This is a genomic window from Pseudomonas sp. ICMP22404, assembly GCF_006227205.1.
Taxonomy (GTDB): Bacteria; Pseudomonadota; Gammaproteobacteria; order Pseudomonadales; family Pseudomonadaceae; genus Aquipseudomonas.
Genome location: NZ_VCNG01000021.1, coordinates 1 through 105,455, shown reverse-complemented (window position 1 = coordinate 105,455; position 105,455 = coordinate 1). Strand labels below are relative to the sequence as shown.

Below are 105,455 nucleotides of genomic sequence, written 5' to 3'. Positions count from 1 at the left end.
GCACCCGGACAAACCGGTGATGGACTACGAGGCGTTCTTCCGCGAACGCCAGGAGGCCCGTTACGGTGGCAAGGGTGGGCCGAAGTGCTGTTGACCCGACGGCCCTGAGGTCATCCCCCTGTGGGAGCGAGCCTGTGGGAGCAAGGCTTGCCCGCGAAGGCGTCGGGTCAGTGATGAAGATGTCAACTGATCCACCGCTATCGCGGGCAAGCCTTGCTCCCACAGTTGTTTTTGGGCGGGCTCAGGGTGTGTATTCGCCACCGATTCCCTGTGGGAGCGGGCTTGCACGCGAAGGCGTCGTGTCAGTGATGAAGATGTCGACTGATCCACCGCTATCGCGGGCAAGCCTTGCTCCCACAGTTGTTTTTGGGCGGGCTCAGGTTTTGTGCCTGCCACTGATTCCCTGTGGGAGCGGGCTTGCCCGCGAAGGCGTCGGGTCAGTGATGAAGGTGTCGACTGATCCACCGCTATCGCGGGCAAGCCTTGCTCCCACAGTTGTTTTTGGGCGGGGCTCAGGTTTTGTGCCTGCCACTGATTCCCTGTGGGAGCGAGCCTGCTCGCGATGGCGTACTATCCATCGACTTCGATATTGACTGACCCAGCGCCATCGCGAGCCTGCTCGCTCCCACAAAAAAATTGCATCAAGGAGATTCTGTTTGTCCTCTCCCATTCCCGTGACGATCCTCAGCGGCTTCCTCGGTGCCGGCAAGACCACGTTGCTGCGCCATCTGCTCAAGGCCGAGCACGGCTTGAAAATAGCCGTGATCGAGAACGAATTCAGTGACGCAGGCATCGACACGCAACTGCTGGGCGACGAGCCGGTGCAGGTCATGACCCTGGCCAACGGCTGCGTGTGCTGCACCATTCACACTGACCTGACCAAGGCCTTGTATCTGTTGCTCGAACGGCTGGACAGCGGTGATATCACCTTCGATCGCCTGGTGATCGAATGCACCGGCCTGGCCGATCCCGCCCCGGTGGCGCAGACCTTTTTCATCGATGAGGAGCTGCGCGAGCGTTACATTCTCGACGGTATCCTGACCTTGGTGGACGCCGCCCACGCCGATGTCCACCTGGCCCAAGCCATCGCCCAGGCCCAGGTCGGATTTGCCGATCGCCTTCTGGTGAGCAAGACCGACCTGGTGGACGCTGCCCAGGTCGAAGCCCTTGGCGAGCGCTTGACCCGCATCAACCGGCGGGCGCCCATCCGGATCGTGGAACATGGCCAGATCGATCTGGCTGAATTGCTCGACATCCGCGGCTTCAACCTCAATGCGGACCTGGGCGCGGGGTTCAGCTTGCGCCCGGTTGCCAAGGCCACCACGGGCGACCGCATCAGCAGCCTGGTGCTGCGTACCGACAAGCCGCTGGATATCGACAAGCTCAGCGAGTTCATGAACCAGTTGCTGGAAGACCACGGCAAACAGTTGCTGCGCTACAAGGGCGTGCTGAGCATCGCCGGCGAACCCCGTCGATTGGTGTTCCAAGGTGTCCTCAAGTTGTACGGCTTCGATTGGGACACCGAATGGGCCCCCAATGAGGCTCGGGAAAGCGTGATCGTATTCATCGCCGACGAGCTGCCCGAGGAGAAGATCCGCGCGGGATTCGAGGCCGCTTTAATTTGACGTCGCCGTGCCTGTGGCCATCAGCAGCTTTTGCTCAAGATGGTCCAGGTGCTCATCCATCAGGCGTACGGCTTCATCCCTGCTGCCGTTTTCCACGGCATCCACGATCGCCAGATGCTCCTGCAAGGCACAATGCCGGCGGGCCTTGATCTCGTGCCGGGCCAGGGCCAGCGAGGTCAAGGGCACCAGGCTGCCGAGAAACTGCGCCAGCGGTGCGTTGCCGGCCATGGAGGCGAGGTGCAGGTGAAACTCGCCGGAAAGGCGTATCGCCGGGCCGCGCTCGCCGCGTTCCAGGCACTGTTGCTCCTGCGCCACCAGATCACGCAGACGCTGCAAGTCCCTGGGTTGCGGAGCCTTGCAGGCCAGGTGCACCAATGTCTGTTCGGTGAGCCGGCGGGCGTGCAGGATTTGTCGGGTTTGCTCCAGGTCCGGTGCCGCGACTTGCGGCCGATGATTGGGCCGCAGGATTACCACTTGTTGGTGAGACAGGCGCGCCAGTACACGACGAATGATGCTGCGGCTGACGCCGAACACATCCCCGAGGCCTTCCTCGGTGAAGCGGCTGGCGGGAGCAATGCGTTGTTCGAGGATGGCGTCGAAGATCCGCGGATAGATATCGTCCACCGACGGCTTGCCGACAGCGCCGGGCAGCGGCAGGGTGGCAAGCACGTTGCGTTGATGCTGATGGGACATGACGTTGTTCATGACGGTCTCCGCAAGGCGTGGCTCAGGTAGCGAGGTTGTCGTCCGGGATATTCAGTTCAATGCCCATGCGCTGGCCTTCCCTGAGGATATGCCGGCGCATTTCTGCACTGGCCTGGGCGCTGTTCTTGCCACGAATGGCGCGTACCACGGCTTCGTTCTCTTCCAGCCGTTCGGCCAGATGCTCGGGCGAATTGCGCAACACATCGGCACTTTGCTTGAGGGCGTTGCTGGTCTGCTGTACCACACTGTGAAAGATCGGGTTGGAGGTCAGGGCAAACAGTTCCTCATGGAACGCGATGTAGGCGCTGGCGCAGGCATCGTTGTCATTGGCTTCCAGGGCTTCGCGCATGTCCATGAGGGTCAGGCGCAATTGTCCGACTTCCTTACTGCTGATGGACTGGGCTACCAGGCCAACGATGAAGGGCTCCAGGGTGTAGCGCAGTTGCAGCACGTCCTCCAGGCTCGCACCGGCTACCGCGCTGCCTTCATGGGGATCGCTGGCGTTGGCCTCCAGCACCACCACGCCTTTGCCGGGCATCGAGCGCACAAGCCCGAGGGTTTCCAGCACGATGACCGCTTCGCGCAGGCTTGGTCGGCTGATGCCCAACTGTTCGGCCAACTCCCGCTGGCCCGGCAGCATGTCGCCCGAGCGCCATTGGCCCCGGGCCAGGGCCGCGCGTAGTTTTTCCACCACGGAATTGACGACGGTTGATGAACTGATCACATGGGGCTCCTCAAAGATCAATCAGGCGATGCCGGCCCGCAGGCGGGCATCGCGCGCTTTCAAAATTGCTGCTGATGGGCACTGCCCACCGGCTTTCTCGGTTGGAAGGCATAGCCCTGCTGGCCGGACAGTACCTTGCGCGCACGCGGGACATCGATGTCTTTTTCCCAACGGGCGATTGCCACGGTGGCCACGCAGTTGCCGATCAGGTTGGTCAGGGCGCGACCGATGCCCATGAACCAGTCGACCGCCAGCACCAGCACCAGGCCGACCACCGGAATAGCCGGGATCGCTGTCAGCGTGGCGGCGAGGATCACCAATGCCGAGCCGGGAATCCCATGGGCACCCTTGGACGTGATCAGCGACACCAGCAGGATGGTCAGCAGGTCGGTCAGGGCCAGGGGCGTACCGGTGGCGTTGGCGATGAAGACGATGGCCAGGGTCAGGTAGATCGAGAAGCCGTCCAGGTTGAACGAGTAACCGGTCGGGATGACCAGCCCCACGGTGGAACTGCCGATCCCGAGGTGTTCGAGCTTGCGCATGACTTGTGGCAGCACGGCGTCGGAAGAAGCAGTGCCGAGCACGATGAGCAGTTCCTCGCGCAGGTATTTGAGGAACGGCAGCATTGGCAGGCCCGACGACCGCATCACCAGGCCCAGGACCAGAGCGACGAAGGCGACGCAGGTCAGGTAGAACAGGCCGACGAGGCTGCCCAGGTGTTGCAGCGAGTCCAGCCCATACTTGCTGGTAGTGAAGGCAATGGCGCCGAAGACGCCGATGGGGGCCAGGCGCACGATCATGCCCATGATGCGGAAGATCACGTGGCTGAGTTCGTTGATCAACCGGGAGATGCCGGAGGCGGCGTCGCCCACCAGGTTCAGCGCACTGCCGAACAGTACCGAGAACAACAGCACTTGCAGGATGTTGTTATCCGCGAAGGCACCGAGCACCGAGGTCGGGATCAGGTTCATCAGGAACTGGGTGGTGGTCACCAGGTGCTGGCCACGTTGGGCGATGTCACCCACGTCCGCGCTGGAAAACTGCTCCAGGTGGATGTTCGCGCCACTGCCAATGCCGGTGCTGAAGGCCATTACCAGGCCAATCACCAGGGCGATGGTGGTCAGCACTTCAAAATAGATGACTGACTTGAGGCCGATGCGCCCGACCTTCTTGAGATCGCCTGCGCCGGAAATACCACTGACCACCACGCAGAATACGATCAGGCCGATGAGCATTTTGATCAGCTTGATAAAGCCGTCGCCGAGGGGTTTGAGCTGTGCGGAATATTCGGGAAGGGTCAGCCCGCAGACGATGCCAAGCACCAATCCGAGGACAACTTGAAGGAAGATCGAACGCGAGCACCATTTGAGCATGGGAGGGATTCCTGGTTCGGTGTCCTTATTCGCCGGCACGGAGGGCAGGCGTCGGACTTCATTATTGTGGTCTTACCGGTTTGTCCAGTGCAGGCGCAGTCTAGGCGCGGGTTTGGGGTTGAGGCAAGGTGAATTTTCGCATTTAGGCCTTACCGGTCTTACCAGTTGGGCGAAAACCCTTGTGCCTGAGCCTTTTTGTTCCGCAAAAAAACTGAGGCACAGATTTTCGTCAGTCAAACCAGGCCCATGGGAGCAAAGCATGCTCGTGATGGAGGCAAGTCAGTTCAAAGCCGATTGGGCGGGGCCGCCGCTATCGGGAGCATGCTCTGCTCCCACAGTGTGGGTCTCATTGAAGTGGCGTGGTGATCCCGACTCAAATGATGCTGAGGACGAATGTCAACTTTGAATGTGCCTCGGTTTCCGCCAGATAACGATAAGGCGACCCGCGCATTCTTAATCCGCCTATATATTTTTTGTTTTCCGTCATGAGCGACAGGGGAGAGTGTTTGGCTTTTATGTTTTCCAGTGTGATGACTCGGTTTTTCTGGTCGACAAGTTTAAAACTGGTTGGTTTGCCCGAGTCTTTTACGCCTATTGCGTCGAACCAACTTTTGCCAATGAATTTGTTGTGGTGCTCCCCTGTGTTTTTGATGGACAGGGTATAGCCGCCGGCCGTATGACGAAAGTGCAACATCAGCGGCTGGATAACGCCTCCCTCGGCTTTGGCGTGCATGCCCAGCAGGTTTGAGTGGTCGACGGTTTGTGGTCTGCCGCTGAAAAAACCACCGCTGAATGAAGTAAGAGTCGCCAGTGCCGGTTTCCCATGCAGCGTTTCAAGCAAGTGGATATTCATGTCGGGCAGGCTGAGTGTTGCGGAGAAAGATAGTTTACTGTCCATGTAATGATCACATCCTATATGGACGACCTAAGTGGTCGTGAATGATGAGATTCGATGTTATGGGTTTCTCGGCTGTTTGTGTGGAGGGGTGTGTTTCAAGGGTTGAGATGTGAAGAAAAGGAGGTGGACTGGAGTTATTGATTTGTCAGGCGGGTTTATTTTGGGGGATATAAATAAAAAGCCCACATCCTTCGATGTGGGCTTTTTTGTAACGCCTGGCGTTATATCAAGCGCCGTACACCGGCAGCTTCTTGCAGATCGCCTTGACCTTCTCACGAACGGCGTCGATGACCGCTTCGTTGTTCAGGTCAGCCAGGATGTCGCAGATCCAGCCGGCCAGTTCCTTGCACTCGGCTTCCTTAAAACCACGAGTGGTCACGGCCGGGGTGCCGAAGCGCAGACCGGAGGTGACGAACGGGGAACGTGGGTCGTTTGGCACCGAGTTCTTGTTCACGGTGATGAACGCCTTGCCCAGTGCGGCGTCGGCGTCTTTGCCAGAGATGTCCTGCTTGATCAGCGACAGCAGGAACAGGTGGTTCTCGGTACCGCCGGACACCACGTCGAAGCCGCGCTCGATGAATACGCCGGCCATGGCCTTGGCGTTTTTCACGACCTGCTGCTGGTAAGCCTTGAACTCAGGTTGCAGGGCTTCCTTGAAGCAGATCGCCTTGGCGGCGATGACGTGCTCCAGCGGGCCACCTTGGGCGCCCGGGAATACGGCGGAGTTCAGCTTCTTCTCGATGTCGGCGTTGGCGCGGGCCAGGATCAGACCGCCACGTGGACCGCGCAGGGTCTTGTGCGTAGTGGTGGTGACCACGTCGGCGAATGGCACTGGGTTCGGGTAGACGCCAGCGGCGACCAGACCGGCGACGTGGGCCATGTCCACGAACAGGTAGGCACCGACCTTGTCGGCGATGGCGCGGAAACGTGGGAAATCGAGGACCTGGGAGTAGGCGGAGAAACCGGCCACGATCATTTTAGGCTTGTGCTCGAGGGCCAGGCGCTCGACTTCGTCGTAGTCGATCAGGCCATTGCCGTCGATGCCGTACTGGATGGCGTTGTACAGCTTGCCGGAGGAAGAAACGCTGGCACCGTGGGTCAAGTGACCGCCGTGGGCCAGGCTCATGCCCAGGATGGTATCGCCAGCTGACAGCAGCGCCAGGTAGACGGCGGCGTTGGCCTGGGAACCGGCGTGGGGCTGGACGTTGGCGTAATCGGCGCCGAACAGTTCCTTGGCGCGGTCGATGGCCAGTTGCTCGACCACGTCGACGTATTCGCAACCACCGTAGTAGCGCTTGCCCGGGTAGCCTTCGGCGTACTTGTTGGTCAGTACCGAGCCTTGAGCTTCCATCACCGCAGGGCTGGTGTAGTTTTCCGAAGCGATCAGCTCAATGTGCTCTTCCTGGCGCTGAGCTTCTTGCTCCATGGCGGCAAAGAGATCGGCGTCGTACTTGGCAATAGTCAAATCACGGCTGAACATGGCGGTCCTCAAGGATCGGGGGCAGAAAAGGGAGGCATTCTACCCCAACCGGTTTTGGAAGGCATATGAAAGGACATCATGTCGCGGACGAATGGGATTCACCCAGAACCGGCGGCCTCATCGCGAGCAGGCTCGCTCCCACATTGCAAAGCGTTTCCCCGTGGGAGCGAGTCTGCTCGCGATGAGGCCCGCCCAGGCGCCATAGGGCCTCAATCGAGCATGAACAGCGCATCATTGCTGAACTGCGCTTCGAACCGGTGGGCGGGCATCGGGCGACCGAACAGGTAGCCCTGGACTTCGTCGCAGCCGTGTTCACGCAGGAAGTCGAGTTGTTCGTGGGTCTCGACGCCTTCGGCGATCACGGCCAGGTTGAGGCTGTGGGCCATGGCGATGATCGCCCGGGCGATCTGCGCGTCCTGTTCGCCGGACGGCAGGCCGTCGACGAAGGTGCGGTCGATCTTCAGCACGTCGATGGGGAATTGCTTGAGGTAGTTGAGCGACGAATAGCCGGTGCCGAAGTCATCCACGGCGATGCTCAGGCCCAGGTTTTTCAACCCGGCCAGGATCTGCATCGCCTCGCTGACTTCGCGCATCAGGATACTTTCCGTCAACTCCAGCTCCAGGCAGGCCGGTGACAGGCCGGTGCTGCGCAGGATATTGGCGATTCGCGTACCCAACTGGCCATCGGAGAACTGCCGGGCCGAGATATTGACCGAGACTTTCGGCACCCGGACCTTGGCCTGGTGCCAGGTCTTGAGCTGCCGGCAGGCTTCGTCGATGACCCAGTCGCCGACGTCCACCACCAGGCCCAGTTCTTCGAGCACCGGGATGAAGTCCCCCGGCGGCACCAGCCCACGCCGCGGATGACGCCAGCGCAGCAAGGCCTCGGCACCGGTCAAACGTTTGCCATCGCCGCTGAACTGCGGTTGGTAATACAGCACGAACTCGTTCTGCTCGAGGGCGTGACGCAGGTCGCTTTCCAGTTCCAGTCGCTCCAGGGCGCTGGCGTTCATGTCGGCCTGATAGAACTGGAAGTTGTTCTTGCCACGCTCCTTGGCGTGATACATCGCCGTGTCGGCGTTTTTCATCAGTTGGCTCAGTTCGTTGCCGTCCTGGGGACTCAAGGCGATGCCGATACTGGCGGTGACGAAGAACTCCCGGCCTTCGAGCACGAATGGCCGGACCAGACTGGCGAGGATCTGCTCGGCCACGGTAATGGCCCGGTTCAGCGCCAGTTCCCGGCTGGAGCGCGGCTCCAGCAGCAGGGTGAACTCGTCGCCGCCCATGCGCGCCACGGTGTCGTCGTCGGTGACGCAGCCGAGCAGCCGTGTGGCCATGTCCTTGAGCATCCGGTCGCCGGCGGCATGGCCCAGGGAGTCGTTGATCGGTTTGAACCGGTCAAGGTCGAGGAACATCAGCACGACCCAGTTCTTCTGCCGCTCGGCCGATTGCAGCGCGGTGTGCAGGCGATCCTGGAACAGCGTGCGGTTGGGCAGGTGGGTGAGGGCGTCGTAATAGGCCAGGCGATGGATGCGCTGCTCGCTGGCCTTGCGCTCGCTGATGTCGCTGAAAAAGCACACGTAGCTGGCCAGGTCGCCTTCATCATCCAGCACCGCCGTGATGCCGACCCAGGCCGGGTAGTGTTCGCCGTTGCGGCGCTTGAGCCAGACCTCGCCTTCCCAGGTGCTGTGCTGTTGCAGTTGCTTGAGCACGTAGCGCAAGTGGGCTTCCTGCTGCTCGTCCACGGTCAGCATGTTCGGCAACTGGTCCAGCACCTGGGACACTGCGTAGCCACTGACCCGGCTGAAGGCTTCGTTGGCCTGGACAATGTAACCGGCCGGGTCGGTGATCAGAATCGCCGAGGTCGAATGCTCGAATACCGTGGCGGCCATGCGCAGGTCTTTTTCGGCGCGCCGTTGCTGGCTGATGTCGCGGCCGACGCCGAGCACTCCTTCGAACCCGCCGGAATCATCCCAGACCAGTACCAGCCGCAGTTCGATAGGGATCTTGCGTCCGTCGGCACGCAGGCAGTCGAACAGGAACAATTGGGTTTGCATCTGGTTGCGCAGTTCGGCCAGTTGCCCGGGTTTGTCGAGGGCCTTGCTGACCCGGTCCATCAGGGTATAGATCCCGGTCAGTTGCTGCGGATTGGCGATGGTCGACTGCCAGCCGTTCTGGAAGATCCAGTCGGCGTTGTAACCCAGTACCGCTTGCACCGACGGGCTGACGTAGTTGAGTGAAAGCTTGCTGTCGGTGGAAAAGATCACGTCGCTGATGCTCTCGGCGAGCATTCGGTAGCGCTGTTCGCTGTCACGCAGAGACTCGCTGGCCTCGATCTGCTCGGTGACATCCTTCGCCACACCGATGATCCGCGTCACCTGATCGTGCCGGTCCCGGGCCAGGGCCTGTTCACGGATGTCGAAGCGTCGCCATTTGCCATCGCGATGGCGGAAGCGCAACTGGCATTGCAACAGGTGCGCATAACCGCCTCGCCGTTGTTCCTGGCGCAGCGTGTGGTAGTGATCGGCGTCGTCGCTGTGCAGCAGGATTTCCCAGAAGTATTCGCCCATCTGGTGCAGTTCGTTGCGGTCGTACCCCAGGGTCTGGCCCAGGTGGTGGTTGCTGAAGATCATCCGCTGGCTGATGACGTCCTGCACATAGAGATGATCCGGCACGGTACGCACCACGTCGGACCAGAAGCCTTCGCGCTCGAGCAGCGAGAGTTCGATCAGCTTGCGGCTGGTGATGTCGTTGATGCTCAGGATAACGGCGTTGTAGTCGTCCTGTTTTTCCGGCAGGCGCAGTACCAGCCAGAGATGCTGGTCACGGCCGTGGGCATCCTGGAGCTTGATCTCCAGTTCCAACTGCTTGTGCTGGTCAAGCAGCGTTTCGAGCAGTTGCGGGCCAACGGGGTTGTTGTCCTGCGGCCCCTTGCCCACCAGCAACTGCCAGGCCTGTTCACAGGAGTCGACGTTGAGCAACTGCAGCGCCATCTGGTTGACTTCGGTAATGCGCACTTCCTGTTGCAGTTGCTCGAGCTGGTGCGCGACGGTCATCCACGCCCGCAATTGATCGCCATTGTGCAGGCCTGCGCGGGCAAAGAATGACTTGAGACTGGAGAGGTCGAGTACACACAGGGCTACGCCGGTGCCTTCGAAAATGTCCTGGTAACGCCGGCGACCTTCGTGCAGTTGCCGCTGGCGCCGACGCATGCTCAGCAGCGCGATCAACGGCAGCATCGAAAACGCCAGGCCCAGCAGACACTTGCCGATGAAGGCTGGCAGCAGTTGTTCAAGCACCTGGCGACGGTCGAACAACCCCCGTAATTGCCAGTCGCTGCTGCTCAGGGGCACGGTGAGCACGGTATTGGTCAGATCGTCCGGCGACAGGTGCGAGGGGCTGATCGACGGCAGGCTTTCGTCACGGCTGACGATTTGCTGGTTGAGGCGGTTTTCCACCAGCCATAGCGGGCGCAAACCCGTATCGACCTGTTTGATGAGCGTGGAGAAAAAACTCGGGGTCAGGCGCAGGGCCCAGTAACCGCGGGTGTTGCCTGTGGACTGGTGCAACAGGAGATGCACCACGGAGCCGTCGTCGGTGTTACTGAAGTAGTGCGCCTGGTCACGACTGCGGTGCACCAGCTCGCTGAGGTAGCCGGCATCGTGGCTGTCGGGGTCGGTGTCGCTGAGTACCATGCCGGAAGGGCTCAGCAATGCCAGGCTGCGCAGTTGGGGCAGTGACTGCTGGAGCTTGTGCAACAGCACCTGCTGTTCGTCGGCTGTCTGCGGTTGTTCGACGATCGGTAGCAGGTTGAGGGCGATTTGCGCGTTCAGGGCCATATTCAGGCTGACTTGCGCGGCCAGGTCGGCGGTGTAGTCGATGGTGTATTGGCGCTGTTGCTGCTGGGTGACGCGCAGTTGATCGAGCAACTGCCAGAAGAGCAATCCGAGCAACAGCAGCACCAGGGTGGCCAGCGCGCCCTTCAATGTCCCGCGCAGGGGCGAGCCGGGCACGGTATCCGGTGCGCGTGGGGACAGGGTCGGCGTGACGTTGGACAAGCTGTAATCCTGCGGTTTGCTGGACTGGCGCGACACGCACTATAAGCCGGACGCCCGAAGGGCGGCTAGCATGCCTTGAGTTGTGGCAAAGTGCCAGTCCCTGGTGGCTGGACCTTGACGGACGGTTGAGGTAGCTTTGCCGGTCAAACAAGAGCGTTCCAGCTCCAGATCCCCAGGCTTTATCTGCCCCGCTGGCATTGATGACCGTCAACTGCCAGCGCCGTGCATGGCCTGGTTCGTTCTTTTCACCTGTCACAGACGCTAGGTTCACCATGGCTCAATACGTCTTCACCATGCATCGGCTGAGCAAAGTTGTTCCGCCGAAGCGGGAAATCCTGAAAAATATTTCGCTCTCATTCTTCCCCGGCGCCAAGATCGGCGTGCTGGGCCTCAACGGTTCGGGTAAGTCCACGCTGCTGAAGATCATGGCTGGCGTCGATACCGAATTCGACGGCGAAGCCCGTCCGATGCCGGACCTGAACATCGGCTACCTGCCTCAGGAACCTCAGCTGGACCCGACCAAGACCGTGCGTGAAGTGGTCGAGGAAGCGGTCAGCGTGATCAAGGACGCTCAGGCGCGCCTGGACGAGGTCTATGCCGCCTACGCTGACCCGGATGCCGACTTCGACAAGCTGGCCGCCGAACAGGCCAAGCTCGAAGCGATTCTGCAGGCCAGCGATGGCCATAACCTGGAGCGCCAGCTGGAAGTCGCCGCCGATGCCCTGCGCCTGCCGGCCTGGGAAGCGAAGGTCGAACACCTGTCCGGCGGTGAAAAGCGCCGTGTGGCCCTGTGCCGCCTGTTGCTGTCCGCCCCGGACATGCTGCTGCTCGACGAACCGACCAACCACCTGGACGCCGACTCCGTCGCCTGGCTCGAACACTTCCTGCACGACTTCCCGGGCACCGTGGTGGCGATTACCCACGACCGTTACTTCCTGGACAACGTCGCCGGCTGGATCCTGGAACTCGACCGCGGCGCGGGCATTCCGTACGAGGGCAACTATTCGGGCTGGCTGGAAGCCAAGTCCGATCGTCTGGCCCAGGAATCCAAGCAGCAGTCGGCCCATGAAAAGGCCATGAAGGAAGAACTGGAGTGGGTGCGCAAAGGCGCCAAAGCCCGCCAGTCCAAATCCAAGGCTCGTCTGCAACGCTTCGAGGAAATGCAGTCCCAGGAATTCCAGAAGCGCAGCGAAACCAACGAGATCTACATCCCGGCCGGTCCGCGCCTGGGTGACAAGGTCATCGAATTCAAGAACGTCACCAAGGGCTACGGCGATCGCGTGTTGATCGACAACCTGTCGTTCTCCATGCCCAAAGGCGCCATCGTCGGTGTGATCGGTGGTAACGGCGCGGGTAAATCCACGTTGTTCCGCATGCTGATGGGCAAGGAAACACCGGACTCGGGCACCATCGAAGTCGGCGAAACCGTGCAGCTCGCTTGCGTCGACCAGAGCCGCGAAGACCTGGACGGCAGCAAGACGGTGTTCCAGCAGATCTCCGACGGTTCCGACCAGATCCGCATCGGCAACTACGAAATCCCGTCGCGCACCTACGTGGGCCGCTTCAACTTCAAGGGCGGCGACCAACAGAAGTTCGTCAAGGACCTGTCCGGTGGTGAGCGCGGTCGTCTGCACCTGGCGTTGACCTTGAAGGAGGGTGGCAACGTCCTGCTGCTCGACGAACCGTCCAACGACCTCGACGTCGAAACCCTGCGTTCCCTGGAAGAAGCCTTGCTGGACTTCCCGGGCGCCGCCATTGTGATCTCCCACGATCGGTGGTTCCTCGACCGCGTGGCAACCCACATCCTGGCGTATGAAGACGACTCCCAAGCGGTGTTCTTCGAGGGCAACTACACCGAGTACGAAGCCGATCGCAAGAAGCGCCTCGGCGAAGCCGCTGCCCAGCCGCATCGGGTACGGCACAAGAAGCTGGCCTGATTCCATCAGCCGGTAAGCCACAAAACCTGTGGGAGCGAGCCCTGCTCGCGATAGCGTCGGTTCAATCAACATTCATGTTGCCTGACCCACCGCCATCGCGAGCAGGGCTCGCTCCCACAGTGGTTTCTTGGCAGGGCACCCATTGTGTGCTGGCTGGCGATAAGGCCAGCAGAATCACCCCGGCTCTATCGCCACCACCTCAATCGCCATATCCCCCACCGGCCGCTTCCAGACCACTTCATCCCCAACCTTGCTCCCCAGCAACGCCCGCCCCAGCGGCGAGCCCCAATTGATCAGCCCAGTGGCCGCATCGGCCTGGTCTTCGCCCACCAGTTGCACGCGCTGCTCATGGTCATGCTCATCGACAAAGGTCACCCAGTGTCCGATCCGCACCTGATCCGTTGAGGTTGTCGTAATGACTTGTGCGCTTTGCAGGCGTTGATTGAAATAGCGCAGATCCCGTTCCAGGTCCGCGAGGCGCTGTTTGTCCGCCAGGTCTTTGCGGGCTGCCTGTTGGCTGTGCAGCGTCTGTAGCTCGGCAACCCGGGCCTGCAGTTGGGCGAACCCGGTGGGCGTGACGTAGTTGGGTTGCGCGCTGACCTGGCGTTCGACCGGTTGATCGGCCTGGGCCGCGGCGCTGTCTTCGTTGACGAAAGCACGACTCATGCTGTTCTCCTCTCTTGGAGTTTGGGCCATGGTCGCAGGCTTTTGGTTTCGACGGATATCTATGCGCGACTCACTGCGAACGATAGGCCCGGGCGGCGTCGCGGTCCTTTTCCTGCTGCCAGGCGCGCTCGCGTTCATCCCAGTGACGGTCGCGGTAGGCGTCACGGTCTTCACTTTCCCGCATGGCCTGGCATTGTCGGAAGCCGTCGCTCCAGCCTTCGGCGTAGCGAGGATCCTTGAGGTAGCGCGGGACGTCTTTGCGGAACTGGCCGGTGATCGCGCCGGCGGCTTGCCGGCCACTGCTGCAGCCGTCATCGAAGCCGTCGGCGAATGCGGGTGGATATCCCCTCGCAATCAAGTCTTCGTGGGTGCTCTCACAGCCACCTAGCAACATCAATACACCCAGCACTACCGCGCACCTCATCTCGACTCCCAGCCCTTTAACGGATCTATAAGGGAAGTGTAGAAGTACCGTTGTCGACGGGCAGTGAAAGAATGATCAAAAAGGTCTGGCATCGTTGCCAATGACTGCGGGTTCAGACGCCCGCTTTCTCAACGGCATCTGCGATCAGTGGCGCAACTTCACGCAACCCCTCGAGGGGCAGCTTCTTTCTTTTGTACATGCTGTACCAGCTTTGACGCCAACGAATAATTCGTTCGCCATCACGCAAGTTGAGCCGCTTGAGGGTGTATTCGGCCTTGGCGCGATACGCTGCGGGGATGGCATCTGTGGTGCACATCTGAAGCGACGGCAAGATAATTTCAAACCAGCCCGCACCGACTTCATGTGGGTCGAGCACTGTGTCATCAGCCGTTTTCTTGATGGAATTGAGCGTCCCGGATGCGAAGCGGTAATTGCTCCACTCATACGCCAGTTCCGGATGATGTTTGTAGCTCAGGTAATGGTCGACCGTTCCGCCGGTAGGGTCGAGCATGGCTGCATAGCCGCACAGGTTGGAGTAATGATCTGCCAGCTCCGTAGCGCATTTGTTCCAGAACGGTGAAGGACGAGCGGCTCCAGGATTGCCCTTGAGCCATTGATTTCCAGGTGTCCTGACATTCTTTTCGAAGTCATCAGGTTCATCGGGCTTGGCCACCGGGATCATTGATCAGCACCAGGGCCGAAGTGTCTTACGCCCTCGATCAGCCAGCGAGGCCAGAATTCATCATGGGCAGGAAGCAGCCTCTGCAGTGCCTTGTGAATGGATGCTCGGGTTCTAAGCCCTTCAGGCAGTTGCTTTTCTCCGCGCATGAATGCTTCGGCGGCCTCTATGGCTTTTTCTGCCTCCAGGGAGCGGGCCTGGTCCAGGCCAAAGGTGTCGGAGACCAGCCAACTGCTGGCGTCACCCTGTGCTGCCCAATGCCCTTGTGTCAACGAGACCTTGTGGTCCTGGATCGATAGCTGGATCTGATCGTCCTGTTCTTCGTCGAATACAGGTTCGAGGGACGCTGCGACAAGCGGCGAATGCGTAGCGATCAGCAACTGCGGCGGGGCGGTGCCGTGGTGCTTGCGCAACGTCTTGATCGCTTGCAGCAGGCTGGGCATGAGCGTGCGTTGCCACCTGGGGTGCAAGTGGGTTTCCGGTTCATCGAACAGGATGACAAACCGGCGTTCGGGTTTTTTGTCGAGTATCGCGGCGGCTGCCTGGTGTTCATACCAGGCCCATACGAGAAAGTAAGCCAGCCCCAATATGCGGCGTACCCCGGCAGATGCCAGCGCGACAGGAATGTTCTGATTGCCGATAGTGAGTGTCGGTCGTTCTCGGCCTTCACCCAGATAGACTCTTTTGGGCTCTCCGATGCAGAGTGGCTCAGCGGCAGGGGAGAGATCGCGCAGCGCATTTGCCAATGCTTCGAATTGGGGTTTTCGGCCGTTTTGCCAATTGACCCAGTCGCGCTCCAGGCCTTCACAAACCCTTTGCCCGTTGACGTCGAGACCATCCCATACGGCGTCGGCAGAAAAGTGATACGCGGCGGGTCGATCCTTATCGGTGCGCCAGTAATTGCGTGCCGGATCCCATACGGAGAAGCCGCCGTCGATCCTGACGTAAACCACAATGCCGGGCATGGTGGGTCGGCTTTGCTTCAAGGGCCAGGAACTGTCTTCCCGTTTATAGATAGATACAACGGGCTGCGCGACCCCCGATTTGCCTTTTACAACATATTCAATGGAGGACTTCCCCGGATTCACCGGCAAGGCTGGCGTATTGGCCCAGGTACGCGTCAGCGCCCACCAGGCCAGGTCCAGCAGAAAACTCTTTCCCAGTCCATTGTCACCAGTGATCAGATTGATTCGTGGCGCCCAATTGACTTCGAGCTCAGGAGCAGGCCCCACGTTTTTCATGTGCAGATAATCAAGCATCGCAGCATTCAATTCCGATTAAAGGTTTATCCGGGCCAATCTACTTGATTTTGGCTGACTTCGAAACGAGCCCGAAAGTTCGTCTTGCAGCGCTTGAGCTTGTCTCCAGTTCAGGTATCAATAGTGATACCACTTCACCTCAAGCATCACCTCGTTCTCCGGCGAGGCCAGGTGGCTGAACGCCCGCTGGGCGCTCAGGCGCAGGCCGAGGTTGCGGGACAGTTCCCACTGTTGATTCAGGCTCAGGCTGCGGCGCACCTCGCCGTTGAACAAATAGTCCCCCTTGGCCTCCAGGCTCAGATTGCCCAGCGGGTTTTTCCACAACACGCCGCTGTTGAACCCGGTGGCCGGGGCGATGAATTGGGCGAAGTCGTTGTTGTGTTCCACCCGCACCGTGCCCAGGGCAAACCCCAGCACATCCTCGCCTAGGGCCCAGGTGCCGCCGGCCCCCCCATTGACGTGGCTGACCAGGGTTTCATCGTCGTGCTTGCCCGGCACCCGTTCCAGGCCCCCGGTGACCTGCCAGGACAGCGGTTGCAGCAACTCATTGCGTGGCGTCAGGGAGCGGATGGTCGCCAGGTCCAGGCGCTGCACCTGCCAGTCGTTGCCTTCGTACTGGCGCAGCTTCAATTGCAGGATTTCAATCTGCGCCCCCAGGGGGAAGCTGTCGCCATTGTCATTGAGGTCGTGGTAAGCCATGCGCAAGCCATATTCGCCGAACGCCCGGTCACCTCGGGTGCCGAGGCCGGCCTGCCAGGTGCGCGATTCATGGCCGTTCTCGGGCAGGCCCGGTTGAGGAATATCGAGCTCCGGGGCAGGGTTCTGGTTGATCGCCCGCAACAGTTCGAAACTGCGCTGGGCGCGTTGCGGGTCGCGTTCCTGGCCGTTGGCGCGGTAACGCTCCAGGCGATAGGCCGCATCGACGATCAATGCCTGGCGTTCGCGGGGCAGCGCCTTGAATTCGGGGGCTTGCAATTGCTTTTGGTCGGCGCTGACCTTCAGCACCCATTGTTGTTCATCATCGGTGAGCGGCTCGGCGCGGCTGAGCAGCTCTCGCTCGCGGGACGGCCGATATTCGACACTCTCCACCAACCCGGCTTCCTTCACGGCCTTGACGGTGTCGGTGGGGATCGCCGTCAGCGGGAACTGTTCGGTCAGGCGCAGGCTTGGACGGGCCACTTGCAGCAGTTCGAGCAGGCGGTATGAGCAGTTTTCATCGAAGAAAAAATAGTCGAACTGGATCTGCTTGAGTTCCCAGACGTGCTCGACCATGCGCTCGGTTTCCTCCGGGCTCAGGTTGAGGCGGTACTCCCACAGGTCGCGGTTCTCCAGGCTACGGTACTCGGACAGTTTCTCCTGGTAGGGCACCAGGGCGAACAGGCCGGGATAGCCACCCATCAAACCTTTCCAGGCGTAGATGATGCTGTTGTCCGACCCTTCGATGTAGGCGCCGAAATTGATCGCGTAGCTCAGCAGGGCGGTCTTGTCCCGTTCCACGTCGGCCTGGTCGATGCGCAACAGGGTATGGCCGAACATCGACGACGGGCTGTTCAGGTAGGCGGCCGGGAAAATCATCACCGCGCTGTGGGGGGAGACGTCCTTGAACCATTGGTTGAACTCGCTGCAGTCGACCACCGGCAGATCGGTCAGGTTGAGCTGTGCCTTGAGCCAGCGCGTGCGCGCCGGGTACACGCACTGGGCATGTTGCTGGCCGGCGCTGGCCGGGCCGTAAAGGGCCTGCAGCGTGGCGGTCAGTTCATGGTCGGGATGTTCGTTGCCGTCGGGTGCGAGGAAGAATTTCTTGTCGCTGACATAGCTGCGCCAGCCACCGAGCTTGGCGGTTTCGTAATGGCCCAGGGAAATCCAGAAGCGGTCATTGGCCAATTGCTGCAAACGTTGAGGGTCGACATGAGGTGCGGCGGACAATGGGGCGCACACACAGAGCGCCAGCCAGGCAAGGCGTTTGAGCATAGTCGGCTACTTGGAAGTCGAAAAATAAAGACCGGATGGGGCCCCAAAAAAAAGAAAACCCGCTCCCCGAAGGGAGCGAGTGGAGTCGAGCTTAAGCTTGAGTGGCGTACTTGGCCAGGCGAGGATCGTTTTTCAGCACGGCCAGGGTATTGGTATGCACGTCTTCTGCGGTCACGTCAGCCTTGCTGAAGATCTGCTGGAAGTGCTCGTGGGTGACAGCGGAGAAGTGGGCGCGATCTTCTGGCGCCACACCCAGTACCACGGCATAGGTGGTCAGCGCTTCGCCCTGACCCTTGGCCATGTCTTCGGACAGCTCGTTCATCATTCCATTCATGGACAGCCAGGACTTGCCGCCGTAGGTCAGTGCCGCGTTGGTCGAGCAGCCGTTGGTGCCGGAGGTCATACCAAAGGTGGCGTTGCCGGAGGTGCCGTTGGTGGTGGAAGCGAGGAAGTGAGCCGGGGTGCCACGCTGACCTTCGAACAGCATGTTGCCCCAGCCGCAATCCGGCCCGCCCGGCGCCTGAGCCATGGCGTTGAGGGATACAGCGGTGAAGAGAGTACCGAGAAGAATCCGTTTCATAGCTATGTTCTCTTTATGTGCATACCAATGGACAGGGTCTGGCGCCTTCGTGGCCTCAACCACTCGTGCCAGTGGGCCGGTTATTGTTCCAGCCGCGCAGTTTGGAGTTTAGGCACGATCCGAGGGTTCCGTGACATTTTGCAAAAACTATCCTGCAAGTCATGAGGTTACGGGGCTCGACTTCGGTGAGGGCCTGGCCGGTTGACTATGCTTTGACCTGAGGCGCTCCTTGCCAGTCAGGTACGGGCGGCGCCAGAATGCCGTTATCTGCCCCGCCTGATGTAAGGAAGCCCGATGCCTGATCCTGTTGCTGCCAGCTTGCGTCTAGCGCCCGAAGCGCTGACCCGTCCGTTTTCCGCTGAACAGTTCAGCTTCTCTACCACCAATGATCTGGAGCCCTTCCGCGGTGTGCTTGGCCAGGAGCGTGCGGTCGAAGCATTGCAGTTCGGCGTGGCCATGCCTCGCCCCGGTTACAACGTATTTGTCATGGGCGAACCCGGCACCGGCCGGTTTTCATTCGTAAAACGCTATCTCAAGGCCGAAGGCAAGCGCCTGCAGACGCCGGCGGACTGGGTCTACGTCAACAACTTCGATGAGCCTCGCGAACCCCGGGCCCTGGAGCTGCCTTCGGGCACCGCCGGTGCGTTCATCAGCGACATCAACGGCCTGATCGACAACCTGCTGTCGACCTTTCCGGCGGTCTTCGAGCACCCGTCCTACCAACAGAAAAAAAGCGCCATCGACCGGGCATTCAACCAGCGCTACGACCGCGCCCTGGATGTCATCGAGCGTCTGGCCCTGGAGAAGGATGTCGCGCTGTACCGTGACAGCAGCAATATCGCTTTCACCCCGATGAGCGACGGCAAGGCCCTGGATGAAGCGGAATTCGCCCAGTTGCCTGAGTCCGAGCGCGAGCGTTTCCATGAAGACATCTCCGGCCTGGAAGAGCGTCTGAACGAAGAACTCGCCAGCCTGCCGCAATGGAAGCGTGAATCCAGCAACCAGTTGCGCCAGCTCAACGAAGAAACCATCACCCTGGCGCTGCAGCCCCTGTTGGCGCCGCTGTCGGAAAAATACGCGGAGAACGCGGCAGTCTGCGGTTACCTGCAGGCGATGCAGGTCAACCTGCTCCGCACGGTGGTCGAGCAACTGGTGGACGACAGCAAGACCGACGCCATCGCTCGCAAAATGCTGGAGGAGCAATATGCGCCGAGCCTGGTAGTGGGGCATCCGGCGAGCGGCGGCGCACCGGTGGTGTTCGAACCGCACCCGACCTACGACAACCTGTTCGGGCGCATCGAGTACAGCACCGACCAAGGCGCGCTCTACACCACGTATCGGCAGCTGCGTCCCGGTGCCTTGCATCGGGCCAACGGTGGCTTCCTGATCCTCGAAGCGGAAAAAATGCTCGGCGAGCCGTTCGTCTGGGACGCGCTCAAGCGTGCCCTGCAATCGCGCAAGCTGAAAATGGAGTCACCCCTGGGCGAGCTGGGCCGGTTGGCCACGGTGACCCTCACGCCGCAGCACATCCCGTTGCAGGTCAAGGTCGTAATCATCGGCGCTCGCCAGCTCTACTACGCCTTGCAGGACCTGGATTCGGACTTCCAGGAAATGTTTCGCGTGCTGGTGGACTTCGACGAAGACATCCCGATGGGCGACGAAAGCCTGGAGCAGTTCGCTCAGTTGCTCAAGACCCGCACCTCGGAAGAAGGCATGGCGCCGCTGACCGCCGATGCGGTGGCGCGCCTGGCCACCTACAGTGCCCGCCTGGCCGAACACCAGGGGCGCTTGTCGGCCCGTATCGGCGATCTGTTCCAACTGGTCAGCGAGGCGGACTTCATCCGTCAACTGGCCGGTGACGAGATGACCGACGCCGGCCACATCGAGCGCGCCCTCAAGGCCAAGGCCACCCGCACCGGGCGGGTTTCGGCGCGGATCCTCGACGACATGCTGGCGGGGATCATCCTGATCGACACCGACGGTGCGGCCGTCGGCAAATGCAACGGGTTGACGGTGCTGGAGGTGGGCGACTCGGCGTTCGGTGTGCCGGCGCGGATCTCCGCCACGGTGTACCCGGGCGGCAGCGGTATCGTCGACATCGAGCGTGAGGTCAACCTCGGCCAGCCGATTCACTCCAAGGGCGTGATGATCCTGACCGGTTACCTGGGCAGCCGCTACGCCCAGGAATTCCCGTTGGCGATTTCGGCCAGTATCGCCCTGGAGCAGTCCTACGGGTATGTCGACGGCGACAGCGCCTCCCTGGGCGAGGCTTGCACGCTGATTTCCGCGTTGTCGAAGACACCGTTGAAGCAGTGCTTCGCTATTACCGGCTCGATCAACCAGTTCGGGGAAGTGCAGGCGGTGGGTGGGGTCAACGAGAAGATCGAAGGCTTCTTCCGTCTCTGTGAAGCCCGTGGGCTGACCGGCGAGCAGGGGGCAATCATTCCCCAGGCCAACGTCGCTACCCTGATGCTTGATGAGAAGGTGCTGGCCGCCGTCCGGGCGGGGCAGTTCCATGTGTATGCCGTGCGCCAGGCCGACGAGGCCCTGAGCCTGCTGGTGGGTGAGCCCGCGGGTGAGCCGGATGAGAACGGCGAGTTCCCGGAGGGCAGCGTCAACGCCCGCGTGGTGGAGCGGCTGAGGGTGATCGCCGAGATGATCAGCGAAGACGACATCAAGGAGGCGGAAAAGGAACTGGCGCAAGAAGCCTTGGCGGAGACCAAGCCGGCTTGATGCTCATCGAATAGGCGATCCATGTGGGAGCGGGCTTGCTCGCGAAGGCGGTATGTCAGTCACAGTTATCTCGACTGGTATTCCGTCTTCGCGAGCAAACCCGCTCCCACAATAGGTTTTACGGTCATTTCTTGTGAAAAATGCCACGCTCTTGGCGTCAATATTCACACTATGACCATTCGGCGCCTTCTGGTCTCGCTTGGCTTGCAAGCGGAACTTTTCTTCTATCCTCAGTTCAAGGATAACGAGAGTCATCATCGGATCGAAACAGCCTCCCCCGGGGCTGAATACCGTATCACTGAGGGGCGCCGCCATGTCGCGCAACCTTTGCCTCACCCGTCAATGCCTGGGTCTTGTCACGCGTATCGAATGCGCCATTCGTCCGCTGGCGGGAGATACCGGCATGTGGACCCTGTTGTTCGCCGCCGGAATGGCCGGTGAACAACCTTCCGCACTCAAGGCCCAAGGCCCGTTTCCCGGCCCGAATGCCGCCGAATCCATCCTCGACACCATCGTCCAGGCGCTGACCTTGCATGGTTATGAGCTGGCCAACGACCCACAGATCTGGTGCCTGCACATGCAAGCCCAGCTACGCGAGATCAATGGCGGTCGTTGCCGCAGTGCCGGCGGCTTCGAATTCCGTCCGCCCCATTGAGGAGCGGATTCCGGCACCCGGAACCTGACACCAGAGACAGCGGCCAGGGACGGCCCTGGCGTTTGTGGGGCCCGTCGTGGCTGATATACTCGCCGCCATTTTCTGTCCCTGGTGTGAGATTCAATGGAACGCTTTATCGAAAATGCAATGTACGCCTCCCGTTGGCTGCTGGCGCCGATCTACTTCGGGCTGTCCCTGGGACTGTTGGCCCTGGCGTTGAAATTCTTCCAGGAAGTCTTTCACGTCATCCCCAACGTGTTTTCCATGGCCGAGTCCGACCTGATCCTGGTGCTGCTGTCGCTGATCGACATGGCGCTGGTGGGCGGCCTGTTGGTGATGGTGATGATTTCCGGCTACGAGAACTTCGTCTCGCAACTGGATATCGATTCCGACAAGGAAAAGCTCAACTGGCTGGGCACCATGGACTCTTCATCCCTGAAGATGAAAGTCGCCGCCTCCATCGTGGCCATTTCCTCCATCCACCTGCTGCGCATTTTCATGGACGCCAAGAACGTCGATCCCGAACACCTGAAGTGGTACGTGATCATCCACATGACCTTCGTGGTGTCGGCGTTCGCCATGGGCTACCTGGACAAGCTGACCAAGCACTAGTGGCCTGTACGGCTAATTCGAGTACTCAAATTCGAGTGCCAGGGCTTGCCAGGCAAGGCGCCATGACGAGTCGTAGCCCCGCTACGGCAAGGAATGGCAACGCAGCCTGGCAAGTCCTGGCACTCGAAGTTGAGTAAACGAATTAGCCACACAGGCCACTAGACCCCCATTGGCGCAGCGCCCGTCTGTCGAGAGGCAGACGGGCGTTGTCGTTTCCGGCGAGTCACTTTGACGTGGGCGCTCGTCATCCGTCATGGCATCTGTGCTAGTCTGCTCGCCCTTTTGGTTCCGGGCGCTCCGGGAGGCGCTGTGTCACGCACGGCCATTCCCGAGCCGTCCGCACAGCGGAGCAGCAGCATGTCCGAAGTTAACCTGTCCACCGACGAAACCCGCGTCAGCTACGGCATTGGCCGTCAACTGGGCGACCAGTTGCGCGACAACCCGCCACCGGGCGTCAGCCTGGATGCGATCCTGGCCGGCCTGACCGACGCCTTCGCCGGCAAGCCAAGCCGTGTGGGCCAGGAAGAAATGTCCGCCAGCTTCAAGGTCATCCGCGAAATCATGCAGGCCGAAGCGGCCGCCAAAGCCGAAGCCGCTGCGGGCGAAGGTCGTGCGTTCCTGGCTGAAAATGCCAAGCGCGACGGCATCACCACCCTGGCTTCGGGCCTGCAATTCGAAGTGCTGACCCAGGGTGAAGGCGCCAAGCCGACCCGTGAAGACCAGGTGCGTACCCACTACCACGGCACCCTGATCGATGGCACCGTGTTCGACAGCTCCTACGATCGTGGCCAGCCAGCCGAATTCCCGGTGGGCGGCGTGATCCCAGGCTGGACCGAGGCGCTGCAACTGATGAATGCCGGCAGCAAATGGCGCCTGTACGTGCCGAGCGAACTGGCTTACGGCGCCCAGGGCGTTGGTAGCATCCCGCCGCACAGCGTTCTGGTGTTCGACGTCGAGCTGCTGGACGTTCTGTAAGGCAATAGCAGGCCTTTGTGGGAGCGGGTTTGCTCGCGATGGCGGTCAGTCAGTCGAGTTAATGTTGACTGACACGCCGTCATCGCGAGCGGGCTCGCTCCCACAGGGCTTGTGTGCTCATCCGTGAAACTTGCCATTGAAATCACTCGTCGGGCGCAATGCCCGGGCATAGCAGAACAGGAACAGGTTTCGCACCAGCTCCTTGAGCACCAGCGGTTCGCTGGAGTTCAGGCTGTTGATGTCCAGATCTCCCTGATCCTGTAGTTCGCTCAAGGCTTCTTCTTCAAGCACCGCACAGACTTCCCCGGTTTCCCGATGCAGGATCCTGAGGTAGGGATGTGGGCGGTCCAGCCAGGCATCGATCAAATAAGTCATGGTTCTCATCTCCTTGATGGGTTTGATGAGAATAATTCTTATTATCGAAATAGCAAGGCTCTATTTGTATTCCGGTTTGTTTTCTGACGATGGGTTGTCGCAGCTCACGGCGACTGGCGTTTGGCTGGCATGTGCAGAGCGGGGCTGAGGCGGGGAGGGCGAGGCACCATCCCACGCGAGGCGTGGGATGGTATACAGAAGGCTCAGACTTTTCTGACAAACTCGGATTTGAGTTTCATCGGGCCGATGCCATCGATCTTGCAGTCGATGTCATGATCGCCGTCGCACAGGCGGATGTTCTTGACCTTGGTGCCCACCTTGACCACCAGCGACGTGCCCTTGACCTTGAGGTCCTTGATCACGGTAATGGTGTCGCCGTCCTGCAGGACGTTGCCGACCGAGTCTTTCTTCACGGTGTCATCGGACGCCGCTTCGACTTCCCCGCTGGCAGACCATTCGTGGGCACACTCCGGGCAGACCAGTTGAGTACCGTCTTCGTAAGTGTATTCGGAATTGCATTTCGGGCAGGGTGGCAACGTGCTCACTAAGGTTCCTTGGGTATCAGGAGGGCAAAAGGGCGCACATTATATAGGGTTTTTTTGCGAGGCGGGTGGTGCTGCGAAGGCATTGTGGCGAGGGGATTTATCCCCGTTGGGCTGCGAAGCAGCCCCAAAAATTATGCCCCACCGTCATTGGTCCATCGGCTCAAGCATCCTTGGGGCCGCTTCGCGCCCCAGCGGGGATAAATCCCCTCGCCACAAAAAGCCCTTGGATCAATGGGTACGGGCGACCGCAAACTCGCTCAATTCCACCAGGGCATCGCGGTATTCGCTGGCCGGCAGGGCATCGAGGCATTTGATTGCGCGGGCGACGTAGTCCCGGGCCAGTTTCGCGGTGTAGTCCAGCGAGCCGGAGGCTTCGACCGCTGCGCGAATGCTTTCCAGGTCTTCGATCCCGCCTTTCTGGATGGCCTGGCGTACCAGGGCCGCCTGTTCTGGCGTACCTTCGCGCATGGTGTAGATCAGCGGCAAGGTCGGCTTGCCCTCGGCGAGGTCGTCACCGACGTTCTTGCCCAGGGTTTCGGCGTCGCCCTTGTAGTCCAGCAGGTCGTCCACCAACTGGAAGGCCACGCCCAGGTGATCGCCGAAGGTGCGCAGCGCTTCGCTCTGCTCGGCGGTCGCGCCGGCCAGCGCGGCGGCGCTGTGGGTCGAGGCTTCGAAGAGCATCGCAGTCTTGCCGCGGATGACCTCCATGTAGGTTTCCTCGGTGGTGCTGGCGTCACGCACCTTGGACAACTGCAGTACTTCGCCTTCAGCGATGATGCGAGTGGCCTGGGACAGGATCTTCATCACCGGCATCGAGCCCAGTTCGACCATCATTTCGAACGAGCGCGAATACAGGAAGTCGCCCACCAGTACGCTCGGGGCGTTGCCCCACATGGCATTGGCGGTCGAGCGGCCACGTCGCATGCCGGACATGTCGACCACGTCGTCATGCAGCAAGGTGGCGGTATGCAGGAATTCGATGGTGGCAGCCAGCAGACGCAGGTCGTCGCCTTCGCGGCCCAGGGCCTTGCCACACAGGAGCACCAATAAAGGTCGTAGGCGCTTGCCGCCAGCCGAGGTGATGTAGTCGCCGATTTTCGACACCAGCGGCACTCGGGAAGTCAGCTGCTTCTTGATGATGCCGTCGACGGCACTAAAATCGTCCGCCACTGCGCGGTAGAAAGCTTGGGGTTGCATCAGCGACAGGCGCTCCAGAAGGGTTGCGCGGCATGCTAGGACCCACGTCCGGGGCTGTCAAGGCACGATGGACGGCTACTTGCATCGCCAGGACAGCTTGCGTACAATCGCGCACCCTGAACTTCCTGGGCAGCACCTGCCTTACGCAATTGCATCCGGGCCTTCCAGCCCATGCAGCCATGCCAGCCAATACCTCTTCTTCTAAAGCGCTGGGTGAGCAGGATTATCGGAGAAATACCATGTCTTATGCAGTAATCGTTACTGGTGGCAAGCAATACAAGGTCGCCCCAGGTGAATACCTGAAGATCGAAAAACTGGAAGTCGCTACCGGCGAATCCGTGACTTTTGATCGCGTTCTGTTGGTCGCCAATGGCGATGACGTGAATATCGGTGCTCCAGTTGTTGCTGGCGCGACCGTTGTGGCTGAAGTGATCTCCCAAGGTCGTCACGATAAAGTCCGCATCATCAAGTTCCGTCGTCGTAAGCACCACATGAAGCGTATGGGCCACCGCCAGTGGTACACCGAGATCAAAATCACCGGTATTCAGGCTTAATTTCAGCCTAATTCCTCACTAGGAGAATTGAACTCATGGCACACAAAAAAGCTGGTGGTAGTACCCGTAACGGTCGCGACTCAGAAGCCAAACGCCTTGGCGTGAAGATGTATGGCGGCCAGAAAATCATTCCGGGCAACATCATCGTGCGTCAGCGCGGCACCCAATTCCACGCCGGTTACGGTGTAGGCATGGGTAAGGATCACACCCTCTTCGCTAAAATCGAAGGCGTGATCAAGTTCGAAGTAAAGGGCGCGTTCAACCGCCGTTACGTGAGCGTTGTCGCGGCTTAATCGCGAGAATGCTGGAGAAGCCCTGTCTTGCGACGGGGCTTTTTCGTTTGTGGGGTGAGTCTCTTGCAAAGCTGTTTGTATGGGCTGCTGGCGCTGTTATCGGGCGCTTGATCTGGTCGCTGCGTTCATTTTTGCAAGAGTCTTATGTCTTGTTTTTTTCGACTCGTCCGTATGGCGAGAGGCGTGTGTCATGAAGTTTGTTGATGAAGTATCGATTCGAGTAAAGGCCGGCGACGGCGGCAATGGTTGCATGAGTTTCCGTCGGGAAAAGTTCATTGAAAACGGCGGTCCGAACGGTGGTGACGGCGGCGACGGCGGCTCGATCTTCATGCTCGCCGACGAAAACCTCAACACTCTGGTGGACTACCGTTACACCCGGCACTTCGATGCCGAGCGTGGCTCCAACGGCGGCAGCACCGACTGCACCGGCAAGAAGGGCGAGGACCTGGTCCTGCGCGTTCCGGTCGGTACCACGGTGATCGACTCCGCGACCCAGGAAGTCATTGGCGACCTGACCAAGCCGGGCCAGCGTCTGCTGGTGGCTCATGGTGGTTGGCACGGCCTGGGCAACACCCGCTTCAAGTCCAGTACCAACCGCGCGCCGCGCCAGACCACCCCGGGCAAGCCGGGCGAGCAGCGTGACCTGAAGCTGGAGATGAAGGTGCTGGCCGACGTGGGCCTGCTGGGCTTGCCGAACGCCGGTAAAAGTACATTCATTCGCTCGGTGTCGGCCGCCAAGCCGAAAGTGGCGGACTACCCATTCACCACCCTGGTGCCGAACCTGGGCGTGGTCAGTGTCGATCGCTGGAAGAGTTTCGTGGTTGCGGACATTCCGGGGCTGATCGAGGGGGCTTCCGATGGCGCTGGCCTGGGGATTCGCTTCCTCAAGCACTTGTCTCGTACCCGTCTGCTGCTGCATCTCGTGGACATGGCGCCGCTGGATGAGAGCAATGCTGCCGATGCCGCCGAAGTCATTGTCAGCGAGCTGACCAAGTTCAGTCCGGCTCTGGCCGAGCGTGATCGCTGGCTGGTGCTGAACAAGTGCGATCAGATCCTCGAAGAAGAGCACGAGGAGCGGGTCAAGGAAATCGTCGACCGCCTGGAGTGGGAAGGTCCGGTCTACGTGATCTCCGCCATTGCCAAAGAAGGCACCGAGCGCCTGTGTCACGACATCATGCGCTACCTGGAAGATCGCGCCGATCGCCTGGCCAATGATCCGGCCTACAAGGAAGAGCTGGCCGAGCTCGATCAGCGCATCGAAGATGAAGCCCGTGCGCAGCTGCAGGCGTTGGATGACCAGCGTGCCCTGCGTCGCAGTGGTGTGAAGTCGGTCCATGACATCGGTGAAGATGACTGGGATGAAGAGGATGTGGATGACGAAGATGGTCCGGAGATCATCTACGTTCGCGACTGATCACGCGGCGAGCCTGGCTCTTGTGGGGGCGGGCTTGCTCGCGAATGCGGTCGGTCAGCAATATTGATGCTGGCTGGCACACTGCTTTCGCGAGCAAGCCCGCTCCCACATGGATTTGTCTCCAGCTGACCGGTGTCGGTGCCGCCAGTGATGCTTCATCTGCCGGGACGCGGTGTTATCATCGCAGCCAGCCGGTTTCCAGGGCGCCGCTCATTCGAGCGGCGTTTTGGTGTCTGCAAAACGCAAATACGAATAATCCCATGGACGGCGCTGGGTCGCGCCGTCCGCTGGCAAAGGTTGAAGATGATGCGGAGCAAGGTGACGGGTGCGCGGCGCTGGGTCGTGAAGATCGGCAGCGCACTGCTGACGGCGGATGGCAAGGGCCTGGATCGCAAGGCGATGGCGGTGTGGGTCGAGCAGATGGTGGCCTTGCATGAGGCTGGCGTCGAGCTGGTGCTGGTCTCTTCGGGGGCGGTGGCGGCCGGCATGAGCCGTCTGGGCTGGACGTCGCGACCCAGCGCGATGCACGAATTGCAGGCGGCCGCCGCCATTGGCCAGATGGGCCTTGTACAGGCCTGGGAATCCAGCTTCGCCGAGCATGGTCGTCATACAGCGCAGATTCTGCTGACTCACGATGACCTTTCCGACCGCAAGCGTTACCTCAATGCTCGCAGTACCTTGCGCGCGCTGGTAGAGCTGAAAGTCATCCCGGTGATCAACGAGAACGATACCGTGGTCACCGATGAGATCCGTTTCGGCGACAACGACACCTTGGCCGCGCTGGTGGCGAACCTGGTGGAGGCCGATCTGCTGGTGATTCTCACGGACCGCGACGGCATGTTCGACGCCGATCCGCGCACCAATCCCGACGCCAAGCTGATCTACGAAGCCCGTGCCGATGATCCGGCCCTGGACGCGGTCGCGGGCGGCACCGGCGGCGCGCTGGGGCGTGGCGGCATGCAAACCAAGCTGCGTGCCGCACGCCTGGCGGCGCGCTCCGGTGCTCACACCATCATCATCGGTGGTCGGCTGGAGCGGGTGTTGGATCGCCTGAAAGCGGGCGAGCACATCGGTACGTTGCTCTCGCCTGAGCGCGGCATGTTGGCGGCGCGCAAGCAATGGCTGGCCGGCCATCTGCAAACCCGTGGCACGTTGGTGCTGGATGCGGGGGCTGTGACGGCGCTGTCCCAGGGCAACAAAAGCCTGCTGCCGGTGGGTGTGAAGCTGGTCCAGGGCAGCTTTCGGCGTGGCGAGATGGTGGTGTGCGTGGCGGCTGACGGTCGCGAGATCGCCCGTGGCCTGGCTAACTACAGCGCGCTGGAAGCACAGAAAATCATCGGCCAGTCGTCTGATGCGATCGTCGGCCTGTTGGGTTACATGGCTGAGCCTGAGTTGGTTCACCGCGACAACCTGATTCTTGTCTAAGGAAATCACATGGGTTTGGTAAAAGGATTGATCGGCCTGCTGTTGGCGATGCCGCTGTTGGTCTCGGCCGAGGAAATTGGCCAGGTGTCGACGGTATTCAAGTTTGTCGGGCCGAACGACCGGATTGTGGTCGAGGCGTTCGACGATCCCAAGGTGGATGGTGTGACCTGTTACCTGTCCCGGGCCAAGACCGGTGGCGTAAAAGGTGGTCTGGGTCTGGCTGAGGATCGCGCCGAGGCGTCCATCGCCTGCCGGCAGGTGGGGCCGATCAGCTTCAAGGGTGAGCTCAAGGATGGCGAAGAAGTGTTCCGCGAGCGTACCTCGCTGGTATTCAAGACCATGCAGGTGGTGCGGTTCCTCGACAAGAAGCGCAATACGCTGGTGTACCTGGTCTACAGCGATCGCGTGATCGAGGGCAGTCCGCAGAATGCGGTGACGGCGATTCCGATCCTGCCGTGGGCGCACGCGCAATAATCGATGCACAGCCCCTGCGGAGGCAAGGCTTCTGTGGGGGGGTAGATCTCTGTGGGAGCAAGGCTTCTGTGGGAGCAAGGCTTGCCCGCGACGGCATCGCCCCAGCATTCAGACAAACCGAGGCGCCTGCATCGCGGGCAAGCCTTGCTCCCACAGAGATCCGCTCCCCACAGAAGCCTTGCTCCCACAGAGGTCTGCTCCCACATAAATTTGTGTGGTGTATAAAATCGCAGGCAATAAAAAACCGACCCGGAGGTCGGTTTTTTAACAAGCGCGTCGCTTAGGCAGCAGCGGCAACGTTCAGGGCCTTTACGTGGCCATTCAGGCGGCTCTTATGACGAGCAGCCTTGTTCTTGTGGATGATGCCTTTATCGGCCATACGGTCGATAACAGGCACAGCCAGAACGTAAGCAGCTTGAGCTTTTTCAGCGTCTTTTGCGTCGATGGCCTTAACTACGTTTTTGATGTAGGTACGAACCATGGAACGCAGGCTGGCGTTGTGGCTGCGACGCTTCTCAGCCTGTTTTGCACGTTTTTTGGCGGAAGGTGAGTTGGCCACCGTCGAGCTCCTCGAAAGACTTTTTGGGAAATAGCAAACAAAATAGGCCGCGAATCATGCCGATGAGTTGAGGTCTTGTCAAGGGCGGGTGACGCGTTCCGCTGAATGGCAGGTACAACGAACCGGGTGATTTCTTTCCGGCGTGTGACCTGTAAACTCGCGGGCTTTGGCGCTGTGCTGTTTAGCGGCGCGGAGTATCGCACAAGTGGGCGCGTTGTTCGCCTGCTGTTTATCGACAGGCTGAAACTCTTTTCATGAATCTGCTCAAATCGTTGGCTGCCGTCAGCTCTATCACGATGCTTTCCCGCGTCCTGGGATTTGTTCGCGACACGCTCATCGCACGGATATTCGGCGCCGGAATGGCCACCGACGCCTTCTTCATCGCCTTCAAACTGCCCAATCTGCTGCGCCGGATCTTCGCCGAAGGGGCGTTTTCCCAGGCCTTCGTACCGATCCTGGCGGAATATAAAAGCCAGAAGGGCGATGAGGCGACCCGCACCTTCATTGCCTATGTCACCGGTTTGCTGACGCTGGTGCTGGCGCTCGTCACGACGGCTGGCATGCTCGCCGCGCCCTGGGTGATCTGGGCCACGGCGCCAGGCTTTACCGATACCCCGGAAAAATACCAGCTCACCACCGATCTTTTGCGGGTGACGTTTCCTTATATATTGCTGATTTCCCTGTCGTCCCTGGCCGGAGCGATCCTCAATACCTGGAACCGGTTTTCGGTACCGGCCTTCGTGCCGACGCTGCTCAATGTCAGCATGATCGTGTTCGCGGTGTTCCTGACGCCGTATTTCAACCCTCCGGTGATGGCCCTCGGCTGGGCAGTACTGGTGGGCGGCCTGGCGCAACTGCTGTATCAACTGCCCTACCTGAAGAAGATCGGCATGCTGGTACTGCCGCGCCTGAACCTGCGCGACAGCGGCGTCTGGCGGGTGCTGAAGCAGATGCTGCCAGCGATCCTCGGGGTGTCGGTGAGCCAGATTTCCCTGATCATCAACACCATTTTCGCCTCGTTCCTGGTGGCCGGCTCGGTATCGTGGATGTACTACGCCGACCGTCTGATGGAGTTGCCGTCCGGCGTGCTGGGCGTGGCGCTGGGCACGATCCTGCTGCCGACCCTGGCCAAGACCTATGCCAGCCGGGACCGCCAGGAGTACTCGCGTATTCTCGACTGGGGCCTGCGCCTGTGCTTCGTACTGGTGCTGCCATGTGCGGTGGCCCTGGGGATCCTGGCGGAACCCCTGACTGTCTCGTTGTTCCAGTACGGCCAGTTCAAGGCGTTCGATGCCCTGATGACCCAGCGGGCCCTGATTGCTTACTCGGTGGGATTGCTGGGGATTATCCTAATCAAGGTGCTGGCGCCAGGGTTCTATGCCCAGCAGAACATCCGCACGCCGGTGAAGATCGCCATTTTCACCCTGGTGATGACGCAATTGTTCAACCTCTTGCTGATCGGCCCCTTGGCTCACGCCGGCCTGGCCCTGGCGATCAGTATTGGCGCCTGCCTCAACGCCGGGCTGCTGTTCTACCAACTGCGCAAGCAGAAGATGTATCAAGCGCAGCCGGGATGGGGCGTGTTCGGCCTCAAGCTGCTGGTGGCCGTGGTAGTGATGGCGGCGGTGTTGCTGGGGGCGATGCATTTCATGCCGGCCTGGGGCGAAGGGCAGATGCTCGAGCGTTTCCTGCGCCTCGGCGTGCTGGTCGTCGCGGGCGTGGTGGCCTATTTCGGCATGTTGCTGCTGATGGGGTTCCGTCTGCGTGACTTCAATCGCAAGGCGTTGCGCTGAGGGATTGCCTTCGGTGAGGGCGGGGCGGGCAGTGGTTTTGTCGGTTCGATCACTTTGGGTTACGGTGTTGCCTGTCGTTGGCCGCCGGGTGTGGTTATAATCGGCCACTTTATGAGCAAGAAGCGCGTTATGCAGCTGGTTCGAGGCCTCCACAACCTGCGTCCCCGGCATCGGGGCTGTGTCGCCACCATTGGCAACTTCGACGGTGTTCACCGTGGCCACCAGGCTATCCTGGCGCGGCTGCGCGAGCGTGCGCTGGAGTTGGGCCTGCCCAGTTGCGTGGTCATCTTCGAGCCGCAACCCCGGGAGTTTTTTGCCCCGGACACCGCGCCGGCCCGTCTGGCCCGCTTGCGGGACAAACTGCAACTGCTGGCCGCCGAAGGCGTCGATCGGGTCCTGTGCCTGGCTTTCAACGAGCGCCTGAGCAAGCTCAGCGCCGCTGAATTCGTCGAGACCATCCTGGTGGACGGTCTCGACGTGAAGCATCTGGAGGTCGGCGACGATTTCCGTTTCGGTTGCGACAGGGCAGGGGATTTCGCCTACCTGCAGCAGGCCGGCCTCGCCCGTGGCTTTACCGTTGAGGCGGCGCAGACCGTCGAGATGGATGGCTTGCGTGTCAGCAGCACCCAGGTCCGCAATGCCCTGGCCGCTGCCGACTTCGAATTGGCCGAGCGCTTGCTCGGCCGCCCGTACCGGATTGCCGGGCGGATCCTGCACGGACAGAAGCTGGCGCGCCAATTGGGTACGCCGACCGCCAACGTGCAACTCAAGCGTCGTCGTGTGCCGCTGACCGGGGTGTTTCTGGTGAGTGTCGAAATCGACGGCAAGGCCTGGCCCGGCGTCGCCAACATCGGCGTACGGCCCACGGTCCAAGGAGATGGCAAGGCCCATCTCGAAGTACATGTTCTGGATTTTGCCGGCGATCTGTATGACCGGCGTTTGACGGTGGTTTTCCACCAGAAGCTGCGTGAAGAGCAGCGTTTTGCCTCCCTGGAGGCGCTCAAGACGGCGATCCATGCAGATATCGCCGCCGCCCGTGCCCTTGTCGCAACCAGCGCCAATCGCTAATGAAGAGCCTTAAATGACCGACTATAAAGCCACGCTAAACCTTCCGGACACCGCCTTCCCTATGAAGGCCGGCCTGCCTCAGCGCGAACCACAGATTCTGCAGCGTTGGGACAGCATTGGCCTGTACGGAAAGTTGCGCGAAATTGGCAAGGATCGTCCGAAGTTCGTCCTGCACGACGGTCCTCCCTACGCCAACGGCACCATTCACATCGGTCACGCGCTGAACAAGATTCTCAAGGACATGATCATCCGCTCCAAGACCCTGTCAGGTTTTGACGCGCCGTATGTACCGGGCTGGGACTGCCATGGCCTGCCGATCGAGCACAAGGTGGAAGTGACCCACGGCAAGAACCTGGGCGCGGACAAGACCCGCGAGCTGTGCCGTGCCTACGCCACCGAGCAGATCGAAGGGCAGAAGTCCGAATTCATCCGCCTCGGCGTGCTGGGTGACTTCGCCAACCCCTACAAGACCATGGATTTCAAGAACGAAGCCGGCGAAATCCGGGCCCTGGCGAAAATCGTCGAGGGTGGCTTCGTGTTCAAGGGCCTCAAGCCGGTGAACTGGTGCTTCGATTGCGGTTCGGCCCTGGCCGAGGCGGAAGTCGAGTACGAGAACAAGAAGTCGTCGACCATCGACGTGGCGTTCCCGATTGCCGATGAAGACAAGCTCGCCGCCGCTTTCGGCCTGGGCAAGCTGGCCAAGCCGGCCGCCATCGTGATCTGGACCACCACCCCGTGGACCATCCCGGCCAACCAGGCGCTGAACGTCCACCCGGAGTTCAACTACGCCCTGGTCGATGTTGGCGACAAGCTGCTGGTGCTGGCCGAAGAGCTGGTCGAATCCTGCCTGTCCCGTTACGGCCTCGAAGGCTCGGTGCTGGCGACTGCGCCGGGCTCGGCGCTGGAACTGATCAACTTCCGTCACCCGTTCTATGACCGCCTGTCGCCGGTGTACCTGGCCGACTACGTGGAACTGGGCGCAGGCACGGGTGTGGTTCACTCCGCGCCAGCCTATGGCGTCGACGACTTCGTGACCTGCAAGAAATACGGCATGGTCAACGATGACATCCTCAACCCGGTCCAGAGCAATGGCGTATACGTGCCGTCCCTGGAGTTCTTTGGCGGCCAGTTTATCTGGAAAGCCAACCCGGCCATCGTCGACAAGCTGACCGAAGTCGGCGCGCTGCTGCACACCACTGTCATCGAACACAGCTACATGCACTGCTGGCGCCACAAGACCCCGCTGATCTACCGCGCCACCGCGCAGTGGTTCATCGGCATGGACAAGCAGCCAACCAGCGGCGACACCCTGCGCCAGCGCTCGCTCAAGGCCATCGAGGACACCCAGTTCGTCCCGGCCTGGGGCCAGGCGCGCCTGCACTCGATGATCGCCAACCGTCCGGACTGGTGCATCTCCCGCCAGCGCAACTGGGGTGTGCCGATCCCGTTCTTCCTGAACAAGGAAAGCGGCGAGCTGCACCCACGCACCGTCGAACTGATGGAGGCTGTTGCCAAGCGCGTCGAAGTCGAAGGCATCGAAGCCTGGTTCAAGATGGACGCCGCCGAGCTGTTGGGCGACGAAGCGCCGCTGTACGACAAGATCAGCGACACCCTGGACGTCTGGTTCGACTCCGGCACCACTCACTGGCACGTGCTGCGCGGTTCGCACCCGATGGGCCATGAGAGCGGCCCGCGTGCCGACCTGTACCTGGAAGGTTCGGACCAGCACCGCGGCTGGTTCCACTCGTCGCTGCTGACCGGTTGCGCCATCGACAACCACGCGCCGTACCGCGAACTGCTGACCCACGGTTTCACCGTCGACGAGGCCGGCCGCAAGATGTCCAAGTCCCTGGGCAACGTGATCGCGCCGCAGAAGGTCAACGACACCCTGGGCGCCGACATCATGCGCCTGTGGGTCGCCTCCACCGACTACTCCGGCGAGATGGCGGTTTCCGAGCAGATCCTGCAGCGCAGCGCGGACGCCTACCGGCGCATCCGTAATACCGCGCGCTTCCTGCTGTCGAACCTGACCGGTTTCGACCCTGCCACCGACCTGCTGCCGGCCGAAGACATGCTGGCCCTGGACCGCTGGGCCGTGGACCGTACCCTGCTGCTGCAACGCGAGTTGCAGGAACACTACGGTGAATACCGTTTCTGGAACGTCTACTCGAAGATCCACAACTTCTGCGTGCAGGAGCTGGGTGGTTTCTACCTCGACATCATCAAGGACCGCCAGTACACCACCGGCGCCAACAGCAAGGCACGCCGCTCGTGCCAGACCGCGCTGTTCCACATCAGCGAGGCGCTGGTGCGCTGGATCGCGCCGATCCTGGCGTTCACCGCCGACGAGCTGTGGGAATACCTGCCAGGCGAGCGCAACGAATCGGTGATGCTCAACACCTGGTACGAAGGCCTGAGCGAATTGCCGCAAGGCTTCGAGCTGGACCGTGCCTACTGGGACCGGATCATGGCGGTCAAGGCCGCGGTCAACAAGGAAATGGAAATCCAGCGCGCGGCCAAGGCCGTCGGTGGCAACCTGCAAGCCGAAGTGACCCTCTACGCCGAAGAAGCCCTGAGCGGCGACCTGGCCAAGCTGGGCAACGAACTGCGCTTCGTGCTGATCACCTCCACCGCCAGTGTCGCGCCGTTGGTGCAGGCCCCGGCTGATGCCGTAGTGACCGAAGTGGCCGGGCTGAAGCTCAAGGTGGTCAAGTCGGGCTTCGTCAAGTGCGCCCGTTGCTGGCACTGCCGCGAAGACGTCGGCGTGAACCCGGAACATCCGGAAATCTGCGGGCGTTGTGTCGACAACATCAGCGGCGCCGGTGAGGTTCGTCACTATGCCTAACGCAGCGGGTCGTTTCGGACGGCTGGGCTGGCTCTGGTTGAGCGTGCTGGTCCTGGTCATCGACCAGGCCAGCAAGTTCTACTTCGAAGGCTCGTTGACCATGTACCAGCAGATCGTAGTCATCCCCGACTACTTCAGCTGGACCCTGGCCTACAACACCGGCGCGGCATTCAGTTTCCTGGCCGACGGTTCGGGCTGGCAGCGCTGGCTGTTCGCCTTGATCGCCGTTGTGGTCAGCGCGGTGCTGGTGGTCTGGCTCAAGCGCCTGGGCCGCGGCGAAACCTGGCTGGCCGTGGCGCTGGCGCTGGTGCTCGGCGGCGCGCTGGGCAATCTCTATGACCGCATTGCCCTGGGCCACGTGATCGATTTCATCCTGGTGCATTGGCAGAACCGCTGGTATTTCCCGGCGTTCAACTTCGCTGACAGCGCCATCACCGTGGGCGCCATCATGCTCGCCCTGGACATGTTCAAGAGCAAGAAAACCGGAGAAGCCGTCCATGACTGAGCAGCGTATCGCTCAAAACACCGAAGTGAAGCTTCACTTCGCCTTGCACCTGGAAAACGGCGACACCGTCGACAGCACCTTCGACAAGGCCCCGGCCGTGTTCAAGGTGGGCGACGGTAACCTGTTGCCAGGCTTCGAGGCGGCGATCTTCGGTTTCAAGGCAGGCGACAAGCGCACCGTGGTCGTGACACCGGAAAACGCCTTTGGTCAGCCCAACCCGCAAAACGTGCAGACCATGCCACGCTCGCAGTTCCAGGACATGGAACTGTCCGAGGGCTTGCTGGTGATCTTCAACGACGCGGCCAATACCGAGTTGCCGGGTGTGGTGAAGGCTTTTGACGACGTCCAGGTGACCGTGGACTTCAACCACCCCTTGGCGGGCAAGACCTTGAATTTCGAAGTGGAAATCCTCGAGGTCAAGGCGGTTTAAGGTTTAACGGGCAATCACTGCTCTCACACTACCTGTGGGAGCGAGCCTGCTCGCGATAGCTGAGTCACTATCGCTACCGAGGTGACTGATCCACCGCATCGCGAGCAGGCTCGCTCCCACAGACACGAGGCACAGTATGCAAATCAAACTCGCCAACCCCCGTGGCTTCTGCGCCGGCGTGGACCGGGCGATCGAAATCGTCAACCGCGCCCTGGAAGTGTTCGGGCCGCCGATCTATGTGCGCCACGAAGTGGTCCACAACAAATTCGTCGTCGAAGACCTGCGTAGCCGTGGGGCCATTTTCGTCGAGGAACTGGACCAGGTGCCGGACGACGTCATCGTGATTTTTAGTGCCCATGGGGTTTCCCAGGCGGTGCGTACCGAAGCGGCGGGTCGTGGCTTGAAGGTGTTCGACGCGACCTGCCCTTTGGTGACCAAGGTGCACATCGAAGTGGCGCGCTACAGCCGTGACGGTCGTGAGTGCATCCTGATCGGCCACGAAGGGCATCCGGAAGTCGAAGGCACCATGGGTCAGTACGACGCCAGCAATGGCGGCGCGATCTACCTGGTGGAGGACGAGGAAGACGTGGCTGCCCTGCAGGTGCGTAATCCGGAAAAACTCGCCTTCGTCACCCAGACCACCTTGTCCATGGACGATACCAGCCGGGTGATCGATGCGTTGCGCTCGCGCTTCCCGGCCATTGGCGGACCGCGCAAGGACGACATCTGCTACGCCACCCAGAATCGCCAGGACGCAGTCAAGCAACTGGCTGACGAGTGCGACGTCGTGTTGGTGGTCGGCAGTCCGAACAGCTCCAACTCCAATCGCCTGCGCGAGTTGGCCGAACGCATGGGAACGCCGGCCTACCTGATCGACGGTGCCGAGGACATGCAGCGCAGCTGGTTCGACGGCATCGAGCACATCGGCATTACCGCGGGTGCTTCTGCGCCGGAAGTCCTGGTGCGCGGTGTGATCCAGCAATTGCAGGCCTGGGGTGCCATCGGGGCCGATGAACTGGCCGGCCGGGAAGAAAACATCACGTTCTCCATGCCCAAGGAACTACGCGTTCGTTCTCTGCTTTAAGTTCTTTTCGCACAGGGCCTGCACGCTTTCCTCGCTGCGCAGGCTGACGCGGCCGGTGGGTGACAGCACCACTTGATGATGACTGACCGGCTGGTGCCGGGCGCACACGTGCAAAGTGCCCGCCTGAAAGGCACCACTGGGCAACAGGGCTGCACCATGGCCGGCGAACGTGACCCGATGCTTCACCGGCCAGTTACCCACCACCCGGGCGCGATTGCTGCGCTGCTCCAGCAGTGTCCGGTCATCGTCGTCCAATCTGATTTGCCACCCCTGGCTCCAATCGTTGTCTATCCCTTGAATGGTCACTGCCCGGTTGCGGGTGATGGCTTCGCTGCGGGCACTGCGCAAGCCGCTGGCCAACCGTTGTGCGGTGTCGTTGCGTTCAGTGGATTCCACAAGCGCTTTGAAACTTGAACTGGCCCACGGCAGAACAATTGCGGCAATCGCCAGTCCCATGAGCAGTTCGATCAGGCTGAAACCCTGTTGGGGCATGGTGTCTCCTCCCTGGAGAGTGTGGAGCGGTCCTTGAGAACTTGGCGGCCTCATTGTGGCGAGGGGATTTATCCCCGCTGGGCTGCGAAGCAGCCCCAAAAACAGTCAACACAATCTGTCCGACACACCGAGGTATCAGGATTTAGGGCTGCTGCGCACCCCAGCGGGGCGGTGCGACGTTTCGCTAAATCCCCTCGCCACAGGGGGCACTGCCCTGAATGAACTGCATCAAGCACGCGCCAATGGTTTGTTCTAGCGTTACACAAGCAGGTATAGCCGACGGCAACGGAGGGCATCGATGGATCTTCGTACAAAAGGTTTCACGCTGATCGAGGTGTTGGTGGCCCTTGGCGTACTGCTGATTCTCATCACCATGGCAGTGCCGGCGTTCACCGGTTCGATGCAGAGTACCAAGGCGGATACCGAGATCGGCGACCTGCGTCGGGCCCTGAACTTTGCCCGCATGGAAGCGATCGACCGGGGTATTACCACGCGCATTCGTCCCTCCGCCCAGGGCAACGTCTGGAGCGGCGAGCTGACGGTGTACGACAGTACTGGCAATCCGGCCAATGTATTGCGGGTTGTTCCCGCGATGAGCAGTGGTGCGACTCTGACGCTAACCTCAGATGTGACCAACATTGATTTCAACAACCTGGGTGGGTTGTCGGCACCGGCCACACCGGTGAGCTTCAATTATGTGCGGGGCACGCAGAGCAGGACGCTGAGCGTTTGCCTCAATGGACGAATCGTATTGGGTGGAAGTTGCGGATGAAGGGTTGCAGTAAAAGCCCACAGGAGGGCATGACACTGATCGAAGTGCTGGTCGCCGTGCTGATTCTTGGCGTAGGTCTGCTGGGGGCCGCGATGGTCCAGCTCAATGCCCTGAAGTACACCGACAGCTCGCGCATGACCAGCCAGGCCAGCTTCATCGCCTACGACATGCTGGACCGCATTCGTGCCAACTCCGGCGCCGACTACACCGTGACGCCACCCAGCTCACCCAACCTCAATGTGACCCGGGACCAGGACCTCTACGATTTCAAGACCAACATCACCAGCTTCGGCGGCGCCACGGCTACCGGGACCATCACGCTGAACCAGCGGGTCTACACCATCACCATTTCCTGGGACGATGCCCGGGCCGCCAACACCACCAATGCGGCCGATGCCCGGCGCAGTTTCGTGCTGACCAGCCGCGCTGCCGTCGATCCGGTGGGGACGCCATGAACAAGCGCTGCCGGGGCTTTGGCCTGATCGAGTTGATGATCGCGCTGGTCATCAGTCTTATCGTGGTCCTGGGGGTGGTGCAGATCTTTATCGCCGCGAAGAACACCTACATCAGCCAGAGTGCGGCGGCGGTGATGCAGGAGGATGCTCGCTTTGCCCTGAGCAAGATGGTCCAGGAAATTCGCATGGTGGGGATGTTCGGTTGCTTGGGCACCATCACCGATGCGTCCTCGGCAGGGGACTTCAATGCCAGCCAGATCACGCCGATCCGCTGGGACAATGCCAACCTGAAAATGACCTTGGTGACGACGGATGTGGGCAACAGTGGTGGTGTACCGACCTGGACCGTCCTGTCCGACTGCCGCACCACAGCCACGGCCTACACTGGCGCGCGGGCTCCCGCAGCCGGACAGTTGGCGTTTCCGGTACGACGGTTGATCTACAGCTTCAGCAACAATCAGTTGTCGATGGGTACCGGCGCCGGCAATCCGACCCTGGCGGTGCTGGTGGACAACGTCCGCACGTTCAACGTGACCTTCGGCGTGGCCGGCAGCTCGACGGACATCGCGGCCTCGAGCTACAGCAGCAACCCGCCGGATCCGGCATTGATCCGCAGCGTGCGCCTGACCCTGACGCTCTTCGATCCGAAGAACAACGTGCGCGACCAGACCTTCAACGTAGTTGCCGCCTTGCGCAACCGGCTCTTGTGAGGGGCGCTTGATGAGATCGAGATCCTTCGGGCAACGTCAGCGCGGCATGGCATTGCTGGTCAGCCTGGTCTTCCTGCTGCTCCTCACGCTGATCGGCCTGTCGTCGATGCAAAGCGCCACCCTCCAGGAAAAGATGACCAGTAGCGTCATGCTGCGCAACCAGTCGTTCCAGATGGCCGAGGCGGCGCTGAGGATGGGCGAGAACGCCGTGCAAGTTGAAACCTACTCGCTGGCGGTCTGCACCACCGCAACCCAATGTGCGCCGCCGGCGGAATCCGCCACGCTGACGGGGGCAGGGCGCAACTCATCGTCGGGGGTCACCTGGGTCGCCGCCGCCGGTGGGTTTTATGGGGTGCAGAACATCGGCACCACGCTTGCGGCGGTCAATGTACCCAACGGGACGTCGGCGACGCTGTATCGGATCACGGCGGTGGCGGTGGTGGGGAATAACCAGCGCAGCGTGGTGGAGAGCATCTATGCGAAGTATTGAAGCTCGCCATGGCTGGCGGCAGATGCTGTGGGGTGTACTGCTCAGCCTTTATCTGAATGCCCCGGTCTATGGGTTCACGCCTTCGGATTCGCCGTTGTTGAGTGCGGCTGCGGTGACGCCGAACGTGATGCTGTTGATCGATGATTCGGGGAGTATGAACAATGTCATCTGGGCGGCGGATTTTGATCCGACGATCTCCCGGCCGACTGTCTACACCTGTCAGTCCAGTACGAGCTGTAACAGCATTGCCGGCCTGGACCCGGACGACGGCAACGTTTTGCTGGCGAGCCTGTTTCGTGGCGGGTGCTCGAGCGGTTGGTACGGTTTTTATCGAAGTAGCATAGGTAGGGTCTGTCTGAAGCTGCCAGATCCGGTGGGCAATGGTAATACCCGCTACACAGCCAACTACCTGTCCTATCTGCTGACATTGGCCAACAGTTCGAGTCGCGACTTCACCACCGGCACGATCCCCAATGATTACCGAATCAACGTGGCCCGGGATGTCTCCAATGACCTGGTCACCAGCAACCGTGCCTTGCGCATCGGCCTTGCCACCTTCAACCCACCCAACAGCAGCAACTCCGGCCCGGGAGGCTTTATCGCCCGTTCTGTCAGCGACCTGTCGCCCGTGACCGGCAGCGTTACCCAGACCCAGGCCAATGCCAACTACACCTCCTTGATAAATGCCATCAACGGCCTGGGCGCGGTCGCCAATACACCGCTGGCCGAGAGCTATTACGAGGTCACCCGCTATTTCCGGGGAATGGCGCCGTACTACAACGGCACGCCCAGCACCTATACCAGCCCGATCCAGTACCGTTGCCAGAAAAACTTCGGCGTGGTGATTACCGACGGCTTGCCCACCTATGACCGGACGTTTCCGACCAACGACCCGCAGGCCGTCGCGACGGGAGGCCCCCGCCTGCCAAATTGGGACGGTATCAGCAATGACGGCGCCGATCCCAATGGCGACGGCGAAGGTGACACGCTGTACCTGGACGACATCGCCAAGTTCGCCTTCGACATCGACATGCGCTCCACCGGTACCGATGCCACCGGCAAGAGCTGGGACACTGCGGATTTCCCCCGGCAGTACCTCAACACCTATACGGTTGGTTTCACCGCAACCAACCAGATGCTGTCCGACGCCGCTCGCTACGGTGCAGGCAGGTATTACCAGGCGACCGACAGCGAAGGCCTGAACTCGGCCCTGACATCGGCCCTGAGTGATATCACCTCCAAGGCCGGGTCGGGGGGCGGCGGCACCACCAACGGTGCGACGTTATCCACCACGTCCAGCTTCTACCAGACCACCTATGACCCCAAGGATTGGCGTGGCACGATCCGGGCGTTCGGTTTCACCTCGGCAGGCACGGTCAACAGGGCCGCGGTGCAATGGACCACCGACACCGCCATTGTCCCCGGCGCCACGGCACCGCTTTATCAATCGTGGAACACCACGACCAATGCGCCGGTGACCCTGGCCTACAGCAACTTTTCAGCGGCTCAGCAAACCACCCTCAGCCAGAACCTGCCCACAGGGATCACTGGCAACGACCTGGTGGAGTGGAGCAAAGGCACCAACAAAACCGGCTTGAAGGTGCGCAGTGCGTTGCTGGGGGACATCATCAACTCACCGCTGGTGCTGGCCTCGCCCAATGACCAGACCGCTGCGGACCTGCTGAACGACACCAGCTACAGTACGTACCTGGCGACCAAGGCGGGGGCCATGAACACCAGCCTCGTGGTGAACGCCAATGACGGCTTCTTCAGCGTCATCAACGCTGCCAACGGCACGCGGCGTTACGCCTACATGCCTTCGAGCGTATTGCCAGGGCTGGATGACATCGCGAGTACCAATTACATCAACGGGGTGAGCCACAAATTCCTGGTGGATGGTCAGATTGGTGTATTCGATACGCAATCGGGCAGTGCCTGGAAAACGGTAGCCGTGGGCGGGACCGGGGCCGGTGGCAGGACTTTCTTTGCGGTGCAACTGTTCGATGCGGCAGCCGGCAATACGCTTCGGGCGCTGTGGGAAATCAGCGCGCCGGCCGTGGCCAACACCGCCAATACCTTCAACGACCTGGGCTACGCCTATGCCCGCCCGGAAGTCGCCCGGCTGGCGGACGGTCGCTGGGCGGCGTTCATTTCCAATGGCTACGGCAGCAACAGCGGCGTGGCGGCGTTGTATGTGGTGGATATCCGTGACGGTTCGCTGATCCGCAAGATCGTCATCAACAGCAGCGAGACCGATAACGGCTTGTCCTCGGTCAAGCTTCGGGTCAACTCCCAGAATGTGGTGCAGGCTGCCTACGGTGGTGACTTGAAAGGACGGATGTGGAAATTCGACCTCAGCGGCACCTCCCCGACCACCTGGGGCCTGGCGTTTGCCGGCCAGCCCTTGTTCACGGCGTCCGGTGGGGCGACCCAGCCCATCACCGTTCAACCGTTGCTGGCGGACAACCCCCAGGGTGGGGTCCAGGTCTTTTTCGGTACCGGTAAGTTCAACGAGGCGACTGACAAGCTCAACAAGGATCTGCAGGGGTTCTATTCGATCTGGGACGCCGTCGGTGGTGCCGGGCAGATTACGGTGTCGAGCCTGCAGGCTCAATCGATTACCGGCGTATTCTCGGGCAGCACGGGGCAGTTCGTGACCACCAGCCAGACCGACGTGACTTACCCTGCGAAAAAAGGCTGGTACCTGCCCCTGGTGTATAACAACGCGCTGACCGGGGAGCGGGTGATCAACCCGGCCAATCTGGTGCTTGGGCGCGTGGTCTTTACCACGGCCGCCGTGGACACCACCGACCCCTGCGCCAGCTTTGGCACCGGCAAGCTGATCGAAGTGGATGCGTTCAGCGGTAAGATGCTCAACTATGCGGTGCTCGACACCAATGGCGACGGCAAGCTCAGCAGCCTCGATACGATCTCCGCCGGGGTGGTGTTCACCGGTGGTATCCCGACCTTGAGTGCCGTCGTCAGTGCCAATGGAGCCACCAACATGGTCGTGAACGACTCAGGTGGCGGTATCACCGACCTGCTGAGCAAATCCGTTGGCGGCAGCCGTCGCGTCATGTGGCGACAAATACAGTGAGGGGTAAGGGAATGCACAAAACCAACCGGGGTTTCACCTTGATCGAAATCATGATCGTGATCGCGATCATCGGTATCGTGATCACCGTCGGCTACCCGAGCCTGACCGAATACATGAAAAAGGGCCGCCGCGCCGAAATCGCCGGGTTGTTGTCGGAACAGGCGCAGATACTCGAGCGCTACTATTCGAAGAACAATGTCTATACCAACGCGACCGGGCTGAGCAATGGCAATGATTTCTATACCATCAACCGGACGTTGGCGGACCAGAGCTTTACCCTGACCGCGGTACGTAAAAGTGGCTCGTCCATGGCGACGGACAAGTGCGGTGACTTCACCATCAACAACACCGGCGTGCGCAGCATGCTCAACGCCGCGTCCGGGCTGACCACCAAGGATTGCTGGGGTCGCTGAGCTTTATTTTTTTAGGACGCGGCGTCGCGCCCTACAGTCTTACGAGTCGAATCAGAACATGACCAGGCAACAGCAAGTGGTGATTGTCGGCGGCGGAGTCATTGGCCTGCTGACAGCGTTCAATCTGGCGTCCGAAGGGCAACGTGTCGTGCTGCTGGAGCGTTCCAGTGTCGGCCAGGAATCGTCCTGGGCCGGTGGCGGCATCGTTTCGCCGTTGTACCCGTGGCGCTACAGCCCGGCGGTCACGGCGCTGGCGCACTGGTCACAGGATTTTTACCCACAGTTGGGCCAGCGTTTGTTTGCGGCCACCGGCATTGATCCGCAAGTGCATGTCACCGGGCTCTATTGGCTGGACCTGGACGATCAGGACGAAGCGCTCGCCTGGGCCGCGCGGGAAGGGCGATCGTTGCGGTCCGTGGATATCTCGGCTGTCCACGATGCGGTGCCGGTACTGGGTACCGGGTTCTCCCGGGCGATCCACATGGCTGACGTGGCGAACGTGCGCAATCCCCGGTTGGTGAAATCCCTCAAGGCAGCGTTGCTGTCGCTGCCCGAGGTCACGCTGCATGAGCAATGCGAGGTCACTGGATTCATCCGCGACGGCGGACGTGTCGTGGGGGTGAACAGCTCGGCCGGGGCGATTCGTGGCGATCAGGTGGTGCTGGCTGCTGGGGCCTGGAGTGGGGAATTGCTCAAGACCCTGGGTCTGAACTTGCCGGTGGAGCCGGTCAAGGGCCAGATGATCTTGTACAAGTGCGCGTCCGACTTCCTGTCGAGCATGGTCCTGGCCAAGGGCCGTTATGCGATTCCGCGGCGTGACGGGCATATCCTGGTGGGCAGTACCCTGGAGCGCGAAGGCTTCGACAAGACCCCGACGGAAGCGGCGCTGGAGAGTCTGAAGGCTTCGGCGCAGCAATTGATTCCGGCGCTGGCCGAGGCTGAGGTGGTCGGGCATTGGGCCGGATTGCGGCCTGGATCGCCGGCGGGGGTGCCTTATATCGGTGAGGTGCCGGGGTTTGCGGGGCTTTGGTTGAACTGTGGGCATTATCGCAATGGGTTGGTGTTGGCGCCGGCGTCGTGTCGGTTGTTTACGGATGTGATGTTGGGGCGTGAGCCGGTGATTGATCCTGCGCCGTATTCGCCGGCGGGGCGGATGTAGGATCTTGCGGTGTACTCCGATCCAATTGTGGGAGCGAGCCTGCTCGCGATGGCGGTCTTGCGTCGAGTACATATCCATTGCTGCGGTAACGGCCACTTAGGGTTCCGCCCTTACGGCGGCTTACTTTTTTTCAGACGCCAAAAAAAGTAAGCAAAAAAGGCTTGGCCCCACCACTCGGCACCTCGCCTAGGCTCGGTGTGCCCTCACTCCGGCATTGCTCCGTGGGCCCGCCGCGAAGGGCCATCCATGGCCCAGCGCGGCTAACCCGGCATCCATGCCGGGTTGCCCACTACGCAATGCCTGCGTTCGGCCAGCGTGGTTAATGGGGCCCGAAGATCAAGATCAAAAGCAAAAGCAAAAGCAAAAGCGAGGCGGCCTTACAGCCGACCTGTCTCTCCGGCCATATATAGATCAAATTGTGGGAGCGAGCCTGCTCGCGATGGCGTCGGACATTCAACATGTATTCAAACTGACCCACCGCAATCGCGAGCAGGCTCGCTCCCACGGGGATTGGCGTTGGCTGAGAAATAACAGGTTGCCGCAGAGTTGTTGTGAGCGAGCTGACAGCTGTTCGAGATTTGTGGGAATGGTCGGACAACATCCAAGCTGAAGCCGATTTTTCCGACGAGCTTTGGCGGTTGCCGGGTGGGAAGGCTTATCGCTAACCTCTTTCGGTCGCTGCCAATTCAGCGTCCGGGCGTCGCGGCCCGCTAACTTGGTGCATAATTCCAGCCTACGATGGAGCTTCGGCATTTATCGTTCTGTCATGGCTGGCTGTGCGTGGGATACCTTCGGGTATGCCGGGTACCAAGGTCTCGGTCCGCGAACCCGCGTACAGCTGCCACCTCCAATTGCGTCGCGGCGATCGGTGGCAGCTCCAAACCTTGGAGATGCACGATGATCAAAGTCACACCCAATCCCCCTGAAACAGATTCCTCATCAGCCCATGGCGGGCTCGATCCTCAAAAGCTCGATGAAGCCGCCAAGCGCGCCCTCGACTATTACCTGGCCCCTCCACCTGAAGTCAAAAAGAAACCAGCCTCAAGCCAGTTATTCACCGTCATGGAAGGCATAGACGCCGAATGCCTCCTCGCCAACCTGAGCGAAACCCTGGCATCCGCCAACGCGACGCTCAGCGACCTGGCTTTCGAGCTTGATGGTTCGCGTCGGCATGTCGCTTTGGGTGTGCAGCAGCTGATCGAGCTGAGCGAATTGCTGGCCAATCGGGTGTTGGATGAGCGGGTGCCGGTGTCGGCGGATTAGGAACTGATCAATAGAACTGGCGGTTGTGGCGAGGGGATTTATCCCCGCTGGGCTGTGTAGCAGCCCTGAATCCTTACACCTCGGTGTATCGGGCAGATTGTATCGACTGTCTTAGGGCCGCTACGCAGCCCAGCGGGGATGAATCCCCTCGCCACAGGGACGGTCTGAGCCGAGCCACTGGTGGTGGCTCCCTCAATCCAACCCCAATTTCTTCAACCGATACCGCATTGACCGAAACGACAGCTTCAATCGCTGCGCTGCGGCGGTGCGGTTCCAGCGGGTTTCTTCCAAGGCCTGGAGGATGACCTTGCGTTCGACGTCTTCCAGATAGTCTTCCAGGTTGTCGACTCGCATCAAATCGGGGTTGGCGGTGTCGGTGATGCCATTGCCTTCGGCCAGGCGCAGGTCGTCGGCTTCGATCTGTTGGTGTTCGCAGAGGGTGTAGGCCCGTTCGAGCATGTTTTCCAGCTCTCGTACGTTGCCGGGGAAGCGGTAGTTTCGAAGGGCCTCGAGGGCTTGGGGATGGATTCTGGCGGCGGGGTTGCCGGTGCTGGCCGCCAGGCGCTGGAGCATGTGGATGGCCAGCGGCTCGATGTCTTCGCGGCGCTCGCGAAGGGGCGGGACGCGGAGTTCGATGACGTTCAGGCGGTAGTACAGGTCCTGGCGAAAGCGCCCGGCGGCCACTTCGGCGTCCAGGTCCTTATGGGTCGCGCAGAGGATGCGGACATCCACCACTTCCTCCTGCTGACCACCAACGGCGCGCACGGCCTTTTCCTGGATCGCTCGCAGCAGCTTGACCTGCATCGCCAGGGGCAGGTCAGCCACTTCATCGAGGAACAGGGTGCCACCGTGGGCGGCCTGGAACAGACCGGGCTTGTCCTCGATGGCACCGCTGAAGCTGCCTTTTCGATGGCCGAAAAACTCACTTTCCATCAGCTCTGTCGGGATGGCCCCGCAGTTGACCGGCACAAAACCCCGACTGGAACGGGGGCCTTGTTCGTGGATCAGCCGTGCCACCAGTTCCTTGCCACAGCCCGACTCCCCGCTGATGTACACCGGCGCCTGGCTGCGGGCCAGCTTTTCGATCTGTTTGCGCACGCTGCGCATTGGCGGGGAGTCGCCCAGCAGGCAGCGTTCGATGGTGGTCGGGGCGGTGGCCGGTGGCAGGCGCAGGGCGCTGGTGACCAGTTCTCGTAGCCGACCCAGGTCGACCGGTTTGGTCAGAAAGTCAAAAGCCCCGGCCTTGAGGGCGTCGATGGCGGTTTCCAGGCTGCCGTAGGCGGTGATCATCGCCACCGGCAGTTGCGGGAAGCGCTGTTGGATGTGCTGCACCAGTTCCAGGCCGGTACCGTCGGGCAGGCGCATGTCGGTCAGGCACAGGTCGAACGCCTCTTCCGCCAACAGAGACTGGGCCTCGGCAAGATTCCTGGCGCTGCGGGTGTCGAGTTTCATCCTGCCCAGGGTGATGTCCAGGAGTTCGCGGATGTCCGGTTCGTCGTCGACGATCAGGATCCGTTGCCGTGAGCGTGTATTCAAATCTGTTTCCGTCCGTGAGCAAAAGTGATGCGAAAGCAGCCGCCGCCTTGGCGTGGTTTGAAGTCTAGGCGGGCCTGATTGCTTTCGCACAGCTCACGGGACAGATAGAGCCCAAGGCCGGTGCCCTGGCTGCTGGTGGTGAAAAAGGGTTCGAACAGGTGCGCCTGCTGGTCCGGTGTCACGCCGGGGCCGTTGTCGATGATGTCCAGCGTGGGGAGATGGCTATGGGGATCGACGAACAGTTCCAGCCAGGACTCGGCCCGTTCATGGGCCTGGGCACTGTGGCGCCAGGCGTTGCGCAGTAGGTTGTCGAGCACCTGGGTCAATTGATCGGGGTCCATGAGCGTGGTGTAGTCGCCCGGGGCGATGCTCAGATGCAATTGCTGGTGCGCGGCCATGCTTTCGCGGGCCTGTTGGACGAACTGGTCGAGCCAGGTGCGCAGGTCCAGGCGCTGGGGCGTGGTTTGCTGGCGACGGGACAACTGCAGGACGTTTTCGATGACGCGGTTCATTCGTTGGGAGTGATCTTGAATAATCTGTGTCAGACGTCGATCCGAGTCGTTCAGTTCCTCGGACTCGCGCAGTAATTGCGCCGCATGGCTGATGGCCCCCAGGGGATTGCGGATTTCATGGGCGATGCCGGCGGTGAGGCGCCCGAGTGAGGCGAGTTTCAGTTGCTGGGCGTGCTGGGCCACCTGGGCCAGGTCTTCGAGAAACACCAGGATCTGATGCTGTTCGTTGTGCCCCAGGGCGATGAAGCTCGGTTGCAGGGTCAGGCCCGTGCCGGTGATGGCCAGGGTTGGTGGGCGCAGGCTGGGATTGTTCAGCCACACTTTCAAGCTGTCGACGAGGGCGGCGGAGTAGTCATCGATTGGCTGGCCGACCAGGTCGTGCATGCCCAACAGGTTCAAGGCGCTTTCGTTGGCCAGTTGCACCCGGCGTTGACGATCGAGCACCAGGATGCCGGTGCGCATGCGCTGCAGGATCAAGGCATTGAGGGTTTCGAGGCTGGTCACCTCGCTGGCTCGCTGCTCGGCCAGGGTTTCGCTGGCTTCCAGTCGCCGGGTCAGGCCTTGTACCAGCAGCGCAGCGGCGAAGCATAGCGCTCCCAGGGTACCGGCCTGCAAATAACTGCCGGGAGAGTTCGAGTCGTGCAGGCCAAGGAAGAAACTAGACCCCACTATGCCGATCGTGGCGACGGCAGCGATCAACAGGCCGACTCGGCCGCGCAGCAGCGTGTTGCCAATGGCCACCGAAACAATGAGCAGATTGCCAATGGCGCTGGGAGCACCGCCTGCCGCGAAGAACAGCCATGACAGCAGCAACACATCGGTCAGGGCCAGGCCAAACAGCCGGGCGGGGCTTCGGGTGTTTTCAAGGAACACCACCAGCAGGATGTTCAGCACCAGGTACAACCAGCTGCCACTGCGCAGCAGGTCGTCGTTGGCGAACTCCAGCAGGCGGTTGTCCATGTTGCTGGAGATCAGCAGCACCAGGGTGATGCCGATGCTCAAGCGGTACAGGTGATAGAGACGCAGCAGGCGCTGCGTCTGTCTGACGCGAGGGGAAGCCTCAGCGATCACGAGGGCCCGGGCCTTGCTCGAGGTGAGCCTGGCTGCAGTACCACTGTTGTTGGAGAGGGAGTGCCCGGTCACGCGGCAGGTGCACGCCACAGTGGGCGCAGCGAACCATGGGCGGGGCATCCTGTTCCCGGGATGATCGCGTCGCGGACGCCTTGGGCTTCACGTTGCGAAAGATCCATATGGCGGAGGCAACGACGGCGAACAAGATGATTAGACGAAGCATGATGGGCGGCTTTCTGGCGAGAGATGAGGCAGTTTAGCCAAGGACTGGGGCGGCGCACAGTTCAATAGGATCCAGGCATAAAAAAGGGAGACCGTCGGGTCTCCCTTTTGTGAATGCCCTGTGCTCAGTCGAACAGGCCGAAGGTCATGTAGCTGAACCAGGAGCGGTCGCTGGAGTTGTTCTCAGCCTCCGGTTCTTCAATCACATCGCCATTTTCATCCTTTGGCTTGAGCTCGTTCGGAATGGCTTCCTTGGCATCCTGGAACTGACGCTGTACGTCCTGGTTGGCGCGGGTTTCGCCCGGTGGCAGTGGCGGACGGGATTCGATCAGGCCCAGGGTCGCCTTGCTCAGCCATGAACGGTTGTCGGCTTCTGCAACGCGGGGGGTGAACTGGCCATCGACCAGGGAAGGGTGGTCCGGGTAATTCAGTTTCAGGGTTTCCAGGCTGCTGGCTGCCAGTTCGTCCAGGTGCAGGCGTTGGTACGCCTCGGTCATCACCGCCAGGCCGTCGCCGACCGAAGGGGTTTCCTGGAAGTTTTCCACCACGTAGCGACCACGGTTGGCGGCGGCGACGTAGGCCTGACGGGTCAGGTAGTAGTCGGCCACGTGGATTTCGTAGGAAGCCAGCAGGTTGCGCAGGTAGATCATGCGCTGCTTGGCATCCGGCGAGTAGCGGCTGTTGGGGAAGCGGCTGGTCAGTTGGGCGAACTCGTTGTACGAGTCGCGTGCGGCGCCCGGGTCACGCTTGGTCATGTCCAGCGGCAGGAAGCGCGCCAGCAGGCCGACGTCCTGGTCGAAAGACGTCAGGCCCTTGAGGTAATAGGCGTAATCGACGTTCGGGTGCTGTGGATGCAGGCGAATGAAGCGTTCGGCGGCAGATTTGGCAGCTTCGGGCTCGGCGTTCTTGTAGTTGGCGTAGATCAGCTCCAACTGGGCCTGATCGGCGTAACGACCGAACGGATACCGCGACTCCAGGGCCTTGAGCTTGGCGGTGGCGCTGGTGTAGCTGTTGTTGTCCAAGTCCTTCTGCGCCTGTTGGTACAGTTCGACTTCGCTCAGGTTTTCGTCTACGACTTCCTTCGACGAGCAAGCAGCAGTCAATGCGAGGATGGCGATCAGCAGCAGGTGTTTCACTTGCATGGCGGCTTGCGTCCCTATGACGGCCGCTGTCTTGGGCGGGGCCGTCCTGTTATGATGAGCGCCCCGTTGAAAGCCTCGGGGCAAAAGACGCCGTATTTAACCACAAGCGCGCAGCCGAAACCAAAGGCTGTGCCGACGCCCAGTCCGAGCATGTCCGATAAAATAGAACTTCGCGCAGAGGTGCCGTCCGAATTGGGCGGCCAACGCCTCGATCAAGTCGCCGCCCAACTCTTCACCGAGCATTCGCGCTCGCGCCTTTCCGCCTGGATCAAGGACGGCCGCCTGACGGTGGATGGGGCGGTCATCCGCCCGCGCGACATCGTCCATGGCGGTGCCATCCTCGAGCTGACGGCAGAGCAGGAAGCCCAGGGCGAATGGGTAGCCCAGGACATTGCCCTGGACATCGTCTATGAAGATGACGACATCCTGGTGATCAACAAGCCTGCGGGCCTGGTGGTGCATCCGGCCGCCGGTCACGCCGACGGCACCCTGCTCAATGCCTTGCTGCACCACGTGCCGGATATCGTCAATGTGCCCCGGGCCGGTATCGTGCATCGTCTCGACAAGGACACCACCGGTCTGATGGTGGTGGCCAAGACCATCCAGGCGCAGACCCAGTTGGTCGCACAACTGCAAAGCCGCAGTGTCAGCCGCATCTATGAATGCATCGTGATCGGTGTAGTGACCGCTGGCGGCAAGATCAACGCTCCCATCGGTCGTCACGGTCAGCAGCGCCAGCGCATGGCGGTGATGGAGGGCGGCAAGCCGGCGGTCAGTCACTACCGCGTGCTTGAACGCTTCCGCTCCCACACCCACGTGCGGGTCAAGCTGGAAACCGGTCGTACCCACCAGATCCGCGTGCACATGGCCCACATCAACTTCCCGTTGGTGGGCGATCCGGCTTATGGCGGCCGCTTCCGCATCCCGCCGGCCGCCAGCGTGACCATGGTCGAGTCCCTGAAGCACTTCCCGCGTCAGGCGCTGCATGCGCGTTTCCTGGAACTGGATCATCCGACCACCGGTAAGCGCATGAGCTGGGAATCGCCGTTGCCGGATGACTTCGTCTGGCTGCTGACGTTGCTCAAGCAGGACCGCGAGGCATTCGTCGGATGAATGACTGGCTGATACCCGACTGGCCCGCGCCAGCCTGGGTCAAGGCCTGTGTCACCACCCGTGCGGGCGGCGTCAGCGTGGCGCCGTTCGACAGCCTCAACCTCGGCGACCATGTCGATGATGACCCAACGGCCGTCACCGAGAACCGTCGACGGCTCACCGACCAATTCGCCATCCGTCCGGCCTGGTTGCAGCAGGTCCATGGGATTGCCGTGGTCGAGGCCGATCCGACCCAGGTCGCGACCGCCGATGCCAGCTGGACCGCCATGCCGGGTATCGCCTGCACGGCGATGACCGCGGACTGCCTGCCCGTGCTGTTCTGTAACCGCGCCGGTACGCGCGTCGCGGCCGCCCATGCCGGTTGGCGCGGGTTGGCGAACGGCGTACTGGAAGCCACCCTGGACAGCCTGGCAACGCCAGCGGATGAGATTCTCGCCTGGCTCGGCCCGGCCATTGGCCCGCAAGCCTTTGAAGTCGGACCGGAAGTGCGTGAGGCGTTCATCGCGCAACTGCCCCAGGCGGTACAAGCCTTTGTGCCGAGCCACAACGCCGGCAAGTTCCTGGCCGACATCTATGCGCTGGCGCGCCTGCGGCTGGCCGCGCGGGGTGTCTCGGCGGTCTACGGCGGCGGGCTGTGCACCGTGACCGATCCACGCTTCTTTTCCTACCGTCGCAGCCCGCGCACCGGTCGCTTCGCCTCCCTCGTCTGGATCGAACAGTAGAAGGCTGCCGGATATGCCGCCGCCATCGCGAGCAGGCGCGCTCCCACAATTCCCGCTCCGTGCACAAATACTCCATACACCGCAGACCCCTGTGGGAGCGAGCCTGCTCGCGATGGCGTCGTGTAGCTTGCATCCATGTCAGGTGTGCCACCGCTATCGCGAGCAAGCTCGGCTCCCACCGGTCCGGCGCTTTCCATAAGATTGCATACACCGCAAATCTACTGTGGGAGCGACCTTGCCCGCGAAAGCGGCATGTCAGCTAACCTTTAACTGATTGGCACACCGCTACCGCGAGCCGGCTCGCTTCCACAGCCCCTCATTTGACTGATCTGTATCAACAGATACCTGCTTGAATCTTCCAGAATCGTCCACATCTATAACGGTATCTGGCAGGTTTCTTCATTCAGGATGTTTTTCGGTCCGGCCTGCTCAAAAGGAAGGTGACCTTATGCGTATTGACCGTTTAACCAGCAAATTGCAATTGGCGCTGTCCGATGCCCAGTCCCTGGCCGTCGGCCTGGACCATCCTGCCATCGAACCGGCGCATCTGATGCAGGCCATGCTCGAGCAGCAGGGTGGCTCGATCAAGCCCCTGCTGATGCAGGTAGGCTTTGACGTCAACAGCCTGCGAAAAGAGCTGGCGAAAGAACTCGACCAGTTGCCCAAGATCCAGAATCCGACCGGTGACGTGAACATGTCCCAGGACCTGGCGCGGCTGCTCAACCAGGCCGATCGCCTGGCCCAGCAGAAGGGCGACCAGTTCATTTCCAGCGAGCTGGTGCTACTCGCCGCCATGGACGAGAACAGCAAGCTGGGTAAATTGCTGCTCGGCCAGGGCGTGAGCAAGAAGGCCCTGGAAAATGCCATCAATAACCTGCGTGGGGGCGAAGCCGTCAACGACGCCAACCACGAGGAGTCCCGTCAGGCGCTGGATAAATACACCGTCGACCTGACCAAGCGTGCCGAGGAAGGCAAGCTTGACCCGGTGATCGGCCGCGATGACGAGATCCGGCGCACGATCCAGGTGCTGCAACGCCGCACCAAGAACAACCCGGTGCTGATCGGTGAGCCAGGCGTGGGCAAGACCGCCATTGCCGAGGGCCTGGCCCAACGGATCATCAATGGTGAAGTACCGGACGGCCTCAAGGGCAAGCGCCTGCTGTCCCTGGACATGGGGGCGCTGATCGCCGGTGCCAAGTACCGTGGCGAGTTCGAAGAGCGGCTCAAGGCCCTGCTCAATGAGCTGTCGAAGCAGGAAGGGCAGATCATTCTGTTCATCGACGAGTTGCACACCATGGTCGGCGCCGGCAAGGGCGAAGGCTCGATGGACGCCGGCAACATGCTCAAGCCCGCGCTGGCCCGTGGCGAGTTGCATTGCGTCGGCGCGACCACGCTCAACGAGTACCGCCAGTACATAGAGAAGGACGCGGCCCTTGAACGGCGCTTCCAGAAAGTGCTGGTGGACGAGCCGAGCGAAGAGGACACCATCGCTATCCTGCGTGGTCTCAAGGAGCGCTATGAAGTTCACCACAAAGTGGCGATCACCGATGGCGCGATCATCGCGGCGGCCAAGCTCAGCCACCGCTACATCACTGACCGCCAGTTGCCGGACAAGGCCATCGACTTGATCGACGAGGCTGCCAGCCGTATCCGCATGGAAATCGACTCCAAGCCGGAAGTGCTGGATCGCCTGGAGCGGCGCCTGATCCAGCTCAAGGTCGAATCCCAGGCCCTGAAGAAAGAAAGCGACGAAGCGGCGAAGAAACGCCTGGAGAAATTGCAGGAAGAAATCGTTCGCCACGAGCGCGAGTATTCCGATCTCGAGGAAATCTGGAATTCGGAAAAGGCCGAAGTCCAGGGTTCGGCGCAGATCCAACAGAAAATCGAACAGTCCCGCCAGGAGCTGGAAGCGGCCCGTCGCAAGGGCGACCTCAACCGCATGGCCGAGCTGCAATACGGGGTCATCCCGGATCTGGAGCGCAGCCTGCAGATGGTCGACCAGCACGGCAAAAGTGAAAACCAGTTGCTGCGCAGCAAGGTCACCGAGGAGGAAATCGCCGAGGTGGTCTCCAAGTGGACCGGTATTCCAGTGTCGAAGATGCTCGAAGGCGAGCGCGACAAGCTGCTGAAGATGGAAAGCCTGCTGCACCAGCGCGTGATCGGCCAGGACGAAGCGGTCGTCGCGGTCGCCAATGCCGTGCGGCGGTCCCGTGCCGGGTTGTCGGACCCGAACCGGCCAAGTGGTTCGTTCATGTTCCTCGGCCCGACCGGTGTCGGTAAAACCGAGCTGTGCAAGGCGTTGGCCGAGTTCCTCTTCGATACCGAGGAGGCGATGGTGCGCATCGACATGTCCGAATTCATGGAGAAACACTCCGTGGCCCGGCTGATCGGCGCACCGCCGGGTTATGTCGGCTATGAAGAGGGCGGTTACCTGACCGAAGCCGTGCGACGCAAGCCGTACTCGGTGATCCTGCTCGATGAGGTCGAGAAAGCCCATCCGGATGTGTTCAACATTCTGCTGCAAGTGCTGGAGGACGGTCGTCTGACCGACAGCCACGGGCGCACGGTGGATTTCCGCAACACGGTGATCGTGATGACCTCCAACCTGGGGTCGGCGCAGATCCAGGAACTGGTGGGGGATCGCGAGGCGCAACGGGCGGCGGTGATGGACGCGATTTCTACCCACTTCCGGCCGGAGTTCATCAACCGGGTCGACGAGGTAGTGATTTTCGAACCACTGGCCCGTGATCAGATTGCCGGCATCACCGAAATCCAGCTGGGCCGCCTGCGCAGCCGCCTCACCGAGCGCGAGCTGAAGCTGCAACTGAGTGACGAGGCCCTGGATAAGTTGATTGCCGTGGGTTACGACCCGGTCTATGGGGCACGACCATTGAAACGGGCCATCCAGCGCTGGATCGAAAACCCGTTGGCACAGTTGATCCTGTCGGGTCGCTTCATGCCGGGCGAAACCGTAACCGGAACGGTGGAAAACGACGAAATCGTCTTCAACTGACCGGCTGCACCGCTGTTGACCGAATGGCCTCGCATTGCGAGGCCATTTTTTTCATCAGGCCGTTGAACTCAAAGGAAAAGGCTTGTAAAGTGCGCCCCGCAGTCAGTCACCCCCAAGGGTTACTTCTCCCTGAGAAGGAATCCGAAATAAGTTGCAAATCATTGTCTTGAAAGCAATTTAAGGGGTTGACAGAGGTTTTTAAGATTGTAGAATAGCGCGCCTCAGACACACGAACGCAGCGATGCAGACGGGTAGAAGAGGTTGAAGCTGGCTTCAATCAAGCTTCAAGGTTGCAACTTGAAATATCAGTTCCGTGATAGCTCAGTCGGTAGAGCAAATGACTGTTAATCATTGGGTCCCAGGTTCGAGTCCTGGTCACGGAGCCATTTCAATCGGGGTATAGCGCAGTCCGGTAGCGCGCCTGCTTTGGGAGCAGGATGTCAGGAGTTCGAATCCCCTTACCCCGACCATATTTGGGTCGTTAGCTCAGTTGGTAGAGCAGTTGGCTTTTAACCAATTGGTCGTAGGTTCGAATCCCACACGACCCACCATTTTTGAGACCAGTTCGCTGGAATCGAATCTTAAGATCAGAGGCCAAAAGCGCTGATCGAGGAAGGCGACTTGAAAGGGTCGCCTTTTTATTACCGGGGTATAGCGCAGTCCGGTAGCGCGCCTGCTTTGGGAGCAGGATGTCAGGAGTTCGAATCCCCTTACCCCGACCATATTGAAAATCCTCGTATCGAAAGATACGGGGATTTTTTTTGCCTGCAAAAAAAGCCGGGAAGTCTTAAGTTATCGTACAACTTGCCGATAGCTCACCGACAGGGGCACGTCCCCATTCCCGGCCAATAACAAAAAAGGGCGCCCGTTATGTTTCTTCGTCAACTGAATATCGCCCCTCGCGCGGCGCTGGGTTTTGCCTTGATCGCCGTGCTGGTGGCACTGCTCGGGATGTTTGCGCTGGGGCAGATGTCGAGTATCCGTGACAGTGAGGTGGCGGTGGAAACCCAGTGGCTACCGAGCATTCGCGGCGGTGACGAGATTCGCGAATGGATGCTGCGCATTCGCACCATCTCCCTGCGCATGGCCCTGGACCAGGACCCTAAGAACACCTCGGTCTACCGTGGGCAAATGGACGTTCGTGACAAGGAACTGAGCGAAAAAATCGCCAGCTACGAAAAGCTCGTCGTGACCCCTGAAGGCAGAGCGCTCTACGACCAGTTCAAGCAGACTTTTGCTGCCTACCGCGCGGGTATCGCGCAATCCTTCATCCTCGCAGAGCAGGGGCGCCGCGACGAGCTGATCAAACTGCTGCTGGTGGACATGAAAACCGTCGTGGACGGCTCCGGCAAGCAACTCAACGACCTGGCGGAGCTGTTTTCCAAACAGGTGTCCATCGAGAGTCAGAAGTCCCAGGAGCACTACGCCAATTCACGCATGATCGTCATCCTTTTCATCGTCTTGGCCGCCCTGGCTACCGTCGCCCTGGCGATGTTGTTGACGCGCAGCATCGTCAAGCCCCTGGGTGAAGCGCTAAGCGCCGCGGAAAGCGTGGCTGAAGGTGACCTGACCCGGCCGATCGAGACCCATGGCAACGACGAAGTGAGCCGCTTGCTCAAGGCCTTGGCGACCATGCAGAAAAACCTGCGCGATACGCTGCAGAGCATCAGTGGTTCGGCGGCGCAGTTGGCAACGGCAGCCGATGAGCTGAACGCCGTCACCCTCGACAGCACACAGAGCCTGCAACAGCAGAACAACGAAATTGAACAGGCCGCCACGGCTGTCACCGAAATGACCACTGCCGTAGAGGAAGTGGCGCGCAACGCCGTTTCCACCTCCGACGCCACACGTCAGTCCAGTGAGTCGGCATCCCTCGGACAGCAGCGGGTCAGCGACACGGTTGACGCGATTGGCGCCCTCGCCAGTGACGTGCAGGTGACGGGTGGGTTGGTGCAATCCTTGGCCAACCAGTCGCAGGATATCGGCAAGGTCCTGGACGTGATCCGGGCCATTGCCGAGCAGACCAATTTGCTGGCCCTCAACGCGGCCATTGAAGCGGCCCGGGCCGGCGAAAGCGGTCGAGGGTTTGCGGTGGTGGCTGATGAAGTGCGAGCGCTGGCTTATCGCACTCAGCAATCGACCCAGGAAATCGAACAGATGGTCCAGGGCATGCGCAGCGGCGCCACCCAGGCCCTGGATTCCATGCAGGCCAGCTCGACCCGAGCTGCCAGCACTCTGGCGATGGCGGAACGGGCGGGGGAGGCATTGCAGACCATCACCGCGTCGGTCAGCGAAATCCACGAGCGCAACCTGGTGATCGCCAGCGCGGCCGAAGAGCAGGCACAGGTGGCCCGCGAGGTTGATCGCAACCTGGTGAATATCCGTGATCTGTCGGTGCGCTCGGCCACTGGCGCAGACCAGACCAGCGCGTCCAGCCATGAACTGTCGCAACTGGCGAACTCGTTGCGCACGATGGTGCAGCGGTTTCAGGTTTGAGTGCAGGAGGAGACTTCGCGGGCAAGCCACGCTCCCACATGGGATTCGGGGTGGATGCAGCATTTGTATACATCATCAAACCCTGTGGGAGCGAAGCTTGCTCGCGATAGCGATGGGCCAGTCAATATTGTTACTGACTGACTTAGCGCAATCGCGAGCAAGCTTTGCTCCCACAGGTTTGTGGCTTAACTGACTGCACTAGCGCTTGCCCGCTCCCGCATTGGGTCTGGGTGTATGCGGTATCCGCATACGCCACCAGACCCTGTGGGAGCGAGCCTGCTCGCGAAAGCGCTGTGTCAGGCCACTGCTATTTTCAGTGCAACTTGAGCCGCGGCTCGGTCCCACGTCCAATCTTGCTGCCCAGCATCAACATGGCCGTACGGAACATTCCATACAACGCCATCTGGTGCATGCGGTACAGCGACACATAGAACATCCGCGCCAGCCAGCCTTCGAGCATCACGCTGCCGGTGAGATTACCCATCAGGTTGCCCACCGCCGAGAACCTCGACAGCGAGATCAGCGAGCCGTAGTCGGTGTACTTGTAATGCGGCAACGCCTTGCCTTCGATCCGCAGCTTCAAGGACTTGGCCAGCAGCGATGCCTGCTGGTGCGCCGCCTGGGCGCGGGGCGGTACGTTGCGGTCGCTGTCCGGTTGCGGGCAGGCGGCGCAGTCGCCGAAGGCGAAGATGTTTTCGTCGCGGGTGGTCTGCAGGGTCGGCAGTACGTGTAGCTGGTTGATCCGGTTGGTTTCCAGCCCGTCGATGTCCTTGAGGAATTCCGGTGCGCGAATCCCGGCGGCCCAGACTTTCAGGCTGGCGTCGATCACCTTGCCATCGACGGTGATCAGGCTGTCGGCTGTCACCTGGCCGACCGCGGCGTTGGTCATGACATTGACCCCGAGCTTTTCCAGGGTCTTGTGCACGGGCCCACCGATACGCTCCGGTAATGCCGGCAGCACCCGTGGCCCGGCTTCGATCAGGGTGATGTGCATGTTTTCCGGCTTGATCCGGTCCAGGCCATAGGCCGCCAGCTCATGGGCGGCGTTATGCAGCTCGGCCGCCAGTTCGACGCCGGTGGCACCGGCCCCGACGATGGCGACGCTGATCCGCTCCACGGCATCGGTCTGGCCGGCGTGGGCGCGCAGGTAATGGTTGAGCAATTGCTGATGGAAGCGCTCGGCCTGTTTGCGGGTATCGAGAAACAGGCAATGTTGCGCCGCACCCTCGGTGCCGAAGTCGTTGGTGGTGCTGCCGACGGCAATCACCAGGGTGTCGTAGCCCAGCACCCGGGCGGGTAGCAATTCCACGCCGGCTTCGTCATAGGTGGCGGCCAGTTGGATACTCTTGCGTTCGCGGTCCAGGCCGCTCATGCGCCCGAGCTGGAACTCGAAGTGGTTCCATTTCGCCTGGGCGACGTAGTTGAGTTCGTCTTCGGAGGAGTTCAGGGAGCCGGCCGCCACTTCGTGCAGCAGGGGTTTCCAGATGTGGGTCAGGTTCGCGTCGACCAGCATCACGCTGGCCGTGCCACGTTTGCCCAGGGTCTTACCCAGACGGGTAGCCAACTCCAGGCCGCCGGCGCCGCCGCCAACGATGACAATACGATGAGTCATGGGGATATCTCGCAAGGCTAAAGGAAATCGGTGCCGTTACCCTCGCGAGCGCCAGTATCGTATCCCTCGATAACAGGCAGCTCATAGCGTCAGGTAACTGATCAGTCGGCTCAACAGGCCCAGGCCGATCGTCACGGCCAGTACCACCACCAGGAGCATCCACGGCCGGAAAGGCCGGCGCTCGACTCGGTGCTGGGACAGTTGCAGGTACTCTTCGACATGCTTCTGGTCGTCAGGGTTCAGGCGGCTGGTCATAAAGGCCTCGTCAGGTAGACGTTGCGAAGTGTGCGTACGTTACAGGGGATTGCTTGCGGCTGCGAACAGCATAGTCGTTCGGTGGACGCGGTGATGATTCACAGGCTGATCCCCACATCGAACACGATGCTGCGCCCCAGGTTGCCCCGCAGGAAATCCGGCGCATCGGGGTGGGCGAACAAGACCCGGGCGAAGCTCGGCCCCACCAGCGACAGCGAACGCCAGCCCTGGCGCAGGTATTCGGTGGGCGGTGGGAAATGGCTGTTGAGGTCCAGTACTTCCCGTTTGAGGCTGGCGAAGGCGATGATATCCAGCTCTCCCAGGTCCATGCCGCGTTCGGTGTAGTTGTGGGCTTTCTTGCGCAGGGTCGGTGCCAGCCTCAGCAGGAATTCGTTGGCCGGGATCCGCCTGGGCTTGGCTTCGCGGCGCACCAGTTGGCTCAGGGAGAATGCACTGCGGCGGCGTTGCAGCTCGTCACGCCATTCGTCATTGAGCCGACGGCCTTCGTCGAGGACGAAGAACACCTCGAAGTTGGCATCACGGAACAACACGTCCGGTGGATCTCCGGCGGGGGCGAACTCGTCGGCGCGGTAGGGCACGCTCAGCCCTTGCAGCAGTCGCTGGCAGACCCAACGCTCACGCTCCCATTTGCGGGCATTGGAGAGAAAGGCGTTGGCTTGCTCGGCCGCGATGGTCAGCAGGCGTAAATAATCGGAATCATCCATGAACTCAAGCTTAGCGTTCAATTGCGACAAGCTGGAAGCGTTGCGTTGATGAATGAGTCTTATGAGTGGGGTGTAGACTCTGCGTGTCGATAGAGACATAAAGCTGTGCACAATTCTTGTGGCGAGGGGATTTATCCCCGCGGGCGTGCGTAGCGCGCCCAAAAGAGTCTGAGGTTGTAGGAGTTGGCGAAGCCTTCGCTCGACAGCTCCTACGCAGTCCGACGGGAATGCACTGTGCCGGCTGCTGGAAAAACAAGCGAAAGGTGTAGTCCCCATGATCGGAGCCGAACTGCTCTCACCCCAGACACTTGCGGTTGGCTGGTTGATCTATGTCCCGGTGCTGGCCTGGGCGGCGTGGCGAGCGCCATGGGTGGAACTGTTTACCGACAGCCGTCGCCAGCACCTGCTGTTCGGCACGGTGCTGGCGCTGTTCATGTTGTGGCTGGTGCGACGGGATTTCGACACCGGTGTGTCCTATCACTTCATCGGCATGACCGCCGTGACGCTGTTGCTGGATTGGCCGCTGGCGATCCTCGGCGGTCTCATTGCCCAGCTTGCGCTGGTGCTGTTGGGGCGCCAGGACATGGTGGCGCTGGGCGTCAACGGGGTGCTGTTGGTCCTGCTGCCGGTGCTGGTCACCGAAAGCTGCGCGATCCTGGTGGAGCGAGCCCAGCCACGCAATCTATTCGTGTATATCTTCTGCTCGGGGTTCCTCGCCGCCGCCCTGTCGGCGTTGCTGTGCCTGCTGCTGGGGCTGGGGCTGTTGTGGTACGACGGGGTGTTCGCCATGCCTTACTGGCTGAGCGATTTCGTTGGCTACCTCTGGTTGATCATTTTTCCCGAAGCGTTCATCAACGGCATGGTGATCAGTGCACTGGTGGTATTCAGTCCTGAATGGCTGGAAACCTTCAACCGCACGCGCTATCTGTCGGCACCCTGGAAGGATGACGACAAGTCTTGATGCATATCAAGGCCCTGCAGGCAGGTGCAGCTCATGCTCTGGAAAACTTCCAGGAGCACAACGATGAGTGTTTACGAGTGGGCGAGACAAGAGATCAGGCGTAGCCACGATGCCGCGATGGAAATCGGTTTCGATCCGGGCCTGAGCCTGCGTGCCTTGCTCAGTGCGATCGTGCAACAGAGCAAGACAGTGCGCAGCGCCGAGGACCTGGCCGATGAGTTGAGCTTCCTGGCGGAAAATCTCGACGACAAACAGGACTACGGTTTCATGCGGCCTTAGCCACACAGGCCACTAGTGGTGTGAGCGGGGGTTGAAATCTTCGCTGAACAGTTCGTCCTCGGCGTCGGGGCTGACGGGGATCTTGTGTTCTTCCGACGCCCAGGCGCCCAGGTCGATGAGTTTGCAGCGATCGGAACAGAATGGCCGGAACTTGCTCTCCGGGCTCCATTCGACAGGGGCGCCACAAGTCGGGCAATCAACGGTCGGGGTCTGGCTCATGATTGGCCTCCACGCAATGTAAGGTAGGAATGATGCAGGCGTTCGACCTCGCTGTGCAGCCAGGCGAGGTCGCGGTCGTTGACCACCACATCGTCGGCATGGCTCAGGCGATCCTGGCGGCTGGATTGTGCCTTGAGGATCGCCTGGGCCTGTTGCTCGCTGATCTGGTCGCGTTGCAAGGTCCGTTCGATCTGGAGTTGTTCAGGTGCGTCGATCACCAGGATCCGTTGGGTCATGGCGTACTGCCCTGACTCGATCAGCAGCGGTGATACGAGGATTGCATAGGGCGATCGGGCTTGGGCCAGGTGATGGGCAATTTCGTCGGCGATCAACGGATGCAGCAGTGCCTCAAGCCAGCGACGCTCGTCGGCATTCTCGAAAATCAATTTGCGCAAGGCCGCGCGATCCAGCGTACCGTCGGCCTGGAGCACGTCCGGGCCGAAGTGCTCGGCGATTTTCGCCAGTGCCGGACGCCCCGGTTCGACCACCCAGCGCGCCGCATGATCGGCGTCGACCACATGCACGCCCAAGTCGATGAAGTGCTGGGCCGCAGCACTTTTGCCGCTGCCGATACCGCCGGTCAGGCCGAGAATCCAGGGTTTTTCCACGGGATTGTTCATAAGGAAATCGTTAGAAACCGACAGAGTGCCAATAGAAGTCGGTTATTTGACCACCCCAGAGCAAGGCAATCCAGCCGGCAATGGCTAAATAAGGCCCAAAGGGGATCTGTGTCGACGCCGGAGCATTGCGCATGCGCAACATGACGACCCCGACCAAGGCACCCACCAGCGACGACAGCAATAGCGTCAGCGGCAGGATCTGCCAGCCGCCCCAGGCCCCGAGCATCGCCAGCAGCTTGAAGTCGCCGTAGCCCATGCCTTCCTTGCCGGTGAGCAGCTTGAAAACCCAGAACACCGACCACAGCGCCAGATAACCGGCCACCGCTCCCCACACTGCCTGGTTCAGCGAAACGAACAATCCGAAGCTGTTGACGATCAGCCCCAGCCACAACAAGGGCAGCACCAGCGTGTCGGGCAGCAGCTGATGCTCGGCATCGATCAGGCTCATGCCCAGCAGGCCCCAGCTCAAGACCATCACCAGCGCGGCCTGCCAGCCGAAGCCGAAATGCCAGGCGACGAACGCCGACAGCGCGCCGCAGGCCAGCTCGGTCAGGGGATAGCGGCGCCCAATGGGGGTGGCGCAACTGGAGCAGCGGCCACGCAGTGCGAGGTAGCTGAGCAACGGGATATTTTCCCAGGCCCGGATGCGGTGGCCGCAGTGAGGGCATTGGGAGTGAGGCAGCATCAGGTTGTAGGCCGGGCCGGGCGTTTCGGCAGGCAGGCCCAGCAGGTCGTGGGCTTGCAGCCGCCATTCGCGGGTGAGCATCTTGGGCAGGCGCCACACCAGCACATTGAGAAAGCTGCCGACAATCAGCCCGAGCAATAGCGCCGCCAGCACAAAGGCCATGGGATAAAGCACGAAGAATTCGCTCAGGGGCATGTCAGATCGCAGAGCCGAGTTGAAAGATGGGCAGGTACATGGCGACCACCAGACCGCCGACGACCACCCCCAGGACCACCATGATGAAGGGTTCCATCAGGCTGGTGAGGTTGTCCACCAGATTGTCGACCTCGGCCTCATAGAAACCCGCCACCTTGTCGAGCATATCGTCCAGCGCCCCGGATTCCTCGCCGATGGCGGTCATCTGGATCGCCAGGTTTGGGAATATGCCTGAGGCGCGCATGGAAAAATTCAACTGCATGCCGGTCGAGACGTCTTGGCGGATACGCTGTACCGCACGTTTGAACACCACGTTGCCGGTGGCGCCGGAGACCGAGTCCAGGGCCTCCACCAGTGGCACGCCAGCGGCGAAGGTGGTGGAGAGCGTCCGGGCGTAGCGGGCTACCGCCGACTTGTACATCAGGGCGCCTACCAGTGGCAGCTTGAGCAACCATTTGTCGCGCCAGTCACGAAAGCCCTGGGAGCGCTTGAGGGCATACTTCACGCCAAAAAACGCGCCCACCGCCCCGCCCAGCAGCAGCCACCATGACTCTTGCATGAACTCCGACAGGCCGATGACCATCAGGGTAAAGGCAGGTAGTTTCGCGCCGAACCCGGAGAACACCGATTCGAACTGCGGCACCACCTTGACCAACAGAATGCCGGTGACCACTGCTGCGACAAGCACAACGGCCGCCGGATAGGTCATGGCTTTCTTGATCTTGGCCTTGAGGGCCTCGCTCTTTTCCTTGTAGGTCGCCACACGGTCCAGCAAGGTGTCCAGGGCGCCGGCCTGCTCACCGGCGTCCACCAGGTTGCAATACAACTCGTCGAAGTACTGCGGGCATTTGCGCAACGACGCGGCAAAACTGTTACCGGCGGCGACTTCCTGTTTCACCTCCTCCACCAGCTTGCGCATGTTGGCATTGTCGAAGCCTTCGCCAATGATGTCGAAGGCTTGCAGCAGGGGCACACCGGCCTTGAGCATCGTCGCCATCTGGCGGGTGAAGAGGGCGATGTCCAGCGGTTTGATGCGTTTGCCCTTGCCGAATATCGACGTGGATTTCTTGCGTACCTTTTCCGGGTTGATGCCTTGTTTGCGCAGTTGCGCCTTGACCAGGGCCGGGCTCTGGCCGGTCAGCTCACCGGACATCTTCGTGCCTTTGCGGTCTTTGCCTTCCCAGGTGTAGGTGTCGGTTTTTACTGCCTTGACCGCCATGTTCAGTCCTTGGTGACCCGGTTGATTTCTTCGAGGCTGGTCACCCCTTGCATCACCTTGAGCAGCCCCGAAGTACGCAGATCGTTGAACCCGTCCTTGCGCATTTGCAGGTCGATTTCCAGGGAATTGCCTTCGGCCATGATCAGCCGTTGCAGTTCAGGCGTATTTTTTACCACTTCGTAAACCCCCACGCGTCCTTTGTAGCCGTTGTTGCACTGTTCGCAACCGACCGGCTCATAGATCGTGAATGAGCCGATGCGTTCCTTGGGGAAACCCTCCTTGAGCAGGGTTTCCTCGGGAATCTCCGTGGCTTTCTTGCAGTGGCTGCACAGTTTCCGCGCCAGGCGCTGGGCGATGATCAGATGGACCGCGGTGGCGATGTTGAAGCCGGGGATGCCCATGTTCTGCAAGCGGATCAGGGTTTCGGCGGCGCTGTTGGTGTGCAGGGTGGAGAGCACCATGTGCCCGGTCTGGGCGGCCTTGATGGCGATTTCGGCCGTTTCCAGGTCGCGGATCTCACCCACCATGATCACGTCCGGGTCCTGACGCAGGAAGGAGCGCAGGGCCTGGGCAAAGTCCAGCCCTTGGCGTGGGTTCACGTTGACCTGGTTGATGCCTTCCATATTGATTTCCACCGGGTCTTCGGCGGTGGAAATATTGATATCCACGGTATTGAGGATATTCAGGCCGGTGTAGAGCGAGACAGTCTTGCCCGAGCCGGTCGGCCCGGTGACCAGGATCAGCCCTTGGGGTTGTTTGAGGGCCGCGAGGTAGAGCTCTTTCTGATCCGGTTCGTAGCCCAGGGCATCGATGCCCATTTGCGCGCTGGAAGGGTCGAGAATCCGGATCACCACTTTTTCGCCCCAGAGCGTGGGCAGGGTATTGACTCGGAAGTCGATGGATTTGGTTTTCGACAGGCGCATTTTCAACCGACCGTCCTGGGGTTTGCGCCGCTCGGAAATATCCAGGCTGGCCATGACCTTCAGGCGCGCGGCGATGCGGCTGGCCAGTTGGGTCGGCGGCCTGGCCACTTCCCGCAGCATGCCATCGGTGCGCACCCGCACCCGGTAGGATTTCTCATAGGGTTCGAAGTGCAGGTCGGAAGAGCCGCCCTTGATCGCGTCCAGCAGCATCTTGTTGACGAACCGCACCACTGGCGCGTCGTCGGCGTCCTGACCGGCGATGGCGTCCTGCTTGCGATCGTCGTCCGACTCGATGTCCAGGCCATCGAGGTCGACATCACCCATGCCTTCCAGGCCCGTGGTGCCGGATTCGAAAAACCTCTCGATGGCATCGCTGAGTTTGTCGTCTTCCACCAGGATGGCTTCGGTGGTCAGGCCGGTACTGAACTGGATGTCGTTGATGGCCTGGTGGTTGGTGGGATCGGAGATCCCCACGAACAGCTTGTTGCCGCGCCGCCACAGCGGCAGGGCATGGTGTTGCCGAACCAGTTTTTCACTGACAAGGCCGGTGGGCTGGCTTTCCTTGTCCAGGCTGTTGAGGTCCAGCAGGGCGACGCCGAAATGCTCCGAGGCGATTTCCGCAACCTGGCGACTCTGGACCAGTTTGTTCTGCACCAGATAACTGACCAGGGGCATGCGGTTGCGTTGGGCTTGTTGCTGCGCCTGCTGCGCGCTTTGCTCGGTGATCAGCTCGGCCAGCACCAGTTGCTTGGTCAGGCCGCTGAGGGCGATGTCATTCATGGGGATCCCGACTGCTGACAGTTCATGACTTATAGCCTAGTCAAGCCTCGACGCCAAACCAGCGGGGGCGGGTGACAAAAAACGTCAGATAGTGCGGATGTTGGGGTAGGACGTTGGGCTTCCTTGGGCTGGAAGCTCTTGCTGGCAGGGTCGCGGGGATTGGCATGTGCCGTGCAATACACCCTCCAAGCATGAGATTTCGCCTCATGTTAATGGAGATGTCTATGAGCAAGCAGAATGGTTTCACGTTGATCGAGCTGCTGATCGTCGTGGCGATTATCGGCATTCTGGCGACGTTTGCGTTGCCGCAATATTCCAAGTATCAGGCGCGGGCGAAGGCAACGGCCGGGTTGGCGGAAGTGTCTGCATTGAAAGTGCCCTTTGAGGACATCATGAACCAGGGGACCAACCCCACGTTGGCCAACATTGGTGGAACCTCGCCCACCAGTAATTGTACGTTGACCGCCTCAGGTACTGCTTCAGATGGTACGGGCACTATAGCGTGCGCCTTGTTGAATGCGCCCGCTCCGGTACTCGGCAAGACCATTACACTGTCGCGCTCGGCAGCAGGTGTCTGGACCTGTGCTTCGACGGCAGCCCAGGAATACCTGCCGGCTGGATGCACCGGTGCCGCTGCCGGTAGTTGAGGGCATGGCCTTGCGAAGAACCCCGCTTTAATTGCGGGGTTTTTTACGTCCTCTTGGCAGTGAAACAAAAAAGCTCGTTAATTCAGCTGTTTAAGAAGCGGAAAAAAACCGCAACTTGCATGTACAGAATCAGTCGCTCATGCATTTTGCATGATCAAGTAAATCGGCGCTTCGCTTAAATGGCTGATTTATAAGGAATTATTTTATTCGTCAAAGCTGGCACACCCTTCGCACTACTCCTGATAACCCTGCCGGGAATCACCTCCGGCAGTTTCTGAGAAAAACAGGAGTTACTCGTATGAAGAAGTTCGCTATCACTGCCGCTACTGCTGCCGCACTGACCTTGACCATGGCTAACGCATTTGCCGAGACTGCTCAAGCGACCCAGGCTCCGATGATGTTGGCTGCTGGTGAAGTGACTAAAGCCAAGGAAGAAACCAAGGACACCTGGATCACCACCAAAGTCAAAGCTGACTTGGTCACCGAAAAGGGTATCCCAGGCTCCGACATCAAGGTTGAAACCAACAAAGGCGTCGTATCCCTGTCTTCGACTGTTGCTGTCACCGAAGCTCAGAAAACCACCGCCGTGGCGATCGCCAAGAAAATCAAAGGCGTCAAAGCCGTATCGGCTGATGGCCTGAAGGCCGAATAAGGCCAAGACTTCTCGCCTGGACTGGGAGAGGGCGCGGCAAACGGGCTGTGTCATACGTTTGCCGTTGCTTTGGAGTTCATGCGAAAGGCCACAGGGACGTGGCCGCCACAGGCCCTCGGCATTTTGCCGGGGGCCTGTTTTATTTTGGATGGAGGTCAGTCGACGATTGTATTGGCTGATCCACCGCCATCGCGAGCAGGCTCGCTCCCACATTGGTATTGGGTTGTTCCAAAAATGTACGCTCGGCATCGATCCCCTGTGGGAGCGAGCCTGCTCGCGATAGCGGTGTCATTGCCAACCTCAGTGCCCACGCCGACTGGTGATCTGCACCAGTCGATTACCCTCGAAGCGCAGGAACTGGTACATGCCGCTGTTGGGGCCATAGGTCCATTCTTCCACCGGGTATTCCTCCCTGCGATTGACGCTGCGTTTGTAGCCCAGATCGTCCCGCGCCACCGGTTGTCCGCACTTTTGCAACACTTCGCTAGAGCGGTCGCCAACACTGATCAACTGGCTGCCGCAACGCAATGTGTCGGCAGCCGATGCATGAGCGGTGGTGAGCAGCAAACCCAGGCCGAGCCAGTAGAGACGCTTCATCCTATTCGGCATCCAGATGCAGGGGGGTGATCACACGCCCGTCGCTTTCGGCCTGGCCGAGGCTGGCGTCGATGAAATAGACCCGGTCATCGGCCAACTTGCCCTTGTCCACCAGGAAGTCCTTGATGCTGCTGGCCCGCTCCTGGCCCAACTCGCGCAGCAATACGTCACTGCCGCTCCAGAATTTGATAACGCCTTCACGCAGTTTCTCGATGCGGGCCTTTTTATCCAGTTGTGTCCATTCGGCCGGCGGCTGGGCCTTGAGACGGGTTCGATAGATGCCTTCCAGCAGCGGTGCCTTTTCGTCCTCCGGCACCTGCAGCAGCGCCGCCTTGGCCGGAACCTTGTCGCCCCGGCGTTGCAGCATCTTGTAGTAGTTGTACTGGTATTCGCGTTCCAGGCGCTGGCCGGCGAGTAGCGGCCCGTCGCTGCTTTCGGCGGCAGTGCCTTCGATTTCCAGGCGCAGTTCCGGACGCTTGGCCAGTGCCTCGGAGAGCTTGAGCAGCACACCTTCGCTTTCCTGGCTCAGGTCGCTGGAGCCGGGTGCGAAGGCGACGCTGCCCAGGTCTTCCGAGCCACCGCCGGCCACCAGTCCGCCGATGAGTTTGAACGGCGCCTGGGCCGCTCGCACCACCAGGTTGCGCAGGGTTTGCCAGACAATCGGCATCACACTGAATTGCGGGTCGTTGAGGTTGCCGGACACCGGCAGCTCGATGGAGATCCTGCCCTGCGAATCCTTCAGCAGTGCGACGGCCAGTTTCAGCGGCAGGCTCACGGCGTCCGGGCTGTCGACCTTTTCCCCCAGTTGCAGTTGCTCGACCACCACCTTGTTTTCGGCCTGGAGCTGACCCTTGGTGATCCGGTAATGCAGGTCGAGATTGAGTCGGCCCTTGCGAATGCGATAGCCGGCGAACTTGCCGGAGTAGGGCGTCAGCGTCGTCAGCTCGACCCGTTTGAAACTGGTGGCGATATCGAGGCTGGCCATCGGGTCGAACGGGTTGAGAGCGCCCTTGATCGTTACCGGGGCGTAGCGGTCGACCTTGCCATTGACGTCCACGCTGGCCGGTTTGGCCTGGCGGCTGTCGATGGTGCCGATCTGACCGTTGAGCTGCTGGATGGCCGTGGCGAAATTCGGCGTCAGACTGAAGTCGGCAAAGTTGGCCGAGCCTTCGTTGATGGCAATCGCGCCGATGTGGATACCCAGTGGTTTTTCCTGGGACGCCGGTTTTGCTGCAGCGCTCTTCGTGCCGCTGTCCGGCGGCTGTGGGATCAGCAAGTCGTCGACGTTGGTGGTGCGGTCGTCGTTGATCATGAAGCGGGCATAAGGCTGGAACAGGTTGACCTTGTCGATGGACAGGCTGTCACCGTGCTGATAATTGAGGCCTTCAAGCACCAGGCTCTGCCATTTGACGAAATCGCGGGTCTTGAGGGTGTCGAGGGTGTGCAGTTGGTCGACCTGGGCGCGGCCGGTGACGGCGAAGGCCAGCGGTGCGGTGTTCTTGAGATCGACCATCAGGTCGCTGCCGAGCATCCCTGAGCGCAGCTCCAGGCGAATGAACGGGGTGATATAGGCCTGGGCGACCCGCAGATCGATGTCCTGGGTCTTGACCTTGAGCCTGGCGGTAATCGGGTTCAGGTTGACTTCGCCGTCGGCCAGGAGCTTGCCCTGTTTACCCACACCGGTATCAAGCTTGAGGGTAAAAGGCGAGCCGTTGAGGGTGTCGTAGTTCTGCAGGTCGAGGTTAAGCGGGCCGACGTCCAGTGCCACGGCGGGTTGCGCCTGGCGGTCGGCCAGATGTACCCGGTAATCGCGCAGTTGCACATCCTTCAACAGTACCTGCCACGGCTTGCCGGGTGCCTTGGGCTCGGGTTTGGGGGAGTCGGCGGCTGCCGGGGCCGATGCCGGTTCTACCTTGACCTGCGGCTTGGCCGGCTGGCTGGCGAAGAGTTTCTGCCAGTCCAGTTGACCATCGGCCTCGCGTGCCGCCCAGGTTTCGAGCTTCTGGCTGCGGACCTTGCCCACGACGACCTGTTGTTTAGCCAGGTCCACCGTAGTCTCGCTGACATCCAGGCGTTCGAGTTTCACCAGTGGACGGCCATCGGGGGCCTTGATGGCGAAAGGCGCGACACTGACGGCCACGTTGTTGAGCTGCAACTCGGTGCCCTTGGCCAGGTTGAGCTTGTAGTCGGTGCTCAGGTTGAGGATGCCGTTCTCCAGCACCAGCGGTACCGCGTCGCGTACGTAAGGCCACCAGAACTTCATCTGGCCATCGGTGACCTTGAGCTTGCCCTCGGATGCGATTGGCGAAAGGCTGACGTTACCGGTCCAGTCGATCTTCCCGCCTTCGGGACCGGCGGCTACCAGGGTCATGTCGGCGCTGTCGTCGGGCAGGGTGCTGAGGTTCTTCAGCTCGAAATCAAGGGCGTCGTAGAGAAATTCGATGGGCTCGCTGGGGCGAAGGTCCTGGAAATGGACATAACCGGTGGCCAACTTGATCCGGTCGACCCGCAGGGGAAACGGCTTGGTCTCGGGGTTGGCAGGGGTCGGCTCGCTGGGTGGCAGCTTGAACAAGCCCAGGAGGTTCAACTGGCCGTCCTTGGCGAACAGCACTTCGGTCCGGGGCTTGTCCAGTTCGATGTCGGCCAGGTGCAGGGCACCGGACCACAGGCTGTCGATCTGCAGGTTGGCGTACAGCCGTTCGAAGCCCACCTGTTCCTTGCCCGGTTCGCCGATATTCAGGCCCCAGACGGTGACTTCAAGACTGAAAGGATTGAGTTCGATGCGCTGGATCTGAGCAGGTACCGTGGCATGGTTGGCCAGTTGCTGATTGGCGATTCGCAAGGCGATGCCTGGCAGTATCAGAAAACCCAGCAGGCTATAGAGGGCCAGTGCGGTGAACAGGGCGCCGAGGGCGCGCAGCAATCCTTTGAGCATGTGTGGCTTCATCTGGTGGAATCGGAGTGCCTTGGAGTATGGCACGCGTTTACGGTTCCGAAGCCACTGGGATTTATGAGAATTGTCCGTTTTTTCCGTAGGAGTCCTGAGGTTGGCTCAGAACTGCAGGATCAGTGTCTTGAGCGGAGGATTACGGTCCATGGAAGGGAAGTCCTCGCCGGGCGTCAGTACGCTCCATTCGCGCACTGGTCGGCCGGCTTTTTCCGCACAACGCAACACCTGTTCGCGCCAGTCGTCCATGGACACCTTTGCCAGATTGTTGCAGCAGATCAGCACGCCATTGTCGGCGGTGGCGAGCAGCGCCGGCTTGAGCAGGCTCTGGTAGTCCCGCAGCAGGTCGACGGTGCCGAAGGCGCTCTTGGCCCAGGCCGGCGGGTCGAGCAGCACCAGGTCGTATTGGCGTTGTTCCAGGCGCACATAACTGGGCAGCTTCTGTCCGCGCCGTTGGCTGATGGGCAGGCCTGCCAGTTGGCGGATCGCCGGGAAGTAGTCCGACTGCACGAACTCCATGGACGGTAACGTGGGGTTGAGCAGGCCGTTTTCGCGACCCACCGCCAGGTTGCCTTCGGCAAAGTCCAGGTTACACACCTCCCGCGCGCCACCGGCCGCGGCGCTCAGGCCAACGCCACAGGTGTAGGCAAACAGGTTCAGCACGCTTTTGTCGCGACTGTGCGCCTTGACCCAGCCGCGAGCATTGCGCAGATCGAGAAACAGCAGCGGATCCTGCCCGGCATGGCGTCCACGAACGCGATAATTCAGGCCCCATTCGTGGCCGACCAGGTCTTGCAGGGCGGCCTCTTCGGCTTGGTAGACCGTGTCCTGGCGATCGATTCGCGAGTTGCCGCGGGCGCGGTCGTTGTAGACCAGCAGGGTGTCGAGGCCCAAGGCTTCGTTGACGATGCCATGCAACTGCAACAAGGCCTCGCGTTCCAGCGACTGATGGAAACTCTGCACCAGCAATTGCGGGCCGTAGCGGTCGACGGTCAGGCCGGGTGCGCCTTCCTGGCTGCCATGGAACAGGCGATAGCAATCGGTGCCTTGCTGATGCAACTGGCTGAGCAGGTCCTGACGTTGGTCGAGGGCGGCGCGCAGCGCCTGATTCAAGGAAGACATGCCAAGCGCGCCTTAAGGAAATGAGGCGCGAGAGTTTAACAGCTTCGTGAGGGATCGTTCCCACAGAGCGTGGGAACGATCAGTCAGCGGAACGTCATGTCCGCTAGCGATTCAGGCGCTTGTCGATCAACCCCTCCACCACGCTCGGGTCGGCCAGGGTCGAGGTATCGCCGAGGCTGTCGAGTTCGTTGCAGGCGATCTTGCGCAGGATGCGCCGCATGATCTTGCCCGAGCGGGTCTTGGGCAGCGCCGGCGCCCACTGGATCAGTTCCGGCTTGGCGAAGCTGCCGATTTCCTTGCTGACGTGGGCCAGCAATTCTTTCTTCAATTCATCATTGGCCTCGACCCCGTTCATCGGCGTGACAAACGCATAGATGCCCTGGCCCTTGAGGTCATGGGGATAACCGACGACCGCCGCTTCGGCGATGCTGTCGTGCAACACCAGGGCGCTTTCCACCTCGGCGGTGCCGATGCGGTGGCCGGAGACATTGATCACGTCATCGATGCGCCCGGTAATCCAGTAATCGCCGTCCTCGTCACGGCGGGCGCCGTCGCCGGTGAAGTAATAGCCGGGGTAGGGCTTGAAGTAGGTGTCGACCATGCGTTGATGATCGCCATAGACACTGCGGATCTGTCCCGGCCAACTGGACTTGATCGCCAGTACACCGCTGCCGGGTCCGGTGATTTCCTTCCCCGTTTCATCCAGCAGGACCGGCTGCACGCCGAACATCGGGCGGGTGGCGCAGCCTGGCTTGAGTCGCTGGACGCTCACCAGTGGGCTGAGCATGATGCCGCCGGTTTCGGTTTGCCACCAGGTATCGACAATCGGGCAGCGCTGCTCGCCCACGGCGTTGAAATACCATTCCCAGGCTTCCGGATTGATCGGCTCTCCGACGCTGCCGAGCAATCGCAGGCTTTTGCGCGAGGTGGCCTGCAAGGGCCCGGCACCTTCACGCATCAGCGCGCGCAGGGCGGTGGGAGCGGTGTAGAAGATGTTGACCTGGTGCTTGTCGATCACCCGCCAGAAACGTGAGCTGTCGGGATGGCTGGGAACGCCTTCGAAGATCAACGTGGTGGCGCCGTTGGCCAGCGGGCCGTAGACGATGTAGCTGTGGCCGGTGACCCAGCCAACATCGGCGGTGCACCAGAACACTTCGTTGTCGCGATAGTCCAGCACGTACTTGAATGTCATGGCCGCCTGCAGCAGATAGCCGCCGGTGGTGTGCAGCACGCCCTTGGGTTTGCCTGTGCTGCCGGAGGTGTAAAGGATGAACAGAGGATCCTCGGCGTCCATCGGTTCGGGCGGGCAGTCGTCGCTGGCGTCATGCATGGCCTGGTGATACCAGAGGTCGCGACCTTCGGCCCAGCTCACTTCGGCCTGGGTGCGCTCGACCACCAGGACCGTGCTGACGTTCGGGCAGCTTTCCAGGGCTTTGTCGACGTTGCGTTTGAGCGGGACGAAGCGCCCGCCGCGCACGCCTTCGTCGGCGGTGATCACGGTGCGGCAATCGGCGTCGAGAATCCGGTCACGCAGCGAGTCCGGCGAAAACCCACCGAACACCACCGAATGCACCGCGCCGATGCGGGTGCAGGCGAGCATGGCGTAGGCCGCTTCCGGGATCATCGGCATGTAGATGCAGACCCGGTCACCTTTCTTCACGCCACGGCTTTTCAGCACGTTGGCCAGGCGGCACACATGCTTGTGGAGTTTTCGATAGGTGATTTCCGCCGATTCGGCGGGGTCGTCGCCTTCCCAGATGATTGCCGTCTGGTCGCCGCGTTTTTCCAGATGACGGTCGATGCAGTTGGCGCTGACGTTCAGCTTGCCGCCCGCAAACCAGGTGGCATCGCCGTTCTTGAGGTCATAGCGCTGGACCGTTTGCCAGGGCGTCATCCAGTCGAGAAACCGGGTGGCCTGTTCAGTCCAGAAGGTACTGGGGTGTTCTATGGATTCTTTGTAGAGCCGCTGGTATTCGTCCTGACTCAGTTGCGCAGCCCGGCGGACGGCATCGGCTTGGGGGTACTGGCTGATATCGAACATGACGGTTCCTTATTCTTGTTTTTGCGACAAGTCATAAAGATGCGCCGAGTAGCCGGAGGGTTCAAGCCTGCACAAACGACTGTGGGAGAGAGCCTGCTCGCGATGGCGGCGTGTCAGTCGACATTGATGTCAACTTATCCACCGCTATCGCGAGCAGGCTCGCTCCCACAGGGGGAGTGCGCCGTTTGGATCAGCCGCGATGGCGTCCACGGAAGTAGCTGATCAGACCTTGGGTCGAAGCGTCTTCGGCCGCGCTTTCTTCGCTGCCCACCAGGCGGTTGTAGACACCCTTGCCCAGTTCCTTGCCCAGCTCCACGCCCCACTGGTCGAAGGCGTTGATACCCCAGACCACGCTTTGTACGAACACTTTATGCTCATACAGCGCCACCAGTGCGCCAAGACGCCGTGGGCTGATGCGTTCGACCACCAGGGTGTTGCTCGGGCGGTTGCCCGGGATGACCTTGTGGGCGGCCAGTTTCTGCACGTCTTCTTCACTGGCGCCTTTGTCCCGCAGCTCGGCTTCGGCCTCGGCGCGGGTCTTGCCGAGCATCAGGGCCTGGCTTTGTGACAGGCAGTTGGCGTACAGCCATTGGTGATGATCGGAAACCGGGTTGAAGCTGACGACCGGCACGATGAAGTCGGCCGGGATCAATTGGGTGCCCTGGTGCAGCAACTGGTGGTAGGCATGCTGGCCGTTGCAGCCGACGCCACCCCAGATCACCGGGCCGGTGTCGGTGGACACCGGTGTGCCGTCCTGGCGCACACTCTTGCCATTGGACTCCATGTCCAGTTGCTGCAAGTGCTTGGTGATGTTGCGCAGGTAGTGGTCGTACGGCAGGATCGCGTGGCTTTGCGCGCCCCAGAAGTTGCCGTACCACACGCCCAGCAAGGCCAGCAGCACCGGCATGTTCTGTTCGAATGGCGCACTCTGGAAATGCTGGTCCATGGAATAGGCGCCGGACAGCAGTTCCTTGAAGTTCGACATGCCGATTGCGAGGGCGATCGGCAGGCCGATGGCCGACCACAGCGAGTAACGCCCGCCGACCCAGTCCCACATCGGGAAGATGTTTTCTTCGCGGATGCCGAAGGCCACGGCCGCTGCGTTGTTGCTTGATACGGCGATGAAGTGGCGATACAGCTCCGCTTCGGAGCCGCCCTGGGCGAGGTACCAGGCGCGGGCGGCCTGGGCGTTCTTCAGGGTTTCGAGGGTGTTGAAGGATTTCGACGAGACGATGAACAACGTGGTCTCGGCGCGCAGCTTCATGGTCAGTTCGTGGAACTCGCTGCCGTCGATGTTCGCCAGATAGTGGCAGCGAACGCCTTTTTGCGCGTAGGACAGCAGGGCTTCGGACACCAGTTCCGGGCCGAGGAACGAGCCACCGATACCGATGTTCACCACGTCGGTGATCGGCTTCTCGGTGTAGCCGCGCCACAGGCCATCGTGAATTCGGCCCACCAGGTCGGTGATCTGGTTCAGCACCTTGTGCACATCCGGCATCACGTTGACGCCATTCACCAGCAACCGGTCGCCCACCGGCCGACGCAGGGCGGTGTGCAGGGCCGGGCGGTTTTCGGAAGCGTTGATGATTTCGCCTTCGAACAGCGCCTTGATCGCGCCCTTGAGGTCGACTTCATTGGCCAGGCCCACCAGCAGGTCGCGGGTCTGGGCGGTAATCAGGTTTTTTGAATAATCGAGAAACAGGCCGCAGCTCGACAGGGTGAATTGGTTGAAACGCTGCGGATCGGCATTGAACGCTTCGCGCATGCTGAAATCCTGCATGGCCTTGCGGTGGTCATTCAGCGCCTGCCAGGCGGGCAGAGCGGTCACGTCATGAGGGTTTCGGTAGTACGCCATCGCTGCGGGTTTCCTTTTACTTGAACGACCTTTTGTACACTAAAAATTCCGGCCTGGCCCGCGCTGGGCGTCCGGACACCTGCGTCGACACGATCTGCGGGCGCAGGGCGACTACAGTAAACCTCGCGTTGCGATCTGTCTTGGCTTTGTCAGACCGGTTCCCGGTACTTTTTTATACAACGGGTGCGGGAAAGGGCCGACAGACGGGAGGACGAAGCACTCTTCTGGACAAGAATTACTCACTGTGGGAGCGAGCCTGCTCGCGATGACGTTAGTTCAGTTGACGTTGATGGCGACTGACAAACCGCAATCGCGAGCAGGTTCGCTCCCACAGGGGGGATGTGCGGGGGCGATCAGGCGACCTGCACCGGAATGGCATTGCTGGTGTGGCTCAGCTCATTGCCCGGCGCCATGTACAGCATGCGGGGCTTGAAGTTGACCAGCTCGGCTTCGCTGTAGTGGGCGTAGGCGCAGATAATGACGCGGTCACCCACCTTGGCCTTGTGGGCTGCGGCGCCGTTGACCGAGATCATCCGCGAGCCTTCTTCGCCACGGATGGCGTAGGTGGTGAAGCGCTCGCCGTTGTCGACGTTGTAGATCTGGATCTGCTCGTATTCACGGATTCCCGACAGGTCCAGCCACTCACCATCGATGGCACAGGAGCCTTCGTAGTCGAGCACGGCGTGAGTGACTTCGGCGCGGTGCAGCTTGGCCTTGAGCATGATGGCGTGCATGGTTTTCTCCTCTGGTCGGGTCCGAACGGCGGGCAGTTTGCCCGAAGGCCGCCAGGGCGGCAATGGCTCCACCATCCCCTGTGGGTGAGCCCGTGGGAGCAAGGCTTGCCCGCGATACAGTCACCTCGGCTCCAGGGCCGACCGCGTTAACTTCATCGCGGGCGAGTCTTGTTCCCACAGTTTGCTCCACAGAGGGGATGGTGTCAGGCGGCGTCCAGATCCAGGTGCAGGTTGTCGATCAGCCGCGTGGTGCCGAGGAACGCGGCGACCAGAATCACCAGGTCGCGATCTTCAGGCGTGGCCGGGCGCAAGGTCCGGGCCTCGCGGATCTCCAGGTAATCGGGACGCATGCCCGCGGCTTCGAGTTGCTTGAGCTGCTCGGCAATCAGGGCCGGGAAGTCCCGTCGCCCTTGTCGGATCGCTTCGGCAATGCGGCTGAGGCTGCGGTAGACCTCAGGCGCCACGGCGCGTTGTTCAGGGCTGAGGAAACCATTGCGCGACGACAACGCCAGGCCATCCTCGGCGCGGACGGTCGGTTCGCCAATGATCTGGATCGGCATGTTCAGGTCGTGGACCAGTGCACGGATCACTGCCAGCTGCTGGAAGTCCTTCTGGCCGAACACCGCCAGGTCGGGCTGGACCATGTTGAACAGCTTGCTGACCACCGTCGCCACGCCCTCGAAGTGCCCGGGGCGGCTGGCACCGCAGAGGCCTTCGGACAATTGTGGCACGCTGACCCGGGTTTGCCCGGTCATGCCGTCGGGGTACATCTCTTCGACGGACGGGGCGAACAGCAGATGGCAGCCGGCCTGGAGCAGTTTTTCCTGGTCGGCGGCGAGGGTGCGCGGGTATTTGTCGAGGTCTTCGCCAGCGCCAAACTGCAGCGGGTTGACGAAAATGCTTGTCACCACGAAGTCGGCTCGCTGCGCCGCTTTGGTGACCAGCGCCACGTGGCCGCTGTGCAGGTTGCCCATGGTCGGCACGAAGGCGATGCGTTTGCCTTCGCTGCGGGCACGGGCCACGGCGGCCCGCAGTTCACGTACGGTCTTGACGGTGTTCATGCAGAGAATCCGTGTTCGGCGCCAGGGAAGGTGGCCGCTTTGACCTCCGCCACGTAAGCGCTCAGGGCGGACTGGATGTCGGGTTGCCCGGTCATGAAGTTCTTCACGAACTTCGGCGCGCGACCCGTGAGCGACAGCCCCAGCATGTCGTGCAGCACCAGTACCTGCCCATCGGTGCCATTGCCAGCGCCAATCCCGATGACCGGAATCTTCACCGCCTGGGTGATTTCTTCGGCCAGCTCGCTGGGCACGCATTCGAGCAACAGCATTGCCGCCCCGGCCTGCTCCAGTGCGATGGCATCGGCGCGCATCTGTCGCGCCTGGTTTTCATTGCGGCCCTGGACCTTGTAGCCACCGAGCACGTTGACCGCCTGCGGTGTCAGGCCCATGTGCGCGCACACCGGGATACCGCGTTCGGCCAGCAATCGGATCGACTCGGCCAGCCACAATGCACCTTCGACTTTGACCATGTTGGCGCCGGCCTGCATTAGCAGGGCGCTGTTGGTCATGGTCTGTTCGAGGGTGGCGTAGGCCATGAATGGCAGATCGGCGAGGATCAGTGCGTCGGTGTTACCGCGTTTGACGCAGGCCACGTGGTAGGCCATGTCAGCAGTGGTCGCCGGCAGCGTGCTGTCGTGGCCCTGCAACACCATGCCGAGGGAATCGCCCACCAGCAGCACTTCGACACCGGCCTCGTTGCAGGCGTGGGCGAAGGTTGCGTCATAGCAGGTCAGCATGGCGATCTTTTCGCCTTTCTGCTTGAGACCTTGCAGCGTGGTCAGGGTAATAGCTGGCATGAAAAAGTCCTCATTAGGCGCTCGTGAACTACTGCGAGTAACGCGCATGATTCGTCATTTATACAGGCGCACCCTCTATGCGTGGTGCTTGTAAGGCCTGGATTGCGCCCTTCAATGCCGCGTTGGCGGCAACGGGACGCCTATAGTCGTGAGGAGCACGGGGGAAGTCAATTGGATGTGTTACCGGCGGGTGTTACCGAGGTTACTGATGCGTTTCAGCCGGGAGGGGTGTTCAGGATGTGACTGCTTGGTGCCAGATCCTGTGGGAGCGAGCCTGCTCGCGATGACGGTGTGTCAGTCAACATATGCATTGATGGATCCACCGCTATCGCGAGCAGGCTCGCTCCCACAAGGGGGCTTTGTCAGTGAGGCGGCATGCGCTCCAGGCCGACGAATGGACACGCGGCCAGCAGGTCCTGGAGCAGGCGCCCGTCGGCCAGGCGCAGGTCGGCGGGGGCAAGTTCCGCCAGCGGGTACAGCACAAACGCCCGGGCGTGCATGTGGTAGTGGGGAACCTTGAGCCGAGGCTCGTCGATCAGCCGATCACCGAACAACAGAATGTCCAGGTCCAGGGTGCGCGGGCCCCAGCGCTCCAGGCGTTCGCGGCCCTGGCCGGTTTCGATGGCTTGCAGTGCGTCGAGCAGGTCCAGTGGCGCCAGTTGGCTGTCCAGCGCGGCCACTGCATTGGTGTAGCGTGGCTGGCCTGGCAACAGTGAATCGCTTTGATAGAACGCCGAGACGTCAACGAATCGGCTATCAGGCAGGCTCGCCAGTGCCTGGAGGGCGCTGCGCAGTTGTGCCTCGGGTTCCGCCAGGTTGCTACCCATGCCGATGTAGATGCGTTCCATCGATTACTCGCCCGACGCGCTCGGCACACCGGCACGCTTACGCTTGGCGCCGCTGCTGCGACGACGTTTGCGTGGGCCGCTGGCGCCGTCTTCCTTGCCGCTGAGTTCGCGAATCATCTCGCGGCGCTCGCTGTCATTGGCATCCTGGTAATCGGTCCACCATTCGCCCAGGCCATCGGTCTGTTCGCCGGCGCTTTCACGCAGCAGCAGGAAGTCGTAGCCGGCGCGGAAGCGCGGGTTGTCCAGCAGCAGGTCGGCACGCTTGCCACTGCGACGGGGCAGGCGTTCCTGCATATCCCAGATTTCGCGGATCGGCATCGTGAAGCGCTTCGGAATCGCGATGCGCTGGCACTGTTCGGCGATCAGCTCGTGGGCGGCTTCCTGCATGGCCGGTATCGGCGGCATGCCACGGTCCTGCAGGCGCAATACCCGGGCCGGTAGCGCCGGCCAGAGCAGGGCGGCAAACAGGAAGGCCGGGGTCACCGGCTTGTTCTGCTTGATACGCAGGTCGGTGTTGATCAGCGCTTCGCTGATCAGGGTGTGGGTGTAGGTCGGGTTGTGTTCCAGCGCCTCGGCACTGGCCGGGAACAGCGGATCGAACAGTTGCAGGTCCACCAGCATTTCGAAGGTGTCCGCCGCGTTGCCCGACAGGAACAGCTTCAGCACTTCCTCGAACAGCCGGGCCGAAGGGATTTCCCGCAGCATCGGTGCCAGGTCGCGAATCGGCGCGGCGCTGTGTTTTTCGATGCCGAAGTTCAGCTTGGCGGCGAAACGCACGGCCCGCAGCATCCGTACCGGGTCTTCCTGGTAGCGCTGCTTGGGATCGCCGATCAGACGGATCAGATGATTGCGGATGTCGTGTACGCCGTTGGCGTAATCGAGGATGCGTTCGCTGACCGGATCGTAATACAGGGCGTTGATGGTGAAGTCGCGGCGTTGCGCGTCTTCTTCCAGCGTGCCGTAGACGTTATCCCGCAGGATGCGCCCGCTCTCGTTGCGAGAAGACTGGTTGCTGTCTTCTTCTTCGTCATTTTGCGGGTGGTTGGCACGGAACGTCGCCACTTCGATGATTTCGCGGCCGAAGTGGATGTGGACGAGCTTGAAGCGCCGGCCAATGATACGTGCGTTGCGGAACTCGGCCCGGACCTGTTCCGGCGTGGCGCTGGTGGCTACGTCGAAATCCTTGGGGGTGATGTTGAGCAGCATGTCGCGCACGCATCCACCGACCAGGTAAGCCTGGTAGCCGGCGTTCTGCAGGCGTTCGACGATGTTCACCGCATAACGGCTGAACTGGGCCTTCTGCAATGAGTGCTGGCCGCTGTTGAGCACTTCAGGCGTGCTGCGGATGTGTTGCGTACGACGCAAGGGAGAACGGAGTGACTGGAACAGCTTCTTCAGCATGGGATGCACTGTTTGAAGGAATGTTCGGCCAAAACGAAGAATGACCGCATGATGGGCGGGGATTCTAGCATTTAGTCTGGGGATCGTGTAGGACGCAGCAGATTTGAGCTGCAAGCTTTAAGCGGCAAGTCTTGTAGGCTTCGCGGTGACGGAACGTCGGAAACCACAAGGGGAGCCGAAGCTCCCCCAGAATTAGTTGCGTGCTCTGTTTTTATTATTGGTTTCGGGCTTCTTGTTTTTGTTGAGTGCCCGCGTCACCAGGTTTCCCTGCGTGACCCTCCCAATCGGGAGCCAAGAGCAAACGGATTGCTTTGGTCGCTGTGTTGCAGTGATCCATCGATCCAACCAGTTCAGGCACCTGTCTTGAGACAGTTTTTATTGTTCTCGGCCTGGTTGTGGGGCAAGCCCCAAATACAACGCCTCTCCAAAAGAATCAGTTAGCTGCGCCTCTCGCCGTCTTGTTTTTATTGTGCGTGAGTCGATTCGTCTTATTTTTATTGTCTTGTGCATTGCTTGTTATTGTTCTTGTACCAAAGCTATAGCAGGGTGCGTGCCAACTTTTGCGAGACCCAGCGAAACCGGGGGTTCTAAGGTTATGCCGCTTTTTTTGGGGCGAAAAAAAGCCGGGGTTTCGTTACCGTAAACCCCGGCTTCTGTTACGTGAAAAAGCTGAGGTAACAGTTTTTTCACATTCACGGCGTTGTAACCGTCTACCTCTGTGGGAGCGAGCCTGCTCGCGATAGCGCTGTGCCAGTCGCCCTGAGTGCAGGCTGATACACCGCTATCGCGAGCAGGCTCGCTCCCACCCTCCCACCCTTGATCTCAGCTTTCGCTGGCCACTCCGGTCTTGCGACGCGGAATCCCCAGGCGCTGGCGACGTTCCCACAGGCACTTGCGACTCACCCCCAGCTTGCGTGCCAGTTCGGTCTCGGTCATGTGGTCCTGATGTTCCAGGACGAAATGCTGGAAGTAGTCTTCCAGGGACAGGTCCTCGGTAGGCTCGTGGCTGGTGTTGTTGGCAGCGCCCCCCTGTTGTGGAGCCAGGCCGATGAACTCTTCATCGTCGAGATCGCTGAGCTCGACGTCGATCCCCAGCAGGTCGGCGGAGATTTCCGGGCTTTCGCACAGGATCACTGCCCGCTCCACTGCGTTTTCCAGCTCCCGGACGTTACCCGGCCAGGCGTAATGACGAATGGCCTGTTCTGCGTCGGGGGCAAACTTCAGGTCGGTGCGGTTGACCCGCGCGCTCTGGCGCGCGAGGAAGGCGTTGGCGATTTCGTTGACGTCCGCGCCCCGTTCGCGCAAGGCAGGCAGTTTCAGCGCAATGACGTGCAGGCGGTAATACAGGTCTTCGCGGAACTGGCCGATTTTCGCCAGGCTCTTGAGGTCACGGTGGGTCGCGGCGATCAGGCGCACATCGACTTTTTGCGACTGCACCGACCCGACCCGACGGATTTCGCCTTCTTGAAGGACCCGCAGCAGTCGTGCCTGGGCCTCCAGCGGCAATTCACCGATTTCGTCGAGGAACAGCGTGCCACCGTCCGCCGCTTCTACCAGCCCGGCGCGCCCGGCGCTGGCCCCGGTGAAGGCGCCTTTTTCATGACCGAACAGCTCGGACTCGATCAGACTTTCCGGAATCGCCGCGCAGTTCACCGAGATCATCGGCGCCTTGGCTCGGCGCGACAGGTTATGCAGGGCACGGGCCACCAGTTCCTTGCCGGTCCCGGACTCGCCCTGGATCAGCACGTTGGAGTCGGTTGGCGCGACCTTGCGGATCTTGACGTACAGATCCTGCATGGGCGGACAGGAGCCGATGATGCCGATTTCGCCATTACTGTTGCCAACGACACCTTTGGTGGTGGCAGCTTTACCGTTCGTCGGCTCCGGTGGGTTACCGGTCGCCGTCTGTCGGTCACGCAGGATACGGGCCACGGCCTGGAGCATCTCGTCGTGATCGAACGGCTTGGCGATGTAGTCCACCGCGCCCATTTTCATGGAGTCGACGGCCGAGCGCAGGCTGGCGTAGCTGGTCATGATCAGCACCGGCGTGCCCTGGCCGAGCTTGATCAGCTCGGTACCGGGGGCTCCGGGCAGGCGCAGGTCGCTGACGATGAGGTCAAACGTTGGGATGCTGAATCGCTCTTGTGCTTCCTGCACGGAACCGGCTTCGCTGACCTGGTATTGGTTGCGTTCCAGCAGGCGACGCAAGGCGGAGCGGATAATTGTTTCGTCTTCGACGATCAAAATGTGCGGCATTGATTCGATTCTCTCGACGGTCTCAGTTCACAGCGGACGTCGCTTCGACATGACGCGGCAAGGTCACCCGTATACGGGTGCCGCGTTGGCCTTGTACATCGGCCGGGCTGTCGATGGTGATTTGTCCATAATGCTCTTCAACGATGGAATAGACCAGTGCAAGGCCCAGTCCGGTGCCTTCGCCAGGATCCTTGGTGGTGAAGAAGGGTTCGAACAATCGATCCATGATGTTCTGTGGAATACCGCTGCCTTCGTCTTCGACGATCAGATCGATCGTGTGTTCGCTGGCTTCGCTCTTGACCCGCACGGCGCTGCCGGCCGGTGAGGCGTCGCGGGCGTTGGACAGCAGGTTGATCAGGACCTGGGCGAGCCGCTGGGGATCGCCGTCGACCCAATGATCCGGGTCGCACAGGTTGAAGAATTGCACTTCGAAATTGCGCCGGTTGAGGGCCAGCAGGCCAATGGCATCCTGGGCCACTTCGGCCAGGCAGACTGGCTCGTCGTTGTGCTGGTGGCCGCCGGCGTGGGCGAAGCTCATCAGCGACTGCACGATACGCGACACGCGTCGGGTCTGCTCAAGGATCTGGCTGCTGATTTCCGTCAGTTCGCCATCCTCCTCGCGCTCTTCACGCAGGTTTTGCGCCAGGCAGGCGATGCCGGTGATCGGGTTGCCAATTTCGTGGGCCACCCCGGCTGCCAGCCGGCCGATGCTCGCCAGGCGTTCGGAGTGGACCAGCTTGTCTTCGAGCATCTGGGTGTCGGTCAGGTCTTCCACCAGCAACACCAGGCCACTGTTGCCCGGCGCCAGCGGCTCGTCGATGGCCGCCTTGTGCAGGTTCAGCCAGCGGGTCTGGCCGTCGAGGGCCAGGTGCTGTTTGTGCAAGTGTTCGTCCGGCAAGTCGATGAAGCCTTGCAACAAACCTTTCCATGGCTCGCCCAGGGTGCTCAGGCGTGAACCCACCACACGCTGGGCGGCGATTCCGGTCAGTTCTTCCATGGCCTTGTTCCACATCAGGATTTCCTGGTCCTTGGCCAGGGAGCACACGCCCATCGGCAGTTCCTGCAAGGTCTGGCGGTGATAACGGCGCAGGGCATCCAGCTCGGCGGCAAGGCCGGTGAGGCGCGAGTGGTAGTCCTCGAGGCGGCTTTCGATGAAATGGATGTCCTCGGTGACGTAGTTTTCGCCGCCGGCCTTGTAGGGCAGGAACGTCTCGACCATGTCCTGGGCCACGCTGGGACCCATCAGGCCGGACAGGTTGGCTTCGATCCGGTCCCGCAGGCGACGCAAGGCATAGGGGCGACGCTCGTCGAAAGGCAGGTAAAGGTCCCGCAGGGCCTGTTCGACTTCCTTTTGCGCGGCCTTTGCACCCAGGGGTTTGGCCAATTGCGTGGCGAACTCCTGGGGCGAGGCCGCGTGCAGTTCACGGCGTTGCGGGCGGCGAACGTTGTCCACGGCGCAGGCTTCGGCGGCGCTGGCTTCTTCGCTGCTGGCGTTGGTGAACAGCGAGATCAGGGTGAACATCAGCACGTTCGCCGCCAGCGAGGCGATGGCCGCCATGTGCCAACTGGTGTCGTCGAGCACATAGATCATGTTCAGCAACGGGATATAGAAGCCTTGCAGGTTGCCCAGCAGCGGCAACAGCATGGCAACCAGCCAGACCAGGATGCCCGCCAGCAAGCCGGCGATAAAGCCGCGGCGGTTGGCAGTCGGCCAGTACAGCACCGACAACACGCCCGGCAGGAACTGCAAGGTGGCAACGAAGGCGACAATGCCCAGGTTGGCCAGGTCCTGGCCATCTCCCAGCATCAGGTAGAAGCCGTAGCCGGCCATGATGATCGCGACGATCAGTGCCCGCCGGGTCCATTTCAGCCAGCGGTAGATATTGCCCTCGGCCGGTGGTTGGTAGAGCGGCAGCACCAGGTGGTTGAGGGCCATGCCCGACAGCGCCAGGGTGGTCACGATGATCAGGCCGCTGGCCGCCGACAGGCCGCCGATATAGGCCAGCAGGGCCAAGGCGTGATTGTTGGCGGCGATGCCGATGCCGAGGGTGAAGTATTCCGGATTGGTACTGGCCCCCAGCTTCAACCCGGCCCACAGGATCAGCGGCACCGCCAGGCTCATCAGCAGCAGGAACAGCGGCAGACCCCAGCTCGCGCTCACCAGCGAGCGTGGGTTGAGGTTTTCGGTGAAGGTCATGTGGTACATGTGCGGCATCACGATCGCTGACGCGAAGAACACCAGCAACAGCGTACGCCACGGGCCTTCCTGCAACGGTGTGTGCAGGGCGGCGAGGGCGGTCTGGTTCTGCAGCAGCCACAGTTCAAGCTGTTGCGGGCCGTTGAACACACCGTACAGCGCGTAGAGGCCGACGCCACCGATGGCGATCAGCTTGATCACCGACTCGAAGGCGATGGCGAACACCAGGCCTTCGTGTTTTTCCCGGGTGGCGATGTGCCGGGAACCGAAGAAAATGGTGAACAGGATGATCAGGACGCAGAAGCTCAGCGCCACCCGGTGCTGCACCGGCTCGTGGGTCAGGATGCTGATGGAGTCGGCCACGGCCTGCATCTGCAGGGCCAGCAACGGCAACACGCCCACGAGCATGAAGATCGTGGTCAGCGCACCGGCCCAGGTGCTGCGGAAACGAAAGGCGAACAGGTCAGCCAGGGACGACAACTGGTAGGTGCGGGTGATTTTCAGGATCGGGTACAGCAACACTGGCGCCAGCAGGAAGGCTCCCGACACACCCAGGTAACTGGACAGGAAGCCATAGCCATACTGGTAGGCCAGCCCGACCGTACCGTAGAACGCCCACGCACTGGCGTAGACCCCCAGCGACAGGGTGTAGGTCAGCGGATGGCGGATGATCGCCCGGGGGATCATGCCTCGTTCACTGATCCAGGCCACGCCGAACAGTACCGCCAGGTAGGCCGCACTGATCAGGATCATCTGGGTCAGGCTAAAGCTCATCGGCATCTTTTTGGCTCTGCAGGATGAAGGTCACGACGATCAGGATCAGCCAGAGCAGATACGGCCGATACCAGGCACCCGTGGCATCGATCCACCAATCCATGATGGCCGGGGAGAACAGATAAATCCCCACTACCAGGAGCAGGACCAAGCGATAGATGTACATCCCGGCCTCTCTTTTTTAAGCGCGTGCCCGAAAACGTGCGGCGATGGTAACGGATGGGCGCCAAGCTGCAAGGGCCGTCAACGTATTTGCGCCTCGGGCAGGGTCATTGTGCGCGGGATCCGTGCCGCATCCCAGTGGCGAACGCCCCAGGCCAGCAGCTCCCGAGGGCTGGCGTCGGCCAGTTCGACGCCGGATTCCTGACCCAGTGCGCGCAAGGCCCTGCGCAGCAACGGCGTGGCCTGGTCGGCCGCCAGCGGTGGCGAACGGTAGGACTTGCCCAGCTTGTGTCCGTCCGGTTGGGTGATCAACGGCACATGCAGGTAGCGCGGCTGTGGCAGCCCGAGCAACTCTTGCAGATAGAGCTGGCGGGGTGTGGAGTCCAGCAGGTCGGCGCCGCGCACGATATCGGTCACTCCTTGCCAGGCGTCGTCCAGCACCACGGCCAGTTGATAAGCATAGAGCCCGTCGCGGCGCCGGATGACAAAATCGCCGACCTCGCGGCCCAGATGCTGGCGGAACTCGCCTTGTACCCGGTCGATGAAGTGGTACTCGAGCTCGGGGACGCGCAGGCGGATGGCGGCGTCTTCGGTGCTGTGCCCGGCGTTGCGGCACAACCCCGGATACACACCCTGATACGCCTCCAGTTGTTTGCGCGAACAGGTGCAGGCATAAGCCAGGCCTTGGCTGAACAGGCGGTTGATCACCTGATCGTAGGCCTCATGACGTTCGCTCTGGCGGACCATCTCACCGTCCCATTCGAAGCCATAGCTTTCCAGGGCCTTGAGAATCGCCACTTGCGCGCCGGGTTCTTCCCGGGGCGGATCGAGGTCTTCCATGCGCAACAACCAGCGTCCGCCAGCGGCCCTGGCGTCCAGGTACGACGCCAGGGCCGCGACCAGCGAGCCGAAATGCAGGTGGCCACTGGGAGTGGGGGCGAAGCGTCCGATGTAGGAGGAGGTGGCAGTCATAGGAAAATAATAGTGGAGGAACACTGCCCCTTTGTGGGAGCGAGCCTGCTCGCGATAGTGGTATGCCTGCCACCGCAGAGGTGACTGATCTGGCGCTATCGCGAGCAGGCTCGCTCCCACAAGGGGGGCACACGTTCTGAGTAGGGAACCTGGTGCAAACAAAAAACGGAGCGTATGAACGCTCCGTTTTTCGGTAACAGCTCAGGCAAATTACTTGCCGACCTGTTTTTCCTTGATTTCCGCCAGGGTCTTGCAGTCGATGCACAAGTCGGCCGTCGGGCGGGCTTCCAGCCGGCGGATGCCGATCTCGATGCCGCAGGACTCGCACCAGCCGTATTCTTCGTCTTCGATCAGTTGCAACGTCTTGTCGATCTTCTTGATCAACTTGCGCTCACGGTCACGTGCGCGCAGTTCCAGGCTGAATTCTTCTTCCTGGCTGGCACGGTCGGCCGGGTCGGGGAAGTTGGCCGCCTCGTCTTTCATGTGGTCCACGGTGCGGTCGACTTCCTGCATCAAGTCCTGTTTCCACTTGTTCAGGATCTTGGTGAAGTGCGCGCGCATGGGGGCGCCCATGTACTCTTCGCCCGCTTTAGGGACATAAGGCTCAAACCCGCTGAGCGACTGATTTTGATTTTGCTTTGCTTGGGTGGGCATGAATGGACCGCCTCTACTCTTGTAATCCACTACGCAGGATTGCTCCATCACCGACACCTGCCGGCCCTGCGGCTGCAAGCGGGCGAACTTACCAGATCGAATCGGGCCGCGCCACTCCCGGTTGTCGAGCCTGCGGCGGGCGGGGCCTCGCAAGGCATGGCCGGGTTCGGTTCGGTGAAGAGGTCATCCTGCTCAATGCTTGATTCTAGTCAAGCCTGGGCCAATCGCCGGAGTCATTTCCTGCAATCCGGGGCTATGACCTCTTCCTGCTCGCGCTCGTTCCGCAGTTGTTTCTGACTTGGGCGGAGAGTTGGGTAGAATCGGTTCTTTTTTATGCGAAGGAAGGCTAATGGCTCAGTCCTACAGTGCGCGCAGTCGCGCCATCGAACCTTTCCATGTGATGGCGTTGCTGGCCCGTGCCAATGAACTGCAGGCCGCCGGACACGACGTCATCCACCTGGAGATCGGCGAGCCGGACTTCACCACGGCCGAGCCGATCATCCAGGCCGGCCAGGCCGCGCTGGCGGCGGGCAAGACCCGCTACACCGCCGCTCGCGGCATCCCCGAACTGCGGGAAGCCATTGCCGGTTTCTATGGGCAGCGCTACGGGGTGAGCATCGACCCCCGACGTATCCTGATCACGCCGGGTGGGTCTGGTGCATTGCTGCTGGCCAGTGCCTTGCTGGTAGACCCGGGTAAACACTGGTTGCTGGCGGACCCGGGCTACCCCTGCAACCGTCACTTCCTGCGGTTGGTGGAAGGCGCGGCGCAGCTGGTGCCGGTGGGGCCGGAGGTGCGTTACCAGTTGACCCCTGAGCTGGTGGACCGGCATTGGGACCAGGACAGCGTCGGTGCGCTGGTGGCGTCGCCGGCCAATCCGACCGGGACGCTCCTCTCCCGGGATGAACTGGCCGGGCTGTCGAAGGCAATCAAGGCGCGTAATGGCCATCTGGTGGTGGATGAGATCTATCACGGCCTGACCTATGGCACCGAGGCCGCCAGCGTGCTGGAAGTCGACGACGATGCCTTCGTCCTGAATAGTTTTTCCAAGTATTTCGGTATGACCGGCTGGCGACTGGGCTGGCTGGTGGCGCCTTCGGCTGCCGTCAGTGAGTTGGAAAAACTGGCGCAGAACCTCTACATCAGCGCGCCGAGCATGGCCCAGTACGCGGCCCTGGCCTGTTTCGAGCCGGCGACCATCGAAATCTTCGAGCAGCGTCGGGCCGAGTTCGCGCTACGCCGGGATTTCTTGCTGCCGGCCTTGCGTGAGTTGGGTTTCGGCATTGCGGTCGAGCCGGAAGGCGCGTTCTACCTCTATGCCGATATCCGCGCATTCGGTGGCGATGCCTTTGCCTTCTGCCAGCACTTCCTGGAAACCGAACACGTGGCGTTCACCCCCGGCCTGGACTTCGGCCGTCACCAGGCTGGGCACCATGTGCGCTTCGCCTACACCCAGAGCCTGCCGCGGCTACAGGAAGCGGTGGAGCGAATCGCGCGTGGACTGCGGAGCTGGCAAGGCTGATGCGCTTTTCTCCTGCCCTGGAAGAAGGTCGACTGATTCGGCGCTACAAGCGCTTCCTTGCCGATATCGAAACCCTTGATGGCGAACAGCTGACGATCCACTGTCCCAATACCGGTTCGATGCTCAATTGCATGGCCGAAGGCGCACGGGTCTGGTTCAGTCGTTCCAGCGATCCCAAACGCAAGCTGCCCGGAACCTGGGAAGTCGGCGAAACCCCCCAGGGGCGGCTGGCTTGCATCAACACCGGGCGGGCCAATGGCTTGATCGAAGAGGCGTTGCGTGCCGGGGTGATCAGCGAGCTCAATGGCTTCATCGGGTTAAAGCGGGAAGTGGCCTACGGCGTGGAGAACAGTCGTATCGATTTTCGCCTGGACTACGAGCACGGTTCGGCCTGGGTCGAAGTCAAGAGCGTCACCCTGGGTTTCGATGGCACGAACGTCGCCGCGTTTCCCGATGCCGTGACGCAGCGCGGCGCCAAGCACTTGAGGGAATTGGCCTGCCTGGCTCGCGAAGGTACGAGGGCGGTGCAGTTGTATTGCGTGAACCTGAGCGGCATCGACGCAGTGCGCCCGGCCGAGGAAATCGACCCGGGCTATGCGGCAGCCCTGCGCGAAGCGGCCGCGGCGGGTGTGCAGGTGCTGGCCTACGGGGTCACGCTGACGCCCGAGCAGATGTGGGTGGACCGTGCGTTGCCAGTGTTGCTCGAGCCGCTACACCTTGACCCAGATGCCTTGCGCGTTCTCCCGGCTGTCTAGCGCCACCAGGAACTGGCCGGCACAAGGACCGGCCACGCATTCGCCGCTTTCGATCAGAAACAGCGCGCCGTGGGTGGCGCACTGGATCAGGCTGGCACTGGCGTCGAGGAACCGGTCGGGTTGCCATTCCAGCGGTACGCCACGGTGCGGACAGCGGTTGAGATACACATGAACCTGACCCGCACGCCGTACCGCCAGCACCTTGCGCCCCTCAATGTCGAAACCGCGACTGTCGTTGTCGGGCAGTTCGGCGTTGCTGCACAGAAATTTCATGTGAGTCTCGATGCGGATGTTGAATGCCTCCCTGTGGGAGTAACTTCACAGTTGACGGTCAGATAGAAGTATTCATCAAATGTCGGGTCGAGAGTACTCGCCTGACGATTCCATGCCCATTCATGAACAACTTCGTCGAGAACGCTGCCCGATGCGCCTGATCCTGATTCTGGTCTTGAGTACCTTGACCGCCTGCCAGAGCATCGCACCGCCACCGATCAGCGGGCGGATCCGTGACCTGCACAACGGTCAGTCTGTTGCGCCCAGGGTTCTGGTCGAACGTCTGGCGAAGGCGCCTCGGGTTATCGTGGGAGAGCAGCATGACAACCCGGATCATCACGCGCTGCAATTATGGCTGCTCCAGGCCTTGGCCGGGCAACGGGCGCAAGGCAGTCTATTGCTGGAAATGCTGACGCCAAGCCAGCAGTCGCGGATCGATGGGGTCCGCCAGCAACCTGCCATGCCGGAAAACTTGCCTGACGCGCTGGATTGGTCGCCGGGTTGGGATTGGAACCTCTATGGACCTGTCGTCGAATACGCACTGGCGCAACCTTATCCGTTGTTGGCCGCGAACCTGGATGCTGTCGAAATCCAGCGCTTCTACCGGCAAGCGCCAGGCTTGAGCGGTGTTCGCTCCAATGGGGCGGCGGTAAAAGAAGAGCTGCTGGGGCAGATTCGCGATGCCCACTGCGGCCTGCTGCCGGAATCGCAGATGCCGGCGATGGTGGCCGTTCAGCAACAACGCGATCGGCGCATGGCCGAGCGATTACTGGCCGCGCCAACCCCCGCATTGTTGTTTGCAGGTGCCTGGCATGGACGCAAGGATATTGGCGTACCGCTGCATGTCCTGGACCTTGGGGCAGGTGAAGCACCGGTGGTCCTGATGCTGGCCGAGGAGGGCAGCGAGGTCACATCGGCCATGGCGGATTACGTCTGGTACACACCGGCCACGCCACCCGTGGATTATTGCGCGCAAATGCGCGGACAGCCGTAGGCTTCTCGCGGACAAAAAAAGACCCGGCAAGAGCCGGGTCAAATAACCGTGATTAGCCTGATGAGGAGATATCTGAGAGTCCGAACCAAGGGCTTTTCAAATATCGACCAGTCTCGCGACCGGATGTGGTAATCATAGCGATTCTCATTACCATGTCAAACGTTGTTTTCCAGTTCGTCGCAATAACCGCGATGGTTTATGTCGATAACCAAGGGCGTCAGGCTTTGTGGTGTGTGGAAATGGCGTCCAATTGCTTGTTCAATGCTTCCTTGCGTTCGGCGGGGATGTCATTCCAGTGCATATCCATCAGCGCGCCTTCAATCGCGTACAGCAACACCTTGGAGGCCCGGAAACCACGCGTGCGTACCGCACGATAGGCATCGACCGCTCCGAGTCGACGCAGATCCGAGGCGCTGTGGATGCCCACGGCGTGTAGCCATTGGGCCGACGTCTTGCCCAGATTTTTCAGGTGTTGCAGTTCATCATTCATCGAGCCTCCTTGCGACGGCCGACTGTTCAGTGGGCAAGCTTCTCAGGAGTGTAGCGCTCAGTAGGAAAAGCGTGATTCTTTGGCAGGATTGTCGCAAAAGCTTCTAAGGCATAACGCACGATGAGGGAAAACCAGTGGCGACGGACCCTATCCAGCGCGGGCGGGGGCGCTGGATTTGGTCGTGCGGGTTTGCCTTTTCTGGCAAATCAGCGGGTACGGTAGCGCAACCGGGTGCCGAAGTTCATCGACATCAGAATTTCGTCGGCCGACAGCTCGGGTGGGAAATAGGCGCCGGAGATCTGCGCATGGGCCAGGCTCGCGCCTTCCAGCTTCGACTTGCGGAAATCGACGCCACGCAAATCAGCGGAACGGAAGTAAGCGTCCGTGAAGTCGACGTCGTCCACATTCAATTCCCGCAGGTCGAGCCCGCGAAAATCGCCGCCGCGCAAGTCAACCGGGCCTTGAGGGCGTTCTTTATTGAAGCCTGCAATGTCGTCTTTGCGCAGCAAGGCATACAGCGGCGTGTCGAGAATCTTTGGGCGGTTCATGTCATGTCACCTGTTGGTTTTATGGCGCCAGTATAGTGCCAGTATTTGGCGACCGTGAAGCCAGGTGTCGCTTCACGGTCGAAATAGTTGCTTACAGGCCTGGCAGGCGTTGGCGAATCTGCGCGACCACGTTGTCGAGCGTGCCGCTTTCATTGGTCTGCACCGGTTTGCTGCAGAGGATTTCCTCCGGCGTCAGCGCTTCGCGGTTAGCCTGCTGTGCGGCGATGACGGCCAGGGTCGCGTCGGAAGGGTCTTTCTGATCGGCCTGACGCTGCGCCAGCCTGTTTTCGATGACCGCTTGCGGGGCATTGCAATCGAGGATCAGGAACGGGGTGCCCGTCGCTTCGGCGATTTTCGCTGCGGCTTCACGCTGCTCGCGCTTGAGGTACGTGGCATCGATCACCACCGGGAACCCGGCGCGCAGGATCCCGCCGGCGATTTCATGCAAGCGCGCATACGTGGCGCTGCTGGCATCGCCGCTATAGATGCCGGCCTGGGGATCGTTCGGCACCTGTTGCTCACCGAACAGGCGCTTGCGTTCCACGTCCGAACGCAGGCGAATCGCCCCCAGCGCTTCCACCAGGCGCATCGCGACGTGGCTTTTGCCTACGGCTGAAACACCATGGGTAATGGCCAGGAATGGCGACGGAATGGTGCTGTAGCTCTCTGCCAGGTTGGCGTAGTTGCGGTACTGGCGCAGGGTGGTGGCGCGTTGCACCGGGTCGGCTTCGGCCGGCATGCTGAACAAGGCGATCTTGGCCCGGACCAGGGCCCGGTAGGCTTTGTAGAAGTTCAGCAGTTCCAGGCCCTGGTAATCGCCGGTCAGCTCCAGGTACTGGCTGACGAATCGCCGGGCCAGGGACTTGAGCCCGCGGTCTTCCAGGTCCATCGCCAGGAATGCCGTGTCGCCGTAGACGTCGGTGAAACGGAACGGTTCGTTGAACTCGATGCAGTCGAAAATCACCACATTGCCATCGATCACGGTGGCGTTGCCCAGGTGGATGTCGCCATGGCATTCGCGGATGAAGCCTTCGGCCTTGCGCTGGATGAACAGCGGCTTGAGGCGTTCGAAACTGCTTTCAGCCCAGGCTTGCAGGGCCTCGAGTTGCGCCAGGTCAGCCTTGTCGCTGAGGAACGGGAGGATCTGTTCGAAATTCTGCCGCACCGGTGCCATCACGCTGTCCGGGGTGCCGGCCGGGTTTTCGGCGGGAACCTTGGGCGTGGAGAGGTGGAACCGGGCAATCTGCTCGGCCATTTCGTCGACGTGGGCGGTGGTCAGTTCACCGTTGGCCTGCAACGTGCTGAGCAACTGGCTTTGCGGGAACTGACGCATCTTCAGGGCATATTCGATCGCCGGTCCGTCACCATTCAACTGTGGCGCTTCGGCGCTGCCGGTGATCGGCAACACTTCCAGGTACAGGTCCCGGGTCAAGCGCTGGTTCAGGCGCAGCTCTTCGCCGCAGAAATGCTTGCGGGCGTCTAGCTCGGTGAAGTCGAGGAAACCGAAATTGACCGGCTTCTTGAACTTGTAGGCGTAAGGACCGGTGAGCAAGACCCAGGAAATGTGGGTTTCGATGACCTGGAACCCTTCGACGGGGTGCGGATAGAGGGCCGGGTTTTGCAGGGCAGCGATCAGGGTCTGGCTCACAGGCGATCCTTCAGAGTCTGGAAAAATTCAAGGCCGTCATTATGGCGGCAAGCTGCATTAACGCAAACCGGATGGCCTGTGCATCACGCAGCTTATCGGGCTCATGTTGAACCATCGCAAAGTGCGTATAATCCGCCGCCATGACTCGTACCCGATCCCCCCGTACCCCCAAGAAACCACCCGCCAGCCGCCTGCGGCCCTGGCTGGGCTGGGCCCTTAAACTCGGCCTGGTGGGCCTTGTCGTGCTTGCCGGTTTTGCCGTCTACCTCGATGCGGTGGTCCAGGAGAAGTTCTCCGGCAAGCGCTGGACGATCCCGGCCAAGGTCTACGCCCGGCCGCTGGAGCTGTTCGTCGGACAGAAGCTGAGCAAGGACGACTTCCTCACCGAACTCGACGCCCTGGGCTATCGCCGTGAAAGTGTGGCCAACGGCCCGGGCGAAGCTTCCGTCAATGGCAACACTGTCGATCTCAATACCCGTGGCTTCCAGTTCTATGAAGGCATGGAGCAGGCGCAAGCGGTGCGCGTGCGGTTTTCCGGCGACTACGTGGCCGCGTTGACGGGTGCCAACAATGCCAGTCTTTCGGTGGTGCGCCTCGAGCCGCTGTTGATCGGCGGCCTGTATCCGAAGAACCTCGAAGACCGGATCCTGATCAAGATCGACCAGGTGCCACCGTTCCTGATCGATACGCTGGTCGCTGTCGAAGACCGGGATTTCTACCATCACTTCGGCGTCTCGCCCAAGTCGATTGCCCGGGCCATCTGGGTCAACACGTCCTCGGGCCATATGCGTCAGGGTGGCAGTACTCTGACCCAACAGTTGGTCAAGAACTTCTACCTGACCAACGAGCGCAGCCTCACCCGCAAGCTCACCGAAGCCATGATGGCGCTGTTGCTGGAGTTGCATTACGACAAGCAGGAGATCCTCGAGGCGTACCTCAATGAGGTCTTCATCGGCCAGGACGGTCAGCGGGCGGTGCACGGTTTTGGCCTCGCCAGCCAGTTCTTCTTCAGCCAGCCGTTGTCCGAACTCAAGCTGCATCAGGTGGCGCTGCTGGTGGGCATGGTCAAGGGGCCGTCTTCCTACAACCCGCGGCGTAATCCGGAGCGGGCCCTCGAGCGTCGCAACCTGGTGCTCGACCTGCTGCAACAACAAGGCGTGGCGACGGCCGAGCAGGTCGAAGCAGCGAAGAAAATGCCATTGGGCGTGACTAAGCGCGGCAGTCTGGCGGACAGCTCGTTCCCCGGTTTCCTCGACCTGGTCAAACGGCAACTGCGTGAAGACTACCGCGACGAAGACTTGACCGAAGAAGGCCTGCGGATCTTCACCAGTTTCGACCCGATCCTGCAGATGAAAGCCGAAGCGTCGGTCGAGGATACTTTTAAGCGTCTGGGTGCGCGCAAGGGTGCCGAGGATGTGGAAGCCGCCATGGTGGTGACCAACCCGGAAACCGGTGAAGTCCAGGCCATGATCGGCAGCCGCCAGGCCAGTTTCGCCGGTTTCAACCGGGCCCTGGATGCCGTGCGCCCGATCGGCTCGCTGATCAAGCCGGCGGTGTACCTTACCGCCCTGGAAAAACCAAGCCAGTACACACTGACCAGTTGGCTGTCGGACGAGGTGTTCTCGGTCAAGGGCGCGGACGGCCAGGTCTGGAAACCGCAGAACTATGACCGGCGCTCCCACGGTACGGTTTTCCTGTATCAGGGGCTGGCGCATTCCTACAACTTGTCCACGGCTCGCCTTGGGCTGGAAGTCGGTGTGCCGAATGTGCTCAAGACATTGGCGCGTCTCGGGGTCAGCCGCGAATTGCCGGCCTTCCCGTCGATGCTGCTGGGAGCCGGTGGCCTCACGCCGATCGAGGTTGCGGCCATGTACCAGACGCTGGCCAACGGCGGCTTCAATACGCCGATGCGCGGGATCCGCAGCGTGCTCACCGCCGACGGTGAGCCACTCAAGCGTTATCCGTTCCAGATTCAGCAGCGTTTCGATCCGGGTTCCATCTACCTGATCCAGAGCGCCATGCAGCGGGTCATGCGTGAAGGTACCGGCAGCTCGGTCTATAACGTGCTGCCCCGAACCCTGACGCTGGCGGGCAAGACCGGTACCAGTAACGATTCCCGTGACAGCTGGTTCGCCGGTTTCAGCCAGGACCTGCTGGCCGTGGTCTGGCTCGGTCGCGATGACAACGGCAAGACGCCGTTCACCGGCGCCACGGGCGCATTGCAGGTCTGGACCAGCTTCATGCGCAAGGCCGACCCATTGCCGCTGGACATGCCGCAGCCGGACAACGTCGTTCAAGCCTGGGTCGATTCGCGCACCGGACAAGGCTCCGATGCCAATTGCCCGGGCGCGGTGCAGATGCCGTATATTCGCGGCAGCGAACCACCACCCGGAGCCGCCTGCGGCGGACAGAATCCAGCCGAGTCGGTGATGGATTGGGTCAAAGACTGGATGAATTAAGCAAAGAGGGTTTCACGTGAACAAGTGGTTGATTCCAGCGGTAACTGCCGTGGCTTTGCTCAGTGGTTGCTCGACCGTACAGCGCGGCTCGATTCCGGTTGTCGACTCCGGCACTGCCGTTTCCAACAGTGAGCGGGTGTCGGCCAACGGCGGCTTCCGTCAAACGACGGTGAAGCGGCCGGTGCAAGGCCAGGCCCAGGCGATTCCTCAAGGCGACACCGGTGTGGTCGTGATGGTGCCCGGTGGCGGTGCCACGACCTCGGCGCCGATCAGCACTACGCCGATCACGCCCGGACCCATCACGCCAGGCCCTATCGAAACCTCGCCGATCAATCAGGGCAGCTACAGCATGCCTGCCTCGCCCGGCAGCATTCCGTCGGCCGGCTCCGGTGGCCTGTCCGCCGATGAACAGCTGGATGGCCCGGTGTTGGCCCTGCTGACGACCGCCCAACAGCAACAGGCCAGTGGCGACCTCAACGGTGCCTCTTCCAGTCTGGAACGTGCCCAGCGCGTAGCGCCGCGTGAACCCCAGGTTCTTTATCGCCTGGCCCAGGTACGCATGGCCCAGGGCGATGCGCCGCAAGCCGAACAACTGGCCCGTCGCGGTCTGACATTCACCAGCGGTCGTCCGGCCCTTCAGGCTAGCCTGTGGGAACTGATCGCCCAGGCGCGTGAGAAACAAGGCGATTCGGCCGGCGCGGCGCTGGCCCGTCAGAAGGCCAAGGTTTCGCTCTGATGGATACGCGTTTTCCCCAGATCGCCGATCAGTTGCTGCTGATCGAGCGGGAGTTGCGGGTCCAGGGCTGGTGGAGCAGCGTTTCGCCTTCGGTCGAAGCGCTGGCCAGTGTCGAGCCGTTCGCGGTCGACACCCTGGACTTCGAGCAATGGCTGCAATGGATTTTCCTGCCACGGATGAAAGCCATCCTGGAAAATGACCTGCCGCTGCCCAACGCCTCGGGCATCCTTGCCATGGCGGAAATGGTCTATGCCCAGCGACCAGGGCAGGGCATCGAGTTGCAGCGGTTGCTGTCGCAGTTCGACCGGTTGATCAGCGACGTCAGCTGACTGCCGTCACTGGCAGTGTTCCTCGATCTGCTTGCTCGTCTCGTCGATTCGCTGGCGTCGTTCCTCGTCAGTGAGGCGGCGCATTTCCCCCTCCACGTCTTCACGAACCCGTGGGTTGTTCTTCAATTGTGCGAGGTTGGTCCGGGCCTGCTCGCAGAACACCTTGAGCTGGGCTTCCTGGTCAGCCACTTGCTGCTTGACCTGCTCGTCAATGGCCTTTTGGTCGCCAATGGTGCCGGCGGAGGGGGGCGCGGGCGGTTTGCCGACGGGCGGTGAGGACTTGATCACGGTCGTGGCCCCTGCGTCATCGGGTGGCTGGGCGCTGAAGTGAGTCACCCCCTGGGCGTCCACCCATTTGTAGATCTGACCGGCCATGCACATCGGGCTCAGGCCAACCAGCAGGCTGGCCGTCAGTATGAACATTCGCATGCTGTTTCCTTGTCATGGGTTGCGCAATTGAAGCTAACACAGTTGCCGTTTAAAGGTTTTTTCTTGCGTTCTCATGCGCTTACTTCGAATAAAGCACATAGACGACTTGACTTGCAGAAGGCGAAACAGAAGAATCCAAAGTCCGCTGTAGAGGGACTGCCAGAAGCAGGCCCACTCGGCAGATCATGAGGCGCATATCCGCGTCGACCTGTTACACCCGCAACGCGTTACCTCGCGCTGGGTGGGAAAGGCCCGCAACACTTGGGACGATCCCAATACTTGCTCAGTCAGTGCTGACGTAGTCGGCGACCACCGTCGCTCATGCTCTGCCGAGAAGTAAACCTATTAAGACCCGTCCCCTTTTGAGGGGCGGTATTCTGGCGTTTTAGAGGTGAACAACGTGGAGCTTTTATCTGGCGGTGAGATGCTCGTCCGCTTCTTGCGTGACGAAGGCGTCAAATATATCTACGGGTACCCGGGTGGTGCTCTTCTTCATGTCTATGATGCCCTGTTCAAAGAACCGGAAGTGACCCACATCCTGGTTCGTCACGAGCAGGCGGCGACCCACATGGCTGACGGCTACGCCCGCGCCACCGGCAAGGCCGGCGTGGTGTTGGTGACTTCCGGTCCAGGCGCCACGAACGCCATCACCGGTATCGCCACCGCCTACATGGACTCGATCCCGATGGTGATCATTTCCGGCCAGGTGCCCAGCACCATGGTTGGCACTGATGCGTTCCAGGAAACCGACATGATCGGTATCTCCCGGCCGATCGTGAAGCACAGCTTCATGATCAAGCACCCGTCGGAAATCCCGGAAGTCATGAAGAAGGCCTTCTACCTGGCCGAATCCGGTCGTCCGGGCCCTGTGGTGGTCGATGTCCCGAAAGACATGACCAACCCGGCCGAGAAGTTCGAATACATCTTCCCGAAAAAAGCCAAGCTGCGCTCCTACAGCCCGGCCGTACGCGGTCACTCCGGGCAGATCCGCAAGGCAGCCGAAATGCTCCTGGCGGCCAAGCGTCCCGTGTTGTATTCGGGGGGGGGCGTGATCCTCGGTGGCGGCTCCGCGCCGCTGACCGAACTGGCGAAGATGCTCAACCTGCCGGTCACCAATACGCTGATGGGCCTGGGCGCCTTCCCGGGCACCGACCGTCAGTTCATCGGTATGCTCGGCATGCACGGCAGCTACACCGCCAACCTGGCGATGCACCATGCCGATGTGATCCTGGCGGTCGGTGCGCGTTTCGATGACCGGGTCATCAACGGTGCGGCGAAGTTCTGCCCGAACGCCAAGATCATCCACATCGACATCGACCCTGCGTCCATTTCCAAGACCATCAAGGCAGACGTGCCGATTGTCGGTCCTGTGGAGAGTGTCCTGACCGAAATGGTCGCGATCCTCAAGGAAATCGGCGAGACCCCGAACAAGGAGTCCGTGGCCAGTTGGTGGAAGCAGGTCGATGAGTGGCGTGGCGACCGTGGCCTGTTCCCCTATGACAAGGGCGACGGTAGCGTGATCAAGCCGCAGACCGTGATCGAAACCCTTTGCGAAGTGACCAAGGGCGATGCCTTTGTAACCTCCGACGTGGGCCAGCACCAGATGTTCGCTGCGCAATACTATACGTTCAACAAGCCCAACCGCTGGATCAACTCCGGTGGCCTGGGCACCATGGGCTTCGGTTTCCCGGCGGCCATGGGCATCAAGTTGAGCTTCCCGGATGTCGACGTCGCCTGCGTCACCGGCGAGGGCAGCATCCAGATGAACATCCAGGAGCTGTCCACCTGCCTGCAATACGGTTTGCCGGTGAAGATCGTGATCCTGAACAACGGTGTGCTGGGCATGGTTCGCCAATGGCAGGACATGAGCTACGGCAGCCGTCACTCGCACTCGTACATGGAATCGCTGCCTGATTTCGTCAAGCTGGCCGAGGCCTATGGTCACGTCGGCGTGCGCATCACCGAATCGAAGGACCTGAAGTCGAAGATGGAGGAGGCGTTCGCCATGAAGGATCGCCTGGTGGTCATCGATATTGCGGTCGACACCAGCGAACACGTCTACCCGATGCAGATCAAAGACGGTTCCATGCGCGATATGTGGCTGAGCAAGACGGAGCGTACCTAATCATGCGGCATATTATTTCCCTGCTTCTGGAAAACGAACCGGGTGCTCTGTCTCGCGTAGTGGGCCTGTTCTCGCAGCGCAACTACAACATCGAAAGCCTGACGGTGGCGCCAACCGAAGACCCGACCCTGTCGCGTCTGACGCTGACCACCGTGGGCCACGATGAAATCATCGAGCAGATCACCAAGAACCTGAACAAGCTGATCGAGGTGGTCAAGCTCGTGGACCTGTCGGAAAGTGCTCACATCGAGCGCGAGCTGATGCTGGTCAAGGTCAAGGCCACCGGCGCCCAGCGCGCCGAGATCAAGCGCACTACCGATATTTATCGTGGGCAGATCGTCGATGTCAGCGCCAGCGTCTATACCGTTCAGTTGACCGGTACCAGCGACAAGCTCGACAGCTTCATTCAATCGATCGGCACTGCCTCGATTCTGGAAACCGTACGCAGTGGTGTCACCGGCATTGCCCGTGGCGACAAAGTACTGAGCATCTAAACCAAATTAGCGAATGGCCTGAACGGCCGGATATAGGGGAAATTCATGAAAGTTTTCTACGATAAAGATTGCGACCTGTCGATCATCCAGGGCAAGAAAGTCGCCATCATCGGCTACGGTTCCCAGGGTCACGCCCAGGCGTGCAACCTGAAGGACTCCGGTGTTGACGTGACCGTCGGCCTGCGTAAAGGCTCGGCCACCGTTGCCAAGGCAGAAGCCCACGGCCTGAAAGTGGCTGACGTGGCTTCCGCCGTTGCCGCTGCCGACCTGGTCATGATCCTGACCCCGGACGAATTCCAGGGCGCACTGTATCGCGACGAAATCGAACCGAACATCAAGAAGGGCGCTACCCTGGCCTTCTCCCACGGTTTCTCGATCCATTACAACCAGGTCGTGCCACGCGCTGACCTCGACGTGATCATGATCGCGCCGAAGGCTCCGGGTCACACCGTGCGTTCCGAGTTCGTCAAGGGTGGCGGTATCCCTGACCTGATCGCGATCTACCAGGACGCTTCGGGCAACGCCAAGAACGTGGCCCTGTCCTACGCTGCGGGCGTTGGCGGCGGCCGTACCGGCATCATCGAAACCACCTTCAAGGACGAGACCGAAACCGACCTGTTCGGTGAGCAGGCCGTTCTGTGCGGCGGTACCGTCGAGCTGGTTAAAGCCGGTTTCGAAACCCTGGTTGAAGCGGGCTACGCGCCGGAAATGGCCTACTTCGAGTGCCTGCACGAACTGAAGCTGATCGTTGACCTCATGTACGAAGGCGGTATCGCCAACATGAACTACTCGATCTCCAACAACGCCGAATACGGCGAGTACGTGACCGGTCCGGAAGTGATCAACGCCGAGTCCCGCCAGGCTATGCGCAACGCCCTGAAACGTATTCAGGACGGCGAATACGCCAAGATGTTCATCAGCGAAGGCGCTACCGGCTATCCTTCGATGACCGCCAAGCGTCGCAACAACGCTGCCCACGGCATCGAGATCATCGGCGAGCAACTGCGCTCGATGATGCCTTGGATCAGCGCCAACAAGATCGTCGACAAAGCCAAGAACTGAGTCGCGGGCTTGATCGAAAAACGCGGCCTCGGCCGCGTTTTTTCGTTTGGGCGATGGCTTCTGGTATAAAGCTGCATCGTTTGCGGCCGAACCCTCGTCCCAGACACCTGTCGAATTTTTTCACACCGTTGCAAGGTACTGTCCATGAGCGAACGTCCCGACGAGCCAAACCAGGCTCCTGACGCCGAAAGCATGTTGCCCATCGATGAACACGTCGAGGAAGGTCATGACGCTGAAGGCCGTAAGGTCCGGCATCGTGGCATCTATCTGCTGCCGAATCTGTTTACCACCGCCAACCTGTTTGCCGGTTTCTACTCGATCATCAGCTCCATGAGCGCCCAGGCTGCGTTGAGCGCTGGCGATAGCGCGGGGGCGAGCCGTTATTTTGCTTTCGCCGCCATCGCGATCTTTGTCGCCATGGTGCTCGATGGCCTGGACGGGCGCGTGGCCCGCATGACCAATACCCAGAGCGCATTCGGGGCCGAGTACGATTCCCTGTCGGACATGGTCGCTTTCGGCGTGGCCCCGGCCTTGCTGGCGTTCGGTTGGGCGCTGGGGGACATGGGCAAGGTCGGCTGGATGGTCGCCTTCATTTATGTGGCGGGTGCCGCGTTGCGCCTGGCGCGTTTCAACACCCAGGTCGGCAAGGCCGACAAGCGCTACTTCATCGGCCTGGCGAGCCCGGCTGCGGCGGGCGTCGTGGCGGGTGTGGTCTGGGCGTTCAGTGACTATGGCATCCAGGGTTCGAAGATGTCCTTCCTGGTGGCACTGCTGGTGGCGGCGGCCGGTATGCTGATGGTCAGCAACATCAAGTACAACAGCTTCAAGGAGCTTGATCTGAAGGGGCGTGTGCCATTCGTGGCCATCCTGGCGGTGGTGCTGGTGTTCGCGGTGGTCTTCAGCGATCCGCCGCGTATCCTGCTGCTGGTATTCCTTGCCTATGCCGCGTCCGGCCCGGTTCAGTACCTGTTGCGCCTGCGTCGTCACAAAAGCGCCGAGTGATGTAATTTCCCCCATACTCCGCAGTCTATTGGTGCACCTGCCCTCCAATACTGCGGAGTTGTCATGCTGATCAAGATCCCCAAGTCGTCCGACTGCCGTGAATCGGACGTCACGCCCGAATCCTTTTATTTATCCCGTCGCCAGATGCTGGGAGCAACCATGGCTGGCCTTGCCGTGAGCAGCCTGCCGCGCTGGGCGAGCGCCGCCGATGTGGCGCGCTATCCCGACGTGGAGCCAGGCAAGGCGCCGTCCTGGTTTGCCGAAAAACTACCCTCAACCCAATGGGGCGCGGTGACGGTCAAGAATGAACCGATTACGCCGTTCAAGGATGCAACCCATTACAACAACTTCTATGAGTTCGGAACCGACAAGGGCGATCCGGCGGCCAATGCCGGGTCCTTGAAAACCGAGCCTTGGAGCGTGGTGGTGGATGGAGAGGTAGGCAAGCCTGGGCGCTACGGTCTGGAAGACTTCATGAAGCCCTATCAATTGGAGGAGCGGATCTATCGACTGCGCTGCGTGGAGGCCTGGTCAATGGTCATTCCTTGGATCGGCTTTCCCATCTCTGCGCTGCTCAAGCAGGTTGAACCGACCTCCAAGGCCAAGTTCATCCGTTTTGAAACATTGCAGGATCCGAAGACCATGCCTGGCCAGCGCTCCGGCTTCGCCCTGATCGACTGGCCTTATGTAGAGGGTTTGCGGCTGGATGAGGCCATGAACCCATTGGCTATCCTCGCGGTTGGCATGTATGGGCGGGAGTTGCCGAACCAGAACGGCGCGCCGCTGCGGTTGGTGGTGCCATGGAAGTACGGTTTCAAAAGTGTGAAATCCATTGTGCGTATCAGTCTGGTCAGCGAACAACCCAAGACGACCTGGCAAAGCATTGCATCGGACGAATACGGCTTCTATGCCAACGTCAACCCGACGGTCGACCACCCGCGCTGGACCCAGGCGCATGAGCGTCGCCTGCCAAGCGGACTGTTCAGTCCCAATGTGCGCGATACATTGATGTTCAACGGCTATCAGGATGAAGTCGCTTCTTTATATGCAGGGATGGACCTGAGGAAGGACTACTGATGCGTTTTCCAGTGTGGCGGATTGGCGTCTTCGTCGCGGCGGCGATCTGGCCGTTGTTCTGGCTCTACGAGGCGTTGATGAATACCTTGGGCCCCGATCCTGGCAAGGTGCTGGTGGATCGGTTGGGGTTGGGGACGCTGATCCTGCTCCTCATTACCTTGAGTATGACCCCTCTACAGAAGTTGACGGGATGGGCGGGGTGGATCGCGGTCAGACGCCAACTCGGATTATGGTGCTTCACCTATGTGGTGCTTCACCTGAGTAGCTACTTGGCCTTCATCTTGGGATTCGACTGGTCGCAGTTGGGTGTCGAGTTGAGCAAGCGGCCGTACATCATCGTCGGGGTACTCGGGTTTCTCGGTTTGTTGTCCCTGGCCGTCACGTCCAACCGTTATAGCCAGCGGCGCCTCGGTGTGCGTTGGAAGAAGCTGCATCGCCTGGTTTATTTCATTCTCGGGCTTGGGTTGTTGCACATGCTGTGGATCGTGCGGGCAGATCTGAAGGAGTGGGCAATCTATGCTTTCATCGGGGGTGTCTTAATGATGCTGAGGATTCCTTCGATTACGCGCCGGATCCCGCGTTTGATGGGTAAGAAAGTGTCTTCTGCAACAAAAGCGTAATTAAGGGTTGACGGCAGATTCTGAGTCTCTATAATTCGCCCCACTTCCGGCGCAGTCGAAACGGAAAACTCCTTGAGTTTCAATGAGTTAGACGATTTAAGATGGCGCA

The 105,455-nt window shown here is 60.9% G+C and carries 95 protein-coding genes, 4 tRNA genes and 1 pseudogene; 51 read left to right on the top strand and 49 right to left on the bottom strand.

The features are described from left to right. A partial coding sequence (locus FGE05_RS27410; protein ID WP_139645275.1) for a CstA-like transporter-associated (seleno)protein occupies nt 1-94 on the top strand: 94 nt, incomplete at its 5' end. A gap of 562 nt (nt 95-656) precedes the next feature. Continuing rightward, the gene (gene yjiA / locus FGE05_RS27405; RefSeq protein ID WP_139649876.1) at nt 657-1,625 is read left to right on the top strand and encodes a GTPase; all 969 of its coding nucleotides are present in this window, start codon (nt 657-659) and stop codon (nt 1,623-1,625) included. Here yjiA and FGE05_RS27400 read toward each other — a convergent pair. The 6 genes from FGE05_RS27400 to FGE05_RS27375 form a co-directional block, all read right to left on the bottom strand. Then, entirely contained in the window at nt 1,617-2,330 is a 714-nt protein-coding gene (locus FGE05_RS27400) for a GntR family transcriptional regulator (protein WP_139649874.1), read from the bottom strand. The genes yjiA and FGE05_RS27400 overlap by 9 nt on opposite strands. A 22-nt stretch (nt 2,331-2,352) precedes the next feature. After that, on the bottom strand, nt 2,353-3,054 hold the full coding sequence (locus FGE05_RS27395) for a FadR/GntR family transcriptional regulator (protein ID WP_139649872.1): 702 nt from the start codon (nt 3,052-3,054) through the stop codon (nt 2,353-2,355). Between the two features lie 59 nt (nt 3,055-3,113). Beyond that, nucleotides 3,114-4,427, bottom strand: coding sequence for a C4-dicarboxylate transporter DctA (locus FGE05_RS27390; protein ID WP_139649870.1), 1,314 nt, complete (start codon nt 4,425-4,427; stop codon nt 3,114-3,116). A gap of 373 nt (nt 4,428-4,800) precedes the next feature. Continuing rightward, entirely contained in the window at nt 4,801-5,325 is a 525-nt protein-coding gene (locus FGE05_RS27385; RefSeq protein ID WP_139649868.1) for a hypothetical protein, read from the bottom strand. Nucleotides 5,326-5,551: 226 nt separating this feature from the next. Continuing rightward, nucleotides 5,552-6,805 (bottom strand): serine hydroxymethyltransferase, encoded by a 1,254-nt coding sequence (glyA, locus tag FGE05_RS27380; protein WP_024780756.1) that lies wholly within the window; start codon nt 6,803-6,805, stop codon nt 5,552-5,554. A gap of 209 nt (nt 6,806-7,014) precedes the next feature. Then, on the bottom strand, nt 7,015-10,863 hold the full coding sequence (locus tag FGE05_RS27375; protein ID WP_139649866.1) for a bifunctional diguanylate cyclase/phosphodiesterase: 3,849 nt from the start codon (nt 10,861-10,863) through the stop codon (nt 7,015-7,017). Nucleotides 10,864-11,135: 272 nt separating this feature from the next. Between FGE05_RS27375 and ettA the strand changes: the two genes are divergently transcribed. Further along, on the top strand, nt 11,136-12,800 hold the full coding sequence (ettA, locus tag FGE05_RS27370) for an energy-dependent translational throttle protein EttA (RefSeq protein WP_041022763.1): 1,665 nt from the start codon (nt 11,136-11,138) through the stop codon (nt 12,798-12,800). A 174-nt stretch (nt 12,801-12,974) separates the two neighbouring features. Here ettA and FGE05_RS27365 read toward each other — a convergent pair whose 3' ends face one another. From FGE05_RS27365 to FGE05_RS27340, 6 genes are all read right to left on the bottom strand, one after another. Beyond that, nucleotides 12,975-13,466, bottom strand: a complete 492-nt coding sequence (locus tag FGE05_RS27365; protein ID WP_139649864.1) for a GreA/GreB family elongation factor — start codon at nt 13,464-13,466, stop codon at nt 12,975-12,977. A gap of 70 nt (nt 13,467-13,536) precedes the next feature. Continuing rightward, entirely contained in the window at nt 13,537-13,890 is a 354-nt protein-coding gene (locus FGE05_RS27360; protein ID WP_139649862.1) for a hypothetical protein, read from the bottom strand. 112 nt (nt 13,891-14,002) lie between these two features. After that, on the bottom strand, nt 14,003-14,572 hold the full coding sequence (locus FGE05_RS27355) for a hypothetical protein (protein ID WP_139649860.1): 570 nt from the start codon (nt 14,570-14,572) through the stop codon (nt 14,003-14,005). Then, entirely contained in the window at nt 14,569-15,828 is a 1,260-nt protein-coding gene (locus tag FGE05_RS27350) for an AAA family ATPase (protein ID WP_139649858.1), read from the bottom strand. Before FGE05_RS27350 ends, FGE05_RS27355 begins: the two co-directional genes overlap by 4 nt. 117 nt (nt 15,829-15,945) lie before the next feature. Beyond that, a complete protein-coding gene (locus FGE05_RS27345; protein ID WP_139649856.1) occupies nt 15,946-17,799 on the bottom strand; it encodes a DUF4105 domain-containing protein in 1,854 nt (617 codons plus the stop codon). Between the two features lie 91 nt (nt 17,800-17,890). Then, the gene (locus FGE05_RS27340; protein WP_041022759.1) at nt 17,891-18,379 is read right to left on the bottom strand and encodes a DUF3015 domain-containing protein; all 489 of its coding nucleotides are present in this window, start codon (nt 18,377-18,379) and stop codon (nt 17,891-17,893) included. Nucleotides 18,380-18,673: 294 nt separating this feature from the next. Between FGE05_RS27340 and FGE05_RS27335 the strand changes: the two genes are divergently transcribed. The 4 genes from FGE05_RS27335 to FGE05_RS27320 all read left to right on the top strand — a co-directional run bounded on the left by FGE05_RS27335 (nt 18,674) and on the right by FGE05_RS27320 (nt 23,354). After that, complete coding sequence (locus FGE05_RS27335; protein WP_041022758.1) at nt 18,674-21,112, top strand: Lon protease family protein; 2,439 nt, start codon at nt 18,674-18,676, stop codon at nt 21,110-21,112. Nucleotides 21,113-21,425: 313 nt separating this feature from the next. Further along, the gene (locus FGE05_RS27330) at nt 21,426-21,767 is read left to right on the top strand and encodes a hypothetical protein (RefSeq protein WP_139649855.1); all 342 of its coding nucleotides are present in this window, start codon (nt 21,426-21,428) and stop codon (nt 21,765-21,767) included. A gap of 123 nt (nt 21,768-21,890) precedes the next feature. Beyond that, nucleotides 21,891-22,379, top strand: coding sequence for a TIGR00645 family protein (locus FGE05_RS27325; protein ID WP_003185611.1), 489 nt, complete (start codon nt 21,891-21,893; stop codon nt 22,377-22,379). Between the two features lie 357 nt (nt 22,380-22,736). Then, a complete protein-coding gene (locus FGE05_RS27320; RefSeq protein ID WP_024780767.1) occupies nt 22,737-23,354 on the top strand; it encodes an FKBP-type peptidyl-prolyl cis-trans isomerase in 618 nt (205 codons plus the stop codon). A gap of 117 nt (nt 23,355-23,471) precedes the next feature. On the opposite strand, the gene FGE05_RS27315 is transcribed toward FGE05_RS27320, so the two are convergent. The 3 genes from FGE05_RS27315 to FGE05_RS27300 all read right to left on the bottom strand — a co-directional run bounded on the left by FGE05_RS27315 (nt 23,472) and on the right by FGE05_RS27300 (nt 25,471). Further along, nucleotides 23,472-23,729: a hypothetical protein gene (locus FGE05_RS27315; protein WP_024780768.1), complete on the bottom strand. Its 258-nt coding sequence runs from the start codon at nt 23,727-23,729 to the stop codon at nt 23,472-23,474. A 203-nt stretch (nt 23,730-23,932) separates the two neighbouring features. After that, entirely contained in the window at nt 23,933-24,274 is a 342-nt protein-coding gene (locus FGE05_RS27310) for a zinc ribbon domain-containing protein YjdM (RefSeq protein WP_139649853.1), read from the bottom strand. Between the two features lie 228 nt (nt 24,275-24,502). Continuing rightward, nucleotides 24,503-25,471, bottom strand: coding sequence for a polyprenyl synthetase family protein (locus FGE05_RS27300; RefSeq protein WP_139649848.1), 969 nt, complete (start codon nt 25,469-25,471; stop codon nt 24,503-24,505). A gap of 239 nt (nt 25,472-25,710) precedes the next feature. On the opposite strand from FGE05_RS27300, the gene rplU reads away from it, so the two are divergent. From rplU to FGE05_RS27275, 5 genes are all read left to right on the top strand, one after another. After that, a complete protein-coding gene (rplU, locus tag FGE05_RS27295; protein ID WP_007950961.1) occupies nt 25,711-26,025 on the top strand; it encodes a 50S ribosomal protein L21 in 315 nt (104 codons plus the stop codon). A gap of 35 nt (nt 26,026-26,060) precedes the next feature. After that, on the top strand, nt 26,061-26,318 hold the full coding sequence (gene rpmA, locus FGE05_RS27290) for a 50S ribosomal protein L27 (protein WP_003176049.1): 258 nt from the start codon (nt 26,061-26,063) through the stop codon (nt 26,316-26,318). Nucleotides 26,319-26,508: 190 nt separating this feature from the next. Beyond that, nucleotides 26,509-27,732, top strand: coding sequence for an Obg family GTPase CgtA (gene cgtA / locus FGE05_RS27285; RefSeq protein WP_041024784.1), 1,224 nt, complete (start codon nt 26,509-26,511; stop codon nt 27,730-27,732). Nucleotides 27,733-28,038: 306 nt separating this feature from the next. Further along, entirely contained in the window at nt 28,039-29,157 is a 1,119-nt protein-coding gene (gene proB, locus FGE05_RS27280; RefSeq protein WP_139649882.1) for a glutamate 5-kinase, read from the top strand. A 9-nt stretch (nt 29,158-29,166) separates the two neighbouring features. Further along, nucleotides 29,167-29,631 carry a CreA family protein gene (locus FGE05_RS27275; protein WP_139649846.1) on the top strand — a complete coding sequence of 155 codons (465 nt, stop codon included), beginning with the start codon at nt 29,167-29,169 and terminating at the stop codon, nt 29,629-29,631. Between the two features lie 280 nt (nt 29,632-29,911). On the opposite strand, the gene rpsT is transcribed toward FGE05_RS27275, so the two are convergent. Further along, nucleotides 29,912-30,190 carry a 30S ribosomal protein S20 gene (rpsT, locus tag FGE05_RS27270; RefSeq protein ID WP_020798646.1) on the bottom strand — a complete coding sequence of 93 codons (279 nt, stop codon included), beginning with the start codon at nt 30,188-30,190 and terminating at the stop codon, nt 29,912-29,914. Between the two features lie 254 nt (nt 30,191-30,444). Between rpsT and murJ the strand changes: the two genes are divergently transcribed. The 6 genes from murJ (at nt 30,445) to ispH (ending at nt 37,915) form a co-directional block, all read left to right on the top strand. Next, nucleotides 30,445-31,983, top strand: a complete 1,539-nt coding sequence (gene murJ, locus FGE05_RS27265) for a murein biosynthesis integral membrane protein MurJ (RefSeq protein WP_139649844.1) — start codon at nt 30,445-30,447, stop codon at nt 31,981-31,983. A 129-nt stretch (nt 31,984-32,112) separates the two neighbouring features. Further along, entirely contained in the window at nt 32,113-33,051 is a 939-nt protein-coding gene (gene ribF / locus FGE05_RS27260; RefSeq protein ID WP_175363999.1) for a bifunctional riboflavin kinase/FAD synthetase, read from the top strand. 13 nt (nt 33,052-33,064) lie between these two features. Next, nucleotides 33,065-35,896: an isoleucine--tRNA ligase gene (gene ileS, locus FGE05_RS27255; RefSeq protein WP_139649840.1), complete on the top strand. Its 2,832-nt coding sequence runs from the start codon at nt 33,065-33,067 to the stop codon at nt 35,894-35,896. Next, the gene (gene lspA, locus FGE05_RS27250) at nt 35,889-36,401 is read left to right on the top strand and encodes a signal peptidase II (protein WP_139649838.1); all 513 of its coding nucleotides are present in this window, start codon (nt 35,889-35,891) and stop codon (nt 36,399-36,401) included. The genes ileS and lspA overlap by 8 nt, the downstream gene beginning before the upstream one ends. Further along, nucleotides 36,394-36,831: an FKBP-type peptidyl-prolyl cis-trans isomerase gene (gene fkpB, locus FGE05_RS27245; protein ID WP_139649836.1), complete on the top strand. Its 438-nt coding sequence runs from the start codon at nt 36,394-36,396 to the stop codon at nt 36,829-36,831. The genes lspA and fkpB overlap by 8 nt, the downstream gene beginning before the upstream one ends. A gap of 136 nt (nt 36,832-36,967) precedes the next feature. Beyond that, nucleotides 36,968-37,915 carry a 4-hydroxy-3-methylbut-2-enyl diphosphate reductase gene (gene ispH, locus FGE05_RS27240; protein ID WP_024781117.1) on the top strand — a complete coding sequence of 316 codons (948 nt, stop codon included), beginning with the start codon at nt 36,968-36,970 and terminating at the stop codon, nt 37,913-37,915. Here ispH and FGE05_RS27235 read toward each other — a convergent pair. Beyond that, nucleotides 37,892-38,407: a GspH/FimT family pseudopilin gene (locus tag FGE05_RS27235; RefSeq protein ID WP_139649834.1), complete on the bottom strand. Its 516-nt coding sequence runs from the start codon at nt 38,405-38,407 to the stop codon at nt 37,892-37,894. The genes ispH and FGE05_RS27235 overlap by 24 nt on opposite strands. A gap of 298 nt (nt 38,408-38,705) precedes the next feature. Between FGE05_RS27235 and FGE05_RS27230 the strand changes: the two genes are divergently transcribed. The 8 genes from FGE05_RS27230 (at nt 38,706) to FGE05_RS27195 (ending at nt 46,766) form a co-directional block, all read left to right on the top strand. Then, nucleotides 38,706-39,179 carry a GspH/FimT family pseudopilin gene (locus tag FGE05_RS27230; RefSeq protein WP_139649832.1) on the top strand — a complete coding sequence of 158 codons (474 nt, stop codon included), beginning with the start codon at nt 38,706-38,708 and terminating at the stop codon, nt 39,177-39,179. Continuing rightward, complete coding sequence (gene pilV, locus FGE05_RS27225; protein WP_139649830.1) at nt 39,176-39,634, top strand: type IV pilus modification protein PilV; 459 nt, start codon at nt 39,176-39,178, stop codon at nt 39,632-39,634. The genes FGE05_RS27230 and pilV overlap by 4 nt, the downstream gene beginning before the upstream one ends. Continuing rightward, entirely contained in the window at nt 39,631-40,344 is a 714-nt protein-coding gene (locus FGE05_RS27220; RefSeq protein ID WP_139649828.1) for a PilW family protein, read from the top strand. The genes pilV and FGE05_RS27220 overlap by 4 nt, the downstream gene beginning before the upstream one ends. Nucleotides 40,345-40,354: 10 nt before the next feature. Further along, nucleotides 40,355-40,834 carry a PilX N-terminal domain-containing pilus assembly protein gene (locus FGE05_RS27215; RefSeq protein ID WP_041024772.1) on the top strand — a complete coding sequence of 160 codons (480 nt, stop codon included), beginning with the start codon at nt 40,355-40,357 and terminating at the stop codon, nt 40,832-40,834. After that, nucleotides 40,821-43,931, top strand: coding sequence for a pilus assembly protein (locus FGE05_RS27210; RefSeq protein WP_139649826.1), 3,111 nt, complete (start codon nt 40,821-40,823; stop codon nt 43,929-43,931). The genes FGE05_RS27215 and FGE05_RS27210 overlap by 14 nt, the downstream gene beginning before the upstream one ends. A gap of 11 nt (nt 43,932-43,942) precedes the next feature. Beyond that, nucleotides 43,943-44,344 (top strand): type IV pilin protein, encoded by a 402-nt coding sequence (locus FGE05_RS27205; protein WP_139649824.1) that lies wholly within the window; start codon nt 43,943-43,945, stop codon nt 44,342-44,344. A gap of 58 nt (nt 44,345-44,402) precedes the next feature. Further along, nucleotides 44,403-45,503, top strand: coding sequence for a glycine oxidase ThiO (thiO, locus tag FGE05_RS27200; RefSeq protein ID WP_139649822.1), 1,101 nt, complete (start codon nt 44,403-44,405; stop codon nt 45,501-45,503). 897 nt (nt 45,504-46,400) lie between these two features. Continuing rightward, the gene (locus tag FGE05_RS27195; protein ID WP_139649819.1) at nt 46,401-46,766 is read left to right on the top strand and encodes a DUF6124 family protein; all 366 of its coding nucleotides are present in this window, start codon (nt 46,401-46,403) and stop codon (nt 46,764-46,766) included. 192 nt (nt 46,767-46,958) lie between these two features. Here the strand turns inward: FGE05_RS27195 and FGE05_RS27185 are convergent, their stop codons facing one another. The 4 genes from FGE05_RS27185 to FGE05_RS27170 form a co-directional block, all read right to left on the bottom strand. After that, nucleotides 46,959-48,302 carry a sigma-54 dependent transcriptional regulator gene (locus tag FGE05_RS27185; protein WP_139649815.1) on the bottom strand — a complete coding sequence of 448 codons (1,344 nt, stop codon included), beginning with the start codon at nt 48,300-48,302 and terminating at the stop codon, nt 46,959-46,961. Next, complete coding sequence (locus FGE05_RS27180) at nt 48,299-49,885, bottom strand: nitrogen regulation protein NR(II) (RefSeq protein ID WP_139649813.1); 1,587 nt, start codon at nt 49,883-49,885, stop codon at nt 48,299-48,301. Before FGE05_RS27180 ends, FGE05_RS27185 begins: the two co-directional genes overlap by 4 nt. Beyond that, nucleotides 49,875-50,108 (bottom strand): PP0621 family protein, encoded by a 234-nt coding sequence (locus FGE05_RS30175; protein WP_139649811.1) that lies wholly within the window; start codon nt 50,106-50,108, stop codon nt 49,875-49,877. The genes FGE05_RS27180 and FGE05_RS30175 overlap by 11 nt, the downstream gene beginning before the upstream one ends. A 124-nt stretch (nt 50,109-50,232) precedes the next feature. Beyond that, entirely contained in the window at nt 50,233-51,249 is a 1,017-nt protein-coding gene (locus tag FGE05_RS27170) for an outer membrane protein assembly factor BamD (protein ID WP_139649809.1), read from the bottom strand. Nucleotides 51,250-51,399: 150 nt separating this feature from the next. Between FGE05_RS27170 and rluD the strand changes: the two genes are divergently transcribed. The 9 genes and pseudogenes from rluD to FGE05_RS30530 all read left to right on the top strand — a co-directional run bounded on the left by rluD (nt 51,400) and on the right by FGE05_RS30530 (nt 58,593). Beyond that, nucleotides 51,400-52,362 carry a 23S rRNA pseudouridine(1911/1915/1917) synthase RluD gene (gene rluD / locus FGE05_RS27165; RefSeq protein WP_139649807.1) on the top strand — a complete coding sequence of 321 codons (963 nt, stop codon included), beginning with the start codon at nt 51,400-51,402 and terminating at the stop codon, nt 52,360-52,362. Next, complete coding sequence (gene pgeF / locus FGE05_RS27160; protein ID WP_139649806.1) at nt 52,359-53,084, top strand: peptidoglycan editing factor PgeF; 726 nt, start codon at nt 52,359-52,361, stop codon at nt 53,082-53,084. The genes rluD and pgeF overlap by 4 nt, the downstream gene beginning before the upstream one ends. A 448-nt stretch (nt 53,085-53,532) precedes the next feature. Beyond that, entirely contained in the window at nt 53,533-56,097 is a 2,565-nt protein-coding gene (gene clpB / locus FGE05_RS27155) for an ATP-dependent chaperone ClpB (RefSeq protein WP_139649803.1), read from the top strand. A gap of 310 nt (nt 56,098-56,407) precedes the next feature. After that, nucleotides 56,408-56,483: transfer RNA gene (locus tag FGE05_RS27150), tRNA-Asn, on the top strand. Between the two features lie 7 nt (nt 56,484-56,490). Beyond that, nucleotides 56,491-56,567 (top strand) — tRNA-Pro (locus FGE05_RS27145). A 5-nt stretch (nt 56,568-56,572) separates the two neighbouring features. Then, nucleotides 56,573-56,648, top strand: a tRNA-Lys gene (locus tag FGE05_RS27140). Nucleotides 56,649-56,742: 94 nt separating this feature from the next. Continuing rightward, a tRNA-Pro gene (locus FGE05_RS27135) sits at nt 56,743-56,819 on the top strand. A 148-nt stretch (nt 56,820-56,967) separates the two neighbouring features. Beyond that, nucleotides 56,968-57,738 (top strand): annotated as a pseudogene (locus FGE05_RS30535) (MCP four helix bundle domain-containing protein); the annotation flags it as partial. Further along, entirely contained in the window at nt 57,730-58,593 is an 864-nt protein-coding gene (locus FGE05_RS30530) for a methyl-accepting chemotaxis protein (RefSeq protein ID WP_370444523.1), read from the top strand. The pseudogene FGE05_RS30535 and the gene FGE05_RS30530, both read left to right, overlap by 9 nt. Nucleotides 58,594-58,906: 313 nt before the next feature. On the opposite strand, the gene FGE05_RS27125 is transcribed toward FGE05_RS30530, so the two are convergent. From FGE05_RS27125 to FGE05_RS27115, 3 genes are all read right to left on the bottom strand, one after another. After that, on the bottom strand, nt 58,907-60,205 hold the full coding sequence (locus tag FGE05_RS27125; protein ID WP_139649799.1) for an NAD(P)/FAD-dependent oxidoreductase: 1,299 nt from the start codon (nt 60,203-60,205) through the stop codon (nt 58,907-58,909). An 81-nt stretch (nt 60,206-60,286) separates the two neighbouring features. Further along, nucleotides 60,287-60,460, bottom strand: coding sequence for a DUF3094 domain-containing protein (locus tag FGE05_RS27120; protein ID WP_003185543.1), 174 nt, complete (start codon nt 60,458-60,460; stop codon nt 60,287-60,289). Nucleotides 60,461-60,558: 98 nt separating this feature from the next. Then, nucleotides 60,559-61,185: a DUF1780 domain-containing protein gene (locus FGE05_RS27115; RefSeq protein ID WP_139649797.1), complete on the bottom strand. Its 627-nt coding sequence runs from the start codon at nt 61,183-61,185 to the stop codon at nt 60,559-60,561. A 274-nt stretch (nt 61,186-61,459) separates the two neighbouring features. Between FGE05_RS27115 and FGE05_RS27110 the strand changes: the two genes are divergently transcribed. Together FGE05_RS27110 and FGE05_RS27105 are read left to right on the top strand one after the other, a co-directional pair. Beyond that, nucleotides 61,460-62,146: an energy-coupling factor ABC transporter permease gene (locus FGE05_RS27110; protein WP_139649795.1), complete on the top strand. Its 687-nt coding sequence runs from the start codon at nt 61,460-61,462 to the stop codon at nt 62,144-62,146. A gap of 63 nt (nt 62,147-62,209) precedes the next feature. After that, nucleotides 62,210-62,425, top strand: a complete 216-nt coding sequence (locus FGE05_RS27105; protein ID WP_139649792.1) for a hypothetical protein — start codon at nt 62,210-62,212, stop codon at nt 62,423-62,425. A 12-nt stretch (nt 62,426-62,437) separates the two neighbouring features. Here the strand turns inward: FGE05_RS27105 and yacG are convergent, their stop codons facing one another. Genes yacG through pilB form a run of 5 tightly spaced genes read right to left on the bottom strand, consistent with a single transcriptional unit; the run spans nt 62,438 to nt 67,066 of the window. Then, complete coding sequence (gene yacG / locus FGE05_RS27100; protein ID WP_024779578.1) at nt 62,438-62,644, bottom strand: DNA gyrase inhibitor YacG; 207 nt, start codon at nt 62,642-62,644, stop codon at nt 62,438-62,440. Further along, nucleotides 62,641-63,264 carry a dephospho-CoA kinase gene (gene coaE / locus FGE05_RS27095; protein WP_139649790.1) on the bottom strand — a complete coding sequence of 208 codons (624 nt, stop codon included), beginning with the start codon at nt 63,262-63,264 and terminating at the stop codon, nt 62,641-62,643. Before coaE ends, yacG begins: the two co-directional genes overlap by 4 nt. A 10-nt stretch (nt 63,265-63,274) precedes the next feature. Next, entirely contained in the window at nt 63,275-64,144 is an 870-nt protein-coding gene (locus tag FGE05_RS27090; protein WP_139649788.1) for an A24 family peptidase, read from the bottom strand. A gap of 1 nt (nt 64,145) precedes the next feature. Then, entirely contained in the window at nt 64,146-65,363 is a 1,218-nt protein-coding gene (locus FGE05_RS27085) for a type II secretion system F family protein (protein WP_139649786.1), read from the bottom strand. 2 nt (nt 65,364-65,365) lie between these two features. After that, nucleotides 65,366-67,066 carry a type IV-A pilus assembly ATPase PilB gene (gene pilB, locus FGE05_RS27080; protein WP_139649784.1) on the bottom strand — a complete coding sequence of 567 codons (1,701 nt, stop codon included), beginning with the start codon at nt 67,064-67,066 and terminating at the stop codon, nt 65,366-65,368. Nucleotides 67,067-67,290: 224 nt separating this feature from the next. Here pilB and FGE05_RS27075 point away from each other — a divergent pair, with 224 nt between their 5' ends. Together FGE05_RS27075 and FGE05_RS27070 are read left to right on the top strand one after the other, a co-directional pair. Next, nucleotides 67,291-67,713, top strand: a complete 423-nt coding sequence (locus FGE05_RS27075; protein WP_139649782.1) for a pilin — start codon at nt 67,291-67,293, stop codon at nt 67,711-67,713. A gap of 298 nt (nt 67,714-68,011) precedes the next feature. Next, nucleotides 68,012-68,365, top strand: coding sequence for a BON domain-containing protein (locus FGE05_RS27070; protein WP_139649779.1), 354 nt, complete (start codon nt 68,012-68,014; stop codon nt 68,363-68,365). A gap of 300 nt (nt 68,366-68,665) precedes the next feature. Here the strand turns inward: FGE05_RS27070 and FGE05_RS27065 are convergent, their stop codons facing one another. The 15 genes from FGE05_RS27065 to dksA all read right to left on the bottom strand — a co-directional run bounded on the left by FGE05_RS27065 (nt 68,666) and on the right by dksA (nt 88,783). Further along, the gene (locus FGE05_RS27065; protein ID WP_139649777.1) at nt 68,666-68,962 is read right to left on the bottom strand and encodes a DUF2845 domain-containing protein; all 297 of its coding nucleotides are present in this window, start codon (nt 68,960-68,962) and stop codon (nt 68,666-68,668) included. Nucleotide 68,963: 1 nt separating this feature from the next. Continuing rightward, entirely contained in the window at nt 68,964-71,897 is a 2,934-nt protein-coding gene (locus tag FGE05_RS27060) for a DUF748 domain-containing protein (protein ID WP_139649776.1), read from the bottom strand. A gap of 117 nt (nt 71,898-72,014) precedes the next feature. After that, entirely contained in the window at nt 72,015-73,031 is a 1,017-nt protein-coding gene (locus FGE05_RS27055; protein WP_139649774.1) for a class I SAM-dependent rRNA methyltransferase, read from the bottom strand. A 103-nt stretch (nt 73,032-73,134) separates the two neighbouring features. Then, nucleotides 73,135-75,072: an acetate--CoA ligase gene (gene acs / locus FGE05_RS27050; protein WP_139649772.1), complete on the bottom strand. Its 1,938-nt coding sequence runs from the start codon at nt 75,070-75,072 to the stop codon at nt 73,135-73,137. 190 nt (nt 75,073-75,262) lie between these two features. Then, nucleotides 75,263-76,927 carry a glucose-6-phosphate isomerase gene (pgi, locus tag FGE05_RS27045; protein ID WP_139649770.1) on the bottom strand — a complete coding sequence of 555 codons (1,665 nt, stop codon included), beginning with the start codon at nt 76,925-76,927 and terminating at the stop codon, nt 75,263-75,265. Nucleotides 76,928-77,280: 353 nt separating this feature from the next. Further along, on the bottom strand, nt 77,281-77,661 hold the full coding sequence (panD, locus tag FGE05_RS27035) for an aspartate 1-decarboxylase (protein WP_007963888.1): 381 nt from the start codon (nt 77,659-77,661) through the stop codon (nt 77,281-77,283). 203 nt (nt 77,662-77,864) lie between these two features. Then, complete coding sequence (gene panC, locus FGE05_RS27030) at nt 77,865-78,722, bottom strand: pantoate--beta-alanine ligase (RefSeq protein WP_139649765.1); 858 nt, start codon at nt 78,720-78,722, stop codon at nt 77,865-77,867. Next, nucleotides 78,719-79,519, bottom strand: coding sequence for a 3-methyl-2-oxobutanoate hydroxymethyltransferase (panB, locus tag FGE05_RS27025; protein ID WP_139649763.1), 801 nt, complete (start codon nt 79,517-79,519; stop codon nt 78,719-78,721). The genes panC and panB overlap by 4 nt, the downstream gene beginning before the upstream one ends. A gap of 362 nt (nt 79,520-79,881) precedes the next feature. Continuing rightward, nucleotides 79,882-80,367, bottom strand: coding sequence for a 2-amino-4-hydroxy-6-hydroxymethyldihydropteridine diphosphokinase (gene folK / locus FGE05_RS27020; RefSeq protein WP_139649761.1), 486 nt, complete (start codon nt 80,365-80,367; stop codon nt 79,882-79,884). A gap of 3 nt (nt 80,368-80,370) precedes the next feature. Continuing rightward, nucleotides 80,371-81,768 (bottom strand): polynucleotide adenylyltransferase PcnB, encoded by a 1,398-nt coding sequence (locus FGE05_RS27015; RefSeq protein WP_139649759.1) that lies wholly within the window; start codon nt 81,766-81,768, stop codon nt 80,371-80,373. 822 nt (nt 81,769-82,590) lie between these two features. After that, entirely contained in the window at nt 82,591-84,024 is a 1,434-nt protein-coding gene (locus tag FGE05_RS27010) for a sigma-54 dependent transcriptional regulator (RefSeq protein WP_139649758.1), read from the bottom strand. Nucleotides 84,025-84,046: 22 nt separating this feature from the next. Next, entirely contained in the window at nt 84,047-87,001 is a 2,955-nt protein-coding gene (locus FGE05_RS27005; protein ID WP_175363812.1) for a sensor histidine kinase, read from the bottom strand. Further along, nucleotides 86,985-87,161, bottom strand: coding sequence for a hypothetical protein (locus FGE05_RS27000; RefSeq protein WP_003176118.1), 177 nt, complete (start codon nt 87,159-87,161; stop codon nt 86,985-86,987). Before FGE05_RS27000 ends, FGE05_RS27005 begins: the two co-directional genes overlap by 17 nt. 77 nt (nt 87,162-87,238) lie before the next feature. Then, the gene (gene gluQRS, locus FGE05_RS26995) at nt 87,239-88,129 is read right to left on the bottom strand and encodes a tRNA glutamyl-Q(34) synthetase GluQRS (RefSeq protein ID WP_139649754.1); all 891 of its coding nucleotides are present in this window, start codon (nt 88,127-88,129) and stop codon (nt 87,239-87,241) included. A 210-nt stretch (nt 88,130-88,339) separates the two neighbouring features. Further along, nucleotides 88,340-88,783, bottom strand: coding sequence for an RNA polymerase-binding protein DksA (dksA, locus tag FGE05_RS26990; protein ID WP_024779597.1), 444 nt, complete (start codon nt 88,781-88,783; stop codon nt 88,340-88,342). A gap of 349 nt (nt 88,784-89,132) precedes the next feature. Between dksA and FGE05_RS26985 the strand changes: the two genes are divergently transcribed. Next, nucleotides 89,133-90,305, top strand: coding sequence for a pyridoxal phosphate-dependent aminotransferase (locus FGE05_RS26985; RefSeq protein ID WP_139649752.1), 1,173 nt, complete (start codon nt 89,133-89,135; stop codon nt 90,303-90,305). After that, the gene (gene sfsA / locus FGE05_RS26980) at nt 90,305-91,060 is read left to right on the top strand and encodes a DNA/RNA nuclease SfsA (protein ID WP_139649751.1); all 756 of its coding nucleotides are present in this window, start codon (nt 90,305-90,307) and stop codon (nt 91,058-91,060) included. Before FGE05_RS26985 ends, sfsA begins: the two co-directional genes overlap by 1 nt. Here sfsA and FGE05_RS26975 read toward each other — a convergent pair. Further along, nucleotides 91,016-91,333 (bottom strand): Rieske (2Fe-2S) protein, encoded by a 318-nt coding sequence (locus FGE05_RS26975; protein WP_139649749.1) that lies wholly within the window; start codon nt 91,331-91,333, stop codon nt 91,016-91,018. The genes sfsA and FGE05_RS26975 overlap by 45 nt on opposite strands. 151 nt (nt 91,334-91,484) lie before the next feature. Here FGE05_RS26975 and FGE05_RS26970 point away from each other — a divergent pair, with 151 nt between their 5' ends. Beyond that, on the top strand, nt 91,485-92,327 hold the full coding sequence (locus FGE05_RS26970) for a ChaN family lipoprotein (RefSeq protein WP_139649880.1): 843 nt from the start codon (nt 91,485-91,487) through the stop codon (nt 92,325-92,327). Between the two features lie 217 nt (nt 92,328-92,544). Here FGE05_RS26970 and FGE05_RS26965 read toward each other — a convergent pair whose 3' ends face one another. The 3 genes from FGE05_RS26965 to FGE05_RS26955 form a co-directional block, all read right to left on the bottom strand. After that, on the bottom strand, nt 92,545-92,817 hold the full coding sequence (locus FGE05_RS26965) for a TfoX/Sxy family protein (protein ID WP_139649747.1): 273 nt from the start codon (nt 92,815-92,817) through the stop codon (nt 92,545-92,547). Between the two features lie 206 nt (nt 92,818-93,023). Beyond that, the gene (locus FGE05_RS26960) at nt 93,024-93,365 is read right to left on the bottom strand and encodes a pentapeptide repeat-containing protein (protein ID WP_139649745.1); all 342 of its coding nucleotides are present in this window, start codon (nt 93,363-93,365) and stop codon (nt 93,024-93,026) included. Between the two features lie 91 nt (nt 93,366-93,456). Then, nucleotides 93,457-95,013 (bottom strand): bifunctional aminoglycoside phosphotransferase/ATP-binding protein, encoded by a 1,557-nt coding sequence (locus FGE05_RS26955; protein WP_139649743.1) that lies wholly within the window; start codon nt 95,011-95,013, stop codon nt 93,457-93,459. A gap of 140 nt (nt 95,014-95,153) precedes the next feature. Between FGE05_RS26955 and mrcB the strand changes: the two genes are divergently transcribed. The 3 genes from mrcB to FGE05_RS26940 are packed head-to-tail and all read left to right on the top strand — an operon-like array spanning nt 95,154 to nt 98,537. After that, nucleotides 95,154-97,472 carry a penicillin-binding protein 1B gene (mrcB, locus tag FGE05_RS26950; RefSeq protein ID WP_139649740.1) on the top strand — a complete coding sequence of 773 codons (2,319 nt, stop codon included), beginning with the start codon at nt 95,154-95,156 and terminating at the stop codon, nt 97,470-97,472. A 16-nt stretch (nt 97,473-97,488) separates the two neighbouring features. Continuing rightward, nucleotides 97,489-98,208 (top strand): M48 family metallopeptidase, encoded by a 720-nt coding sequence (locus FGE05_RS26945; protein WP_041020672.1) that lies wholly within the window; start codon nt 97,489-97,491, stop codon nt 98,206-98,208. Then, entirely contained in the window at nt 98,208-98,537 is a 330-nt protein-coding gene (locus FGE05_RS26940; RefSeq protein WP_055129265.1) for a YqcC family protein, read from the top strand. The genes FGE05_RS26945 and FGE05_RS26940 overlap by 1 nt, the downstream gene beginning before the upstream one ends. Before the next feature lie 6 nt (nt 98,538-98,543). Here FGE05_RS26940 and FGE05_RS26935 read toward each other — a convergent pair whose 3' ends face one another. Continuing rightward, nucleotides 98,544-98,966 (bottom strand): DUF4124 domain-containing protein, encoded by a 423-nt coding sequence (locus FGE05_RS26935; protein ID WP_175386687.1) that lies wholly within the window; start codon nt 98,964-98,966, stop codon nt 98,544-98,546. A 400-nt stretch (nt 98,967-99,366) separates the two neighbouring features. Between FGE05_RS26935 and FGE05_RS26930 the strand changes: the two genes are divergently transcribed. From FGE05_RS26930 to msrQ, 6 genes are all read left to right on the top strand, one after another. Next, nucleotides 99,367-101,091, top strand: coding sequence for an acetolactate synthase 3 large subunit (locus FGE05_RS26930; RefSeq protein ID WP_139649738.1), 1,725 nt, complete (start codon nt 99,367-99,369; stop codon nt 101,089-101,091). A 2-nt stretch (nt 101,092-101,093) separates the two neighbouring features. Continuing rightward, nucleotides 101,094-101,585 carry an acetolactate synthase small subunit gene (ilvN, locus tag FGE05_RS26925; protein WP_003205610.1) on the top strand — a complete coding sequence of 164 codons (492 nt, stop codon included), beginning with the start codon at nt 101,094-101,096 and terminating at the stop codon, nt 101,583-101,585. 45 nt (nt 101,586-101,630) lie between these two features. Then, complete coding sequence (ilvC, locus tag FGE05_RS26920; protein WP_024779611.1) at nt 101,631-102,647, top strand: ketol-acid reductoisomerase; 1,017 nt, start codon at nt 101,631-101,633, stop codon at nt 102,645-102,647. A gap of 144 nt (nt 102,648-102,791) precedes the next feature. Next, on the top strand, nt 102,792-103,649 hold the full coding sequence (pssA, locus tag FGE05_RS26915; protein WP_041020669.1) for a CDP-diacylglycerol--serine O-phosphatidyltransferase: 858 nt from the start codon (nt 102,792-102,794) through the stop codon (nt 103,647-103,649). Nucleotides 103,650-103,712: 63 nt separating this feature from the next. Continuing rightward, on the top strand, nt 103,713-104,726 hold the full coding sequence (msrP, locus tag FGE05_RS26910) for a protein-methionine-sulfoxide reductase catalytic subunit MsrP (protein ID WP_139649736.1): 1,014 nt from the start codon (nt 103,713-103,715) through the stop codon (nt 104,724-104,726). After that, nucleotides 104,726-105,346: a protein-methionine-sulfoxide reductase heme-binding subunit MsrQ gene (gene msrQ / locus FGE05_RS26905; protein ID WP_139649734.1), complete on the top strand. Its 621-nt coding sequence runs from the start codon at nt 104,726-104,728 to the stop codon at nt 105,344-105,346. Before msrP ends, msrQ begins: the two co-directional genes overlap by 1 nt. The last annotated feature ends 109 nt before the right edge of the window (nt 105,347-105,455 follow it).

Bases quoted from the DNA above. Each gene is read 5' to 3' on its own strand.
- FGE05_RS27400 (WP_139649874.1), bottom strand. From the start codon at position 2,330: ATGAACAACGTCATGTCCCATCAGCATCAACGCAACGTGCTTGCCACC.
- FGE05_RS27390 (WP_139649870.1), bottom strand. From the start codon at position 4,427: ATGCTCAAATGGTGCTCGCGTTCGATCTTCCTTCAAGTTGTCCTCGGA.
- FGE05_RS27385 (WP_139649868.1), bottom strand. From the start codon at position 5,325: ATGGACAGTAAACTATCTTTCTCCGCAACACTCAGCCTGCCCGACATG.
- glyA (WP_024780756.1), bottom strand. From the start codon at position 6,805: ATGTTCAGCCGTGATTTGACTATTGCCAAGTACGACGCCGATCTCTTT.
- ettA (WP_041022763.1), top strand. From the start codon at position 11,136: ATGGCTCAATACGTCTTCACCATGCATCGGCTGAGCAAAGTTGTTCCG.
- FGE05_RS27365 (WP_139649864.1), bottom strand. From the start codon at position 13,466: ATGAGTCGTGCTTTCGTCAACGAAGACAGCGCCGCGGCCCAGGCCGAT.
- FGE05_RS27360 (WP_139649862.1), bottom strand. From the start codon at position 13,890: ATGAGGTGCGCGGTAGTGCTGGGTGTATTGATGTTGCTAGGTGGCTGT.
- FGE05_RS27355 (WP_139649860.1), bottom strand. From the start codon at position 14,572: ATGATCCCGGTGGCCAAGCCCGATGAACCTGATGACTTCGAAAAGAAT.
- FGE05_RS27350 (WP_139649858.1), bottom strand. From the start codon at position 15,828: ATGCTTGATTATCTGCACATGAAAAACGTGGGGCCTGCTCCTGAGCTC.
- FGE05_RS27345 (WP_139649856.1), bottom strand. From the start codon at position 17,799: ATGCTCAAACGCCTTGCCTGGCTGGCGCTCTGTGTGTGCGCCCCATTG.
- FGE05_RS27340 (WP_041022759.1), bottom strand. From the start codon at position 18,379: ATGAAACGGATTCTTCTCGGTACTCTCTTCACCGCTGTATCCCTCAAC.
- FGE05_RS27335 (WP_041022758.1), top strand. From the start codon at position 18,674: ATGCCTGATCCTGTTGCTGCCAGCTTGCGTCTAGCGCCCGAAGCGCTG.
- FGE05_RS27330 (WP_139649855.1), top strand. From the start codon at position 21,426: ATGTCGCGCAACCTTTGCCTCACCCGTCAATGCCTGGGTCTTGTCACG.
- FGE05_RS27325 (WP_003185611.1), top strand. From the start codon at position 21,891: ATGGAACGCTTTATCGAAAATGCAATGTACGCCTCCCGTTGGCTGCTG.
- FGE05_RS27320 (WP_024780767.1), top strand. From the start codon at position 22,737: ATGTCCGAAGTTAACCTGTCCACCGACGAAACCCGCGTCAGCTACGGC.
- FGE05_RS27315 (WP_024780768.1), bottom strand. From the start codon at position 23,729: ATGACTTATTTGATCGATGCCTGGCTGGACCGCCCACATCCCTACCTC.
- FGE05_RS27300 (WP_139649848.1), bottom strand. From the start codon at position 25,471: ATGCAACCCCAAGCTTTCTACCGCGCAGTGGCGGACGATTTTAGTGCC.
- rplU (WP_007950961.1), top strand. From the start codon at position 25,711: ATGTCTTATGCAGTAATCGTTACTGGTGGCAAGCAATACAAGGTCGCC.
- rpmA (WP_003176049.1), top strand. From the start codon at position 26,061: ATGGCACACAAAAAAGCTGGTGGTAGTACCCGTAACGGTCGCGACTCA.
- cgtA (WP_041024784.1), top strand. From the start codon at position 26,509: ATGAAGTTTGTTGATGAAGTATCGATTCGAGTAAAGGCCGGCGACGGC.
- proB (WP_139649882.1), top strand. From the start codon at position 28,039: ATGCGGAGCAAGGTGACGGGTGCGCGGCGCTGGGTCGTGAAGATCGGC.
- FGE05_RS27275 (WP_139649846.1), top strand. From the start codon at position 29,167: ATGGGTTTGGTAAAAGGATTGATCGGCCTGCTGTTGGCGATGCCGCTG.
- murJ (WP_139649844.1), top strand. From the start codon at position 30,445: ATGAATCTGCTCAAATCGTTGGCTGCCGTCAGCTCTATCACGATGCTT.
- ribF (WP_175363999.1), top strand. From the start codon at position 32,113: ATGCAGCTGGTTCGAGGCCTCCACAACCTGCGTCCCCGGCATCGGGGC.
- ileS (WP_139649840.1), top strand. From the start codon at position 33,065: ATGACCGACTATAAAGCCACGCTAAACCTTCCGGACACCGCCTTCCCT.
- lspA (WP_139649838.1), top strand. From the start codon at position 35,889: ATGCCTAACGCAGCGGGTCGTTTCGGACGGCTGGGCTGGCTCTGGTTG.
- fkpB (WP_139649836.1), top strand. From the start codon at position 36,394: ATGACTGAGCAGCGTATCGCTCAAAACACCGAAGTGAAGCTTCACTTC.
- ispH (WP_024781117.1), top strand. From the start codon at position 36,968: ATGCAAATCAAACTCGCCAACCCCCGTGGCTTCTGCGCCGGCGTGGAC.
- FGE05_RS27235 (WP_139649834.1), bottom strand. From the start codon at position 38,407: ATGCCCCAACAGGGTTTCAGCCTGATCGAACTGCTCATGGGACTGGCG.
- FGE05_RS27230 (WP_139649832.1), top strand. From the start codon at position 38,706: ATGGATCTTCGTACAAAAGGTTTCACGCTGATCGAGGTGTTGGTGGCC.
- pilV (WP_139649830.1), top strand. From the start codon at position 39,176: ATGAAGGGTTGCAGTAAAAGCCCACAGGAGGGCATGACACTGATCGAA.
- FGE05_RS27220 (WP_139649828.1), top strand. From the start codon at position 39,631: ATGAACAAGCGCTGCCGGGGCTTTGGCCTGATCGAGTTGATGATCGCG.
- FGE05_RS27215 (WP_041024772.1), top strand. From the start codon at position 40,355: ATGAGATCGAGATCCTTCGGGCAACGTCAGCGCGGCATGGCATTGCTG.
- FGE05_RS27210 (WP_139649826.1), top strand. From the start codon at position 40,821: ATGCGAAGTATTGAAGCTCGCCATGGCTGGCGGCAGATGCTGTGGGGT.
- FGE05_RS27205 (WP_139649824.1), top strand. From the start codon at position 43,943: ATGCACAAAACCAACCGGGGTTTCACCTTGATCGAAATCATGATCGTG.
- thiO (WP_139649822.1), top strand. From the start codon at position 44,403: ATGACCAGGCAACAGCAAGTGGTGATTGTCGGCGGCGGAGTCATTGGC.
- FGE05_RS27195 (WP_139649819.1), top strand. From the start codon at position 46,401: ATGATCAAAGTCACACCCAATCCCCCTGAAACAGATTCCTCATCAGCC.
- FGE05_RS30175 (WP_139649811.1), bottom strand. From the start codon at position 50,108: ATGCTTCGTCTAATCATCTTGTTCGCCGTCGTTGCCTCCGCCATATGG.
- FGE05_RS27170 (WP_139649809.1), bottom strand. From the start codon at position 51,249: ATGCAAGTGAAACACCTGCTGCTGATCGCCATCCTCGCATTGACTGCT.
- rluD (WP_139649807.1), top strand. From the start codon at position 51,400: ATGTCCGATAAAATAGAACTTCGCGCAGAGGTGCCGTCCGAATTGGGC.
- pgeF (WP_139649806.1), top strand. From the start codon at position 52,359: ATGAATGACTGGCTGATACCCGACTGGCCCGCGCCAGCCTGGGTCAAG.
- clpB (WP_139649803.1), top strand. From the start codon at position 53,533: ATGCGTATTGACCGTTTAACCAGCAAATTGCAATTGGCGCTGTCCGAT.
- FGE05_RS30530 (WP_370444523.1), top strand. From the start codon at position 57,730: ATGCAGAAAAACCTGCGCGATACGCTGCAGAGCATCAGTGGTTCGGCG.
- FGE05_RS27125 (WP_139649799.1), bottom strand. From the start codon at position 60,205: ATGACTCATCGTATTGTCATCGTTGGCGGCGGCGCCGGCGGCCTGGAG.
- FGE05_RS27120 (WP_003185543.1), bottom strand. From the start codon at position 60,460: ATGACCAGCCGCCTGAACCCTGACGACCAGAAGCATGTCGAAGAGTAC.
- FGE05_RS27115 (WP_139649797.1), bottom strand. From the start codon at position 61,185: ATGGATGATTCCGATTATTTACGCCTGCTGACCATCGCGGCCGAGCAA.
- FGE05_RS27110 (WP_139649795.1), top strand. From the start codon at position 61,460: ATGATCGGAGCCGAACTGCTCTCACCCCAGACACTTGCGGTTGGCTGG.
- FGE05_RS27105 (WP_139649792.1), top strand. From the start codon at position 62,210: ATGAGTGTTTACGAGTGGGCGAGACAAGAGATCAGGCGTAGCCACGAT.
- yacG (WP_024779578.1), bottom strand. From the start codon at position 62,644: ATGAGCCAGACCCCGACCGTTGATTGCCCGACTTGTGGCGCCCCTGTC.
- coaE (WP_139649790.1), bottom strand. From the start codon at position 63,264: ATGAACAATCCCGTGGAAAAACCCTGGATTCTCGGCCTGACCGGCGGT.
- FGE05_RS27090 (WP_139649788.1), bottom strand. From the start codon at position 64,144: ATGCCCCTGAGCGAATTCTTCGTGCTTTATCCCATGGCCTTTGTGCTG.
- FGE05_RS27085 (WP_139649786.1), bottom strand. From the start codon at position 65,363: ATGGCGGTCAAGGCAGTAAAAACCGACACCTACACCTGGGAAGGCAAA.
- pilB (WP_139649784.1), bottom strand. From the start codon at position 67,066: ATGAATGACATCGCCCTCAGCGGCCTGACCAAGCAACTGGTGCTGGCC.
- FGE05_RS27075 (WP_139649782.1), top strand. From the start codon at position 67,291: ATGAGCAAGCAGAATGGTTTCACGTTGATCGAGCTGCTGATCGTCGTG.
- FGE05_RS27070 (WP_139649779.1), top strand. From the start codon at position 68,012: ATGAAGAAGTTCGCTATCACTGCCGCTACTGCTGCCGCACTGACCTTG.
- FGE05_RS27065 (WP_139649777.1), bottom strand. From the start codon at position 68,962: ATGAAGCGTCTCTACTGGCTCGGCCTGGGTTTGCTGCTCACCACCGCT.
- FGE05_RS27060 (WP_139649776.1), bottom strand. From the start codon at position 71,897: ATGCTCAAAGGATTGCTGCGCGCCCTCGGCGCCCTGTTCACCGCACTG.
- FGE05_RS27055 (WP_139649774.1), bottom strand. From the start codon at position 73,031: ATGTCTTCCTTGAATCAGGCGCTGCGCGCCGCCCTCGACCAACGTCAG.
- acs (WP_139649772.1), bottom strand. From the start codon at position 75,072: ATGTTCGATATCAGCCAGTACCCCCAAGCCGATGCCGTCCGCCGGGCT.
- pgi (WP_139649770.1), bottom strand. From the start codon at position 76,927: ATGGCGTACTACCGAAACCCTCATGACGTGACCGCTCTGCCCGCCTGG.
- panD (WP_007963888.1), bottom strand. From the start codon at position 77,661: ATGCACGCCATCATGCTCAAGGCCAAGCTGCACCGCGCCGAAGTCACT.
- panC (WP_139649765.1), bottom strand. From the start codon at position 78,722: ATGAACACCGTCAAGACCGTACGTGAACTGCGGGCCGCCGTGGCCCGT.
- panB (WP_139649763.1), bottom strand. From the start codon at position 79,519: ATGCCAGCTATTACCCTGACCACGCTGCAAGGTCTCAAGCAGAAAGGC.
- folK (WP_139649761.1), bottom strand. From the start codon at position 80,367: ATGGAACGCATCTACATCGGCATGGGTAGCAACCTGGCGGAACCCGAG.
- FGE05_RS27015 (WP_139649759.1), bottom strand. From the start codon at position 81,768: ATGCTGAAGAAGCTGTTCCAGTCACTCCGTTCTCCCTTGCGTCGTACG.
- FGE05_RS27010 (WP_139649758.1), bottom strand. From the start codon at position 84,024: ATGCCGCACATTTTGATCGTCGAAGACGAAACAATTATCCGCTCCGCC.
- FGE05_RS27005 (WP_175363812.1), bottom strand. From the start codon at position 87,001: ATGCCGATGAGCTTTAGCCTGACCCAGATGATCCTGATCAGTGCGGCC.
- FGE05_RS27000 (WP_003176118.1), bottom strand. From the start codon at position 87,161: ATGTACATCTATCGCTTGGTCCTGCTCCTGGTAGTGGGGATTTATCTG.
- gluQRS (WP_139649754.1), bottom strand. From the start codon at position 88,129: ATGACTGCCACCTCCTCCTACATCGGACGCTTCGCCCCCACTCCCAGT.
- dksA (WP_024779597.1), bottom strand. From the start codon at position 88,783: ATGCCCACCCAAGCAAAGCAAAATCAAAATCAGTCGCTCAGCGGGTTT.
- FGE05_RS26985 (WP_139649752.1), top strand. From the start codon at position 89,133: ATGGCTCAGTCCTACAGTGCGCGCAGTCGCGCCATCGAACCTTTCCAT.
- sfsA (WP_139649751.1), top strand. From the start codon at position 90,305: ATGCGCTTTTCTCCTGCCCTGGAAGAAGGTCGACTGATTCGGCGCTAC.
- FGE05_RS26975 (WP_139649749.1), bottom strand. From the start codon at position 91,333: ATGAAATTTCTGTGCAGCAACGCCGAACTGCCCGACAACGACAGTCGC.
- FGE05_RS26970 (WP_139649880.1), top strand. From the start codon at position 91,485: ATGCGCCTGATCCTGATTCTGGTCTTGAGTACCTTGACCGCCTGCCAG.
- FGE05_RS26965 (WP_139649747.1), bottom strand. From the start codon at position 92,817: ATGAATGATGAACTGCAACACCTGAAAAATCTGGGCAAGACGTCGGCC.
- FGE05_RS26960 (WP_139649745.1), bottom strand. From the start codon at position 93,365: ATGAACCGCCCAAAGATTCTCGACACGCCGCTGTATGCCTTGCTGCGC.
- mrcB (WP_139649740.1), top strand. From the start codon at position 95,154: ATGACTCGTACCCGATCCCCCCGTACCCCCAAGAAACCACCCGCCAGC.
- FGE05_RS26940 (WP_055129265.1), top strand. From the start codon at position 98,208: ATGGATACGCGTTTTCCCCAGATCGCCGATCAGTTGCTGCTGATCGAG.
- FGE05_RS26935 (WP_175386687.1), bottom strand. From the start codon at position 98,966: ATGCGAATGTTCATACTGACGGCCAGCCTGCTGGTTGGCCTGAGCCCG.
- ilvN (WP_003205610.1), top strand. From the start codon at position 101,094: ATGCGGCATATTATTTCCCTGCTTCTGGAAAACGAACCGGGTGCTCTG.
- ilvC (WP_024779611.1), top strand. From the start codon at position 101,631: ATGAAAGTTTTCTACGATAAAGATTGCGACCTGTCGATCATCCAGGGC.
- pssA (WP_041020669.1), top strand. From the start codon at position 102,792: ATGAGCGAACGTCCCGACGAGCCAAACCAGGCTCCTGACGCCGAAAGC.
- msrP (WP_139649736.1), top strand. From the start codon at position 103,713: ATGCTGATCAAGATCCCCAAGTCGTCCGACTGCCGTGAATCGGACGTC.
- msrQ (WP_139649734.1), top strand. From the start codon at position 104,726: ATGCGTTTTCCAGTGTGGCGGATTGGCGTCTTCGTCGCGGCGGCGATC.